Here is a 115,343-nt window from a genome sequence, read left to right as displayed (position 1 = left end):
ACCACGGCCACCATCATCGCTGCGACGGCCGCCTTGCTCGGCACGGCTGCCCCAGGCGCCTCGGCGGCGACCGGTGACCCGTACTTCTGCAACACCTATTTCCGCGACTTCAACAGCTCGAACGCCCAGCACATCTCCACGTACGCGGACATCCCGTACAGCTACGGGATCTACAGCACGGAGTGCAAGCTCCGGAAGGGCGACCACGGCAGCGGAGTGAAGGCGCTCCAGCGGAGCCTGAAGAAGTGCTACAAGCAGAGCATCGCGATCGATGGTTCCTTCGGCTCGGCGACGTTCACGGCCCTGAAGAACGCCCAGAAGAAGCTCGGCCTCACAGCCGACGGCGTGTACGGGTACAACACGAGCCGCGCCATGAAGTGGCCGTACTTCGCGCCCGGCGGAGTCCTTTTCGCCTGCCACTGATTCAGCTGCTCCGACAGTTCCGAACGGTCTCGAAGAAGGGAACACCTCATGAACACACGCACACGACGGCTGAAGTCCTCCGGCGCGGTGACCCTCGCGCTGGGAGCGCTGCTCGGCGGCGCCCTCGTCTGGGCACCGACGGCGGCGGCGGTGGCACCTTCATGCACCGGCGTCGAGAACAAGTACGAGGGCTCCTACGTGACCTCGACCCCCATGGGATTCGACACGGCTGCCGGCAGATTCACCCCCTCATGCACCCTGCACCAGGGGGCGGCCAACGCGGCCGTGAAGTCGCTCCAGCGCAATATGAACGCCTGCTACCGCACGGGCCTGGACGTGGACGGCAAGTTCGGCGCCGCCACCTACGCGGCGGTGAAGTCCGTGCAGCGCCGGGTGGGTGTGACCGTGGACGGCAAGTACGGCCCGCAGACAAGGAAGGCCATGGTGTGGGCCCACTGGTCCCGAACGACCGGAAAGATGGTCGCCTGCTTCTGATACGGCGCGGCCGATGACGAGAGCCCTGCCGGTCCGCCTCGGACCGGCAGGGCTCTGGCGCGTACAAGCGCTGCCTGTACTACTTCGCCGTGGCGAGTCCGACGAACCCGGCCCAGGCGTTCTGCGACACGCGGAGGACGGGTCCGGCCGCGTCCTTGGAGTCACGGACGTGCACGGCTCCGGCAGCGGTCGCGACCTCGATGCAATCGCCGCCCTCGGCGCCGCTGTAGCTGCTCTTGAACCAGGCGAGGGGCTCAGCGTTGTTCATAGCTCTCCCAGCAACTTCTCGATGAACGCCAGTGACTCTCGCGGGGTGAGAGCCTGCGAACGGATGATCCCATAGCGCGCTGCGGCGAACGCCGCCTGCTTCGGGTCCGTCTCCAGCGAACTCGTTCCCTGTGCCTCGACGTACAGGAATTTCTTGCCGTCCTCGCGAGTGACGACGGTGAACGGCCCGTCCACACCCGAGTTTTCCACCGAGTCGAGCGGCATGACCTGAAGCTCGACGTTCCGCCGCTGACCGATCAGAAGAAGGTGCTCCAACTGGCCTCGCAGTACCTCAGTGCCGCCAAACTTTCGGCGCAGTACCGACTCGCACATGACGAAGCTGAGGAGCGGCGCGGGGCGGCGGTCGAAGATTTCCTGGCGGGCCAGCCGGGCCGTCACCCGCTGCTCGATGATCTCTGAGTCGAGAACAGGACGCCGGAGAGCAAGAACTGCCCGCATGTACTCCTCTGTCTGGAGGAGCCCCTTCACAACCAGCGTGTCGTACGACAGCAGCTCGATCGCCTGCTTCTCCAACTGGGCCATGCCCTGGAAGAACACCGGGTACTGCGCGTTCTCCACCGGCTCTTTCCACACCGTCAGCAGGTTGTCCGCGCCCAGCTCCTTGTCGGCCTGGTCGATCGCCCTCGGCGGCGGGATCCTCCGGCCCTGTTCGAAGGAGGCGATGGTGGACGCCGAGTACCCCAGGCGTCGGCCCAGCTCGTCCCGCTGCATGCCTGCCCGTACGCGTAAGGTCTTCAGGCTCTGCCCGAAGGCAATGACCACGTTCTGGCCCGCCTTGTCCGCCGCTTGGACGCCGTCCATCTCCCCGGGGTCCACCTGCTCAGCCGTCATCGCACCCTGCCTCGCTCGATCGCGCCGCGTTCCGCCTACCGGTGCCGTCAGCGCGCGTACAAGGAGATCGCGTCGGTGCGTCACCACTGGTCACGCTACGCCACGGCGAGGACGCTCGTAGCCATGACGAGCAACATCGACAGCCCCCACCGCACCACGCAACCCACCCATCACTTCGCCCACTTGGGCACCCCGAGCTTCGACATGCGGTTCACCTCCACGCCCCGGGGCGCCAGGCTGGCCCGCCGCCTGTCGGCGGTCCGGCTGGACGCGTGGGGGCTGCCGTACGGGACGGAGACGCACGAGGCGGTCGTCCTGATCACGGCCGAGCTGACGGCGAACGCGGTGCGGCACGGGCACGTGCCGGGGCGGGACTTCCACCTGCTGCTGCGCGTCGTGGAGCGGCCCGGTCCGACCGCGCGCATCGAAGTGACCGACACCCGGGGCGAACGGGTCCCGCCCCGCCCCGGCAAGCTCCCGGACGCGGGGCTCGCGGACGACGGGCGCGGCCTGCTGCTGGTTGAGGGCCTGGCCACCCGCTGGGGCTGGTATCCCAGGACGCAGGCACCGGGGAAGACGGTGTGGGCGGAGTACGAGATTCCCCGGCCGGCCTGCGATTGACGCGGCTGTCAGTGCTCGGGGCTAGCGTGCGGCGCATGGGAGCGAAGACAGCACTACTGGCGTACGCGGACGGGGACGTGGCCCCGGCACTGAAGGCGGCCGGTGAGCCGCGGGCAGCGAGAACGGCGGAGTTGGTCGCCCGGGTGTTCCCGGGTCGGGGGCTGGTGTCGACGGAGGGGGATGTCCTGGCCGAATCGACGTATCCGCCGGAGGGCATCACGTACGCGGCGAGCTTCACCGGAGTGGACGTGGTCTGCGACCGGCGGCTGATGTTCGACCGGCCGTCGGGACTCCCGGCGCACCTCTTGGAGGCCGCCGAGGGCCGTCGCGTGATCCTGCACGCGATGCACAGCGTCTCGGACTGGCTGGCGTTCGCGGTCTGGGAGGAGGGCCGCCTCCGCCGCTCCCTGAGCCTGTCGCCGGACGGCGGCATCGTGGAGAACGTCGGCGACCCGTTCCCCTTCGAGGCGCCGTACTGGGCGGGCGACCGGGCGATGGAGGATTACGCGCTGCCGTTCCACCCCCTGGAACTGGGCAACGAAGCCCTCCGGTCCCACTTCGGCTTCCTGCTGGAGGGCAGCCCCTCGCCCGAGGACGTCGACGCGGACAAGGTCACCTTGCTCGGCTTCGCCCTCACGAACGATGGTGCGGTTCGCCGTCCGAGGTCAGGTCGCTGAGGTGCCCCTCCAGAGGCGCGCACCGGCGGCGAAGACGATCGGGTCCATGGCGGACAGTTCCGCCCGTACCCGGGCTTCGAACTCGGTACGCGCATGGGCGGGGAGGGCGTCGAAGTAGGCGCGGGAGCCGTGGGAGAGCCCCCAGTCCAAGAACGTGTCGGCGTCCGGGACGGGGAGGCGCTGCTCGACGGCGGCCTCACCGATGCCGCTGAACCCCGCGGTCGGGAGCAGCCGCTCTGCGTCCAGGGGGCGACTGAGCCGGCCCTGACCGTCGGGGATCAGACGCTGGAACTCCTGGAAGAGGGCCCCGTAGAACTCCCACTCCGGCGCGTCCTCGACGTCGCCCGGGACGGAGAAGGAGAACACCCCACCGGGAGCGAGAACGCGCCGGACCTCCTGGAACGCAGCAGCTGGATCATCGAGCAGATGGACGACGAACCCCGCGCGGACCAGGTCGAACGAGCTGTCGGGATACTCCGGCTGATGAACGCCCATCACTCGCGCCTCGCGGACCTGCGGGTACTGGACCGCCAGCCGCTCGACCATCCCGGGAGCGCAGTCCACGGCCGTCACCGGGCAACCTCGGCCAAGCGCGGCAGCGGTCAGCGCGCCGCGCCCGGCCCCCAGGTCGAGGACCCGGGTACCTGGCACCGGAGCGAGCCACGCCATGTGCTGCTGGGCGAACCCGGCGAAGAACGGCAGCACCTCGTCGTACACGGAGGCCAGTTGATCGAATAGGGCGGTGGCGCGTGCTGCGGTCATGGCCGGCCGTCTGGCAGGGGGGAACGGATGGCCCGCACACCCATTTCGGAACACCGGTGGACACCACCGCCACAGCGTCCGCCGCGTTCGTGAGAACCGTGCAGAAACTGGGTGGCCGGCCTGTCGACGCGGCCGAGACTGTCGCTGCCTACCGACGTGGAATCCCCGAGGTGGCCTGGAACGTCTCGTCGATCGCCAACTGCCTCCGGAGAGGCGGCCATCTACTACGAGGAGCTGGAGAACGCCGCACCGGGCGTCCACTTCCAGTTCAGGTCGCAGCCCAGGGACTGTACCTGCCAGTCAGTCCGCTTGGCCCGTCGGCGCCTCTTGGCCGCTCCGTGCGGCCCGAACGGCGGGCAGGCTCTCGGTGACTGCGTGCGCGTATCTGGCGAGAAGCGGCGTCACCTCGTCATGCAGGGTGGAGAGCCGGTCGTACTCGTTGATCTGCTCCGGTGTCCAGGGCTCGTCGCTGTCTTCCAGTTCCGACAGGCGCAAGGTGGCCGTGGACGCGCGGACGAGGTCCCGGGAGGCACTCAGGAGGCGCTCGCCAACTTTGCCGGGGGCGTGGTCGAGGAGCACATCAAGGTCAGCGGGGCCGGGCAGTGCTGGAATGCCGAGGTCGAGCCAGTGGCTTCCCCAGAGGCGGCGCCTTCGTGCTTCCGGGTCGGCGTTCTCCGTCACCTCGACCTCCCCCTGCGCGTTCTGCCGCAGGGACAGACCTGAACGGGCAGCCAGATCCGTGGCCGCGACTGTCCTTCGCGTATCTGCCGGCCAGCCTCAGGCGGAGGGAGAGCGCCACGGACTCAGCGCTGCAAGGCGCCTCCTGCCCCTCGGCGCGCAGCTGGAGTCCGCTCTCGCTGTGCGCGTTCAGCTCCTCCGCACGGTGCTCGGCGGCCTGCCACTCCTGGACAAGGGCGGTAGAGCAACGGGCGAGGCTGACGAGGTCCCATCGATCTCCGGAGCGGTAAGGGGTTCGGCTGCCGGAGCCAGGTCCGGCCTGGCACCGGAATGTGAGGGATCGCGACGCATGGCGGACTCCCAAACCATGGGAGCGGCGGTCGAGAGGGGCCTGCGGAAGCCCTCGCGGCCACGGACAACAGGCGACCGTAGTACTTGTAGTGATGGGCCGTACAGAAAACGGCGCAATGCGACTTACGAGCGGTCCAGTGGCGCCCGGGAGGGGGCGGGTTCGCCCATCATCTCCCGGAGTCGCCAGGGCGTTCTAAGCCAATCGTCAGCAGCGGGTTCCGGTCGCACGGTTGAGCCGGCCGGATGGGTAAGCCAGCAATGTGCGGATCGCGGCAGTCATTGTGGCTGAGATCGCGCCAAACCGTTGATCGCGAACGGCTTTACATGATGTCGACTTTGCGCTCTGGCGGTCCCTGTCGTTACTTGTGAAGATGCCCGCCGTACCAATGAACGGGGGAACAGTGTGGGTGGCGCTTGGGGTACCAAAGCCCGGCAGAAGAAGACCGACGGTTGGGCGACCGATGGGGGGCCAGGAGTGCCTGTCCAGCGCTCCCAGCCTGTGGTGGACACTCCGCGCCCGGCTGAGGTCGATCCGACGACCACGGAAGTGACGAAGTTTCTGTGCCAATCGGTTTACGCGCGGCCAGATCGAGTTGCGGCTCTCAAGGCGTGGTGGCGCAAGGCGCGTGGCAAGAAGTCCGCCCCCAGCAAGCCACGTCGCAGTACCCGGAGACCCATCTATCTGGACGGTAGCGACGACTGCCCACCGCTCGGCGAGGCTGCGGCGCAATGGATCAACGATCACGTCTTCAACGGGCCTCCGATGCCTGTGCCTTCCTATGGTGTCGACCTTGTGCCGGTGGTGGCGCACAGTCTGCGTGCCCTGCGCCGCCGCCGACTGCGCCGAGTGCTGTTCGTGGTGCTTCTCGGGGCGGCTGCTTATCTGTCGCCGTGGGCGACGGCATTGTGGATAGTCTGCGCCGTCACAGCCTTTGCCATGAGGTGGGCGGCCTTCCGCGCCCAGCGCAAGTCGAAGAACACCCGACTGTCGCGCCGTCCGCGCCTGTCCTACGTGCCGCTCCTCGTCCCGTGGGCATTGGCCATGATGCCGTTCGAATCGTCATGGAGCACCTTCCTGTCCGTGCGGCTGGGCCTGGTAGTCGTGCCCGTCGGCTATCTCGCGGGGATGGCGATGATCTACGTGGTCGACCGCCTGGTTGCGAGAGCGGCGCTCTCCGTGCTGAGTCGTACGCAGGTCTCCCGGGGCGCGCTGCCCTGGGTGAGGGGAAAGCGCAAGGGCAGGTTGGACAGAATGGGGGAGGGCCAGGAGGGCAGGCTGCTTCCTTACGACACCGCACAACACTTCGTCGGTGCTGGACGTGATCACTGGGGTGCCGCCCACATCAATATCCCGCTGAAGCCCAAGGACCGGGATGAGCCGGTCAAGTCGTTCGGTGAAGCCGAGCTTCTTCGGTGCGTGGGCAAGTCCCTCGACGAGCTGGGGCGCGGAGTCCGGGAGATAACGGACCCGCTCCCCGGATTCTCCATGGAACGCGTTCTGGGTCTGCCGTCCCACCTCTGGCTCCAGCGCACGCGCGAGGGCGACCCGGAAGCCCCTGACCTGAACGGCCGGGGTCGCAAGTCGCCTTCCAGCGAGCCGGCTCGGCTCTACCTGCGTGCTCAATGCATCACCTGGGGCGGACAGGTCGTGGTAAGCATCTTCGTCCATGCCGCACTTGAAGCAGGCGAGCTGCGCCTCACCGTGCGTCCACATGTGAACACCCCTCTCTACAACGAACTGCGAGGGACGACGAATCCCCTCTCCCGGAACGGCCTGCGCCTGATGGGCTGGCTCGCAGTGCAGTCGGTACTCGACGCCGTCGTGGGCCCGATGACCCTCTGGCGCCTGGTGGCACAGATCGCACGAGGGGAACCCACCCCAGGGCGCACCGAGGAAGAGGATCCGGTGAGTCTTCGCGACCGGTATTCGACGGAGGAAGTCTCCGACATGCACCAGAGCGACGACGCCAAACGCCATGTCGTTCTGATGGAGACACGCGTTTTCCGCGCCGTCGCCACCTACCTGCAGGAGCGTGGGATCGACACGACCGCCTACGAGCAGCAAGTGGACGCGGTCACCAACAACATTCAGATCTACGGCGACAACAACGCACCCATCCAGAACGTCGTCGGGAACGGCAACAGCGGCATCGGGCAGAACTCCACCAGCCAGAAGAGTCAGGGAGGCAAGTAATGGCCATCGGACGACGGCGTCAGGAACCCGAGCTTGTTCATGGAGCAGGCATCAGCATCGGCGGCAACAATACTGCTCCGCTTCAGAACGTCGTAGGTGACAACATCTCACATGTGCACCAAAACACGAGGGTGGAGGGCGTCACTGACGTTGACTCTGTACGCGAGTTGCTGGCCACATTCCGCCTGGACCTGGAACGGAACGAGCCACAGGTGGAACACGCAGATGCCCTGCGGGCAATGGCGGCCAGTGTCGACAACTCCCTTGCTGAGCCCGCCGAACGGGTAGGCGCACTGCGAGGAATCGCGCAGGCCCTCCCAGCCCTCGTCGTAGGGAGCGTGGTCCAGCAGAGTGGCGAGGCGCTCGCTCAGGCCATCGGCGGGTTGGTGAACTGAGCAGCTGCCAGGCGGAGGTGTTCCCGCCCGGCGCATCAGTCCTCGATGTCCACGCCGTATCCTCTGGCGAGGGCCGCGAGCCCGTGGTCGTACCCCTGTCCGATGGCGCGGAAGCGCCATACGGGCCCGCGGCGGTAGAACTCGGCCAGGATGAGGGTTCGTTCGGTGGTGGCGGCGTCCAGCGTGGCGCGTGCCATAGGGGCAGCACTTTCGCCGGGGGCTGACGCTGATCTGGACGGCGCCAACCTCACCGAAGGTACGGTCACCATCGATGGCGGCCGCCACGACAACCCTGTGTGAGGCGGGAGGAAGGGCGCCGAGGTTCACGTCGATTGACTGATCTGCGGGACCGTCGGTGCGCAGTCTGACGGTGCCGTCCGGATTCTCCGGAGCTCCGTAGAAGACGAAGTCCTCGTCGAAGGTGACCTGCTCGTCCTCATCGAGCACGAAAGCGACGACGTCGACGTCGCACCCTCCCCGCGGTGCCCAAGTAGTGGTGGCGTGCCAGGGGAACAGTTCTTCTCCGGGGGAGGGCATCGGCAGATTGACAACGCCGCCGCGAGGCAACACCAGAGACGGCGCTGGGTGGAGGGCGCCGGTCTGGTGTGCCGGCTCGCCTTCCGGCGGCGCTGCCGCGGCCGGATGGGCGAGCCATGCCTCGTCATGGACGGGTAGCCCAAGGTCGGCGATCTTGGCCAGGCGGCGGTCTGTGTGCCCGTCGGTCAGGCGGACGACGTCAGTGACGCTGCGGGAGAGGTTGACGGCGGCCGATCCGCCCAGGTCCACGATCCGGGCGCGGGCAGCGGCGGCGGCCTCGTGCGGCCCGCCGATGACGAGTACGCGCCGCCCCGCCAGAGGCTTGCCTGCGGCAGCACTGATGGGCGCTACCGCCGTTGGCCGTGGTGCTGGAACGACCGCGGTGACGGCCTCCGGCCTTTTGGTTTGCGGAGTGGCTTGGTGCGGGGTGCCGGCCTGCACCGACCCGAGCAGTTGAAGGAAGTCGTGCTCGTCGATAACCGGCACGCCCTCGGAGGCCGCCCTCCGCGCTTTGGCCGATCCCGACGTGGACTCGTTGGTGACGAGCGCACTGGTGTGCCGGCTGACTGACGACATCATGTTCAATCCCGCGGCGACCGAACGGGCGACCAGCTCGGCTCGCGATGTCGCCGTCTGCCCCGTGATAGCAATCTTCATTCCCTGAACGAGCCGGCCACTCGGCTCCAGGCGCCCTGGATTCCGATACACGCACGGGGCCTTCGGCGGTTGCGGGGCGAACTGTGGGTCCTGGCGCGGCGGGCATGTCACGAATGGCAGCGGGAGATCGAGCCGGACCGCCTCGTGCAGGGTGGCGCGGAAGATCCCGGCCAGCACGCGTGTGTCGTCCAGCGCGTCATGTGCCTGCGTCTGCGGTACGCCGTAGTAGGCGGCCAGGGAGCCCAGCTTCATGTCATGTGTCGGCGGGTCCACCTGCCGGTTGAGCGCCAAGGTGCACAGGCGGCGAGTGACCGGCAGGTAGAGCCTGGCGCGCGCGAACTCGTGGGCCAGGAAGTCGTAGTCGAACTGAGCGTTGTGAGCCACCAGGACGCGGTCCTGAAGCAGCGCCCCGAGCCGCCCGGCGATCTGGTCGAAGGTTGGCGACCCGTTCAGACGTTCCTTAGTCAGCCCGTGCACCTCCACCGGCCCCGGATCGCACCCGGGATTGAGCAGCGTGGAGAATTCGCCGGTCTGCTCTCCGTCGGGATCCATGGTCACGACCGCGATCGACAGGACGCGATCCCGCCGAGGAATGAGCCCGGAAGTCTCGACATCGACCAGCACCCAGTCATGGGCGTAGTCACTCATGACGGACATGTCGAAAGAGGGCATGACGAGACTCATGGCGCTAAGGATGCGGCGATGTGCGGCTCTCCTACAAGCTGTATACCCCTTTACCCCGATTGGAGAGGCTGATCGGCGTGTGGGGCGGCATAGAGCCGGCGCTCAAGCCTGCGGCCAAGTGCTTAGAAGGCACCTGCTCCGTAGTGCAATCCTGTGGGCGTGCGGCCCCTGGCGACGAGTGCGCCCACTGCCCGACGCAGCGCCTTGCCGTTGACGTAACGGCAGCTTCTACGGTCGTGGGACAGGGCCGGAAACACCGGCCCGGAACGGCGAAGCGCGGGGTGACGGTGGTGGAGTGGTCGATCGCTGAGGTGGCCCGGATGTCCGGGGTGACCGCGCGGACGCTGCGGCACTACGACGCGATCGGTCTCCTGCCGCCCGCCCGTACGGGGGCGGGCGGGCTGCGGTACTACGGCGAGCGCCAGCTCCTGCGGCTCCAGCAGATCCTGGTCCTGCGGGAGCTGGGGCTCGGGCTGGAGGACATCGGCCGCGTCCTGGCCGAGCAGGTCGACGCGGTGGAGGCCCTGCGCGGCCACCACCGGCGGCTGCTGGCCGAACGGGACCGGCTCGACACGCTGGCCACCACCGTCTCGCGCACGATCGCCGAACTGGAACAGTCCAGGAAGGACGACGCACCCATGACCATCAACCGACCGGAGAACCTGTTCGAGGGCGTACAGCCGACCCAGTACCAGGAGAGCCTGCGCGACTTCCCGGCCCACGCCGAGCGGGTCGCCCAGCACGTCGCCGCGATGAGCCCGGAGGACATCGAGGCCGGGCAGCGCGACCGCACGGCCCGCATGATCCGCCTCGCCGAGCTCCGGGCCGCCGGGCACGCGGCCGATTCCGCGCCGGTCCAGGCCGAGATCGACGCCCACTACCGGCTGCTCTCCGCGCTGCGACCGGTCACCGCCGACGAGCACCTGGCCATGGGGCGCTCCGTCGTGGACAACCCCGACTGGCGCGCTGCCTACGAGGCGATCGCCCCCGGCCTCGCCGCGTTCCAGCGCGATGCCATCGAGGCGTACACGGCCGAACGCCTCGCCTGAAAGCGGATGGGGGCCGCCCCGGCGGACGGGGCGGCCCCTCGGAGCCGTAAAGCCAGACGCGGGCCATGTGCGACGATCGCTCGAATGACGGGCGTGAGCGGGGATTTCGAGCTGTCCATGGGCGAGCTGCGTGTCGTGGCGCGGTACGCCGCCGAGGCGGCGCAAGGCGTCCTGGCGGTGTTGGAGGACGCCCACCCCGACGACGGCAGGCCGCGGGCCGCCCTCGCGGCGGCCCGGGAGTTCATCGACGGCGCGCCCCGGACCAGGCTCCAGCGCGTCACGTCGATGGACGCGCACCGGGCGGCGAAGGACGCGGTCACCGAAGCCGCACGGCTGGCCGCGCAGGCGGCGGGCGACGCCGCGTCCGCCGCCTACCTGCACCCCCTCGCGAAGGCCCACCAGGTCGGTCACATCCTGCGGGCCGCCGCGAACGCCGCCCGCATCGCGGAGATCGAGGCGGGGGAGGACCCCGAGGCCGGGAACCGGGTGCTCGAAGAGGCCCGCGAACGGGCCACCCCCGCCCTGATCGACGTCCTCCGCCGCTACCCGCCCGCGCCCGGCGGCAGGAGCCGCGCCGCGCACCTCATGGCCGCGCTGGACGCCTCCCTCCGCCGGGCGCCGTGACCGCGTGCCCGCGCCCCGCTCAGCAGCTGACGCTGCCCCGTCGCAGGGCGTGCCCGCCGTCGTTGGCGTCGTCCGACCAGTACACCGGCTTCGAGCCCGACACGCACTCGTCGGCGCCGGACAGCGCGAAGCCCTCGTTGTTGTAGTTCGGCATGCCGGAGGGGCGGTTGTACGTGCCGGTCACGGCGAACGTGCCCGCCGCGTTCACCGTCAGCGTCTGGTGGCGGCCGTCGCAGGTGTCGTCGCAGACCGCCCACAGGCGCGACGCCTGGGGCTCCCACTGGAGTTCCATCACGCCGGACAGGCCACTGCTGAAGGAGGCGATCCGGGTGTACGAACCGGAGTCGGCGAGGACGTAGCCGTAGACCATGCCCGTGCCCTCGACGCCGACGAAGAAGACGCCGTTGCCGTGGGCGCCGTAGTGGGCCGGGTCGTACGCCGCGCCCGTCGAGGCGTCCTTGAGACCGGCGCCCGTCAGCGACGCGTCCGGCACCCAGGCGATCGCTTCGAGGCCCAGGTTGGAATCGGTCGACGGGAGGTCCGAGGTGAGGTTCCACTCCTTGGCGGCCGTCAGCGACGAGCCCGAACCGCTCACGTCGTACCGCAGCACCGACAGGCGGCTCGTGCCCGAGGCGTCCCCGTTCCGCTCGCTCGCCACGAAGATCCCGCCCGGGGTCGCGGTCACCCCCTCACTGTCCGGGCTGCCGGAGCCGCCCGGGAAGCGCAGGGTCTTTCCCGAGGACCAGCCGTTCGCGGTGTCCGGCTTCCAGCCGCCGGACCCGTCCCGCACCAGGCGCCACAGCTTGCCGCTGTTCTGCGCCGCCCACAGCACGCTGCCGTCCTGGTAGAGCCCGCTCAGGTCCTCGCCGAAGACGTTCGAGCCGTCCGCGGTGGCGACCGCGCTGCCGCCCGGCCACGCCACGGGGGTCGTCGAGCCCCCACCCGTACCGCAGTCGTTCGCGGCGCCCGGAGTCACCGACGCCGCCTGCCTGAACGCGCCGGTGCCGTCGGGGCAGCGGGACCAGGACGGACCGGAGTGCTTCGTCCACGAGAAGCCGTCCACCTGCGTCGTGCCGTCCGCGAGATAGAGCCGCGCCTCGTCCGCGGACCCGAGCCCGAACGCGCCGCTGACGTCGAACGTCCGGAAGCCGCCCGGCGCCAGCGTCGTGCCGGAGGGGATCTCGTACGCGTGGTCCTCGTCGTCGTCCTTCAGGATCCAGCCCGAGACGTCGACCGACGCGGTGCCCTTGTTGTACAGCTCGACCGAGTCGTTCACGTCGCCGGTGGTCACCACCTCGTTGATCCGTACGTCATCGGCCGGAGCCGCCTGCGCCGCCGGAACGCCGGTCAGCGCACCGGCCGCCAGCAGCGGCGCGGCGACGAGGAAACGGGCGAGAGCGCGGGGCCGCCGGGGGCGGGAGGGCGATGCGTTCACGTGGGTCCATCCTGAGGTCGTCGTGGGGCGGGCGGCCCGACGCTCCCGGCCCAGCCCTAACAAGGAGCCACCCCCCAGGGAGACTTCCCGCGAACGCCGGACAAATTCTCCTGGTCCGAGCCTCCCGGAGGGCGGCTCCGGAGGGATGACTACTCTCATGCCCATGTCATCCCAAGGACGCAACGCCGGAGCCACCGTCTGCATCGTCATGGCGATGCTCAGCCTGATCGCGGCGGTGATCCTCGCCGCGGTCGCGATGTCCGATTCCGCAAAGGTGTCGGACAAGCCCCTGGGCGAGTACGCCAGCGAACTCAGCCTCTTCGAGGACGCCGACTGCGAGCCCAAGCAGGAGGGCACCCCGCCCGACCAGCTCTTCGAGAAGTGCTACTTCGAATACGAGGCCCAGACCCAGAAGGACGCGGCACTCTGGTCCCGCGAGATCGCGTCCCGCCAGTCGGCCGCGCAGACCAAGGGCTACCTGGCGATCGTCCTCGGCCTGTTCGGCGTGACCTTCGCGGTCTTCGCCGCCATCCCCGCGGGCAGGCGCGAGGACCCCGCCCCCGCCCCGGCCTCCGCCTGATCCGTCGCCGACGTCAGTGGCCGTCGTGAGCGAGGGATTCGCCCCCGTGTGCGCGGACCGCGGCGACGGGCTGTCCGGTCCAGCGCCGGACGGCACGACGCAGGCTGCCCGCGTCGGTGTAGCCGACGCGTTCGGCGATGGCGGAGAGGGGGAGCTCGGTCGAGGAGAGCAGACGGAGCGTGTGCTCGCGGCGCAGTGTCTGGAGCTCCTGCGACCAGGCGGTCTGATGTTCGTCGAGGCGGCGCTGGAGTGTGCGGGGGCTGAGCGACATCCGACGCGCCGTGGACGCGAGCGTGGGGATTCCCGCGTCCGGGGCGGCGCGGAGAGCGGCGCGGAACAGGTCGAGCCAGTCGCGCAGCGGGATCGACTGATCGAGCAACTGCTCCGCGTGTCTTCGGAGAAGGGCGGACAGGCCGGGCGCGTGGGGTTGCGGCGCGCTGAGGTCGGCGGTCCTGAAGGTGATGGAGTTGACCGGACCGGCGAAGTCGATCGCGCGGGTCCCGTACAACTGGACGAGACTCTGGTGGGTCCGCGGGGCGCGGGCCGCGAGGACGACCCTGACCGGCACGATGGCGCGGCGGGTGCTCCCGCTGATCCGGGGCCGGAACAGGCTCAGGGAGTAGGCCCGGATGGCGGACGCGATCTCGTCGCTGAGGTCGGCCGCATTGATGTGGCTGAGCGTGATGTGCTGCTCGTCCTCCTCGATACGGAGGGCCTCCGTTCCGGCGTCGGCCACGGTCGCGACGAAGTGGGCGGCATCGCGCAGTCCTTCGAGGGGCGTCGGTGCCTGAGTGAGCAGGTAGTCCCAGAGTCCCAGTGACCCCAGAGGGCTCTGGCGGGCCATGTGCGAGGAGACCTCGTGCCATGGCGCCTGAAGGGTCATGAGTTCCCAGATGCGGACGTTGGTGGACGCCGGAGTCCGGTAGCGGTCGTCCGCCAGGTGCCGGGGGGCCATACCGACGAGACCCGCGTACGCGGCCGGGCTGACTCCGAGCCGTGCGGCGGCCGCGGCGTTCACACGGGTGAAGGATGCCGCCGTCGTGCCGGCCAGCTGCGGAAGGTCCGTGGCCTCAGGACCTTCCTGCCAGCGGTGCCGGGGACGACGCTGGCGCGTGAAGCCCGGTGGGTGGCACGTCGAGTCCTTTGCGGGCGGGACCGTTGGATCTAGCGTCATGTCCTGCCCCTCGGCCGAAGAAACGTCCCCGGGAACCTCTGTCCCAGGGGCGAGTTCCGTCGTGCCGAAGGGTAACGCGGACGCCGTTTCGTATCGCGGAGGGGGCGATACGGAGCGGCCATGCGGGCCAGGTCACCACACCACTCAGGAGGCTTTATCCATGCGGAAGACCTTCGCGTCGGTCGCGGCCGTCATCGGGCTGATCGCCCTGTTCGCCAGTGCGCCCGGCGCCGCGGCCTCGACCGACGACCCGACCGTGCCGTCCGCCGTCGTCACGGCCGATCCCGCACCTGACTTCACCGTGCACAACCTGTCGGAGGGTGTGGTGGTGGAGGAGGGCGACTCCGGAGAGGACCGCCCCTTCACGTACGGCAACATGGTCAACTACCTGTACAGACTATGCCTGGATGACAGCAGCAACTACGGGCTCCGGGCGCACAAGTGCGACAACGAGAGCTACAACAACGGCTACCAGTCGTGGCGGGCCGCGGTGGACGGCGACTACATGCAGTTCAAGAACGCGAAGACTCACCTCTGCCTCGACGGCAGCAGCCTTCGGGGCGTACGTACGCACACCTGCAATGACGCGAGCTACAACAACGGCTACCAGAAGTGGCGGACGTACTGGGCTCCCGGTGGCCAATGGGTCAGTTGGCAGAACGTGGCCACGGGGACGTGCCTGGACTACAGCTCCGGTCATGGCCTGCGCCTGCACGACTGCAGTTGGGCGGCCTGGAACAACGGCTACCAGGCGTGGAACAAGTGAACCGTCGCCACCGCACCCCGTCCTCTCCCGCTGAGCGGCGGGCCGGGGTGCGGCGGCACCTTGCACCTCAGATGTCCCGGAAGAGGCCAGCCAGCGAGGTGACCTGCGACGATGAGAGGGAATTGGTCGCTGACCTGGGAAAATGGTCTTTCAGCTGCTTCATGCTCGTGCCAGTTGATGAAGCCGAAAGTCCCAGAAAAGTCCCAGAGCGCTCCCACGGCTGACGGAGGCTCTTTCGGCTTCACTCGACGTAGGGCAGCGTGGCGGGCCGGGGCTGAGCGCTGGAGGTCGACCTTTGTTCCTCCGCCGCGATGGGCAGCTCACCTCCGCTAGCGCGGAGAGCACGTCTGCTGGCCTACCCGGGCGCGTCGGTTCAGCTTCGCCGTTTCACATCCGAAGGCGCGCAGGTTCCAAGGTTCCTGGACGCCACCCGCATGCAACCCGCACCCGGACAGCCGAATTCTGCCGCCTGAGGGTCGGGTTCGTCCCGGGTCGGCAGGAACAGTTGCTCTGGGGGCCAGTGCCGACTCGCGCGGCTCCGACCTGCTGAAACGGTGCACGAACCGCTTATGCACCGCGTCCAGTTCACCCGCCCCAACCTGACATCAGCAAGGTCCCCACCCATAACCACACCAACGACCGACCTGGCCACCAGTCACCGCAAGTACCGTTGCAGTACTAGAAGCCTCGCTCGTGCTCCCGCACGTAGGTGAACCCGCGTGGCAGCTCGTGCGGCCCGGCCAGACCGGCCCGCTGGTGATCGTCTCGATACGCGGCACGGGCCTCCGCACTGGCCTCCTTGCCGAGGTGGCCGATCCGCATCAGATGCCCGGCAACCCGGTGGGCGGCCAAACTGTAGGCCACCTCCGGTTCCGCATGGCGCAGATCCTCGCGGTCTGCCTCTCGCAGGACTGGCGCGTAGCACAGCAGTGGAACTGTCCTCTCTCCGCGCCGCCCCGGGTAGTGCAGCATGCCGGCCCGGTTCACGCTGCCCCCCTGCCAGGCAAGCAAGCCGCGCGAGAGGAGCCGCTCTATAGCCCCGTCGATCTTCTTCCTCGGCGGTCGTTCCGGCTGCGCCCGTTCCACCGTGTTCCAGACCAGCGCCTGCCGTGGCAGCAGCGCCCGGCCCTTCTCGTCGAGGTAGCCGAGTTTGCGCAATGTGATCAGCACGAGGTCCTCGACCCTGTCCACCCGGGCGTCGAACGCCGCCAGCTCACGCGTCATGATCCTCGGGTCGTGGACGTAGCGAACCACCGTGCCACCGAACACGACGGGGGTGTCCAGCGGCGAGTACGACAGCCGCAGCTGCCTCCACGTGTCCCACCGCACCGACACCCGCGTCCCCGGAAGGACGAACGGCTGCCATCCGACCCCGGTCAGCAGCGGCTCGGCGCCGCCGGTGTCGAGCCTGATGCCCTTCTGCCGGTCCAGTTCCTTGATGCGGTGGCGCCCGCGCAGAAAGGTCAGGTCGAGCGGTTCCTGAGGGGCGGCTCGGTCGGCCATCGCGGTCGGCACCGGGCATGTGCCGTGCAGGAGGTGCTTGGCACGGACGTAGAACTTCCATTCGACCGTGAGGCCGGTGTTGACCACCGAGTAGGGCGGCCCGCTGTCGAGTTCCTCGACGACGACCTGGGCGAGTTCTTCCTCGTGGGGAGCCGGAGCCTGCTCATCCTGTCGTGACCGCTGCTCCTCCTGAGGGGCGGATGCCTCCAGCCGCCCGTAACAGCCATTGCACAGCAGACGCTTGTTGTGTATCGCGACGAGACGCGCCTTCTTCGTCCGCACACACCGCGAACAGGTGAAGGACGTGACCACCTCCAGCCGGACGAGTTGAGTGTTGCCACGGGGCGGGTAGGTCTTCGCGACCTTCACGCCAAGAACATGCTCACCGACGTTCATGACAGCAGATCCCCCTGGATTCCTGCCCTGTGGAAGAAGGGATCAGCGTAAACGCGCGCGATTCAGGTCTGCAGATGGTCCGGCACGATTCTCTGCACCAGCCGCCACATCCTGCTCGACGGGCTCACCTTGGCCTCCTCACCCTGGTTCGCCAGCCTCCGGGCCGGCCCGCTCGGTGGCGGCGAGCGCAAGACGTACCTGGCGTACCAGCGGCTGCGGAACCTCGCCTGCCTGTGTCCTCCGCAGCGCAGCAAGGTGCTGGTCTACCTGAAGGTCGATCCGAAGGACGTGGCACTCGTTCCGGGCTTCACCCGGGACGTGTCCGGGCTCGGTCACCACGGGACGGGCGAGCTAGAGGTGCAGATGCGTTCCCTACGGGACGTGGAGCGGGCCCAGGAGCTGTTCCGGGGGAGTTACGCGGCAGCGTAATCGCCTGCCGTCCTCCCGTGGACGGCTGTGGTGGCGGTCAGGACCTGGCTAACGTCGGCGGTGAGGTGCACGCGCTCGCCCTGAAGCCAGATCAGGCAGGGTTCGGGTGTCACCGGGCCGCGGGACTCCAGAGACCGGATGGTGCTGATGGAGACGGGCACGTGCCCGAGGAACGGCCCGGGCCGCCACCCAGTCACCGGTCGGCCGGGGCGAAGTGGAAGAGCGCGGTCGGCCGCACGCGTTTCTCTCCGCAGGGCATTCGGACGCCCGGCGGCCACTTATCGAGCTGAGGAAGGCCTGATAGCAGGCGCCGAGATGAGCCCTGGGACCGGAAGGTTGGTGAGAGACGGGATTCCGCAGACCATCCGGAACAAGGGAGCCGAACCGGTCACCTACATCGCAGGACCAGAGGAGTACCGGGCCCGACTGCGGGAGAAGCTGCGCAAGGAGGTCGCGGAGCTCCTGGACGCGGACGAAGGGTCGGCACCCGGCGAGCTGGCTGACGTGGCGGAGGTGCTACTTGCCCTCGCTGCTGATCTCGACGTCAGCCCGGAGCAGTTGGAAGCGATCCGCGTTGCGAAGACAGGCGAGCGAGGCGGCTTTGCCGGGCGGATCGTCTGGATGGGCACTGCTGATACAAGAGGCTGGCTGCCGACGCCCACAGCAGGGGCCATGGAGCTGGTCAGCAAAGGCCGTCCCCATCCCCAGGAAATCTTGTCTCCCGCGGAGCCAGGTACTCAGCCGTCGCTGAGTGGCACGGTTGTCGAGACGTACGTCGAGGGCGACTGGCAGGCTGTTTGCGGGGAAGGGGTGGGATCGTCTCCGTCCCGGCGGGCAACAAGGACGCCGAGGGTGAAGCGGCTGACGGCGTCGTGGCCGGCCAGGTGGAAGACGCCGGTCGCGGCGCTCAGCACAAGCTCCCATTGGGCAGCCGCCAGATCGGCGACATGGGCGGGGCAGCGGATGTCGTCCGTGACAGGACGCACTCCCGCGTGCCGGCGGCGAGCTCGTGGATGATGCGTTCGTGCGTGGACCGGCCGTCGCCGATGAGCAGCGATGTGGGTCCGATGACGGCAGTGGGGTGGAGGAGGCCGTACGGCAGTCTCGGCAGCAGTCTTCGCGGTAGGGGGTGATGGGGTTGGGGAGGGCCCTCTCGTCGTTGGGGAGGGCCCTCTCGTCGTAGTGCACGTCGGCCCCGGAGAAGATCGCGCTGCTGGACACGTGCACTACGCGGATCCCCCTGCTCACCAACGCGGCGCCGAGGCGGATGGGACCGTCGGCGGTGACCGCTCAGGCAGCGCTGCCGCTGGACGCGTTGACCACCGTGCTCGGTGCCGCGGCGTCGAGGACCGCGTCGACCTGATCGGCATCACGCAGGTCCGGCTGGTGCCAGGCACGGGCACCTTCGACGGGACGGGAGTTGAACGTCGCGGCCGTTGCACGGGCCGCCTCGTGTGCCTGACTCAGAAGACTAGTCCGCCGGGCGCGCTCTTCTGTCCACAGCTGTACACCGGCAAGGGTGCGCGCCCGATGCTCCTGACATGAACCTCGCCGAACATCTGGGAACGGGAGCCGTGGCGGTGGCTTCCGGGGTGACCATCGAGCTGGTCATGAGGTGCTTGCGCCGTTGGCGGACCCCTACCAAGCCCCCAGAAGCCTCACCGCCCGCGCTCGCCACGACAGAGGAGGTCCCCCCGATGGGGCGCCCCGGCCACATCACGAAGCCCGATCTGCCTCCCGGCGCACACAGAGAACTCGTCGACCTGCTCCACGACCTGCACGTCCGCAGCGGGCGGATGTCCATGCGCACCATCGGGGAACTCACGCGCCGCCCCCACACCACCGTGCACAAGGCACTGAGCAGCCCGGAGCTGCCGGACCTCCACGTCGTCATGGCCATCGGGCTTGTCCTGGCGAACGTCGTCCGCAGCAGCGACCAGGACGCTCTTCTCGACGACGTCCAGGAGCGCATCGAGACGCTGTGGAAGAAGGCTGCGCATGAGGGGCGCCCGCCTGCCGTAGGCACGATCCTGGAGGTCGTCACGGAGACGTGGGCCGAGTTCTCCCGGGGGGAAGGAATGGCCAGTTGGGGCATCAACCTCCCCGACTACTCCCAGCTCGCACGGTGCCCGGTCCTCTCCGTCACCCTGCGCAACGGTCTCGTGACTCTCGTGGTCTCCACCCCGGACTGGGCCGCCATCAACGCGGTCGAAGACCCGCAGCAGTGGCACCGGTTGTTCGAGTGCGCGGTGATCAAAAAGCTCGATTACTTCCTGCACGTCTGGGTCGAGCATGTGCCGGGCTTCGACACGATTGCGAATCCCTGCCCCCGCCGTCCTACTTCGCCAACCTGCGCGCGGAGCGCGGCGTGCCCTAGGCATGGATCCGGGGGAGGCCGTAGCGACTGACGGCCAGGTATGTTTCCGGGGTGGCCGCCTCGAGAAGACCTTCGTCACCCGTCAGGTCGAGCTCCGGTTCCTCGGGACGGCGCAGCAGGTCGCTCCAGTCGCTCGTCGCTCCACGCTCGTAGGCTTCCCGGAGCAGGGAGCGCAGCCGAGGGCGGGCTTCCTCCTGCTGTTCGTGGAAAATCCGCCGCTGGGTGAGCCGCTGCTCGTCCTGAGCGTCTTCGCTGCCCCGCTCGTCGGCGGCCAGCTGGTTCTCGGTGCGCAGCCGCGGGGTACGCCAAGCGATCGCGAGATCTTCCTCGTGGAGGCCCGCGCAGACGGCGAACAGCTTCCGGGACATACCGAGATGTACCTCGGTGCTGGGGATACGACAGGTGAGGAAGTCGTCGATCCCCCAGGAACGGATCTGGGCACGTGGGAGGTGCGCCTTGCCGTGAAGTGCCGCTCCGCGGAGGTCGGCCCGCATGGCGAGGGTGCGGTCGTCCTTCTCCAGCGGTGTGGTCAGTCCGTGGCGTCGGTGGCGCGAAGTGCGGTCGGCTGGCACCGGCACCGTGCGCAACTGCGAGGCCGACGCGGAGCGCAGCGCCAAGTAGACGAGCATCTGGGCGCGGGCCGCGCCGATGAGCGCGTCGTCGTTCTCGCCGAGGTGGTCTTCGAGGTTGCCCTCGCCCACCGCTGCCTCGCCGTCGGGGTCGGATCCGGCCGGGGGAAGGGGCGGCTGGCCGGGGTGCAGCGCGTGGTCGATAGTCAGGAAGAGGTCGTCCCCGGGCCGCACGGCGGCTCCAACCAGGACGCTGCGGTGCGCGTACGAGCCGAAGACCTTGCTCCCGGCCTCCAGCTGCGCCCACCCGTCGCGCAGAGTCTTGAAGTCGCAGATACCGCCCTTGGCCTCGATCAGCCAGTACGCCTTCTCCGTCTCGTGCCGTCCCCACAGGTCGGGCAGCTTCCTCTTGGGGTCCTTGAAGGTGGCGCTCAGGGCGGGGATGGGGCCGCCGAGTTCGAGGTGCTCGGTCTGCCCCAGACCCAGCAGTGAGCGGCAGACCCACTCGGTCATCGTCATGCCCAGCCGGTAGGCGGCAGCGCTCTTCGCGGTGCGCTCAGTGCCGTACGCGTAGACCGGGTTCAGCGTCAGGCGCTGGCCCGTGGCACCCGGCACGGGGGGCTGATGCTCGAAGGGGTGCGCACCTAGGTAGGCGTACAACGGGGCGACTCGGGCGACGAGCTCCCCGTGTGCGTACTGCGGCTGGTTCTGCAGGTGCGGGGTGATGTCGCGGCCGACCTCAGTAGCCGCCTTGATGATCTCCCGCCACGTGGTGGTCGGGGCATACCAGCCGTCCGCCTTCGGGAACCCGTTCGTTGGGCTCCACGCCTTGTGCTCGGCCGTCCGCCACTGCTTCCTGGGCTTGGCCGCGGGCCCGTTACGAAACAGCACCGGTATGTCGAAGCTGTCGGCGTAGGTGAGTGGCGGCTCGTCGGGGACGTGCGCGGGGATCATCGGCGTCATGGGACAACCCTGGCACGAGCCTCGACGCCCCTGGGACGGACGTTGCGAGGTTGCTTCGTTGACAACTCTGCGTGACGGCTGACGGCTGCTGAGGTTGGTCTGACGCATCGTCGACTATTCAAGATCATCTTGCGCATGTGTTGCACAAGGCACTGAAAAACAACAGTGATCAGTGACAAGCCGTGAAGGTGAGTATTCGCAGCTCAGATGGCATGCTGCGGTGTTGTGCCCCTTGGGTCCAAGGGGCACAACACCCCGCCCGTCAGATGTCCCGGAAGATCTCGATCTGCGCCCCCACCGAGTTCAGCCGCTCCGCCAGCTCCTCGTAGCCGCGGTTGATCACGTACACGTTGCGCAGCACCGACGTGCCCTCGGCCGCCATCATCGCGAGGAGGACGACCACCGCCGGGCGCAGGGCCGGGGGGCACATCATTTCGGCGGCGCGCCAGCGGGTGGGGCCCTCGACCAGGACGCGGTGGGGGTCCAGGAGCTGGAGGCGGCCGCCGAGGCGGTTGAGGTCGGTGAGGTAGATGGCGCGGTTGTCGTAGACCCAGTCGTGGATCAGGGTCTGGCCGTGGGCCGAGGCCGCGATGGCCGCGAAGAAGGGGACGTTGTCGATGTTGAGGCCGGGGAACGGCATCGGGTGGATCTTGTCGATCGGCGCCTCCAGCTTGGAGGGGCGGACCGTCAGGTCGACCAGGCGGGTGCGGCCGTTGTCCGCCGCGTACTCCGCGGTGCGGTCGCAGTCGACGCCCATCTCCTCCAGGACCGCGAGCTCGATCTCCAGGAACTCGATCGGCACCCGGCGGATCGTCAGCTCGGACTCCGTGACGACGGCGGCGGCCAGCAGGCTCATCGCCTCGACCGGGTCCTCGGAGGGCGAGTAGTCGACGTCCACGTCGATCTCGGGCACCCCGTGCACCGTGAGGGTCGTCGTGCCGACGCCGTCCACGCGTACGCCCAGCGCCTCCAGGAAGAAGCAGAGGTCCTGGACCATGTAGTTGGAGGACGCGTTCCGGATGACCGTGGTGCCGTCGTGGCGGGCGGCGGCCAGCAGGGCGTTCTCGGTCACGGTGTCGCCGCGCTCGGTCAGCACGATGGGGCGGCCGGGCGTGACGGAGTGGTCCACCCGGGCGTGGTAGATCCCCTCGGTGGCGGCGATGTCCAGGCCGAAGCGGCGCAGCGCGATCATGTGCGGCTCGATCGTCCGCGTACCGAGGTCGCAGCCGCCCGCGTACGGCAGCTTGAACGCGTCCATGCGGTGCAGCAGCGGGCCGAGGAACATGATGATGGAGCGGGTGCGGCGGGCGGCGTCCGCGTCGATCGCGTCCATGTCGAGCCGGGCCGGCGGCACGATCTCCAGGTCGGTGCCGTCGTTGATCCAGCGGGCGCGCACGCCGATGGAGTTGAGCACTTCGAGGAGGCGGTAGACCTCCTCGATGCGGGCCACGCGGCGCAGCACCGTACGCCCCTTGTTGAGCAGGGACGCGCAGAGCAGCGCCACGCAGGCGTTCTTGCTGGTCTTGACGTCGATGGCGCCGGAGAGCCGGCGTCCGCCGACCACGCGCAGATGCATGGGACCGGCGTAGCCGAGCGAGACGATTTCGCTGTCGAGTGCTTCGCCGATACGGGCGATCATCTCAAGGCTGATGTTTTGATTGCCGCGCTCGATGCGGTTCACCGCGCTCTGGCTGGTGCCGAGCGCCTCGGCGAGCTGGCTCTGCGTCCAGCCCCGGTGCTGACGGGCGTCACGGATGAGCTTGCCGATACGTACGAGGTAGTCATCTGACATGCCGAAAGGCTATCTCAGATATGAGATTGCACCCGCGTGGGGGTGTGCCGTTCGGGTGAGAGTGGCGTGCCGAAGGGGGCGGGGGAGTGAAGGGCGGTGCCCGAAACTCCCTCGCCCACCGGCCCCCGCCCCTCGTAGGGTCACGCCCCATGGATTCCCGCGGCACGCACGTGCTCTCCGTGAACATCGGCCGTCCCCGCCCCAACCCCTGGAAGGGAATCAGCGCGACCGGCATCGACAAGCGGCCCGTCGACGGGCCGGTCGCGGTGACCGCCCCCGGACCCAAGGGCACCGGAGCCGTGGGGCTGGCCGGTGACCGTGTCTACGACGTGAAGCACCACGGCGGCACCGACCAGGCCGTCTACGCCTACGCGCGCGAGGACCTCGACGGCTGGGAGGCCGAGCTCGGCCGGCCGCTCGCCGGCGGGGTGTTCGGCGAGAACCTGACCACCCTCGGCGTGGACGTCAACGGCGCCCATATCGGGGAGCGCTGGCGGATCGGGCCGGACGTCGTCCTTGAGGTGTCGTGCGCCCGGATTCCGTGCGGGACGTTCCAGGGCTGGCTGGAGCGGGACGGCTGGATCAAGCGGTTCACCCGGGCCGCCCTGCCCGGCGCGTACCTCCGGGTGATCGAGCCCGGCGAGATCCGCTCGGGCGACCGCCTGGAGATCGTCCACCGGCCCGCGCACGAGGTGACCGTCGCGCTGGAGTTCCGGGCCATGACCCTGGAGCCGGAGCTGCTGCCGCGCCTGCTCGTCGCCGACGCGCTGCCCGACGAGAGCAAGGACATGATCCGCCGCCGTACGGGCGCCACGCGTCCCGATCGGGGCGCCCGGACATGACCCGTCACCGGTCATGTACTAGAGTTATCTCGACATCGAGATATATGCCGAAGGCGCACAGCGGGCCCGCCCGGGGTAAGGGTTACCTAACTAAGCCTCACCTTAGCGGATGGTCCGGTGGTCCGAGGCGGCACCACGCGGCGCCCGCCGTGGTGAGGCGCGGCGCGGAGTTACGCGCACATTGATGAAGGAGACTGTCGTGTCGGCGAACAGCTTCGACGCCCGCAGCACGCTGCGCGTGGGCGACGAGTCGTACGAGATCTTCAAGCTGGACAAGGTCGAGGGCTCCGCGCGCCTCCCCTACAGCCTGAAGGTGCTGCTGGAGAACCTGCTCCGCACGGAGGACGGCGCGAACATCACCGCCGACCACATCCGCGCGCTCGGCGGCTGGGACTCCCAGGCGCAGCCCAGCCAGGAGATCCAGTTCACGCCGGCCCGCGTGATCATGCAGGACTTCACCGGTGTGCCCTGCGTCGTGGACCTCGCCACCATGCGTGAGGCCGTCAAGGAGCTCGGCGGCGACCCGGAGCGGATCAACCCGCTCGCCCCGGCCGAGCTGGTCATCGACCACTCCGTCATCGCCGACAAGTTCGGCACGAAGGACGCCTTCGGGCAGAACGTCGAGCTGGAGTACGGCCGCAACAAGGAGCGCTACCAGTTCCTGCGCTGGGGCCAGACCGCGTTCAGCGAGTTCAAGGTCGTCCCGCCGGGCACCGGCATCGTCCACCAGGTCAACATCGAGCACCTGGCGCGTACGGTCATGGTCCGCAACGGCCAGGCGTACCCCGACACCCTCGTCGGCACCGACTCGCACACCACCATGGTCAACGGCCTCGGTGTGCTGGGCTGGGGCGTCGGCGGCATCGAGGCCGAGGCCGCGATGCTCGGCCAGCCGGTCTCCATGCTCATCCCGCGCGTCGTCGGCTTCAAGCTGACCGGCGAGCTCCCGGCCGGCACCACCGCCACCGACCTCGTGCTGACCATCACCGAGATGCTCCGCAAGCACGGCGTCGTCGGCAAGTTCGTCGAGTTCTACGGTGAGGGCGTGGCCGCCACCTCGCTCGCCAACCGCGCCACCATCGGCAACATGTCGCCGGAGTTCGGCTCCACCGCCGCGATCTTCCCGATCGACGAGGAGACCCTCAACTACCTGCGCCTGACCGGCCGCGACGCCCAGCAGGTCGCGCTGGTCGAGGCGTACGCCAAGGAGCAGGGCCTCTGGCTGGACCCGTCCGCCGAGCCCGACTTCTCCGAGAAGCTGGAGCTCGACCTCTCCACGGTCGTCCCGTCCATCGCCGGCCCGAAGCGCCCGCAGGACCGCATCGTCCTCGCCAACGCCAAGGCCCAGTTCGCCCAGGATGTCCGCAACTACGTCGACTGCGTGGACGAGGCGGGCAAGGAGTCCTTCCCGGCCTCCGACTCCCCGGCCATCGGCGCCGCGGGCCCGACGAACCCGGTCACCGTCACCGCCCCCGACGGCACCACCTACGAGCTGGACCACGGCGCCGTCACCGTCGCCGCGATCACCTCCTGCACCAACACCTCGAACCCGTACGTCATGGTCGCCGCGGCGCTCGTGGCGAAGAAGGCGGTCGAGAAGGGCCTGACCCGCAAGCCGTGGGTCAAGACCACCCTCGCCCCGGGCTCCAAGGTCGTCACCGACTACTTCGACAAGGCGGGCCTGACCCCCTACCTCGACAAGGTCGGCTTCAACCTCGTCGGCTACGGCTGCACCACCTGCATCGGCAACTCCGGCCCGCTGCCGGAGGAGGTCTCCAAGGCGGTCAACGAGCACGACCTGGCCGTGACCTCGGTGCTCTCCGGCAACCGCAACTTCGAGGGCCGGATCAACCCCGACGTCAAGATGAACTACCTGGCGTCCCCGCCGCTGGTCGTCGCGTACGCCATCGCCGGTTCGATGAAGGTGGACATCACCAAGGACGCGCTCGGCGTCGACCAGGACGGCAAGCCCGTCCACCTGGCCGACATCTGGCCCTCCGAGGCCGAGGTCAACGACGTCGTGGCGAACGCCATCGGCGAGGACATGTTCAACAAGTCCTACCAGGACGTCTTCGCGGGCGACGCCCAGTGGCAGGCGCTGTCCATCCCGACCGGCAACACCTTCGAGTGGGACTCCGAGTCCACCTACGTGCGCAAGCCCCCGTACTTCGAGGGCATGACCATGGAGACCTCGCCGGTCGAGGACATCACCGGGGCCCGCGTCCTGGCCAAGCTGGGCGACTCGGTCACCACCGACCACATCTCCCCGGCCGGTGCGATCAAGGCCGACACCCCGGCCGGTCAGTACCTCACGGAGCACGGCATCGAGCGCCGTGACTTCAACTCCTACGGCTCGCGCCGCGGCAACCACGAGGTCATGATCCGCGGTACGTTCGCCAACATCCGCCTGCGCAACCAGATCGCGCCGGGCACCGAGGGCGGCTTCACCCGCGACTTCACGCAGGACGGCGGTCCGGTGTCGTTCATCTACGACGCCTCGCAGAACTACCAGGCCGCCGGCACCCCGCTGGTCATCCTGGCCGGCAAGGAGTACGGCTCCGGCTCGTCCCGCGACTGGGCGGCCAAGGGCACCGCGCTCCTCGGCGTCAAGGCCGTCATCGCCGAGTCCTACGAGCGCATCCACCGCTCGAACCTCATCGGCATGGGCGTCCTGCCGCTCCAGTTCCCGGAGGGCCAGACCGCCGAGTCGCTCGGCCTGACCGGCGAGGAGACCTTCTCCGTCACCGGCGTCACCGAGCTGAACGACGGCACGACCCCGCGTACGGTCAAGGTCACCACCGACACCGGCGTGGAGTTCGACGGCGTCGTCCGCATCGACACCCCCGGTGAGGCGGACTACTACCGCAACGGCGGCATCCTGCAGTACGTGCTCCGCAGCCTGATCCGCAAGTAGGGATCAGCGGCAGTACGGCGAGAGGGCCGCCCCCCCCCCCCCCGGGGGGGGGGGCGCGGGGGCCGGGGGGGGGGGGCCCCCCCCCGCGGGGGGGGGGGGGGCGCCCCTCTCTCATGCTCCTGGAAGAGCTGCCGTGCGGATCAGAACAGGAACTTGTAGCTGTCCCAGCCGCTCGTGCCGATCTGCCGCTTGGCCTTGTACGGGGCCGTGGCGTTGCCGGTGCCGCTGTACAGGTACAGCTCGCCGCCCTTGCGGGCGATCAGGTCGGTCTTGCCGTCCAGGTCGATGTCACCCGTGGAGACCAGACGGTTGTACTGGTTCCAGCCGCTGCCGATCTTGGTGCGCTTGGCGAACGGCGCGCTCTGGTTGCCGGTGCCCTTGTACAGCCACAGGACGCCGGACTTGTCGCGCGCGACGACGTCGTTCTTGCCGTCGCCGTTCAGGTCGCCGTTGCCGGCGATCTCGCTGTAGATGTTCCAGCCGTAACCGGCCTTGATGCGCTTGGTGACCTTGCCGTCGCCGTACCCGAGGTAGACGTACAGGTCGCCCTTGGTGTCGACGGCGAGGATGTCACCGGCGGCGGCTCCGCCGATCTGGCCGGGGGAGACGAGCTTGCTGTAGGTGTTCCACCCGTAGCCGATCTTGACGGCCGACGAGTCGAACGGCAGCCAGCCCATGTCCCCGTTGCTCTCACGGAACCAGAGGCCGTCGCTGTCGCCGTCGTTCTGGTGGTCGACCTGCATCATCGAGGTGACGCCGGTCCAGCCCTGGCCGTACTGCTCGCGGGCGGTGAGACCGCCCTTGCCGTTCGGGCCGTACGCGTACGCGATGCCCGCGGAGTTGACGGCGTAGAGCGAGAAGTGCGGGTTGCCGGCCGCGGCGGCCGCTGCCGGAGCCGCTGCCGGCTGGTCGGCCGAGGCCCCGAGCGAAGGCTGCGGGGCGTCGGCGGCCACGGCGGAGGTGCCGGTGGCGACGAGGGCGGCGGTGAGCGCCGCGGCTGCCGCGCGAGCGGCTATGCGCATGTGGTGCCGGCCAGTGGTTTTGGCCACAAGTACTCCATGGATCGTGAAGTGGGAGTGGCCCGCCGCACGTTGGCGACGGGCCACGGTTTCAGCGGAATCGTGTCACGATTTCGTACGTGAAACCTTCACGTTTCGTCATGAGTGTGTAACCGCTGTGACCGGCTCAGAAGAAGAGGCGGTACGTGTTCCAGCCCGAGGTGCCGATGAGGGCCTTCGGCTTGAAGGGGGCGGCCGCGTCGCCGGTGCCCTCGTACAGGTACAGCTCGCCCTTGGAGTTGCGCGCGACCAGGTCGGTCCGGCCGTCCATGGTCAGGTCACCGGCGGCGAAGAGGGTGTTGTACTGGTTCCAGCCGCTGCCGATCTTGGTGCGCTTGGCGTACGGGGCCTTCTGGTCGCCGGTGCCCTTGTACAGCCACAGGACACCCGACTTGTCGCGCGCGACGAGGTCGCCCTTGCCGTCGCCGTTCAGGTCGCCGTTGCCCGCGATCTGCGTGTAGATGTCCCAGCCGTAGCCGACCTTCAGGCGCTTGGTGACCGTGCCGTCGCCGTAGCCCAGGTACAGGTAGACGTCCCCCTTGTTGTCGCGGGCGAGGAGGTCGCCGCCCGCGGCTCCGCCGAACTGGCCGACCGAGACGACGGTGTTGTAGGTGTCCCAGCCGTAACCAACCTTCTTGGCCGGGGAGTTGCCCTCGTAATACCAGATGTTGCCCGAGGTGCCGAGCTGCCAGCGGCCGTCCGCGAGGTTGTCCGCGTCGTTGTCCACCAGGCCGACGAACTTGAGGCCCGTCATGCCGGTCTCGAACTGGACGCGCGACGAGAGGGTGCCGTCACCCTGCGGCACGTAGGTGTACGCGGTGCCGGCGCTGTCGAGGCCGTAGAGGCCGAACATGGGGGCGTCGCCGAAATCGGCGGCGGAGGCGGAAGAGGCGGCAGCGCCGGTGGCGACCAGAGCCGCGGTTATCGCGGCGGCGAGACGGGCGGCAGTCCGTCCGTGCCGACGGCCAGAGATCTTGGCCACGTATTTCTCCATGGATGGTGGGAGGTGGCGCGACGCGCCGCGGGATACGGGGACACGCCACGGAATTGGGGTGATCCTTTCACGACTCCCTCACGTCTCCAAGGGTTTGTCGAAATGAGGCCAACGCACGGACTTCGCCCCGGTATGCGGACGCCACGGGGGCGCGTCGGGGGCCCGATCGCCCTTCCTCCGGAGAGACATGCGTACACCGGTGCATGCCGGGAAGGCGGAAGTCAGCTTCCCGAAAACAGTCGGACAGCGGTAGAAGAGGAGTTGTCGTGTCATTTCTGTGGGCCATCATCGCGGGACTCGTCATCGGCCTGCTGGCCAAGCTGGTCGTCCCCGGCCGTCAGCCCATCCCCCTGTGGCTGACCGTCCTGCTCGGCATCGTCGGCGGCCTCGCCGGCAACGCCCTCGCCAGCGCCTTCGGTGTGCGTGACACCGGGGGCATCGACTGGATCCGGCACCTCTTCCAGATCGGTGTCGCCGCCGTGCTCATCGCCTTCGTCAGCCCGGTGTGGGCCCGACGACGCGCCTGACCTGAGCCGCCCGTACGCCGAAACGCCCTGTCCACCGCACGCAGCGGTGGACAGGGCGTTTCGTGGTGCCGCTCAGGCCCGGTGCGCCGCGATCAGCGCCTGATACCAGCGGTAGCTGTCCTTCGGGGTGCGCTCCAGGGTGTCGTAGTCGACCCGGACGATGCCGAACCGCTTCGCGTACCCGAGCGCCCACTCGAAGTTGTCCAGCAGCGACCACACGTAGTAGCCCCGCACATCGACGCCCGCGTCCATCGCGGACCGCAGCGCCGCCAGATGCGTACGCAGGTACTCCACCCGGTCCGCGTCCCGCACCGCACCGTCCGGCCCCACCGTGTCGAACTCCGCCGAACCGTTCTCCGTGATGTGAACCGGCGGCAGCGCGTCCCCGTAGGTGTCCTTCAGCGCGGTCAGCAGATCGGTGAAGGACTCCGGCACGACCGGCCAGCCCATCGCCGTCCGCCGCACGTCCGGGTACTGCCCCTCGGCGTACCGGTTGTCCGTGGCGACCCGCAGCGCCGGGTCCGCCTCGCGGTACGGGGCGTCGGCCACCACGATCGGGCGGTAGTAGTTGATGCCCAGGAAGTCCAGGGGCTGGGAGATCAGGTCGAGGTCGCCGTCGCGCCGGAAGTCCTGCCCGGTGATCAGCTCGCCCCAGGTGTCCTCCTCGGTGGCCGGGTAGCGGCCCGCGAGGATCGGCTCCGTCCACACCAGGTTGTGCTGGGTGTCCGCACGGACCACCGCGGCCCGGTCGGCGTCCGTCGGCGCGGCCGGGACGTTGCGGTCCAGGTTCAGCGTGATGCCCGCCTCGCGGACCCCCGCCGCCCGCAGCGCCTTCATCGCCAGGCCGTGGCCCACGAGCAGGTGGTGCGCGGCGGCCAGGGCACCGCGTCCCTCCTTCGCGCCGGGCGCGTGCCGCCCCACGGAGTAGCCGAGGAAGGCGCTGCACCACGGCTCGTTGAGGGTGATCCAGCGCGGTACCCGGTCGGCCAGGTGCTCCGCCACGATTGCGGTGTACTCGCCGAACCGCTCGGCCGTCTCCCGTACCCGCCAGCCGCCCCGGTCCTCCAGGGCCTGCGGCAGGTCCCAGTGGTAGAGGGTGGCGGCCGGCTCGATGCCCGCCTCCAGGAGCTCGTCCACCAGCCGCGAGTAGAAGTCGAGCCCCTTCGGGTTCACCGCGCCGGAGCCCTCCGGCAGGATGCGCGACCAGGCTATCGAGAAGCGGTACGAGCCGACCCCGAGCTCCCGCAGCAGCGCCACGTCCTCCCGGTAGCGGTGGTAGTGGTCGCAGGCCACGTCACCCGTGTCGCCGCCGTCCGTCTTCCCGGGCGTGTGGCTGTACGTGTCCCAGATGGACGGGCCGCGTCCGTCCTCCCGCACTGCCCCTTCGATCTGGTACGAAGCCGTCGCCGCACCGAAGACGAAGCCGGGCGGGAAGACCGGGAACTCACTCATGCATACCCCTACTTGACCGAGCCACCGGTGATCCCGGCGGCGATGTACTTCTGCGACAGGACGAGCAGCACCGCCGCCGGGACCGCGGACAGCACGGAAGCGGCCATCACCGAGCCCCAGTCACCGACATGGGCGCCGATGTACTGGTAGATGCCCAGCGTGATCGGCTTCACGTCGTCCGTGGTGTTCAGCGTCAGCGCGAACATGAAGTCGCTCCACGCGTACAGGAACGAGAACAGCCCGGCCGTGATCAGCGAGTTGCGGCTCATCGGCAGCACGACCTGGACGAACGTCCGGAAGCGCCCGGCCCCGTCGACCTCGGCGGCCTCGATGACCTCGCGCGGGATCGCCACCATGAACGACCGCATCAGCACGATCGCGAACGGAATCCCGAGCGAGGCGTCGGCCAGCATCAGGCCGGCGTACGAGTTGACCAGGCCGAGGTCCACGTACGCGCTGTACAGGGCGTTGGCGATGACGATGCCCGGCACCATCTGGGTGATCAGCGTGCCGAAGACGATCGTCCGGGTGCCGCGCAGCTTGAACTGCGCCAGCCCGTAGGCGGCCGGGGCCGAGATCGCCAGGCAGATGACGACCGCGCCGAGCGCCACCGCCAGCGAGGTCAGCAGATTGCCGCCCTGGTCGGTGAGCGCCGAGCGGAAGCCGGAGAGGTCCAGGCCGTGCGGGACGGGGTCGACCTCCAGCAGCCCCGACTCGGGCTGGAGCGCGGTGTTCACCATCCAGTACAGCGGGAACAGCATCACGCACAGCACCAGGACGCCGAAGACGGTGGCGCCCCAGCGCCGCTTCGGCCGGCCGGTGGACCGCGTGGGCGCGGCGGGGGTACGCACGGTGCTCGCCATGCCGGTCACTTCCCCTCGTTGCGGTTGGCCCGCAGGTAGAACACCGCGAAGACGGCGGAGATCAGGATCAGGATGTTGCCGACCACGGCACCCGCTCCGAAGTCCAGCTGGACGAAGGAGTTCTGGTAGGTGAGGGTGCCCAGGGTCTGTGTGGAGTCGGCGGGTCCGCCGTCGGTGAGTGCCAGGATCAGGTCGAGGATCTTCACCGTCGACATGAAGCCGAGCACCAGGACCACGGTGATCACCGGCCGCAGCATCGGCAGGGTGATCGAGCGGAACGTCCGCCAGGCGGAGGCGCCGTCCAGCGAGGCGGCCTCGTACAGCTCCTTGGGGACCTCCTGGAGCCCGCCGTAGAGGATCACCATGTTGAACGGGATGCCGATCCAGATGTTCACCAGGATCACCGAGATCAGCGCCATGCTCGTGCTGGTCAGCCACGGGGTGTCGCCGCCGATGCCGATCGTGCCGAGGAAGGAGTTGAGGACGCCGGTGTCCTGGTCGAGGATGCGCCGCCAGACGACACCGGAGACGACCATCGGCACCAGCCACGGCAGCAGGATGAGCGACCGCAGCACCCCGTTCAGCGGGAAGCGGCGGTTGAAGAAGACGGCGAGGCCGAGGCCGATGCAGAACTGCCCGATCAGCGATCCGATCGTGAACAGGATGGTGTGCCACAGGGCCTTGCCGAAGAGCTCGTCGTTGAAGACCTTGCTCCAGTTGTCCGTTCCGTTGAACGGGGAATCGCCGGTGAAGAAGGTGGACGGCGAGTAGTGCTGGAAGCTCATCACGATGTTCCGGACGAGCGGGTAGCCGAAGAACAGCGCCATGAAGATCACGGCGGGGGCGATGAAGCCCCACTGGGCGAGCCGCCTGCGGCGCCGGATCCGGGCGGGGTTCGGCGGCTTCGCGGTCTTCGTGGTCGCGAGCGCCGGGGCAGCGGTGGTGGTCGACATGGTTCGGATACCTCAGTTCCCGCTCGTCGCGCGCTTCTGGGCGCGGGCGAGGGCGGCCTCGCTCGACTCGCCGGTCAGGGCGGACTGGAACGCGCTCTGGAGCGCGAGGGAGACGGACGACCACCGCGCGCCGAGCTTGGCGGTGCGCGAACGGGCCGTGGCGACCTGGTCGGCCAGGGCGTCGAGCTCGGGGACCTTCTTGCGCCACTCGGCGGCGGCCTTCTCGTTGGCCGGGACCATCCAGCTGTTCAGCGCGTAGGTGATCTGCTCCTGCTCGCCGGACATGCAGCCGATGATCTTCGCGGACATCTTCTCCCGCGCCTCGTCACCGGTGTTGGGCACGGTCAGCACGCCGCCGCCCAGCGGGCCCACCGAGTCGTCGCCGGCCTTCGGGACGGGGATCTCGGCGATGCCCCAGTTCAGCCCCTTCTTGGAGTTCAGGGTCTCCACCTGCCAGGGGCCGTTGATCATCATGGCCGCGTTGCCCGCCATGAACTGGTCGTTCACGTCGGCCTGCGTCCAGTTGACCGTCGACTTGGACAGGGAGCCGTCCTTGAGGAGGCTCTTCCAGTAGTCCAGCGCCCCGGCCACCTCGGGGGTGTCGAGTTTGGTCTCGTCGCCGCCGTTGGACCACATGAAGGGCGTGAACTGGAAGACGCCGTCCTCCGCGCCGCCCGCGCTGAGCGCCAGGCCGTACCGCTTGCCCTGGGTGAGCTTCTTCGCGGTCTCGCGCATCTCGGCCCAGGTGGTGGGGACCTTCAGTCCGGCCTTGTCGAGGGTGTCCTTGTTGTAGAAGAGCGCCAGCGTGTTCACCGTGCGCGCGGCCCCGTAGTACGTCCCCTCGTACGAGCCGAAGTTCACGATGCCCTCGGGGATGTCCTTCGTGGTCAGCCCGAGGTCCTTCAGCGGGATCAGCCCGCCCGCCTCGGCGAACGTCGGCATCTCGGAGGCGTCCAGCTGGAGCACGTCGGGCAGCGACTTCGAGGACGCCATCCGCAGCGCCTTGGTCATCACCTGCGCGGCCGGGACGCTCTGCTGCTCGATGGTCACGCCCAGCTGCTTGCTGCACCGGGCCAGAGTCTCGGCGTCCCAGCGGTGGTACGACTCGTCGGTCGAGGAGTTCAGAACGGTGTACACGTCCGGGTCCCGCTGCTGGCCGCAGCCCGACAGGACCACACCGCCGATCAGCGCGGACACGACAGTGAGCGGGACGGCGACCCGTGGGGTGAAGCGGTTCGACATTCAGGTGCCTCTTGTCGGCAAGGGCCCGGGCGGCTGCGCTGCCGTCCGACCGATTTGTTTGCTGCCAGTACTAATACGGCATGTGGCCGTCCGTTTCTAGACCGTCCTGGTGACGTACAGGTCACACAGGGGAAACGTGGCCGCTCGGGCGGCGTGTTCGTGCCCTTGTCGCGGCGGATCCATGGGCTTCGACGGGTGAATCGAAGCGCTTCGAAAAATATTTGTTTTGTGTACGATCAAAATCAGGAACCACAGGAACGGACCCCCCCATGAAGTTCACCGACGGCTTCTGGCAGATGCGAGACGGTGTCCACGCCTCGTACGCCACCGAGCTCCGCGACCTCCGCCTCGGCACCGACCGCCTCACCGCCTACGCGGCGGTGCAGCGCGTGACGCGTCGCGGGGACACCCTGAACGCCCCGCTGATCACCGTGGAGGCGTACGCCCCCGCCGAAGGCGTCATCGGGGTCCGCGTCACCCATCTGGCGGGCAAGCGCCACCCGGGCCCCGACTTCGCCCTGCCCGGCGCCACCGGTGACCCCTCGGCCGTCACCCGCGAGGACGCCGGGGCCGCCGAGCTGACCAGCGGGCCGCTGACCCTCCGCATCCCCGCCGACGGCGGCTTCGGCCTGGAGTTCCGGGACGCGGACGGGCGCCTCCTGACCGCCGCCGGACGCAAGGGGACCGCCTTCGCCACCACGGGCGAGGGGGCCCACCACATGTTCGCCCAGCTCGCGCTGGGCGTCGGCGAGACCATCCACGGGCTCGGTGAGCGGTTCACCCCGTACGTGAAGAACGGCCAGGTGGTCGACATGTGGCAGGCGGACGGGGGGACCAGCAGCGAGCAGGCGTACAAGAACGTCCCGTTCTACCTCTCCTCGCGCGGCTACGGCGTCTTCGTCAACCACCCCGGCAAGGTGTCCTTCGAGGTCGGCTCCGAGGCTGTCGGCCAGGTGCAGTTCAGCGTCGAGGACCAGACGCTGGAGTACTTCGTCGTCGCCGGGCCCACCCCCAAGGAGGTGCTGTCCCGCTACACCGCGCTGACCGGCCGCCCGGCGCTGCCCCCGGCCTGGTCCTTCGGCCTCTGGCTGACCACCTCGTTCACCACCGCGTACGACGAGGCGACCGTGACCTCGTTCGTGGACGGCATGGCCGAGCGGGGCATCCCGCTCTCCGTGTTCCACTTCGACTGCTTCTGGATGCGCGAGTACCAGTGGTGCGACTTCGAGTGGGACCCGGCCGTCTTCCCCGACCCGGAGGGCATGCTCGCCCGGCTCAAGGACAAGGGCCTGCGGATCTGCGTCTGGATCAACCCGTACATCGCGCAGAAGAGCCCCCTGTACGCGGAGGGCGCGGCCCGGGGCTACTTCGTCCGCACCCGCGAGGGCGACGTCTGGCAGTGGGACAAGTGGCAGGCCGGGATGGCCCTGGTCGACTTCACCAACCCCGAGGCCACCGCCTGGTTCCAGGGCAAGCTGCGCACCCTCCTCGGCCAGGGCGTCGACGGCTTCAAGACGGACTTCGGCGAGCGCATCCCCACCGACGTCGTCTGGCACGACGGCTCCGACCCGGAGCGCATGCACAACTACTACACGCACCTGTACAACAAGGCCGTCTTCGAGCTCCTGGAGAAGGAGCGCGGCCAGGGCGAGGCCGTCCTCTTCGCCCGCTCCGCCACGGCCGGCGGCCAGCAGTTCCCCGTGCACTGGGGCGGCGACTGCTGGTCCTCCTTCGAGGCGATGGCGGAGTCCCTGCGCGGCGGCCTGTCGCTCAGCCTGTCCGGCTTCGGCTTCTGGAGCCATGACATCGGCGGCTTCGAGGGCACCCCGGACCCGGCGGTCTTCAAGCGCTGGCTCGCCTTCGGCCTGCTCTCCTCGCACAGCCGGCTGCACGGCTCCTCGTCGTACCGCGTCCCGTGGGAGTTCGGCGACGAGGCCGTCGAGGTCGCCCGGCGCTTCACGGAGCTCAAGCACCGGCTCATGCCCTACCTGTACGGGGCGGCCGTCGAGGCCCACCGCACCGGCGTCCCCCTGATGCGCCCGATGCTCCTGGAGTTCCCGGACGACCCGGCCGCCCGCACCGCCGACCGGCAGTACATGCTCGGCCCCGACCTCCTGGTCGCTCCGGTCTTCAGCGAGGACGGCGAGGCCGAGTACTACGTCCCCGAGGGCACCTGGACGCATCTGCTCAGCGGCGAGACCGTCTCCGGCCCGGCCTGGCACCGGGACAGCTACGGCTTCGACAGCCTGCCGCTGCTGGTCCGCCCCGGGGCGGTCCTCCCGGTCGGCGCGGACACCTCCCGGCCGGACGGCGACTGGACGGAGAACCTCCAGCTGCGCGTCTACGCCCCCGAGGGCACGGGCGACCTCCGCCGCGCGGTCACCGTCCCCGGCCTCACGGGCGAGCCCGCCGCCACGTACGAGGTGGTCCGCGAGGACGGCACCCTCCGGGTCACCGCCGACACGGACCGGCCCTACGAGGCGGTGGTCGTCACGGGCGGGCAGACCGCTCCCGCGATCTGACCCAGGCGGTGAACGCCTCGACCGCGTCCACCACCGCCTCGAAGCGGAGCGAGTGGTACAGGTCGAAGGCGTGGTTCCCGCCCCGCAGCTCGGCGTAGACGACCGGGCTCTCGGACGCGTCGCGCAGCCCTTCGGCGACCTCGCGGATGCCGGCGGCCGGCACCAGCGGGTCCAGGTCGCCGTGCACGATCAGCATGGGCGGCGCGTCCGGCCGGGCATGGCCCAGCGGGGACGACTCCGGCCCCTGGTGCCAGTACGCGCCCAGGAAGCCGTTCAGCACGACGAGCCCGGTGACCGAGGTGTCGGCGTCCTCGAACCCCGGCTGGAACGCGGGGTCGTTCGGGGTCAGCGCGGCGATCGAGCCCATGTGACCGCCCGCCGAACTGCCCGCCACGAACAGGGTCGACGGGTCGGCCCCGTACTCGTGGGCGTGCTCCCGCGCCCAGGCGATCACCCGCTTCAGGTCGATCATGTGCTCGGGGTGCCGGACCTGCGGCTTCAGCCGGTAGTTGGCGCTGATGGTGACCCAACCCCGGCTCGCGAGCCGGTACAGGAGCGGCAGCGACTGGCTGTTCTTGTGGCCGCCGCTGTAGTGGCCGCCGTGCATGTGGATCAGCACCGGCGCGCCCTGCGGGCGGTCCCGGTGGTGGTACACGTCGAGCAGATTGCGGCGGCCCGCCTCCCCGTACGACAGGTTGGCCACGCGCCGCACGTCCCGGCGGCGCTTGATGATCGGTACGAAGAGGACGCGGAACCACGAGGGCCGGTACCGCAGTCCTCCGGCGAGGTCCGCGTCGATGGAGGCGCGCCACCCCTCGCCGAGCCCCTTGGTCATCGCGCGCTCGATCCGGTCCCGCTCGCCCCACGCGCGGTGGGCGACCACGGCGAGCCCGGCCGAGGCGAGGGTCGCCAGCGCGACGATGAACCAGGCGCCCGGCGAGCCCATGACGTCGTCCTGGGCGAAGGCCATCGCCGTCGGAACGAGCAGCATCCAGAAGAAGGCGGCGAACGGCAACTCGTTGGCGGCCAGGCCGAAGATGTAGGCGGGGCGGCCCAACGGGTGCTCCCACGGCACCGGTCTCAGGGCGCACCACGTGCCGATCGTGACGACGAGCACGGGAAACAGATATCCGACAGGCACGGCACCTCCTGGAACGGCAGCCGGGCCTGCCTGCTTCGCGCACCCCCGGTCGAGGGCCGCGCCCACCAGTCTTCCCCGACGTCCGCGAGGCATCAATGACGGGACTGGTAACGTCTTTTGACTCTGGACTAACAAATCCGGGGGGCCGGGCGTGGAGATGCGGGAGATCGAGATATTCCTGACGCTCGCGGAGGAGCTGCACTTCAGCCGCACCGCCGAGCGGCTGGGCGTCAGCCCCGGCAGGGTCAGCCAGCTGGTCAGGAAACAGGAGCGCCTCATCGGCGGCCCCCTCTTCGACCGCACCACCCGCACCGTGCGCCTCTCACCCCTCGGCGAGCAGCTGTACGAGGCGCTGAAGCGCGGCCACGAGCAGATCACCCAGGGCATCGAGGCCGCCAGGGCCACCGCCCGGGGCACCAGGGGCACCGTGACCCTCGGCACCATGGGCCCGTACGCCCTCCAGATCAAGGACACCCTCGACCTCTTCCACGCCCGCCACCCCGACGCCCGCGTCCGGCACCGCGAGATCCAGCCCGCCTCACCGTTCGACCTCCTCGTATCGGGCGAGGTGGACATGGTCTACGTATGGCTGCCCGTCGAAGGGCCGGGGCTGACCGTCCTGCCGACCGCGCACACCTCCGCGCTGTTCCTGATGGTCTCGGCCGGTCACCCCTTCGCGGAGCGGGAGTCCGTCTGCCTGGAGGACTTCGGCGACTGCGCCGTGGTCGAGGGCGGTTCGATCCCCTCCGCGATGGAGGAGGCCCTCAACCCCCGGCGCACCCCCGCCGGCCGCCCGGTCCGCCGGGGCCCCCGGGTCACCACCTGGCAGGAAGCGCTCAGCGTCGTCGCCTCGGGGCAGGCAACCGCCGCCGTCCCGGCCGAGACGCAGGACTTCTACGCGTGGCCGAGCCTGGCCTACGTCCCGATCCGGGACGCGCCCCCCTGCCGCTGGGCCCTGGTCTGGCGCACCGCAGCGGAGACACCGCTCATCCGCGCGTTCGCCGAGGCGTCGTCCGACGCCGGACGGCTCAGGGACTGACGTCTCACGGGCGCGCCCGCTCTCCACGGCCCGGCCGGAATGCGATCGTGGAACGGCGGGTTAGCCCTGTACGGAACGTGAACACGAGCGGTAACAGCACTGAGAGCGGATGGCCTTCACATGGGCGAGCTGATCCTGATCCGGCACGGCGAGACCGAGTGGTCCCGCGACGGGCGCCACACCAGCCACACCGACCTGCCCCTGACCCCCCTCGGTGAACGCCAGGCCCGCGCCCTGGCCCCCCTGCTCGCCGACCGCTCCGTCGCGCTCACCCTGGTCAGCCCCCTGGTCCGGGCCCGGCGCACCGCCGAACTCGCCGGGCTCGCCGCGCCCCGCATCACCCCGGAGCTGCGCGAGTGGGACTACGGCGGCTACGAGGGCATCACCACGGACGAGATCCGCCGCACCCGGCCCGACTGGAACCTCTGGACCGACGGGGTCGGCGCCGGTCCGGAGGCCCACCCCGGCGAGACCCCGGCACAGGTCGGGGAACGGGCCGACCGGGTGCTGGCGGAGGTCGCGGAGGCGGCCGGACGCGCCGGCGACGAGGACGTCGTGCTCGTCGCCCACTCCCACTTCCTGCGCGTCCTGACCGCCCGCTACCTCCGCCTGACCCCGGCCGAGGGCACGCTGTTCCAGCTGGCCACGGGCGCCGTGTCCCGGCTGGGCCGGGAACACGGCAACCCGGTCATCACCGCGTGGAACGTCACTCTGCCGGAGAGCCTGTTCCCGGCCGCGGTCCCGGAGACACCGGAGCGGACCTGATCCCGGCGGCCCGGCCCGGCGGCCTCACCCCAGGCCGTCGGTCATCGCGTTGAGGAGGGTGCCCGACGCGTCGTCGTTCTCCAGCGAGAAGGCGAACATGCCGGCCAGCCCCCTGCTCTTCGCGTAGTCGGCCCGTGCCTTGATGGCGCGGGGGGTGTCACCGGTCCAGAAGTTGGTGCCGTCGTAGATCCAGGAGCTCTCGGTGACCGGGTCCCAGTGGGTCTGGGCGTCTGTCGCGTTCAGCTCCTTCCAGGCGGCGAGCCCGGCCTCCTGGCTGAGCTGCTTGGCGGGCGTGGGGCCGGTGGCCGACTGGTAGAGCCCGTAGTCGTCACCGGCGGGCACACCGGTCCAGCCGCGCCAGTAGAAGGGCACGCCGAGCACCAGCTTGGAGGCGGGGAAGCCGCCCGGGATGCCGTACGCGGGAAGCCCGTCGGTGTACGCGGTGACGGCGGTGTCGAGGTTGTACTTGGCGGTGCCGGGCGTGATCGGCGTCGTCGGATCGGCGGGGCTGTCGTGCAGCGGGTCCTGGTGGTTGGTGGGCCCGGTGGCGTCCCAGGCGCCGTGCATGTCGTACGTCATGACGTCCGCGTAGTCCAGGTAGTCACCGATCCTGTCGGTCTCCAGGTACGCGATCTTGTCCTGGCCGCTGGGCAGGGCGGCGGTGAGCAGGAACCGCTTGCCGATCGCCGCGCCGTACGCGTCGAGCTGCGTGCGGAACTCCTTGAGCAGCAGGGTGAAGTTGGCCTTGTCGGCGGCGGAGTAGTGGTTGCCGGTGTGACCGCCGGCCGAGCCCGGGTACTCCCAGTCGATGTCGATCCCGTCGAAGATCCCGGCCGCCGACGCGGGGCCGCCGGACGGGTCGCCCTGCACGTTCTTCGGCAGGTTGCCCTTCATGAACATGTCGATGCAGGAGGAGACGTACGCCTTCCGGGAGGCGTCGGTCGCCGCGGCGTCGGAGAAGTACTTGGAGTAGGTCCAGCCGCCCAGCGAGACGGTGAACCGCAGGTTCGGGTACTTCGCCTTCAGTGCCCGCAGCTGGTTGAAGTTCCCCTTCAGCGGCTGCTCGTAGACGTCGGCGGTGCCGTCCACGCTGTCGGCCGCCGAGACGTCCGCCTGGTAGTCGGCGTACGCGTCACCGGCGCCGTCGCCCGCGTTCGGGTTGTCCTCGTTGCCCGCGTCGGACGCCTTGATCGCCTCGAAGCACTTGTGCGTCGTGGGGTGGATGTTCTCGAACGCGTAGGTGACGACGTCCAGTCCGGCGGCGGCCCCGCTGGTGCCGATGTGCTTCGGGTAGTAGGCGTTCTCGTAGATGCCCCACTGGTCGAAGTAGGCGGAGGCGTAGGGCTTCGCGGCGGGCGCGGCCCCGGTGGTCACGGTGACCGCGGTGGACTGGGCGGAGGCGTGCGAGCCCTGGTAGCCCTGCACGGTGAAGGTGTACCTGTGGTTCGGCAGCAGCGAGCTGACGGCGACGGTGGTGCCCATGGAGGTGGCCACGAGCTGTCCGCCCGACCACACCTTGTACGAGGCCACGCTGCCGTCGTCGGACGAGGTCGTCGATCCCTTCCACGTGAGCACGGCGGCGTTCCCGGTGACCTTCGACGCGGTCAGCCCCTTGGGCGTGGTGACCTTGCCGTCACCGGTGGGCCCGTTGGGGTCGGCCGGCGGGTCGGTCGGGTCCGTGGGGGGATCGGTCGGGTCGGTGGGCGGGTCGGTCGGGTCCGTGGAGCCGCCACCGGGCCCGGTGAGGCTGAGATCGTCCGCGTGGTAGGCGCCCTGCCCGTACCAGCCGTGCGTGTAGACCGTCACCGAGGTGGTGTTCGCGCCCGTCCTGAAGGTCGTGGACAGCTTCTGCCACGAGGAGGCGGACGGCGCCCAGGCGCTCGCGTCCACCCCGGTTCCGGTGGCGCCCAGGTAGACGTAGGAGCCCTGCACCCAACCGGACAGGGTGTACGAGGTGTTGGGCTGCACGGCCACGGTCTGGCCGCACTGCCCGGTGTCGGCGGCGGTGGCGTTGCCGGCCAGCCCGCCCGATCCGCTGTGCGCGGTGGAGGTGACCGAGGCGCCGTTCGTACAGGTCCAGCCGCTCAGCGAGCCGGTCTCGAAGCCGGCGTTGGTGAGGAGTTCGGCGTCGGCCGCGGCGGCGTGGCCGGGGACGGCGGCCAGGGCGGCCCCGGAGGCGACGAGCACGGCGGCGACCGCCAGCGCTCCGTTGCGTCGTGCGCGGGCCGCCGGTCCGCGCACCTGCGCGGTCGGGGAGCCTGCTGGGCGTGCGGACATCGTGCCACCTCCGGGTACGGGTGCGGTTTATGTGTGCATGCCAGACGGCCGTCCTCTACGGAGATTGGACTGGACCAATGCGCCGGGTCAAGCGCGGAGCGGGACTTGGGGGAAACTTGGTGTAGACCAATTTCGGTGGAACGCGCCGTACGCAGCACGACCGGGCGGGACCAGAAGGCCCCGCCCGGTCGTGTCGCTCGGCGCGGTCGCGCGGTCAGGCGATCAGCTCCACCTCCGCGAGCGACGCCTCACCGTCGAACACCAGCCGGTAGTGCGCGTACGAGCCGGGGGACTTCACGGAGAAGGCCCGCGTCTGCTTGTCCCAGGCGAAGGACTGGCCGGACCGCTTGTCGAGATCCTTCCAGCTCTTGCCGTCCGACGAGCCCTGGAGCACCCAGCCGGCCGGGGCCGTGGCCTTCGCGGCCGAGGTCAGCGTGTACTGGACGCCCTCGGTGGCGGACGGGACGGGCAGCTCGACCGTGGCGGCGGTGCCGGTGGTGGCCGAGGTGTTGTCGAACAGCGGGCCCTCGCCCTTCAGCACGTCCTTCCGCGGGGACGGCACCTGGTCGTCCTTGGTGATGGAGACCGGCGCGGCGTCCTTGCCGGTGCCCCAGGCGGACGGCTTCGGGCCCATGTCGAAGTCCAGCGTCCCGCCCTTGGCCAGCAGGTCGTGCGGCAGCGAGGTGGAGGTCCACTTCTTGCCGTTCACCCGCAGGCCCTGGACGTAGATGTTCTTCGCGCTGTTCTTCGGCGCCTTCACGACCAGCGTGCGGCCGTTCTCCAGGTGCACCGTCGCCTTGGTGAAGAGCGGCGAGCCGATCGCGTACTCGCCACTGCCCATCACCAGCGGGTAGAAGCCGAGCGAGGAGAAGAGGTACCAGGCCGACTGCTCGCCGTTGTCCTCGTCGCCGTGGTAGCCCTGGCCGATCTCGCTGCCCGTGTACAGGCGGCCCAGGACCTCGCGGACCTTCTCCTGCGTCTTGTACGGCTGCGAGGCCGCGTCGTACATGTACGTGACGTGGTGGGCGACCTGGTTGCTGTGCCCGTACTGGCCCATCCGCACGTCACGGGCCTCCGTCATCTCGTGGATGACGCCGCCGTAGCTGCCCGCGAACTCCGGGGTGCCGGTCTCCGGGGTGGCGAAGTACGTGTCCAGCTTCTTGGCGAGCCCGTCCCGGCCGCCGTACAGGTTGGCCAGGCCCTTGCTGTCCTGCGGAGCGGTGAAGGCGTAGCCCCAGCCGTTGGTCTCCGTGTAGTCGTAGCCCCAGACGCGCGGGTCGTAGAGGCCGGACGGCAGCCGCCAGTCGCCCTTGGCGTCCTTGCCCTGGAAGAAGCCGGCCTTGTCGTCGAACAGCTCCACGTAGTCGCGGGCCCGGTTCATGAAGTACTCGGACTCGTCCTTGTAGCGCTGCTCGTGCGTCTTCCTGTAGAGCGCCTCGCCCATCTTGGCGATGCCGTAGTCGTTGACGTAACCCTCCATCGACCAGGACATGCCCTCATGGGTCCTGGTGTCGGCGTACCCGGTGAAGGGGGACGTCTCCATGCCCTTGCGGCCCACGCCCGAGGACGGCGGGACGACCGTCGCGTTCTTCACGGCCGCGTCGTACGCCGCCTTCGCGTCGAAGTCCACGCCCTTCACGTACGCGTCGGCGAACGCCACGTCCGAGGAGGTGCCGGTCATCAGGTCCGCGTAACCCGGCGAGGACCAGCGGGAGATCCAGCCGCCGTCCTTGTACTGCTGCACGAAGCCGTCGACCATCTCGCCGGCCCTCGAAGGTGTCAGCAGTGAGTAGGCCGGCCAGGTCGTCCGGTAGGTGTCCCAGAAGCCGTTGTTGACGTACACCTTGCCGTCCACGATCTTCGCGCCGGTGTGCGTCGGGGTGTCCGAGCCGGTCTGCGGGGAGAAGGGGGAGGCGTACTTGTCCTTGCCGTCGACCCGCTCGGAACCCGAGTTCGGGTAGAGGTAGAGCCGGTACAGGCTGGAGTACAGCGTGGTGAGCTGGTCGGCGGTGGCGCCCTCCACCTCCACCTTGCCGAGCAGGCCGTCCCAGGCGTCCTGCGCCCTGTCCTCGACCCGCGCGAAGGAGCGCGCGGCGGGGATCTCGGCGGCCAGGTTCTTCTTCGCCTGGTCGATGCTGATCAGCGAGGTCGCCAGGCGCAGGTTCACCGTGCGGTCCTTGCCCGCGTCGAAGCGCAGGTAGCCGGTGACGTCGTCACCGCCGCCGCCCGAGAGCTTGCCGCTCGCGGTGACCGGCGCGTCGAAGACGCCGTACACGAACAGCCGCGTCGCCCCGGTCGAACCGCCGCTCTTCACGTCGGAGAAGCCGGTGAACGAACTGGTCGCCGGATCCAGGGTGAGCCCGCCGTCGTTGGAGACGTTGTCGAAGACGATGCTCGCGTCCTTGCCCGGATACGTGAACCGCATCCGCGCCGCGTGGTCGGTCGGCGTCATCTCAGTCTTGAGGCCGTTCTCGAACGTCACGCCGTAGTAGTGCGGCCGCGCGGTCTCGTTCTCGTGCCTGAACGGCAGCGCGCGGCCCGTCCGCGAGGCGTCCGGGGTGCCGGAGGCCGCCGAGGGCATCAGCTGGAAGGTCTGCCGGTCGCCCATCCAGGGGCTCGGCTCGTGGCTCGCCGCGAACGCCTGGAGCGTGGGCAGGTTGTCGTCGTTGTTGCCCCGCGCGTAGTCGTAGAGCCAGCTGGTCGAGCCGGCGTTGGTGACCGGCGTCCAGAAGTTGAACCCATTGGGCACGGCCGTCGCGGGGAAGTTGTTGCCGCGCGAGAAGGAGCCGCTGGAGTTGGTGCCCCGGACGGTGGACGCGTAGTCCGAGAGGTGCGCCTTGCGCTTCGCCGGCTTCGCGGGCGCGATCTTCAGGTCGTCGATCCAGCCCTGGAACTTCGCCGGGCCCTTGGGGGAGTCGTAGGCGACCAGGACGCGGTCGACGGTCTTGCCCGCCGCGACGGTGCCGATGGCGGCGTCGACCTTGTTCCACTGGTTGACGTAGAGCCGCTTGGCGTCCGCCTGGCCCTGCGGCGTCAGCAGGCCGCCGTTGGTGTCGGTGGCGCGCAGGTCGCTCAGGTAGGTGCCGTCCGTGAAGGCCAGGTCCACCGCGACGTGCGTGGCCGGGTAGGACAGGTCCGTCTCACCCATCTGCGGGTAGACCAGGTAGGACAGCTCGGTGTCCCGCTCGACGCGCGTGTTGACGTCGAACACCTTGTTGTACGAGTACGCCCGGCCGTCCGCCTTGTGGGTGCCCGCGTACCGCAGCGCCCTCTTGCCCGTGAAGCCCGCGCCGGCCTTGGCGGTGGGGGAGCCGGAGGGGCCGTTGCTGATCTGCGTGCGCATGTCGGAGGGCGCGGGGGCGGAGGTGTCGCCGTCGGAGAACTGGACGTCGGCGAGCTGGGTGGCGTCGGTGGCGCCGTTGTTCTTGGTGATGTCCAGACGGAAGTGCTGGTACGCCTTGTCCGCCTCGAAGTCGTACGACTTGGTCTGGAAGCGCTCGCTGAAGGTCTGGCCCGTCCGGGTGTCCAGGTCCGTCCAGGTCTTGCCGTCGTCGGAGCCCTGGAGCGTCCAGTCCTTGGGGTCGCGCTCGTCGTGGTCGTCGGCGGAGGTGAGCGCGTAGGTCACGACCTTCACCGGTTCGGTGAGGTCGAACTCCAGCCACGCGGTGGGCTCGAACGACAGCCACTTCGTACGGGATTCGCCGTCCACGAGGTTTTCCTTCACCTCGCCGCCGCCGGTGTTCTCGTCGCTGGCGCGGACACCGGTGACCTGGTCGGTCACATTGCCCGGTATTCCGGAGGAGAATCCGCCATCGACACCCGATGACCGCTTCTTTCCGTCGGGGCCCTCTTCTACGGAATTACGCCAGTCCGGTTGCTTTTCGTCCTCCTCGAAAGAGGTGCTGAACGTCCGGTCACCCGCGGGTTTCTGACCTCTCGGGCCGGGCCCGGCCGATTGAGCGGCGGCCGCCGTGGGGGCTGTCACGACCAGGGCCAAAGAGGCCGCGATCAGCGCTGCCGTGCTGCTTCGTCTCGTGCGAGAACGGTGTCGGGGGTGCATGCCGAGCCGATTCCTCTCGGGGAAGTGTGCGCTTGGACAACGTTGTCAGAAGATGCGCAGGAACCAGTAGGGAGCGAAGTGGCTCATGCTGTCAAGGGAGTTGGGGCGCATGCCGCCGCCGAATCGACCGGAATGCGGAAATCGTTACATCCGAAGGAGGGTCCGGAGTGTCGAGGTATCCGAGAGGTCTCAACTCGGGAAAGACTGCCGTGCAACCTTGCTTTCGATCTTGCTCAGTTGGCGGCAAGTGGACTATACCTGTCGGCGTCCGCACAGCTGCTTCACCGGTTGTGCGGCTGGGGGACACGGGGGCAGGACAACGCGACGCCGCAGGTGCGTCTGCTGTTCGGTCCCCCGGCGCCCCCCACGGCAATCGTTAGCCTGAAATCTGTACCACCCAAGCGCAACTGACCGCGGTGGCGGGGCCCTTCGCTGAGGCGAATTACGACGGGGCGACCGGTACACACCGCCTGAGTCCTGGAGAAGGCGAGGACTTGAGCATGGGATCCACCTCCGCCCACAACAATGAGGGCCTTGGCCGTCGCGATGTGATCAAGCGTTCTGCCGCACTCGGTCTGATCACCGTTCCGACCATGAGCTTCCTGTCCGCCTGCGCGAGCGGCGACAGCGGTGGCGACGAGCCCGTCAAGAAGGGCAAGACCAGCGCGAAGAACCCGCTGGGTGTCAACGAGAGCGCCGCGCTCGACGTGGTGATCTTCAACGGCGGATTCGGCGACCAGTACGCCAAGGACGCCGAGAAGAAGTACGGCGAGGCATTCCCCAAGGCCAAGGTCAAGCACACCTCGACGCAGAAGATCCAGTCGCAGCTCCAGCCGCGCTTCAACGGCGGCACCCCGCCGGACCTGATCGACAACTCGGGTGCCGAGCAGATGGACATGGGTGTCCTCGTCGGCAAGAAGCAGCTGCTCGACCTGACCCCGCTGATGGACGCCCCGTCCTACGACGACCCGAACAAGAAGGTCCGCGACACGCTGCGTCCGGGCGTTCTGGAGATGGGCCAGTTCGACGGCGACCCGGTCTGGATCATGTACTACGCGTACACCGTGTACGGCGTCTGGTACTCGCAGACCAACCTGGAGAAGCTCGACGCGCAGTACCCGGAGAACTGGGACGACATGCTCGCCCTCTGCGCGAAGGCGAAGAAGAAGGGCATCGCGGGCTGGACGTACGCGGGCAAGTACCCGTACTACCTGCCGTTCTCCCTCTACCCGTTCATCGCCAAGATCGGCGGCCGAAAAGTCCTCGACAAGATCGACAACCTGGAGCCGAACGCCTGGAAGGACCCGGCCGTCAAGGCCGCGTTCGAGGCGTACTACGAGCTGAAGCAGAAGGGCTACATCCTCAACGGCACCACCGGCCTGACCCACATCCAGTCGCAGACCGAGTGGACCAAGGGCAAGGCGCTCTTCCTCCCGAACGGTTCGTGGGTGGAGAACGAGGCGGCGCCGACCACGCCCAAGGACTTCAAGATGATGGTCTCGGCCCCGTCCAGCCTGGACTCGTCCGACAAGATGCCCTTCGGCACCATCTGGGCGTCCGGCGGCGAGCCCTTCGTCGTCCCGGCCAAGGCGGCCAACCCGCAGGGCGGCATGGAGCAGCTGCGCATCATGCTCTCCGAGGAGTCCTCGAAGAACTTCACCAAGCAGGTCAAGTCGCTGAGCGCCTACAACGGCGGCACCGATGGTCTGACCCTCTCCACGGCCATGCAGGCCGGTGTCGACGCGCTGAAGAAGGCCGGCGACAACGTGGTGAACCCGCGCATGCAGGACTGGTACGTGAAGCTCCAGAAGGAGCAGATCGGCGCCGGTCTCGGCGAGATGATGGCCGGGCGTCTGACGCCCGCCGAGGCCATCAAGAAGATCCAGGCCTACGCGGACGCCGCGGCCAAGGACCAGTCCATCAAGCACTACAAGCACCAGTGAGCAACCGTCACCAGCGGCGGCACCCGCGGAAAGATCGGGGTCGGTAAACGATGCAGCACGGCAAGTACCGGTTCATTGTGGGGTTCCTGGTAGTCCCCTTGGCCTTGTACGCGGTCTTCGTCATCTGGCCGTTCATCCAGGCCATCTACTATTCCTTCACCGACTGGACCGGACTGAGCCCGGACTTCAAGATGGTCGGCTTCGGCAACTATTCGCGGATGCTGAAGGACGACATCTTCTGGAAGTCCCTCCAGCACAGCGTGATTCTCGTGCTGGTGCTGCCGCTGGTGACGCTGGGCCTCGCGCTCTTCTTCGCCTTCATGCTCAACGTCGGAGGCCGCCGGCGGAAGAACGCCGCGGTCTCCGGCGTGCGGGGCTCGGCCTTCTACAAGATCGCCTACTTCTTCCCCCAGGTCCTCTCCATCGTCATCGTCGCCCTGCTGTTCCAGTTCGCGTACAACCCGACGTCCGGCATGGTGAATTCGGCGCTGAAGGGGATCGGTCTGGACTCCGTCCAGCCGGAGTGGCTGGGCGATCCGAACCTGGCGCTGATCTGCGTCATGGTGGTGCTGGTCTGGTCGACGGTCGGCTTCTTCGTCGTCCTCTTCTCGGCCGGAATGGCTTCCATTCCCAAGGACTTCTACGAGGCGGCGCTCCTGGACGGGGCCAGCCGCATCACCACGTTCTTCAAGATCACGGTGCCGCTGCTCTGGGACACCATCCAGTCGGGCTGGGTCTACATGGGCATCCTGGCCCTCGGTGTCGAGGCGTTCACGGCCGTCCAGGTCATGACGGTCGGCCCCGGCGGTCCCGACTACTCGACCACGATCCTGCCGCTGTACGTCTACCAGACCGCCTTCCGCGACGGTCAGGCCGGCTACGCGACGACGATCGGTGTCGGACTCCTCATCGTCACCATGGCGTTCGCCGCCGTCGTGATGCGGCTGGGCCGGCGCGAGCGGCTGGAGTTCTGATGCCGCGCTTCCCGGGACGCGTTCCCCGGACCCCCAGCAGGCAAGACAGCCCGGCCGCGGCGGCCGGCTCGACAGTAGTACGAGGTGAGCACGCGTGAAGGCCACTGAAACCCCTCCCGCGGTCGCGGCGACGGATCCGGCCCCCGTGTCCAAGTCGCCCGCCCCGGCGGGCAAGGGGAAGAGCAGCGAGGGGAAGACCCTCAACGTCTTCTCGCACGGCGTGCTGATCATCTGGGCGATCCTGGTGGTGATGCCGCTGCTCTGGGCGGTCATGTCGTCGTTCAAGGACGACGACTCGATCCTGTCGACGCCGTGGGCGCTGCCGGACAAGCTCCACTTCGAGAACTGGTCGCGCGCCTGGAGCCAGGCGCACATGAGCGACTACTTCTTCAACACGATCGTCGTGGTGGGCGGTTCGCTGATCGGCACGCTGCTGCTCGGCTCGATGGCGGCCTACGTGCTGGCCCGGTTCGACTTCCCGGGCAACCGCTTCATCTACTACCTGTTCATCGGCGGGATGAGCTTCCCGATCATCCTGGCGCTGGTCCCGCTGTTCTTCGTGATGAACAACATGGGGATGCTGAACACGCGGCACGGGCTGATCCTCGTCTACATCGCGTACTCGCTGCCCTTCACCGTCTTCTTCCTCACCTCCTTCTTCCGGACGCTGCCGGGGTCGGTGGCGGAAGCGGCGATGATCGACGGGGCCTCGCACACCCGGACGTTCTTCCAGGTCATGCTGCCGATGGCCAAGCCCGGTCTGATCAGCGTCGGCATCTTCAACTTCCTCGGCCAGTGGAACCAGTACATGCTGCCCACGGTGCTGAACACGGACCCGAACTACCGGGTGCTCTCGCAGGGTCTGGTCGAACTGGCCACCAGCCAGGGGTACAAGGGCGACTGGTCCGGGCTCTTCGCCGGTCTGGTGATGGCGATGCTGCCGGTCCTCGCGGCCTACATCATCTTCCAGCGCCAAGTCGTGGCGGGGCTGACCGCGGGAGCGGTGAAGTAAAGCCCCGTACACCCCGAACGCACTTCACGAACGAAGCGAACCGCCCGCCGGCATCCCAGCCGGCGGGCGGTTCGTCTGTGTACGGGGGAGTTCGCCCGGGCCGCCGGGCCCGGGAGCGGCGCTCATCGGTGGCTCCGACTGCTCAAGGTCTTGACGGGGCCTGCCCCAAAACGGTCAGCTTAGAGTTCACATGTTGGAGAATATGGCAGGAGTGAGTGAGTCGATGGAGACTCCGGGGTCGCAGACGTCTCTGCATCGCGCCAACCTTGAGCGGGTCGTGCGCGCCGTACGCATGGCTGGTTCGCTCACCCAGGCGGAGATCGCCAGGAGCACGGGCCTCTCCGCGGCCACCGTCTCCAATATCGTTCGTGAACTGAAGGACAGCGGCACGGTCGAGGTGACCCCCACCTCGGCGGGCGGCCGCCGGGCCCGCAGCGTCTCGCTGAGCGGCGACGCGGGAATCGTGATCGGCGTCGACTTCGGCCACACCCACCTGCGCGTGGCCGTCGGCAACCTGGCCCACCAGGTGCTCGCCGAGGAGTCCGAGCCGCTGGACGTCGACGCCTCCTCCGCCGAGGGCTTCGGACGGGCGGAACAGCTGGTCAACCGGCTGATCGAGACGACCGGGATCAGCCCGGGCAAGGTCATCGGGGTCGGCCTCGGTGTACCCGGCCCGATCGACGTCGAGTCCGGCACCCTGGGCTCGACGTCGATCCTGCCGGGGTGGACGGGCATCAACCCCAGCGAGGAGCTGTCCTCGCGCCTCGGCGTGCCGGTGTACGTGGACAACGACGCCAACCTTGGAGCCCTGGGTGAGCTGGTCTGGGGGAGCGGCCGGGGGGTCAGGGACCTCGCGTACATCAAGGTCGCCAGCGGTGTCGGCGCCGGTCTGGTGATCGACGGGCACATCTACCGGGGCCCGGGCGGCACGGCCGGCGAGATCGGCCACATCACCCTCGACGAATCGGGCCCGGTCTGCCGCTGCGGCAACCGCGGCTGCCTGGAGACCTTCACGGCCGCGCGCTACGTCCTGCCCCTGCTCCAGCCCAGCCACGGCCCCGATCTCACCATGGAGCGGGTGGTCCAGCTGGCCCGCGAGGGCGATCCGGGGTGCCGCCGGGTGATCGGTGACGTCGGGCGCCACATCGGCAGCGGGGTGGCCAACCTCTGCAATCTGCTGAACCCGAGCCGCGTGGTGCTGGGCGGCTCGCTGGCCGAGGCCGGGGAGCTGGTCCTGGGGCCCATCAGGGACTCCGTGTCGCGTTACGCGATCCCCAGCGCGGCCCGGCAGCTCTCCGTGCTTCCTGGGGCCCTGGGGGGCCGTGCGGAGGTGCTGGGCGCGCTGGCGCTCGTCCTGAGCGAGATGGGGGATTCAACCCTTTTGGAGAGCACTCTCCCCGCGGCCACTCCTGCCTTCACTTAGATAACGAATGGCACCGTTGTCATCTCGTTAAGGATTTACTCCTTGACGCCGCCCTCGCGGCCGAGTTGACTTCCAGCCACCTCGGCCGCGACGTTGCGGCCTCGTCAGGGAGGCAAACCCCCAATGAACGCAATGACGCGACGCATCGTCATAGGCACGGCCGCCGTTTCGATGGCCGTCTCCCTCGCCGCGTGCGGCAAGGCCGGCGACGACAAGAAGGACTCGGCGGACTCGGGCAGCAAGACCAAGATCGGTCTGCTGCTCCCGGAGAACAAGACCGCCCGCTACGAGACGCTGGACAAGCCGCTGTTCATCGAGGCGGTCAAGAAGGACTGCGCCGACTGCGAGGTCGTCTACAACAACGCGGGCGGTGACGTCGGCCAGCAGAAGCAGCAGTTCGAGCAGCAGATCGCCGACGGCATCAAGGTCATCGCGATCTCCTCGGTCGACGCCGAGAAGTCCGCCGCCTGGGTCGAAGCCGCCCACAAGAAGGGCGTCAAGGTCGTCGCGTACGACCGCGCCATCGCCGGCGCCGACGCCTACGTCAGCCACGACAACGAGAAGATCGGCCGCCTCCAGGGCCAGGCCGTTCTCGACGCCCTCGGCGCCAAGGCCGCCAAGGCCAACCTCGTCATGATCAACGGTGACGAGAAGGACCCGAACGCCGGTCTGTTCAAGAAGGGCGCCCACGCGTCCCTCGACGGCAAGATCAAGATCGCTTACGAGGCGTCCGGCGAGTGGGACCCGAAGATCGCCGGCGAGAAGATGACCGCCGCCATCTCCTCGGTCGGCAAGGGCAAGATCGACGCCGTCTACTCCGCCAACGACGGCATGGCGGGTGGCATCATCACCTCCCTGACCAACGCCGGCATCAAGGACATCCCGGTGGGCGGCCAGGACGCCGAACTCCCCGGCATCCAGCGGATCATCGCCGGTACGCAGACCTTCACGATCTACAAGTCGCCGAAGCAGCTGGCCCCCGAGGCCGCCAAGTTCGCCGTCAACCTGCTCCAGGGCAAGGACATCGGCGCCCAGGGCGAGACGGACGGCGTTCCGTCCACGCTGCTTGAGCCGACCGTGGTGAACAAGGACAACATCCAGTCCACCGTGATCAAGGACGGCATCTACAAGGCCGCCGACGTCTGCGTCAAGGACATCGCCGCCAAGTGCACCGCGCTGGGCATCAAGTAGTACCTCCGCGCGCCGGGGCCGTCCGGCCCCGGCGCGTGCGGGCCCCCTTCCGTCCCGCACGGCGGAATCCGCCCGCCCCATGACTGTCCGGCCCCGGCCGGCTCACACCCCGCTTCCGGCCGGGTGCCGGACACTCTTCCCCCCCCCAGTGCTTCCCGTATGTCGACGCTGCCCTCGCGGCGCGGCGTCTCCGCCGGTCAGGCGGCACATCCCCGCCGGTCAGGCGGCGAAGGAGATGGTTCACGTGTCACAGACGCCCGTGCTGGCGTTGCGTGGAGTCTTCAAGCGATTCGGAGCGGTCCAGGTCCTCTCCGGTGTCGATCTCGAAGTCCACGCCGGAGAAGTGGTCGCCCTCGTCGGCGACAACGGTGCCGGAAAGTCCACGCTGGTCAAGACGATCGCCGGCGTGCACCCCATCGATGAGGGCGTCATCGAGTGGGAGGGCGCGAAGGTGGACATCAGCCGTCCGCACGACGCCCAGAACCTCGGCGTCGCCACCGTCTACCAGGACCTCGCGCTCTGCGACAACCTGGACGTCGTCGCCAACCTCTTCCTCGGGCGCGAGATCAAGAAGGGCGGCGTCCTCGACGAGGTCGCCATGGAGAAGCGGGCCCAGGACCTCCTGTCCACCCTCTCCATCCGCATCCCCAGCGTCCGCATCCCGGTCGCCGCGCTCTCCGGCGGTCAGCGCCAGGTCGTGGCCATCGCCCGCGCCCTGGTCGGCAACCCCAAGATCGTGATCCTGGACGAGCCCACCGCGGCCCTCGGCGTCGAGCAGACCGCACAGGTCCTCGACCTGGTGGAGCGGCTGCGCGAGCAGAACCTCGGCGTCATCCTCATCAGCCACAACATGGCCGATGTGAAGGCCGTGGCCGACAAGGTCGCCGTGCTGCGACTCGGCCACAACAACGGCGTCTTCCCCGTGGCCACGACCAGCCACGAAGAAATCATCGCCGCGATCACGGGCGCCACGGACAACGCCGTGACCCGCCGCAAGTCGCGCAGCGCGGAGGCATCCAAGTGAGCAACACCAACGAGACTTCGGCCAAGGTCCCGGCCCAGGCGGAGCCCACCGAGGCCCCCGCGGCGGCGCCCGACGCCGTCAGGGTCGTGGACCCCCGGCTGCTCGTCCGCGAGCAGGGCTTCAAGGGCTACTGGACCGAGTTCAAGCGCAAGGTGCGCTCGGGCGAGATCGGCTCGCTGCCCGTCGTGGTGGGCCTGATCATCATCGGCATCGTCTTCCAGGCCGAGACCGGCAACTTCCTCACCTCGTACAACCTTGACCAGATCACGCTGTACGCGGCGGGCCCCGGCATCATGGCCGTCGGCATCGTCTTCGTGCTGCTGCTCGGCGAGATCGACCTCGCGGTCGGCTCCGTCGCGGGTCTCGCGGGCGCGGTGTGGGCCGTCCTCGGCACGGACATGCCCGACGGCCTCGCCATCCTGCTCGGCATCCTCTCCGGCACGGTCATCGGCGCCTTCCACGGCATCGTCTTCGCCAAGATCGGCGTGCCGGCGTTCGTCGTGACCCTGGCGGGCTTCCTGGGCTGGGCCGGCATGCAGACCTGGGTGATGGGCGAGAAGTCCACCATCACCACCCCGCTCGGCAGCTTCGTCCGGGACCTGACCAGCTACTACTTCGAGGACGTCGCCGCCGCCTACGGCCTCGCCGTGGCCGTGATCGTCCTCTTCTACCTCACGCAGCTGCGCGACGCCCGGCGCCGCAAGGCCGCCGAGCTGCCGTCCCGCCCGCAGAGCGAGATCATCCTGCGCACCGCGCTGCTCGCCGTGCTGGCCCTCCTCGCCGCGTACGCGTTCAACCAGGAGCAGGGCCTCCCGCTCTCCCTGGTGATCTTCCTCGCGATCCTGGTCATCACCGACTTCGTGCTGCGCCGCACCACGTACGGCCGTCAGGTCTTCGCGGTCGGCGGCGGCGTCGAGGCCGCGCGCCGTGCCGGTATCAACGTGTCCTGGATCCGCATCTCGGTGTTCATGATCTCCGGCACGCTCGGTGCGGTCGGCGGTCTCTTCCTGGCCTCCGCGACCGGCGGCGCCGACCGCTCGCTCGGTGGCGGCAACCAGCTCATGATGTGCATCGCCGCGGCCGTCATCGGCGGTACGTCCCTGTTCGGCGGACGCGGCAAGGTCTGGTCGGCGCTCCTCGGCATCCTGGTCATCCAGTCGATCGTCCAGGGCCTCAACCAGATGAACCTGTCGTCCAACGCGATCCAGTACATGATCACCGGTGCGGTCCTCCTCATCGCCGTGATCATCGACTCGGTCTCCCGCAAGACGCAGAAGACGGCGGGCCGCGCCTAGCGACACCGCAGGCCGCGCGCCGTACGCACCACCCGCCGGAGCCCGGCGCCCCCACGGAGGGCGCCGGGCTCCGGCGCGTACCGGCACGGACGGGGCAGCACGCCCCGACTCCCGCTTCGGGGGGAGGCCGTTAGACTCATCGGATCGGCATGCTCGACCAGCACAATCGCAAGGAGGCACGGTGACACAGCCGCGCGAAGCGCGTCACGCACGGGCGGTGGTGGGCGACGGATGGGATCTGCTGACCCGCATCGGCGGACCGCGTGACCTCGACCGGCTCACTTCCGAGCAGCTGGAGCAGCTCGCCGAGGAGATCCGGACCTTCCTGGTCGACGCGGTCTCCAAGACCGGCGGACACCTCGGACCCAACCTCGGCGTGGTCGAGCTCACCATCGCCCTGCACCGGGTCTTCGACTCGCCGAAGGACAAGGTCCTCTTCGACACCGGCCACCAGAGCTACGTGCACAAGCTGCTCACCGGCCGCCAGGACTTCAGCAGGCTCAAGAGCAAGGGCGGCCTCTCCGGCTACCCCTCGCGCGCCGAGTCCGAGCACGACGTCATCGAGAACTCGCACGCCTCCACCGTCCTCGGCTGGGCCGACGGCCTCGCCAAGGCCAACGAGGTCCGCGGCAAGGACGACCACGTCGTCGCCGTCATCGGCGACGGAGCCCTCACCGGCGGCATGGCCTGGGAGGCGCTGAACAACATCGCCGCCGCCAAGGACCGCCCGCTCGTCATCGTCGTCAACGACAACGAGCGCTCCTACGCGCCCACGATCGGCGGCCTCGCCAACCACCTGGCCACCCTGCGCACCACCGACGGCTACGAGCGCTTCCTGGCCCGCGGCAAGGACCTCCTGGAGCGCACCCCCGTCGTCGGCAAGCCGCTGTACGAGACCCTGCACGGTGCCAAGAAGGGCCTGAAGGACTTCATCGCCCCCCAGGGCATGTTCGAGGACCTCGGCCTCAAGTACGTCGGCCCCATCGACGGCCACGACATCGAGGCCCTGGAGTCCGCCCTCCAGCGCGCCAAGCGCTTCGGCGGCCCGGTCATCGTGCACTGCCTCACCGAGAAGGGCCGCGGCTACACCCCCGCCCTCCAGGACGAGGCCGACCGCTTCCACGCCGTCGGCAAGATCCACCCCGACACGGGGCTGCCCGTCGCCACCTCCGGCCTCGACTGGACCTCGGTGTTCGGCGAGGAGATGGTCAAGCTCGGCCGCGAGCGCGAGGACATCGTCGCGATCACTGCGGCCATGCTCCAGCCGGTCGGCCTGACCGGGTTCGAGAAGGAGTTCCCGGACCGGATCTACGACGTCGGCATCGCCGAGCAGCACGGCGCGGTCTCCGCGGCGGGCCTCGCCACCGGCGGCCTCCACCCGGTCTTCGCGGTGTACGCCACCTTCCTCAACCGCGCCTTCGACCAGGTCCTGATGGACGTGGCCCTGCACAAGTGCGGGGTCACCTTCGTCCTGGACCGGGCCGGCATCACCGGTACGGACGGCGCCTCGCACAACGGCATGTGGGACATGTCGATCCTCCAGGTCGTGCCGGGCCTGCGGATCGCCGCCCCGCGCGACGCCGACCAGGTCCGCGCCCAGCTGCGCGAGGCCGTCGAGGTGGACGACGCGCCCACGGTCGTCCGCTTCTCCAAGGGCGCGGTCGGCCCCTCGGTCAAGGCCGTCTCCACGGTGGGCGGCATGGACGTGCTCCGCGAGCCGGGCGCCGCCCGGCCCGACGTGCTGCTCGTCTCCATCGGCGCGCTCGCCCCGATGTGCCTGGAGATCGCCGACCTGCTCGACGCCCAGGGCATCTCCACGACCGTCGTGGACCCGCGCTGGGTGAAGCCGGTGGACGAGGCCCTGGCCCCGCTCGCCGCGCAGCACCGCGTCGTCGTGACCGTCGAGGACAACAGCAGGGCCGGAGGCGTCGGCTCCGCGGTCTCCCAGGCGCTGCGCGACGCGGACGTCGACGTACCGCTGCGCGACTTCGGCATCCCGCCGGTCTTCCTCGACCACGCCTCCCGCAAGGAGGTCATGGCCGAGATCGGGCTGACCGCCCCGGACATCGCCCGCCAGGTCACCGGCCTGGTCGCCAAGCTGGACGGGCGCTACGAGACGGCGGAGGACCGCACCGTCGCGGAGCGCGTCCGGGACTGACGCGTACCGCCCCTTCGGCCGGACGGGCCGGTCGGACCACCCGTAACGAGTGGTCCGACCGGCCCGTTCGCGTGAAATCCGGCCGCCGCAGGCGTGCCGCGAACGGGTGACGGGTCCGGGTCCGGAACATGGCGTGCACGACGAGTGCGTGGAGGTACGCCGGTGAGCACGCAGCAGGACCTGCCCCCGAGCGGGAACGGGCTGTTCAGGACCAAGACGGTCGAGCAGTCCATCCGCGACACCGAGGAGCCGGAGCACGCCCTCAAGAAGTCGCTCTCGGCCCTCGACCTCACGGTCTTCGGGGTCGGCGTCGTCATCGGCACCGGCATCTTCGTCCTCACCGGCAAGGTAGCCAAGGAGACGGCCGGCCCGGCCACCGCCCTCGCCTTCGTCGTCGCCGGTGTCGTCTGCGCGCTGGCCGCCCTGTGCTACGCGGAGTTCGCGTCCACCGTGCCGGTCGCGGGATCGGCGTACACCTTCTCGTACGCCTCGCTCGGCGAACTGGTCGCCTGGACCATCGGCTGGGACCTGGTGCTGGAGTTCGCGCTGGGCACGGCGGTGGTCGCGGTCGGCTGGTCCGGCTACGTCCGCTCGCTCCTGGACAACGCGGGCTGGCACCTGCCGGACGTGCTGTCCGGGCCGGACGTGGCGGACGGCTTCGGCTTCGACATCCTGGCCTTCGCCCTGGTGCTGGTCCTGACCGTGATCCTGGTGCTGGGCATGAAGCTCTCCGCCCGGGTCACCACCGTGGTGGTCGCCGTCAAGATCGCCGTCGTCCTGATCGTCATCATCGCGGGCCTGTTCTTCATCGACACCGCGAACTACTCGCCGTTCGTCCCCCCGGCCGAACCCCAGCCCTCCGGGTCCGGGTTCGACGCCCCGCTGGTCCAGCTGATCTTCGGCTACGCCCCGACGAACTTCGGCGTCATGGGCATCTTCACCGCCGCCTCCATCGTCTTCTTCGCCTTCATCGGCTTCGACGTCGTCGCCACGGCCGCGGAGGAGACGAAGCTGCCGCAGCGCGACATGCCGCGCGGCATCCTGGCCTCGCTGTTCATCTGCACCGTGCTCTACGTGGCCGTCTCGATCGTCGTCACCGGCATGCAGCACTACACCGAGCTGTCCGTCAGCGCCCCGCTGGCCGACGCCTTCAAGGCCGTCGGACATCCCTTCTACGCGGGCGTCATCAGCTTCGGTGCCGCCGTCGGCCTCACCACGGTCTGCATGATCCTGCTGCTCGGCCAGACCCGGGTGTTCTTCGCGATGAGCCGCGACGGCCTGCTCCCGAGGTTCTTCTCCAAGACGCACCCGCGCTTCCGCACCCCGTACCGCCCGACCATCCTGCTCGGCGTGATCATCGCCGTCGTCGCCGGGGTGACCAGCATCAACGAGCTCGCCACGCTGGTGAACATCGGCACCCTCTTCGCCTTCGTGGTCGTCGCGCTCGGCGTCATCGTGCTCCGCCGCACCCGCCCGGACCTGCACCGCGCCTTCCGCACGCCGTGGGTGCCGCTGGTCCCGATCCTGTCGGTGGCCGCCTCGGTCTGGCTGATGCTCAACCTGCCGGCCGAGACGTGGCTGCGGTTCGCGGTCTGGATGGTGATCGGGGTGGTCATCTACTTCGCGTACGGCCGCTCGCACAGCCGGGTGAACCGCGAAAGGCCGTAGGGCCTGTCTTCAAACTGCCGTCTGCCGGACGACGCCAGTTTGAAGACAGGCCCTAACCCCCCGGCCGCACCGTACGCGGCCCCGTGCACCGCGCCCCGTGCGCCTCGACCCGGCGGCGCAGCTCACGGTCGGCGGTGACGACGACACAGGGGCGGGGCGCGGTCTCCGCCGCCAGCTCCGCGATCAGGTCGTCACCGCTGCCCGGGGCCGCCTCCACCCGCACCCCGGGCACCGGCGCGACGTCCCGGGCCCGCCCCTCGACCACCAGCACCAGCTCGACGGGTCCTGGCACACCGGGCAGGCCGTCACACGCGTAGGGGACCAGCGAGTCGCGCAGCCGCTCGGCCGCGCCCCGCCGGTCGCGCCACCAGCCGTCCGGGACGGACCCGACGACATTGGCGGCGTCGACGATCACCAGGGGCAGCGGATTCGGCATGCGGCAAGAGTGCCATGCCGGGGTATGGCGAAGCCCCGCGCAAGTGGTGCGGACGCGGTGATTCCAAGGGTTCGAACGGTGATTCTATGATGGGTGCTCCCCGCCTTCCGGATGCCGGTCGTGACACAAAGCCGCAGATCGGGGGCGGACCATCACGGAAGGAAGACGCCACGACATGCGAGTCAGGTCGAGACGTGCCCAGGGGAGCGCCTCGGGCAAGGGCGGCGACGCCCTGCGAGACGTCGAAAGCGCCCGTGGCACCGGCGAGACCCCGGTCGACGGACGCTGGCTCGTGCGTGGCAAGGACGGCAGGCTCACCGCCTACGCCCGCAACGAGGACGGACTCCTGCGCTGGACCGAGGAACGCCCCGGCGGCCCCGGCTGGCAGGGCCCCGAGTTCTTCCCGGCTCCGCACCTGACTCACCTCGGCGTCGCCCAGGGCCCGGACGGCTACGTCCACTTCATCGGCCGCCGCACGGTGCCCGGCGACGAGGAGCAGCCGCAGGTCGACCTCGTGCACGCCATCCAGTACCAGACGGGCCGCCCGGTCACCGCGTGGCGGACCGTGGGCAATCCGTACAAGGACGGCGATGAGCGCGCCGCGCGCATCGGCCCGCCGGCTGCCGCCGTCGCCCCGACCGGCATGGTCCACGTCTTCGTGCGCAACGCCAACGGCGGCATGATGATGCGCCGCGAGGCGAAGAACGGCAAGTGGGAGGGGTGGAAGGACCTCAGGGGCACCCTGGGCAAGGAGACGATGGCCGTCTCGGTCGGCGAGTCCGGCCGCATGGAGCTCCTGGTCCCCGGCACCAACAAGGCCATGCGGTGGGCGCAGGCCGAGCCGGGCGGCGCCTTCCAGAAGGGCGACAACCTGACCGTCAAGATCGCCGGCGGCGCGGTGAGCGCGCTGGAGACCGGGCCCGACCGCACCACCTTCTACTGGACCGACGCCACCACCGGCACCCTGGTCGCCACCCGCCTGGACGCCCCGCCCATCACGATCGGCGACACCCCGGCCGAGGGCCCGGTCGCCGTGCTCCGCGCCGAGCTGGACGACTACGACTGCACCGTGCTCGCCCACCGCACCCGCGACGGCCGCGTGCTGCTCGCGGCCTGCGGTACGGAGAACGAGGCGGGCGGCCTGTGGTGGGCGGCGACGGGCGAACGCACCTCGGCGCCCCCGGCGTTGGCGCTCGACGGCGAGGGGCGCGTGGTGCTCGCGATGATCGGCGAGCGCGGCGGGCTCTACGTGGCCCGGCAGAACGACGAACCGGGGCTGGCGCTGGGCCCGGCCCGGCGGGTGTGACGCGGACAACCCTGTCCGTGCGACGCGTACGGCCCCGGGAGCGTTCCCGGGGCCGCAGGTCTTGCGTTCGGATCAGCCCTGTCCGAGCGCCGGGGACTTCTTGGCGGACGCCGGGATGGGGGCGTCCTCGCGGATCGCCTTCCACAGCGCGTTCGCCCGCGACTCCACGGCCACGACGCGGTTGTGGTCGATCTTGTCGTACTCGACGGGGAGCATGATCGTCTCCATCGTGTCCGGGTCGACGCCGTTCATGGACCGGGCGAACTTCGCGAGCGAGGTGAGCGAGGCCAGCTCGTCGTCGGTGGTCAGGGCCGCCGTGGCGGAGTTGGCGATCTTGTAGGCGCTCGTCGGACTGCCCAGCAGGTCCTGGCTCTTGACCTCCTTGAGCAGCGCCATGAGGAACTGCTGCTGGAGGCCGATGCGGCTCAGGTCGGTGCCGTCGCTGAGGCTGTACCGGGTGCGGACGAACTTCAGGGACTCGGTGCCGTCGAACTTGTGCGGTCCGGCGTCGACGTTCAGCCCGGTCTTCTTGTCGTGGATGGGCTCCTTGACGTCGATGTTCACCCCGCCGATGGCGTCCACGAGCCCCTTGAACCCGGCGAAGTTGATCTCCAGGTAGTGGTCGATCCGCACCCCGGACATCTTCTCGACGGTCTTGACCACACACGCCGGACCGACCTGCGAGTAGACCGAGTTGAACATCACACGGTCCTTGCCCGCCACCGTGGACCCGTCGCCCTTGGTGCACTCGGGCCGGGTCACCAGGGTGTCGCGCGGGATGGAGACGGCGATGGCCTTCTCGCGGCCCTCCGGAATGTGCACGACGAGCGCCGTGTCGGACCGGGCCCCGCTGACCCCGGCCCCGCCGCCCAGCTCCTTGTTCTCCGAGCCGGCCCGCGAGTCGGACCCCAGGACCAGCAGGTTCTGCCCGCTGGTGGGCAGCTTCTCGGGACGGTCCTCACCGAGCGCCTTGTTGATGTCGACGCCCTTGATGTTGCCGTTGAGGTGACTCCAGAACCACCACGCGGTACCGCCGGCGGCGACGACGAGCACCAGGGACGAGATCAGGATCACTCGCCGTATGCGCTGGCCCCGCGTCCGGACACGCTTGCGCCCCCGGCGGCGGGGGGTCTCCGGGGAACTCCCCTGGCCGGGGGTGGTGTCGTCTTGGCTCATCCTGAGTGAGTCCTCACAGCTTGTGGCCTGGTCAGGGCGCAGATGGTGGGGTGGGACTCGGGTGGGGGGTGGAGCCGGTCCTCGTTTTCCCGGGATGAGCACTATAAACAGTCGATCAGGTGTACGTACGAAGGCTGTGGCGTAACTGTGACAGACCGGGCGGTCGGCTCAGCGGGTGACCGGTTCGGGGCGACATCGATCATGTTTGCCAGGAACCATGAGGCATCGGAATGCTATGAGTGGATTTCCTGACCGAAGCGGGAGTGCTTATCTTCTTGGGAGCCGGGGCAACCGCAAGCCCGGTTCCCTAAGTGAGGAAGGCGGGCGCATGGCACGCAGAGGGGGGCGTCGGCCGGAGCGCGGCAGGCGGACACAGGATCGCGTGGGCGCCGCTCGGGCGGGTGACGCCGGCGGCGTGGCCATCGTGGTCGCCGGCCCCGGTGATGCCGTGGAACCTCTGGCGTTGCAGCGGAGCGGCCAGTTGGTCGACGTCGTCTGCGCCCAGCCCGGCACGCCGGAGGAGCGGGCGGCGCTCCACCGCGCCATGGCGGACGCCGCGGACCGCGGTGTCCGGGTCTCGGACGAGCCCTGGGTCATCGACGCCGAGCCGGGAAAGATCACCGCCCGGGTGCTTGAGGCGCTGCGTGAGCTGCGGCCGCTGCTGGTCACCACCCTGGACCCCGACCCCGAGCACTCCTCCCTCGACCCGGAGGCCAAGGGCCCGGTCGTCACGGAGCCGCCTCTGCGCGGCAGCGTGGCGCGCGCCACGATCGCCGCCGCCCGCCGGCACCAGCGGGAGTGCGGTTCACCGGTGTTCATACGGTGCCACCGGGCGGGCGTGCCGGCCGCGTCGGGGCCCCGGGCGTGTGATCGTCATCCGCTCCCGCTCCGCTGGCTCGTCAGGGGTGTGGACGGCCGGCTCTCCGCCTATCTTCCGTCGGCCGCGGGGGTGCTGCGCTGGACCGAGAGGCGCGTGGGCGGGCACGAGTGGATCGGCCCGGAACTCCTCGAAGGACCCGATCTTCTCCCCGGCCTCGAAGTCGTCCAGGATGCCCAGGGGTACGTACACCTCTTCGGCCTGCGTCGCCGGAAGGGGGCGGACGGAACGGAGTGGGTCGAGGTGGCCCACACCACCCAGTACCAGAGCGGGCGTGCTCTGGGGGCCTGGCACTCCGTCGGCAACCCGAACGGCAAGGACCCCGGCAAGAGCCGCGAGGTCGGCTTCCCCGCCGCGGCCTTCGACGCCAGTGGTGACCTCGCCGTCTTCGTGCGCAACTTCGGCCACAGCATCAGTGTCCGCCGTCAGGGACCGAACGGGCGGTGGAGCGGCTGGCAGCACCTTCGCGGGGTCCGCGTCGCCGACGAACTCATCGCGCAGCCCGGTGGTTCGGGCGTACCCGAGGTCTGGGCCAGGGCGAGGGACGCGGCGGCCGCCATCCGCTGGCACCGCGAGACGCCGTCGGGTGAGTGGACGCTGGACGCCGCGGGATCGGTCAGCCCGGCCCCCGGCACCCTGTCGGCGGCCCCCGAAGCGGGGTCGGTGCGCTACCGGTACGCGGGGAGCAACGAGGTCTGTGTGCAGGTGCCGGGGGCCGGTGCTGTGAGCCTGGGCGGGCCGGACGGCGCGGGGGCGGTGGCAGGGGTCGCGGGCGTGGACATCCAGGGCTGGGGCTGCACGGTGCTGGTGCGGTCGGGGGAGTCCGGCGCGTGCCTGGTGGGGGCGCATGCGGACGGACGGCCGGAGAGCGGCGTGTGGTGGTTCGACGTGGGGGAGACCTCGGTGGTGCCGCCCGCGGTGGCGGTGGACGGCCTCGGCCGTGCGGTCGTCGCCGTGCTGGGGGACGACGGGCGGCTGCGGATCACGCGCCAGGAGCAGGGCGATGCCGGCCTCGTCTTCGCCCCGTGGACCGTGGTCTCCGGGATCTGAGCACTGGCCCGGAGGCGATCACATGATCATGTGGGACCATCTTTGATGGTTTCAAGTTTGACCATGGCCTTGGTAGGCTCTCATCCTGTCTTTATGTGGATCACAAGTGAAGATTCTGTGTCCACGGTGTGAACGCCCCTTGATTGCGACTGTTGCAGGCCGATGGGGCCGCGTTGACCGCGTGAGTCGTGTGTGTCTGAGGGGTTATGGGGAAACTGTCGCTGCGTGCCGTTCAGAAGCTGACATGCAAGAAGCGCGATGCCTGGTGGACCGTCCTGCTGGTCGATCCGGTCGCGACGCGCATGCTGATCGTGATGGCCAAGTTCAAGTTCATCACCCCGAACCGGGTCACCTGGTCCGCGCTGTTCGTCGGCCTCGGCTCCGCGTACTTCTTCCTCAAGGGCGACACCGCCTCCCTCGTCATCGGGGCCGCGCTCTACCATCTGAGCTTCATCCTCGACTGCATCGACGGCAAGCTCGCCCGCCTCAAGGGCAACGGCACCGTCTTCGGCGGCTGGCTCGACTACGTCTTCGACCGGATCAGGGTCCTCTTCTGCGCACTCGCCCTGATGGGCGGCCAGTACCTGCGTACCCACAACGAGTACTACCTCCTCGCCGCCCTGGCCGTCGTCTTCCTCGACATGCTCCGGTATGTCGACGCCCTGCAGATCTACAAGATGCGCATGTCCATGCGCATGAAGATCGAGAAGGTCACGCTGGAGCGCAAGGCGCTGGAGGAGGAGCAGGGCCGGCGCGACGCGGCCGAGGCGGCGGACGGACAGCCCAAGGTGGTCTTCATCGAGGACCTGCTCCGGGAGAACCCCGGCGTCGAGGCCGAGGTCCTCAAGCAACAGAGCGACGACGTGGTCGACCTGCACGCCCAGTTCCGCGACCGGTTCCCGTGGTACACGCGATTCCGTCAGGCTCTGCTGCGCAGCCGCATCAGGCCGCACTTGATCAGCGGCATCGAGTTCCAGATGTTCATCTTCATCGTGGCGCCGCTGATCGGCCGGATCCTGTGGACGACCGCGATATCCGCGGTGGCGCTGGGCCTCTTCGAGCTCGTGATCATGTACAAGTTCTGGCTCTCCACCCGTGACTTCACCCGGCTCATGGAGAAGCTCGCCACCGAGCCCTCCAAGGCCGGCGTGATCGCCGAGAACCTCCACCGGGGACGCCACCGCCGGGCCGGCGGCCTCGACGAGGAGCGCCGCGCCGCCCTGGCGCAGCAGTTCCCGGTCCCCGAGCAGGACGACGACCTGGGCTTCCAGCCCTACCCCCAGCCCTATCCCCACCATGCCCAGGACATCGAGACGCAGCAGCTCAGGGCGCTGCCCTACTGGGTGGAAACCGAAGGTTCGGTGCGATGAGTGCGGCAGTCGACCCGGCGGCTTACACGGTCTCCGTCGTGGTTCCCGCGTACAACGCCGCTGCCACCTTGGGGCGGGCCCTGAAGTCCGCGCTCGCCCAGACGCACCGGAACGTCGAAGTGATCGTCGTCGACGACGCCTCGGCCGACGGGACCCTCGGCGTGGCGCAGCAGTTCGCGGCGGCCGACAGGCGTGTACGGATCGTCGAGCGTCCGCAGAACAGCGGCGGCGTCGGGGCCCCGCGCAACAACGGCATCATGACCGCCACGGGCCAGTACGTGATGTTCCTGGACGCGGACGACGAACTGCCCCTCAAGGCGTGCGAGGAACTGCTCGCCTCGGCCGTCGTCACGGGTTCGGACATCACCGCCGGACGCGCCCTGCGCGTCAACCTCAACACCGATGAGACCACGGTTTGGCAGCCGCAGCTCTACTCCTCTCCGCGTACGGTGGCCGGGCTGCGCGCACTGCCCCAGCTCTTCGACGACCCGATCGCGGCGGGCAAGCTGTACCGGCTCGACTTCCTGCACAACCACGGCGTCCGGTTTCCCGAGGGCGTCTACTACGAGGACACGTACTTCTCCACGCTGGCCAACTACTGGGCCGGTTCGATCACCTTCCTCACCGTCCCCGTGTACCGCTGGATGTGGGAGCGCGACTCCTCCGCGCCCTCCATCACGAACCGCCGCGGCGAACTGCGCAGCATTCGGGACCGGGTCGCCGTGCACCAGTACACGGACTCCTTCCTGCGCCAGGTCGGGGAGGGCGAACTCCTCGCGCACAAGGCGGTGAAGTTCCTCTCTCACGACCTGCATCTGTACGCGCGCGAGCTGCGCTCGGGCGACGAGCGGTACCGGCGGGGTTTCGCCGCCGTCGTGGGCCCGTACCTGCGCTCCCTGGAGCCCTCCGTCTACGAGCTGTGCGGCGTGCTGGAGCGGGTCCGCGCCTTCTGCCTCATGCACGGGCGGGTGGACCTGGCGCTGTCCGTCTCGGACTACGCGCAACGCCGGAGCGTGCTCAGCTCGGACCTCGTCGAGCGTGACGAGCGCGTCTACTGGTCCGAAGCGCTGCTGCACCTTCCCCACGCGGAACGCTTCCTCGACGTCACGGACCTCGACCTCGTCGGCAAGCCGCTGACCGACGCGCGGCTGTTCAATCAGGCGACCGAGGTGGAGATACGGGACGGCGAACTCCATCTGTCCGGCTACCTGCTCAATCAGTTCGGCAGGTTCTCCACCGGTGGCAAGATCGAACTCAAGGCCGTGCTGCGGCTGCGCAGCACCAAGAGGGACCACGTCTTCCCGGTCAACGCGGTCGAGACGGACGATCACCGTGTGCATTACCAGTCGGTCCTCGACCTGAAGAGCAGCGTGGGGGCGGCGACCGGCGAAGGCGTCTGGAACCTCTTCGTCCAGGTCCGCCACGCGGGCGAGCGCGCCACCACGACCGTGGCGATCCATGGCATCGACATCACCCGGGAGCGTTACGAGGGCCCGACCGGAACGTACGAGATGTACGAGACGGTCAGCGGGAACGTCGCACTGCGGCCGGAGACCGCGGAGCGTGCCGCCCTGGATACCCGCAGGGGGACTCCCTGGAACTGGTGGCACGGCGCCGAGGAGCCGCCGCCGGTGTCCCAGCCCGGCCCGTACCAGGCCGCGGTCGTCGTCCACTGCCACAACGACGAGCACCATCTGAACGAGTCACTGAGGTCGCTGGCGGCCCAGAGCGTGTTCACCCAGACGCAGGTCGTGTTCGTCGACGACGGTTCCACCGACCGTACGGGCGAGTATCTGCACAACTTCGTCGCCTACTACCGCAACGCCTCCGTGCTCCGGATCCCCCCGCAGGGCGCGGCGGCGGCCTTCGAGCACGGCCTCGCCGAGGTCGTCGCCCCCTACGTGCTGTTCGCCAGTGGCCGCGACATTCTCGGCGCCGACAGTCTGCGACAGCTCACCGAGTCGGCCGTCAAGCACGACGTCGATGTGGCCATCGGGAACTACGACACGTTCCCCGGGCCGCGTCGCAACGCCGACGAACCGTGGAAGCGGTACTTCGGCGCGGGCGCCAAGGGCCGGACCGACCTGGTGGCCAAGGCTCCGCACATGCTCTTCTCGGTCGACCTCGGGAACAAGCTCTTCCGTGTCTCGATGCTGCGTGACCACCGGATACGGCCGTCGGACGGCGGCATGTTCGTCGAGACGTGGGTCAGCATGCTGGCGCTGACGACCGCCCGGACCTTCAGCCTGGTCGACCGGTACGTCTATTTCCAACGCGATCCCGCTCAGAACGACTCGCTTTTCGACGTCGATTGGAACGACCCGGTCAAGGTCCGCCAGCGGCTCCACCTCAACCGGTATCTGCTGGACCACGCCGAACGGATGGAGGAGCCCATGGCCCTCCTGATCCAGCGTTTCGTCGTCCGCTCCTACCAGCCGTTCCTGCGCAACTACCACCGCATCATGAACCGCACGGAGATCGCGGACGTCTTCGAGGACCTGTGCGCCGTCTACGCCCGGATTCCGGAGAAGGTGCTGCTCCAGTACGTGACGCACCCCGTGTCCCGGATACAGCACCACGCCGTCCGCACCGGCAACTTCCCGCTGTTCTGCGACCCGTTCTCCAAGCCCGAGTACGAACCGTCGCTGCAACTGGACGAGAGGGGCATGTACCGGCGGCTCGCGGCCGACGGCGTCGAATCCAGCCTGCTCCGGGTGGAGCGCCAGAAGGCCGTACTCGAAAGCGTGCGCTACCGGGACGGCGAGCTTCAGTTCGAGGGTCTGATGACCCTGACGGGCGTCGACATCTCCCAGCTCTTCACGAACCGCATCGAGCTGATATGCACGGACGGGACGAGGAGCGTGGCGATCCCCGCCGAGCAGGTGTACCGGCGCGACCGGTGGAGGGTCAGGAACGAACGGGACTGGTTCGGGGGATGGCGCGCGGCGGCGACGCCGAAGGCGCTCGCCGGACTCGCCGGCCGCGACCTCACGGTGGTCCTGCGCTTCCACGACGGCGACCGCCACGTCGACGCTCCGGTCGGAGCCCGGCTGATGCTGCACCGGTTCAAGGGCATGCGCAGGATCGGCCGCGACTGGTTGTGGCTCGGTGTCCGCGAGGACGACTCCATGGTCTTCCGCTACTTCACCGGGGCCGGCCGGAAGCTGCGGGGCCGGCTGTGGAATCTGCGGCGCCAGCTGCTGTCCGCGCTGCCCGGCCGACCGGGCTGGCGTACGCGCCTCGCCTACCTGCTGAGCTATCCCCGGCTCCACCGCAAGGACATCTGGATCATCGGGGAGAGGGCCGATACCGCGCAGGACAACGCCTACCACCTGTTCCGGTGGATCAGGGAGAACCAGCCGCGCCGGAAGGTCTACTACGCCATCAACGGGGACGCCAAGGACCGGGCCAAGGTGGCACCGTACGGGCACGTCCTGGACCGCACCTCGCGCAAGTACCGGATGTATCTGCTGCATGCCAAGCGGCTCATCAACCCGTACGACCTGGAGGCGTACCTCGGGTTCCCCGAGCTCAGCAAGAGTTCCTTCCTGCGGGGCTACGGAGACCTGCTGAACTACCGGAGGGTCTTCCTCCAGCACGGGGTCACCTACAACGACGTGGCGCCCTCGGTGCACCAGCAGGTCACCGACGTCGACCTGCTGCTGACCGTGGGCGAGGCGGAGCGTTCGTACTTCGCCGAGCACTGCGGCTACGGCTACGCCCGGGTCGCGGCCGCGGGCTTCCCGCGGTTCGACGCCCTGCAGCCCGTGCGTTCGGGACGGCCGAGGGTGCTTCTGATGCCCACCTGGCGGAGGGACATCGTCGCCCCTTCGTACGACAGGGCGGCCAAGGCGAAGATCCCGTTCGCCGCGTCCGACTACTTCCGGTTCTTCTCGACCCTGCTGCGCGACGAGCGCCTGCTGGCTGTGCTCGAACAGTGCGGGGTGGAACTGGAGTTCATGCCGCACTACGAGATCCGCCCCTATCTGCATCACTTCCGCATCGACCATCCGTCGGTGACCGTGACCGGCGACGGACGGGACGTGCAGCTGGCCATGCGCGAGTGTTCACTCCTGGTCACCGACTACTCGTCGGTCTTCTTCGACGTGGCCTACATGGGCACCCCCATCGTCTACACGCCGTTCGACGAGGAAGACTTCTACGGCAACCACTACAAGCGCGGCTACTACGAGTTCGAGCGCGACGGATTCGGCCCGGTCTGCCGCGACGTCGACGCGACGGTGCGGGAGATCATCGCCACGATCGAGCGGGGCTTCGCCGTGGAGCCGCAGTACCGCGCCCGGGTCGACGCCTTCTTCGGCCGCCGGGACACGAACAACTCGGAGCGGGTCTTCCGGGCCATCGACGAACTGGAGGGAGCGGTCGAGAGCAGCAGGGCGCCGGACGCGCCGTCGCGTACGCACAGCGCGCTCGACGGCGGCGCGGGTCTCACCGGCACGGACCGCCACCACCGGGACACCAGCAGGGAGTGGGCGTAGTGCGGCGGACGCGCACAGTCTTCCTGGCCGGTGACTCCAGTGTGACCCGCCGGCAGCGCAGCTTCGCGCCCATGGCGGGGTGGGGCCAGACACTGCCCCTCTTCATTCCCTCCGTCGGGATCGTCAACTGTGCACGGGCCGGAGCGAGTTCACGCAGCTTCATGGAACGCGGCAGGATGGCCTGGCTGCTGAGGGAGGCCCGGCCGGACGACCTGGTCCTGTTGTCGTTCGGGCTGATCGACATGAAGCCCGACAAGGGCCGGCACACCGAGCCGTTCCGTGACTACCAGGTCCGCCTGAGCCAGTGTGTGGACGCGGTGCGCGACCGCGGCGCCCACCCGGTCCTCGTGACCAGCCACGAGCGCAGGGTTTTCGACGCGCAGGGCAACCTGCGGCCGCTGCTCGGGATGTACCCACCGGCCATGAGGGAGGTCGCGGCGGACAAATCCGTACCGCTGATCGACCTGAACGAGTGGAGCGTGCGCCGGTGGCGTGAGGCCGGTCCGGACGGCACGCGGAAGATTTTTCTCTACCTCGCCCCGGGGGAGCACCCCAACTACCCCGAGGGCGTGGCCGACAACACGCACCTGCGCGTCGGCGGAGCGATCGAGTGCGCGCGCTTCATCGCCCGTGAACTCCGGGACCGCTCGATGCTTGAAGCGCATCACTTCGAGAACCTGGAACGTCCCCGCTTCTCGCCCGACAGCGTGGAGTGGCCGGATGACGACGTCTTCGGCGAACTGGTGCGGGCCCGGACCTTGGAGGTCGTCGAATGAGTGACTGGTATCTGCTCGCCCGTATCCAGGTCGCGCACCCGGAGCGCACGGGAGTCTCGGCGCTCATGGAACTCCACGCCGACGCGGACCCCGAGGTCCCCGTGGTGCCGGGCCAGGACATTGCCCTGCATCTGCAGATCCTGCCCGCGGGCGGCCCCTACCGCGCGTACGGCTACATCTTCGACGACATCGTGGCCGAGCACGCCACCATGGCTCGGCTGCAAGGGCTCGGGCACCTCCCCAACGGCCGGTTCGCGACGTACGCGAGTGGAGACGAGCCCCGGGCGGTGACCGCCGTCCTCACGGTGAACGACGACGCCCCCGAGGGTGCGGTCCTGCTCCCCAAGGTGTGCGTCGGCGTGATGTCGTACGCGGGCGAGAAATTGGTCTCGTCCGCGCAGATCACCGAAGCGGGCTTCCGGGTACGCCGTGCCTGGGTGCCCGGCCGCAGCCTGTCCATCCCGGCCGGAGGCTACGCCGTCATCGGTCCCGACCGCGACGCTGCCGAGGCGGGCTTCCGCGTGGTCGGTGTGGGCATCCCACAGGCGGGCACGGTGACCGCGGCGCCGGACGGCAGCATCACCTACACCGGAGTGCCCGGAGCGGCCGGCTACGACCGCTTCTCCGTCTGCTACGAGAACGCGCGGGGCCACCGCAACTGGTCCGAGGTGACCGTGTACGCGGGGGACATCGGCAGGAACCCCGGGCTGCTCCCCGGCGCCCTCCCGGGATGAGGCGTCGTCTGTTCCTGACCGCGGCCGGCGGCTTGGCCCTGGGCGGTTGCAGCACGGCGGACACGCGGAGGCTCCGACCCCCCGCCCGCCGGCTCCCCCTCCCTCCCGGCGTCCGGTACGAGGAGCACACGGTCCGGCTCCCGGCCGGCCCCGTGCGCCACCAGGTGCTGTCCGTCGCGCCGGACGCGCCGGTCAAGCTGGGCGCGGTGCACGGTGCCCGCCTGGACTCGGCGGAGACAGTGCGGTCCATGGCGAAGCGGGCCGGGGCGGTCGCCGCCGTGAACGGTTCCTTCTTCGACATCCGCACCAGTGCGGTCTTCAGCGGCTACGACGGGGACCCGCTCGGGCTGTACGTCGAGAACAACGCACTGCTCAGCGAGGCGGCGAACGGACGTACCGCCCTGGTTCTGGGGGAGGACGGCGTCCCCGGACGCATCACCGAAGCCCGCTCGGTGAGCCGCGTGGTGGCCGAGGACGGTGCGGCGCGGCTGATCGACGGCGTCAACCGGATGCCCGGCCGGATCGTCGGATGCGGCGGAGTGGGAGGCGACGTCCGCCAGGGGCAGCGGTCCACCGCCCCCGCTCACAACAAGCTCTGCACCGACCCCGATGAACTGGTGCTGTTCACACCGCAGTGGGGCCCCGAGGCGGCCCGTGCGCCGGCCGGAACCGTCGAAGCCGTCCTCGCCGGCGGGGGCCGCGTGCTCCGTCTCCGCACACCGGCCGGAGGACCCGTGCCGGCCGGCGGCCGCGTCCTGCAGGGGACCGGCGCCGCCGGGGCCTGGCTGCGCCGCCACGCCCTGCCGGATACCGTCCTGCGCATCACGTCGCAGGTCTACGACAGCGCGGGTCGGCGGCTGTCGGGGAAGGACCTGACCGTGCTCCAGGCCGGGCCCCGGCTGTTGCGCGAGGGCCGCGTCGACATCAACATCAAGGCGAACGGGCTCTCCCCGACCGCGCTCTCCCAGCGCCACCCCCGGACCCTGGCGGGGTTCACCCGCGACGGGACCCTCCTGCTCATGACGGTCGACGGCCGTGACCCCGGCGTCAGCATCGGTGTGACCATGGCCGAGGCGGCTGAGCTGATGCGTACGTGGCGCGCCCACGACGCCCTGAACCTCGACGGCGGCGGTTCCACGACGATGGTCGTGCTGGGGCAGCTGCGCAACCGCCCCAGGGGGGCGGACGGTGCGAGCGTGAGCGAGCGGGCGGTGGCCGACGCACTGGTCGTCGTGGCGGCCTAGGCGGACGCGCGGGAGCCGCCCGTTACGCGGACGGGCCGTACGGAAACGACATCCGTACGGCCCGTCCGCGTAACAGAGCGAACGCGTTACGCCGGAACGCTCGCCACGCCCGCCGCCAGGAACTTCTTCCCGTTCACGCGCTCCGAGACGCCCTCGCGGTCCAGGTACGGCGTGATGCCGCCCAGGTGGAAGGGCCAGCCGGCGCCCGTGATCAGGCAGAGGTCGATGTCCTGGGCCTCGGCCACGACGCCCTCGTCCAGCATCAGGCCGATCTCCTGGGCCACCGCGTCCAGGACGCGGTCGCGGACCTGCTGCTCGGTCAGGACGGTGTCGCCCTGCTTGAGGAGGGCGGCGACCTCGGGGTCGAGGACCGGGGCGCCCGTGTCGTACACGTAGAAGCCGCGCTTGCCGGCCTTGACGACCGCCGCCAGGTTCTCGGAGACGGTGAAGCGCTCCGGGAAGGCGCGGTTCAGGGTCTCGGAGACGTGCAGGCCGATCGCCGGACCGACGAGCTCCAGGAGCACCAGCGGGGACATCGGCAGGCCGAGCGGCTCGATGGCCTTCTCCGCGGTCTCGACGGGGGTGCCCTCGTCGATGACGTTCTGGATCTCGCCCATGAAGCGGGTGAGGATGCGGTTGACGACGAACGCCGGGGCGTCCTTCACCAGCACCGCGGTCTTCTTCAGCTTGCGGGCCACACCGAAGGCGGTGGCCAGCGAGGCGTCGTCGGTCTTCTCGCCGCGCACGATCTCCAGGAGCGGGAGGATCGCGACCGGGTTGAAGAAGTGGAAGCCGACGACCCGCTCGGGGTTCTTCAGCTTCGACGCCATCTCGGTGACCGAGAGGGACGAGGTGTTGGTGGCGAGGATCGCGTGCGCCGGGGCGACCGCCTCGACCTCCGCGAACACCTGCTGCTTGACGCCGATCTCCTCGAAGACGGCCTCGATGATGAAGTCGGCGTCGGAGAAGCCCTCCGCCTTGTCCAGCACACCGGAGACCAGGGCCTTGAGGCGGTTGGCCTTGTCCTGGTTGATGCGGCCCTTGCCGAGCAGCTTCTCGATCTCGGCGTGGACGTAGCCCACACCCTTGTCGACGCGCTCCTGGTCGATGTCGGTCAGCACGACCGGCACCTCAAGGCGGCGCAGGAAGAGCAGGGCGAGCTGGCTGGCCATCAGGCCCGCGCCCACCACGCCGACCTTGGTGACCGGGCGCGCCAGGTTCTTGTCCGGGGCCCCGGCCGGGCGCTTGGCGCGCTTCTGGACCAGGTTGAAGGAGTAGATCCCGGACCGCAGCTCGCCGCCCATGATCAGGTCCGCCAGGGCCTGGTCCTCGCGGTCGAAGCCGGCGGACAGGTCGCCGTCCTTGGCCGCGGCGACGATCTCCAGGGCGCGGTACGCGGCCGGGGCCGCGCCGTGCACCTTGGAGTCGGCGATGGCCCGGCCGCGCGCCACGGCCTGGTCCCAGGCGTCCCCGCGGTCGATCTCGGGGCGCTCGACGGTGACCGTGCCGTTGAGCACGCCCGCGGTCCAGACGAGGGACCGCTCCAGGAAGTCCGCGCCCTCGAAGAGCGCGTCCGCGATGCCGAGCTCGAAGACCTGCTTGCCCTTGAGCTGGCGGTTCTGGTTCAGCGAGTTCTCGATGATCACCGAGACCGCGCGGTCGGCGCCGATCAGGTTCGGCAGCAGCACGCAGCCGCCCCAGCCGGGGACCAGACCGAGGAAGACCTCGGGCAGCGAGAACGCCGGCAGCGCCTTGGAGACGGTGCGGTACGAGCAGTGCAGCCCGACCTCGACACCGCCGCCCATCGCCGCGCCGTTGTAGTACGCGAAGGTGGGCACCGCGAGGCCGGACAGCCGGCGGAAGACGTCGTGGCCGCCCTTGCCGATGGCCAGCGCGTCCTGGTGCTCCTTGAGCAGCTCGACGCCCTTGAGGTCGGCGCCGACCGCGAAGATGAACGGCTTGCCGGTGATGCCGACGCCGGTGATCGCGCCGTCGGCGGCCTCCTTCTCGACCTGGTCGATCGCGGCGTCGAGGTTCGCCAGCGACTGCGGTCCGAAGGTGGTCGGCTTGGTGTGGTCCAGGCCGTTGTCCAGCGTGATGAGGGCGAAGCGCCCCGCACCGGCCGGCAGGTCCAGGTGGCGTACGTGCGCCTGGGTGACGACCTCGCCCGGGAACAGCTCGGCCGCACCCTTCAGAAGCTCGGTGGTGGTGCTCACTTGTCGCCTCCGGCGTTCTCGAAGTGCGGGTTCTCCCAGACGACCGTCGCGCCCATGCCGAAGCCCACGCACATGGTCGTGAGGCCGTAGCGGACCTCGGGGTGCTCCTCGAACTGGCGGGCCAGCTGCGTCATCAGCCGGACACCGGAGGAGGCCAGCGGGTGGCCGTAGGCGATCGCGCCGCCGTACTGGTTGACCCGGGCGTCGTCGTCGGCGATGCCGTAGTGCTCCAGGAACGCCAGCACCTGTACGGCGAACGCCTCGTTGATCTCGAAGAGACCGATGTCCGAGATGGACAGACCGGCCTGGGCGAGGGCCTTCTCGGTGGCCGGGATCGGCCCGTAGCCCATGACCTCCGGCTCGACGCCGGCGAAGGCGTAGGAGACGAGGCGCATCTTGACGGGGAGGCCCAGCTCGCGGGCGACGTCCTCGGCGGCGAGCAGCGAGGCGGTGGCGCCGTCGTTGAGGCCCGCGGCGTTACCGGCCGTGACGCGGCCGTGGGCGCGGAACGGGGTCTTCAGGTTGGCCAGGGACTCCATCGTGGTGCCCGGGCGCATCGGCTCGTCGGCGGTGACCAGGCCCCAGCCGGTCTCACCGGCCTCCGCGTTGGTGCGGCGCACCGAGACGGGCACCAGGTCCTGCTGGATCTTGCCGTTGGCGTACGCCTTGGCGGCCTTCTCCTGGGACCGCACCGCGTAGGCGTCGGCGCGCTCCTTGGTGATCGTGGGGTACCGGTCGTGCAGGTTCTCCGCGGTCATGCCCATGAACAGGGCGGACTCGTCGACCAGCTTCTCCGACACGAACCGCGGGTTCGGGTCGACGCCCTCGCCCATCGGGTGGCGGCCCATGTGCTCGACACCGCCGGCGACGACGACGTCGTACGCGCCGAAGGCGATGGAGCCGGCCGTCGAGGTGACGGCGGTCAGGGCGCCCGCGCACATGCGGTCGATGGAGTAGCCCGGGACGGACTGCGGCAGACCGGCCAGGATGCCGGCGGTACGGCCGAGGGTCAGGCCCTGGTCGCCGATCTGCGTGGTCGCGGCGATGGCGACCTCGTCGATCTTCTTGGGGTCCAGGTCCGGGTTGCGGCGCAGCAGCTCCCGGATGGCCTTCACGACGAGATCGTCGGCGCGGGTCTCGTGGTAGATGCCCTTCGGGCCCGCCTTGCCGAACGGGGTGCGGACGCCGTCTACGAAGACGACGTCCCGGATGGTACGAGGCACGATGGCTCTCCTCCAGGGTGCGGGATGGCACTGCTGCGGGGCGCGCCCGGAGGCACGCCGCTCCGGTCATGCTACTTGCGGGTAACCAGACTGCCCACCCCCTGTGGCCGGAGCGGCGAAGGTCACACGCGGAAACTGCCCGGAGAGCACCCCTCCGCACACGGCGAATGGCCCGGACGGACTCGTTTTCGAGTCCGTCCGGGCCATTCGTGCCGCGTGCCGGAGCGCACGGAAGTCGGCGTGATCACGCCCCGTCCCGTGCCGTTGCGAGGGCCGCGTGCCGTTACGAGGGCTGCGTCAGCGCCCGGTACAGCAGCGGCGCCACCTGCTCGATCTGCCAGTGCCGCGCGCCGTACCCGGCGAGCGCGGACTCCACCGTCTCCGGCGTCGGGTTCTTCGGCGGCTCCCAGCACACCCGGCGCACCGTGTCCGGCGTGATCAGGTTCTCCTGCGGCAGGTGCAGCCGCTCCGCCAGCGCGGAGACCGCGGCGCGGGCCGCCGAGAGCCGGGCGGCGGCGGCCGGGTCCTTGTCGGCCCAGGCGCGCGGCGGCGGCGGGCCGGCGAGGGCCTGGCCGGGCTGCGGCAGCTCCGTGTCGGGCAGCGCCTTGGCCCGGTCCACGGCGGCCTGCCACTGCTCCAGCTGGCGCCGGCCCATGCGCGGACCGAAGCCGGTGAGGGCGGTCAGCGCCTGCGTGTTCACCGGAAGGGCGAGCGCGGCCTCGATGATCGCCGCGTCCCCGAGCACCTTGCCGGGCGAGACGTCGCGTCGCCGGGCGATCTGGTCCCGGGCGTTCCACAGCTCCCGGACGACCGCCATCTGGCGGCGGCGGCGGACCTTGTGCATCCCGGAGGTGCGGCGCCACGGGTCCTGGCGCGGGGGAGCGGGCGGAGCCGAGGCGATGGCGGAGAACTCCTCCTGGGCCCACTCCAGCTTGCCCTGCCGGTCGAGCTCGTCCTCCAGCGCGTTGCGCAGGTCGATGAGGAGCTCGACGTCGAGCGCGGCGTAGCGCAGCCAGGGCTCGGGCAGCGGGCGGGTGGACCAGTCGACGGCGGAGTGGCCCTTCTCCAGTGAGTAGCCGAGGACGTTCTCGACCATGGCACCGAGGCCGACGCGCGGGAAGCCGGCCAGCCGTCCGGCCAGCTCGGTGTCGAAGAGCCCGGTCGGCGTCATCCCTATCTCGCGCAGGCAGGGCAGGTCCTGGGTCGCCGCGTGCAGGATCCACTCGGTGCCGTGCAGGGCCTCGCCGAGCGCGGACAGGTCGGGGCAGCCCACGGGGTCCACGAGCGCGCTGCCCGCCCCGTCGCGGCGCAACTGGACGAGGTAGGCGCGCTGGCCGTAGCGGTAGCCGGACGCCCGCTCGGCGTCGACGGCCACCGGGCCCGAGCCCGCGGCGAATGCGGCGATCACCCCGGCCAGGGCGTCGTCGGACGCCACCACCGGCGGAATGCCCTCGCGCGGTTCGAGCAAGGGGATCGGCGCCGGGGCGACGTCGTCCGGGGGAGCGCCCCCGGTGGTTCGCAGTGATGTGTCTGCTGCGGTCTCTTGGGCGTCGGTCACGTGTCAAGGGTATCTGTGTGTGCGCGGCGCCTGCCGACGGAACGTTCCGTCGGTAGGCGCCGATGCACGTAATCCAGCCGGTTCCGTACGCCGTGCACCGGCCGGGGCGGGGAATCAGTGGATGATGCCCGTCCGCAGGGCCACCGCGACCATGCCGGCGCGGTCGCCGGTGCCCAGCTTGCGGGCGATGCGGGCGAGGTGGCTCTTCACGGTCAGGGCGGACAGCCCCATGGAGACACCGATGGCCTTGTTCGACTGGCCCTCGGCGACGAGCCGCAGGACCTCCACCTCGCGGCCGGACAGTTCGCGGTAGCCGCCCGGGTGGCTCGGGGTGCCGGGGGGCCGACGGTGCATCCGGGCGGCGGTGGCGCCGATGGGGGCGACGCCGGGACGGGCCGGGTGGCCGATGTTGGTACGGGTGCCGGTGACGACGTAGCCCTTGACGCCGCCCGCGAGGGCGTTGCGCACGGCGCCGATGTCGTCGGCGGCGGACAGGGCGAGACCGTTGGGCCAGCCGGCGGCTCGGGTTTCGGACAGCAGGGTCAGCCCGGAACCGTCGGGCAGGTGGACGTCGGCTACGCAGATGTCGCGCGGGTTGCCGACGCGGGGACGGGCCTCCGCGATGGACGACGCCTCGATGACGTCACGAACTCCGAGGGCCCACAGATGGCGGGTCACGGTGGAACGGACGCGCGGGTCGGCCACGACGACCATGGCCGTCGGCTTGTTCGGGCGGTAGGCGACCAGGCTTGCGGGCTGCTCGAGGAGAACGGACACCAGGCCTCCTGGGGAGTGGCGGGACGGGCCGGCTCGGGGATGAAGCCGGGGCGAACCGTGCTTGAAGGGTCATTGACTCCTTCGGCAGCAGACCCCTGCTCCTTTAGGGGAAGATCACGATTTGTTGAGTAACAATTCGGGCAAATGGGGTTCTCGATCGATTCCTGAGAGCGTTTTCCTCTGGCTGAAAGTGATCGTATGACGCGCCGTCACGGAGATCGTCCGACGCAGCGGCACGGAAAACGGGGCGGCCCGAAGGCCGCCCCGCCCGTTCAGAACCCGGCCGCCGCTACGGCGTCTGCGGCCCCCGGCGCTGTGGGAGCGTGACCACCGCCGCGTCCAGAGGGCCGGACGGCGGCAGGCCCGCGATCTGGCAGAGCAGGTCGCCCCAGGCGACCAGATGGGCCGCCGCGTCCGGTGCCCCGCCCAGGCCCTCGCGCGGGGTCCAGGAGGCCCGGATCTCGATCTGCGTCGCGGGGCGCCGGGTCTCCAGCGCGCCGAAGTAGTGCGAGCCCGCCATGGTGACCGTGCCGCCCGCCTCCCCGTAGAACAGGCCGCGGGCCTCCAGCGCGCCGGTCAGCCAGGACCAGCAGACCTCGGGGAGCAGTGGATCGGCGGCCATCTCCGGCTCCAGCTCGGCGCGGACCAGCGTCACCAGCCGGAAGGCGCCCTGCCACGCCTCGTGGCCTGCCGGGTCGTGCAGCAGGACGAGGCGGCCGTCGGCGAGGTCGTCGTCGCCGTCGACCACCGCCGCCTCCAGCGCGTACGCGTGCGGGGCGAGCCGCTTCGGTGGCCGGGTCGGTTCCACCTCCAGCTCGGGACGCAGCCGCGCCGCGCGCAGCGCGTCCACCGCCGAACGGAACGCGGACGGTACGGCACCACCCTCCGCGCCGTCCGTGCCGTCAGCGCCATCGGATTGACCGGAGATGTGTCCCTGAGCCGCAGCCATGCGGGGAAGAGTAGGCGGAACGGGAGCTCCGTGCGCGGAAGGACACCCGTGCGGGGCCGGGCTCGTTTCCGGCGCGTGCGAAGATTCTGTGCGTGAGTGCCAACGACCGCCCCTCCGGGCAGCAGACGAAGACTTCCGCCACGTACGACTCGGCGTTCCTCAAGGCGTGCCGGCGCGAGCCGGTCCCGCACACGCCGGTCTGGTTCATGCGCCAGGCGGGACGCTCGCTGCCCGAGTACCTGAAGGTGCGCGAAGGCATCCCGATGCTCGAGTCCTGCACGATGCCGGAGCTCGTCGCCGAGATCACGATGCAGCCCGTCCGCCGCCACAAGGTCGACGCCGCCGTCTACTACAGCGACATCGTCGTCCCGCTCAAGGCGATCGGCATCGACCTCGACATCAAGCCCGGTGTCGGCCCGGTCATCGCCGAGCCGGTCCGCACCCGCGCCGACCTCGCCCGGCTGCGTGACCTGACCCCCGAGGACGTCCCGTACGTCACCGAGGCCGTCCGGCTGCTCACCGCCGAGCTGGGGGAGACCCCGCTGATCGGCTTCGCGGGCGCGCCGTTCACGCTCGCGAGCTACCTCGTGGAGGGCGGGCCGTCCCGCAACCACGAGCACACCAAGGCCATGATGTACGGCGACCCGGAGCTCTGGGCCGACCTGCTCGACCGGCTCGCCGAGATCACCGGCGCCTTCCTCAAGGTCCAGATCGAGGCCGGCGCCTCGGCCGTCCAGCTCTTCGACTCCTGGGTCGGCGCCCTCGCCCCCGCCGACTACCGGCGCTCCGTGCTGCCCGCCTCCGCGAAGGTCTTCGACGCCGTCGCCGCGTACGACGTCCCCCGCATCCACTTCGGCGTCGGCACCGGCGAACTGCTCGGCCTGATGGGCGAGGCCGGGGCGGACGTCGTCGGCGTCGACTGGCGGGTGCCGCTGGACGAGGCCGCGCGCCGCGTCGGCCCCGGCAAGGCGCTCCAGGGCAACCTCGACCCGGCGGTGCTGTTCGCGCCGACCTCCGCGGTGGAGGCCAAGACCCGGGAGGTGCTGGACGCGGCCGCCGGCCTGGAGGGCCACATCTTCAACCTGGGCCACGGCGTCATGCCGAACATGGACCCGGACGCGCTCTCCCGCCTCGTCGAGTACGTCCACACCAGCACCGCCCGCTGAACCGGCGCGGAGGCGGGCGCCGCTCAGTCGGTGCCCGCCTTCCGCAGTACCGACACGGTCTTGCGGGCCGCCACCAGGACCGGGTCCCAGACGGGTGAGAACGGCGGGGCGTAGCCCAGGTCCAGGGCGGTCATCTGTTCCACGGTCATCCGGGCGGTCAGCGCCACCGCCGCCACGTCGACCCGCTTCCCGGCGCCCTCGCGGCCCACGATCTGCACGCCGAGCAGCCGGCCCGTGCGGTACTCCGCGAGCATCTTCACCGTCATCGGCCGCGCGTCCGGGTAGTAGCCCGCCCGGCTGGTCGACTCGATCGTGGCCGTGACGTACCGCAGGCCCACCGCCCGGGCGTCCTTCTCGCGCAGCCCGGTCCGGGCGATCTCCAGGTCGCACACCTTGCTCACTGCCGTACCCACCACGCCGGGGAACGTGCCGTAGCCGCCGCCGGCGTTCGAGCCGATGACCTGGCCGTGCTTGTTGGCGTGCGTGCCGAGCGCGATGTGCCGGGTGTGGCCCGCGACCAGGTCCAGGACCTCCACGCAGTCGCCGCCCGCCCAGATGTTCTCGTGGCCCTGGACCCGCATCGCCAGATCGGTGAGCAGCCCGCCGTGCGGCCCGAGCGGCAGTCCGGCCTCCCGGGCCAGGGCCGTCTCCGGCCGGACGCCGATGCCGAGCACCACCACGTCCGCCGGGTAGGACGCGTCGTCCGTGACGACCTCGGCGACCCGGCCGTCCGGACCGGTCCTGATCCCGGTGACCTCCGCCCCGTTCACCGTGGTGATCCCGAGCCCGTCCATCGCGTCGTGGACCAGGCGCCCCATGTCCGGGTCGAGCGTGGCCATCGGCTGCTCGCCGCGGTTGAGGACGGTCACCTCGTAGCCCCGCTTGAGCATCGCCTCGGCCATCTCCACGCCGATGTACCCCGCTCCGACGACGACCGCGCGCCGGCCCTCCGTCCGCTCCAGGGTGTCCAGCAGCGCCTGCCCGTCGTCCAGGGTCTGCACCCCGTGCACCCCGGCCGCGTCCATGCCGGGCAGGTCCGGGCGCACCGGGCGGGCCCCGGTGGCGATCACCAGCTTGTCGAACCCGGTCCAGTACGCCTCGCCGGACTCCCGGTCCAGGGCGCGCACCCGGCGCCCCGCCACGTCGATCGCGGTGATCTCGGTGCGCGTGCGCAGGTCGATGTCACGGGCCCGGTGCTCCTCGGGCGTACGGGCGATGAGGTCGTCCCGGTCCGTGACGTCGCCGCTGACCCAGTACGGGATGCCGCACGCGGAGTACGAGGTGAAGTGGCCCCGTTCGAAGGCGGTGATGCTCAGCTCGTCCGGGCCCTTGAGCCGCCGGGCCTGGGACGCGGCGGACATCCCCGCCGCGTCCCCTCCGATGATCACCAGTCGTTCCGCAGTCATGCAGGTCCCTCCGAAGCGTCTTCGAAAGCACCCACGCTACGGCGCGGGCCGCACCGGTGGCCCACTCACCCGCCCTGCGTACCCCGGCGGCGGCGCAGCAGCCGCCACAGCACGGCCAGGACGGCCGCCGCTGCGAGGAACGGGGCCGCGGCGCCGACCGCCATCGCCAGCCACCGCAGCATCGTCAGGAAGGCGTGCCAGCCCCCGGCGACGGCGTCCGGGAAGCCCGGGTCGTCATCGGCCGCCCCGGCCGTCGTCTCCGGTTCGACCAGGTGGAGCGTGACGGTCGCCAGCGTCGTACGGTCCTTCAGCGACGCCTGCTGGGCGAGCAGCGACTCCAGCGCGGCCTGACGGCTGCTCAGTTCGCCCTCCAGGGTGACCACATCGGCCAGCTTGTCGGCCCGGTCCATCAGCTTGCGGACCCGGGCCACGCTCGCCCGCTGGGTGGCGATCCGGCTGTCGACGTCGACCACCTCATCGGTGACGTCCTTGGCCGCCGACGTACGCGAGACGAGCTTCCCCGCCCCCGACAGGTCCCGCAGCACCTCGTCGTACGAATCCTGCGGTACGCGCAGCACGAGGTGCGAGGAGTCCCGGGTGCCGTCGATCCGCTCGGTGGTCTCCTTCTCGACCAGCCCGCCCGCGTCCTGGACCGCCGTCCGGGCGTTCGCCGCCGCCTTCGACGCGTCCTTCACCTCGACGGAGAGCGATGCGGTGCGGATGACGTGGATGGCGGTCGGTTTCGGGTTCTTGCGCTGCTCCGGCCGCGCCGCGTCGGCCGCCGGTGCCCCGGCCTTGCCGGCCTCGGAACCGGACTTCTGCTGCTGCGGCCCGATGACGCCCCGGTCGGCGGCGCTGCTCGCATCGTCGCCGGACGCGCCGCAGCCGCTCAGCGCGAGCACGGCTGCCAGCAGTACCGCAGCCGGTCCGGACACGCGCCGGCCGGTGCGTGCGAAAGGTGTTCCTTGCATAACTGTCCCCCCAGGACGGGTGATTGATGTCGGCGGTGAGACGTGGCGGGGAGTGTGGACGGACCCGGAAATCCGGTTGCGAACCGGTCACGGTCGGCGCCCCGGACCGGTTTGAGAGAGTGGAGCCATGCAGCCATCCACACACCGCGCGGACCGGGCCCCCCGCCATGTCGTCGTCATCGGCGGCGGCATCGCCGGACTCGCGGCCGCCCACCGGCTCGTCGGCGCCGGGCTGAAGGTCACCGTCCTGGAGGCGACCGTCCGGCTCGGCGGCAAGCTCATGACCGGCGAGGTCGCCGGCGTCCAGGTCGACCTCGGCGCCGAATCCATGCTCGCCCGCCGCCCGGAGGCCGTCGGCCTGGCCCGCGCCGTGGGCCTCGACGACCGCCTCCAGCCGCCCGCCACGGCCACCGCCGCGCTGTGGACGCGCGACGCGCTGCGCCCGATGCCCAAGGGCCATGTGATGGGCGTCCCGGGCGATCCGTCCGTCCTGGGCGAGGTGCTGTCGGCCGAGGGACTCGCCCGGATCGCCGAGGACCGCGAGCTGCCCCCGGTGGCCGTAGGCGAGGACGTCGCCGTCGGCGCGTACGTGGCGGACCGGCTGGGCCGGGAGGTCGTGGACCGGCTGGTGGAGCCGCTGCTCGGCGGGGTGTACGCGGGCGACGCCTACCGGATCTCGATGCGCGCCGCCGTACCGCAGCTCTTCGAGGCCGCCCGGGAAGGCGGTTCCCTGCTCGACGGGGTCACCCGGATCCAGGAGCGGGCCGCCGCCCGGCAGCAGACCGGGCCCGTCTTCCAGGGCATCGAGGGCGGCATCGGGACCCTTCCGGGGGCCGTCGCCGACGCCGTGCGCGCCGGGGGCGGCGAGATCCGCACCGAGACCCCCGTGCTGGGGCTGACCCGCACCGCCGACGGCTGGGACGTCCGCACGGACACCGGGGTCGTCTCCGCCGACGGCATCGTCCTCGCCGTCCCCGCCTGGTCCGCCGCCACGCTGCTCGCCGCCGAGTCACCGGGGGCGTCGGCCGAACTGGCGGGCGTCGAGTACGCGTCGATGGCGCTGGTCACGATGGCGTTCCGGCGTTCCGACGTGACCGGGGCGGCCTTCGACGGGCGCTCCGGCTTCCTCGTTCCGCCGGTCGACGGGCAGACCATCAAGGCCGCCACCTTCTCGACGCACAAGTGGCAGTGGGTCGCCGACGCGGCCCCGGACCTGTTCGTGCTGCGGACCTCCGTCGGCCGGTACGGCGAGGAGGAGCACCTGCACCGCGAGGACGGCGAGCTCGTCGGCATCTCTCTGCGCGACCTCGCCGCCGCCACCGGGCTCACCGCCCGGCCGGTGGGGACCCAGGTCACCCGGTGGATCGGCGGCCTGCCCCAGTACCCGGTGGGCCACCTGACGCGGGTCGCCCGCATCCGCGACGAGGTCGCCAAGCTGCCCGCGCTGCGGGTGTGCGGCGCGGTCTACGACGGCGTCGGCATCCCAGCCTGCGTGGCGAGCGCCCACCGCGCGGCGGACGAGATCGCCGGGGATCTCGGCGGGGATGCCGGCGGAGAGATCATCGCCACGCCGACCCTGGTTCAGGGCACTCGGAGCGAGGCGGGACAATAGCCGTATGAGTGCTCCTGAGACTGCGACATCAAGCAAGGTTCCGAACGCCGGCAAGAAGGCCAAGGACCTCAACGACGTCATCCGCTACACGCTGTGGTCCGTCTTCAAGCTGCGCGACGTCCTGCCCGCCGACACGGACCGCGCGGCCGTCTCCGGTGAGGTCCAGGAGCTGTTCGACCAGCTCGCCGCGAAGGACATCACCATCCGCGGCACGTACGACGTCTCGGGCCTGCGCGCGGACGCCGACCTCATGATCTGGTGGCACGCGGAGACCGCGGACGAGCTCCAGGAGGCGTACAACCTCTTCCGCCGCACCCGGCTCGGCCGCCACCTGGAGCCGGTCTGGTCGAACATGGCGCTGCACCGCCCCGCCGAGTTCAACAAGTCGCACATCCCGGCGTTCCTCGCGGACGAGACGCCGCGCAACTACGTCAGCGTCTACCCCTTCGTGCGCTCGTACGACTGGTACCTGCTGCCCGACGAGGACCGCCGCCGCATGCTCGCCGACCACGGCAAGATGGCCCGGGGCTACCCCGACGTGCGCGCCAACACCGTCGCCTCGTTCTCGCTCGGCGACTACGAGTGGATGCTGGCCTTCGAGGCGGACGAGCTGTACCGCATCGTGGACCTGATGCGGCACCTCAGGGCCTCCGAGGCGCGGATGCACGTCCGCGAGGAGGTCCCCTTCTTCACCGGCCGGCGCAAGTCGGTCGCGGACCTGGTGGCCGGGCTCGCCTAGCGAACGGGCTTGTGACCACCCCAACCCGGAAGATCAGACGGCGGGCACACGGCACCTGGTGCCGCCCGCTGGTCCAGCGACACCGGGTTCGGCTCAGCGGTGCGGCGCGCTTCCCGCGCGCCGCACCGTTTGTCATTCGCGGCTGCCCAGCAGCTTCCGTACGCCCGACCGGCCCGTCAGCGCCGCCCGCAGCGCCGGGTCGTCCACCGCGTCCACCCCGCGCACCGCGACCGTCACCAGCGTGTCGCCCGTCGCGCCGTCCCCCGGCACCGCGCACGCCGCCAGCAGCCGCTGCCCGTCCGGGGAGGCCCAGGAACGGTAGGGGTGCGCCTCGACCCGGGCTATGGCCAGGCACCCCAGGGTCAGCGCGAGCGGCACCGCGAACCACACCTGCGTCGGGGCCGTGCCCCCGCCGCCGGGCGCGAGCAGGGCGGCGGCGCCCAGCGCGGCCACCAGCAGCGCCGCACCGCGTACCGCCCGCACCGCCGAGGCGACGTCCGCCCCGCGCGGGACCGCCAGACCGGCCGCCACGAGCCGGTCGGCCACCGCGCGCACGGCATCGGCGGCCGCGGCCGACGCGCGCACCGGCGCTATCGGCGACTGGCCCTCCGGCCCTATGGCCCGGATCACCGTGCGCTCCACGTCGTCGCGGCCCTCGGGGTCCACGACCGTCGCCCATCCGGTGTGGGCCAGCAGCAGCCGGCGCCGCAGATGCATGGAGACCAGCGCCAGATCGGCGACCCGGCCCGGCCCGCCCGCCAGGAACGCCGCCTCGTACAGCGTGAGTTGCCGTCCCCGCCGATCGGCCGCGCCGACGGGCCGCCGTGCGGCGCGGGCTCCCGCGAGGCAGAGCCGGGCGCAGGAAAGACCCGCCGCACCCCACGCGACCAGCAGCAACAGAAACGGCACCATGCCGGTGTTCTATGCCAGCGCAGCCCGTGGCGCCATAGCTCGTCCATTAAATGGACAGCCGTCTCAGGAACTGCTGCCGCAGCTCGACCCGCCACCGCAGCTGGAACCGCCACCGCAGCTGGAACCGCCGCCGCAGCTCGATCCGCCGCCCCCGCAGCTGCTGCCGCCGCCACAGCCCGACCCGCCGCCCCCGCAGCCGGAGCCGCCGCTTCCGCCGCAGCTGCTGCCCGACGAACTGCCGCAGCCGCCGCCCGGACTCGCCCCCGCACACCACACGGCCGGCGCGACCAGCAGGGCCGAGGAGCCGTGCGCGGTGTACGAGGACGCGGTGGGCCGGGTCCGGGCCGCCGCGATCAGCTGCGTCCGCAGCTCCGGGTCCGGGACGCCGCGCAGCCCCCGGGTCGCCACCAGGAACCCCGGATCGGTCCGGTGGGCGTGCGCGGCCCCGAACTCCGCCGCCGCCCTGCGCCCCGCCCGGGTGATCCGGGACCGGGCCACCGCCGCGCAGACCACCCCGGACACGAAGCCGACGACGACGGCAGGGATCATCGCCACCGCGAACGGGTACGCCCAGCCGGAGCCCTCGTCGTCCGCCATGAACTCGGCGATGGCCAGGCCGATGGTGACCGGCCCGGACGCGAGACACAACAGCATCTGCAACAGGCCCCAGACGCGCCACTTGGCGTTCGCGCGGGGCGCGGCCAGCAGCCCGCGGTCGGCGAGACCGTCGCCGGTCTCCTGCACCGCCGGGTGCCGCATCACGGCCGCCCGCAGCGTCGGCAGCGCCCCGCTCGGCGCGGCCGCCAGCTCGTGCAGCACCGCCCGTTCCACCGGGTCGTACGCCACCGGCCGGAGCACGGCCACGATGCCGGGTCCGCCGACGGCCAGCCTGCCATCCGCGTGCATCGCGGCCAGCGCGGTGTCGACCACCCGCCCGGGCCCGCCGTTCAGGAACGCCACCTCGGACAGGTCGTGCGCCGGACCGCCCACCCCCCGGCGGGAGCGGGCCAGGCCGCAGATCAGCACGGTGGACGAGGTCACCACCGCGAGCGTGAGCAACACGAGCATCCCCTCCATGCCCGTCACCGCCCCACCAGCACGGAGCGGGCCGCACGGGCCAGCCGCGTCGCGCGCCCGGGCGGCCGGGGCGCGGCCCGGTCCCGCCACCACCGCGTCAGCCGGCGCCGGGCCGCCTCATCCTCCGGGCGGCCCGCGATGAGCAGGTGCTCGGCGAAGTCCAGAGCGTCGCGGCGGTACCCCGACGTCATGGGCCGCGCCCCGGCGTACGCGAGGAACGCCGACCGGTAGCCGCTCCCCAGGATCTCCGGCAGCTCGGGCGCCACCTTGGCCACGACGTCCGCGCGCTTGGCGGCCAGGGCGCGGCTCTGCACCCGGAGCCGGCCCGCGTCGAACCCCTCCGGCGCGGGCGTCCCGGCGACCAGGGCGGACAGCAGCGCGGTCTGCGCGACAGCGACACCGTTCCGTACGGACTCCGCGACGGACCCGGCGGCAGCGGCCGGGGCCGCGGGGACGGCAGGGGCCGCCGGGGTGTCCCCGCCCTTCTCCAGCACCCCCCGGATCGCGTCCAGCTCGCCCGCCAGCTCACCGGGCGGCGGGAACGCGTCGTCGCGCTCCAGCAGCACCCCGGGCGGGTCCACCCGCGACCGCAGCTCCGCCAGCACGTCGAGGACCGGGGCGGTCACCGGGTGGGCGTGGGTGTCGTGCCACACGCCGTCCTTCTCGACCCCGCCCGCCACATGCACGTACGCGATGGCCTCCACCGGCAGCTCGTCCAGCGCGGTCGCCGGGTCCTCGCCCCGGTTCACGTGGTTGGTGTGCAGGTTGGCCACGTCGATCAGCAGCCGCACCCCGGTCCGCGCGACCAGCTCCGCGAGGAACTGCCCCTCGGTCAGCTCCTCGTCCGGCCAGGAGACCAGCGCCGCGATGTTCTCCAGCGCCAGCGGCACCGGCAGCGCGTCCTGCGCGATGCGCACGTTCTCGCACAGCACGTCCAGCGCCGCCCGGGTGCGCGGTACCGGCAGCAGGTGCCCCGCCTCCAGCACTGGCGAACCGGTGCGTGCCCCGCCCGCCCGTACGAAGGCGATGTGCTCGGTCACCAGCGGCGCGCCGAGCAGCGTGGCCCGGGCGGCGAGGTCCGCGAGCTTGCCGGGGTCGGGACGGTCCGCGCCGCCGAGGCCCAGCGAGACGCCGTGCGGCACCACCGTGACCCCGCGCTCGCGCAGCCGTACCAGGGAGTCCGGCAGATGGCCGGCGCAGAGGTTCTCCGCGACCGCCTCCACCCAGTCGATCCCCGGCAGCGCCTCCACCTCGTCGGCGATCTCCGGCCGCCAGCCGATCCCGATGCCCAGCCGCATTCCGTCCCCCATGGTGCTTCCCCCTCGCTTCGTGCAGGGGTGATGGCCCCCGAGCGCGGCCCTGAATCCGGAAGGGGGGACGTTCAGAGCTTCATTTGAGGTTCCGCCGGTCTCAACGCCGCAGCGCCGGGTGGTCGGCGACCACCGTGCACGAGCCCGGGGCGATCTCCGTGAAGCCCGCGTCCCGTACGACCGGCAGGCCGCTCACCGTCAGCTCCGCCCAGCGGTCCGGCTCCGCCGTCGCCACCGAGAGCGGGAAGCCCGCCTCGCGCCACGCCTTGCGCTCGGTCTCCGACAGCTCCCACCAGGCGAGCTGCGCCCCGTGTCCGACCTGCGCCATCTCCTTGCCGGCCGACATGCCGAGGTCCGGGTTGAGCCAGAGCACCGGGTGCGCCGGGCCGGGCGCGGCAGGCGGCTCCGGGTCGTCCAGGTCGGTGCCGGAGACCTGGAGCTTGGCCAGCTCCTTCGGCCAGCCGTCCAGGGGCACCGGCGGGAAGACCCGCACCTCCGCCTCCTCGCCCGTCACCGTGATCCCGGGCAGGGCCGACGCCTTGCGCCACTCCGCGCCCCGGGCCCGCCGGACCACCTTGCGGATACGGGCGTCCTGCCAGTCCCGCATCACCCCGGCCCACTCGCCCTCGCCCACCGACCGCTCGTCGGACAGCATCACGAGCACCGCGCGGGCGGCCGTGCGCAGGGCGTCGGTGCGGGCCGGCGGCGCGGCCTTCTCGATGTGCACCACCAGAGGCAGTACGTACTGAGGTGCTTCGTCCCGGTTTGTCCGCTCCGACCGGAAAGGGCTGTCCACGGGCACGGCGGCCGGCTCGGCGGACGGGGACGCGGGGATGTCGTTGCTGCTCACCCGCCCAGTCTGCCAGCCGCCCCGGACACCGTTCTTGGCGGAATGGAGGGCTCCGGGCGAGGATGCCGTCCATGAAGAGCGATCTCTTTTCCAGCGAGCACATGGCGGAGCAGGCGACCGTCCCCGGGATGACGCTGCAGAACGCCAAATCCATCAAATACGCGGTGAACGGGGAGATGCACGCCCGCCAGGGATCGATGGTCGCCTTCCGCGGGAACCTCCAGTTCGAGCACAAGAGCCAGGGCATCGGCGGCCTGCTCAAGCGCGCGGTCACCGGCGAGGGGCTGCCGCTGATGGCCGTGCGCGGCCAGGGCGAGGCATGGTTCGCGCACGAGGCCGCGAACTGCTTCATCGTGGAGATGGAGCAGGGCGACGCCCTCACCATCAACGGCCGCAACGTCCTGTGCTTCGACGCGTCGCTCTCGTACGAGATAAAGACCGTCAAGGGCGCCGGGATGGCCGGCGGCGGGCTCTTCAACAGCGTCTTCACCGGCTACGGCAAGCTGGGCCTGATGTGCGACGGGTACCCCATCGTCATCCCCGTCACCCCACAGCAGCCGGTGTTCGTGGACACGGACGCCGTCGTCGGCTGGAGCGCCCAGCTGAACACCTCGCTGCACCGCTCGCAGAGCGTCGGCTCGATGATCCGGGGCGGCTCGGGCGAGGCCGTCCAACTGCGCCTGGAAGGGCAGGGGTTCGTGATCGTACGGCCCAGCGAGCTGAAGCCCGAGAAGGCGTCCTCCCACTGAGCGCCGGTACGGAGGTCCTGCGGCTGCGGGGAGCCGGCCGGCGCTACGGCCTCACCGGGCCCTGGGTGCTGCGCGGGGTCGACCTCGTCCTGCCCCCGCGCGCCCTCGTCCGCGTCGAGGGCGCCAACGGCACCGGCAAGTCGACCCTGTTGCGGCTGCTGGCCCGGATCGACGCGCCCTCCGAGGGCCGGATCACGGGCCGGCCGCGCACGGCGTACGTTCCCGAGCGGTTCCCGGCGGCCCTGCCGTTCACGGCCGCCGGATATCTCGTCCACCTCGGCCGCGTCCACGGGCTGGGCGCCGCCGAGGCGGCCCGGCGGGCGGACCGCTGGCTCACCCGGTTCGGCGCCGCCGCGCACGCCCGGACGCCCCTCGCCGAACTCTCCAAGGGCACCAGCCAGAAGGTCGCCGTCGCCCAGGCGCTCCTCGCCGAACCGGAGCTCCTGGTGCTGGACGAGGCGTGGACCGGCCTCGACACCGAGGCGCGCGACGTGCTGGACCGGGCCGTGGCGGAACGCGTCGCGGCCGGGGCGACGGTGGTCTACGTCGACCACGACCCGCGACGGCTGGCGGGCGCGGCCGACGCGGCGTACCGGGTGGAGGGCCTGGGCCTCACCGCCGTCCCGCTCGCGCCCGCCGAGCCCCGGGTACGGATCGAGGCGACGGCCCCGCCGGGGACCCCGCTCCCGTCCGGGCTGCCCGGTGCTCCCGCGTCCACCCTGGCCGACGACGGAACGGCCCGCCTCACGGTCCCGGCGACGCACTCCGACGCGCTGCTCGCGGCGCTGCTGTCGGCCCGGCCGGCGTGGCACATCGGGCGGGTGGAGCCGGTGCGGGGGACCGGCGCGGGCGAGGGCGGCGATGAGACCCGCACGCGCCCCGGCCCCGTACCGGAACCGGCGCCGCACCGCTCACCCACCCCGGACGGGAACCCCGCGCCATGACCGCGCTCATCCGCTACCAGGCCGCCCTGCTCGTACGGTCCCAGCGCTGGCTGGCCCCCGTTCTGCTCTACCTGGCCTTCCTCGCCGTCGGCGTCCGCTCAGGGCAGCCCGTCCTCGACTCCCTCGGCTACACCGCCGCCGGGATGCTCCCGGTCACCGCCTGGCTGGTGCGCGTCTGCGTCACCCAGGAGCCGCCCGCAGCCCGGGCGGTCGTCGCGGCTGCGGCGGGCGGGCAGCCCCGGGCCCATCTGGCGGCCCTGCTCACCGGGCTGGGCGGCGCCGCGCTGCTGGGCACGGCCGCCACCGCCGTGGTCCTGGCGATCAGCGACCCGGCCAGTACGGACCACGCGGTGCGGGTGCCCCTGCCGCCCGCCGGGGCCGCCGGGATCCTCGCCACCGCGTGCTGCGTGCTGCTGGGCGCGGCGGCCGGGGCGCTGTGCTGCCGGCCGCTGCTGCACGGGCGCGGCTGGTCCGTCGCGGCGACGGCGCTTGTGGCGCTGCTGGCGCTCGTCACGGCCGGGTCGCCCGCGAAGTACGCGGTGACGGGCCTGGTCACCGGCTCGCTGACCGGTACGGTCCACGTACCGGTGCTTCCCCTCCTCGGAGCCGCCGCCGTGACGGCCGCCGTGTTCGCGCTCGTGTGCCGGCTCACCTCGGTGCGGGGCTGAGTAGGCTCGTAAGCATGACTGAGGAATCGAGGCCCTGCTGCGAGACGCCGCCCGCCGGGACGCCGGAGCGGGCCGAGGGACCGCCGTACGCCGAGTGCGTGCTGTGCCGGAAGCCGACCGAGTACGCCGAGTCGGTCAAGGGGATCACGCTGTGCCCGGTGTGCGAGTGGCAGGAGGCCCAGCGCACGGCCTGCTCGGGCTGAGACGGTTCAGCCGGCCATCAGCTCGGACACCCGGACGAAGCGGTAGCCGCGCTTCCGTAGCTCCGGCACGACCTGGCGGACCGCCTCGGCGGTGACCGGGGCCGCGCTACGGGTGCAGTGCATGACGACGAGCGAACCGGACCGCACGCCGTCGAGCACCTGCTCGGCGACGGCGTCCGCGTCCGTCGCGAAGGCGTCGCCGCTGACGACGTCCCACTGCACCGCGGTCACCTTCTCCGGCCCGAGGGCGCGCAGCGTGTCGTCGTCGTAACAGCCGCCGGGGAAGCGGAAGTACGGGACCACGTTCCGGGCGCCGGTCGCCCGGATCGCCCCGAAGGCCCGCTGGACCTCCTTGCGCACCGCGCCCTCCTCGACCGTCGGCAGCCCGTAGCAGGGCGTGGTGAACGCGTAGTGGCTGTAGGAGTGGTTGCCGATTTCGAAGAGCGGATCGGTGCCGATGGAGCGCGCCTGGTCCGGGTACTCCTCGGCCCACCGCCCGGTCATGAACACCGTCGCGGGCACCTTCAGGCGGCGCAGCACGGCGATCAGTTCCGGGTTGTCGAAGTGTTCGCCGGCCGCTGCGCGCGGCCCCTCGTCGGCCGTCATGTCGGCGTCGAAGCTCAGCGCGACGACCTTCGCGGCGCGCTGCGGCCCGCGCTGGAAGACGGGGGTCCGGCCGCCGGGGCCGGGGGCCATGACGGGGGGCTTGTCGGCGGGCTTTTCCGTGACGTGAGGGGCGGGCGGCCGTTCGACGGCGGTACGCGTCGGTTGTGCCTGGCCGCAGCCGACGAGCACCGCGCCCAGCACCCCCAGAGTGGCCGCCTTATGTGTAAATCCGATCATTTTCGGAAGCTAGCCGACCGGCCGGAGGGTGCACGGGGGTGGCACGCTAGACCGGCGGCGCCCCACGCAGATGGCGCATCAGCTGTTCCAGGGCCGCCCAGCCCTCGGCGCTCTCGCCGTCGCCGAGCGGGTAGTAGTAGCCCGGCCGGCCGCCGGGACCCAGCCGCACCGGCGCCTCCTTGAGCGGGGTCCGGGAGGCGGTGTCGAGGCCCACCTCGGTCACCTCGGCGGAGCCGAGCGCGAAGGCGTACGGGAGCGGGGGCCGTTCGAAGCGGGGCGGGGCGTTCAGGTCGCGGCGCCCGTGGCCCAGCTGGCAGAGCATGGTCCGCAGCCCGTGCCGGGTCACCAGCTCGTCGGCGAGCCCCGGCAGCGCGTCCAGGGCCGGCTGCTCGTCGGGGCCGTGGCCGAGGACGAGGGTGATGTCCTCCTCCACCCCGTCCGGGGTGCGGCTCACCTGGAGGGTGGCGACGGCGGGCCGGTCCGGGCTGCCCACGGCCACCAGCCAGGTGGGCCGGGGCGCGCGCTCGTACGCCAGGTCGGTCAGCCGCCGTCGCGACCAGGTGAGCCCTGCGGGCTCCGACGTCCCCCAGCCGGCCGGGGGCGCGCCGGTCAGCGCCTCCCAGGCGGCTTCCAGTGCGCCGCCGAGCACGAGGTCGGCGGTGGGGCGGTGCACGGTCCGGAGCGACACGACGAGCTGCCGCTCGCCGGTGGGCCGGGCCTCCGTGAACGCCTCCGCCACCGGGGTCTGCCCGTCCTCGCGCCGGTCCGGTGCGAACGCGTCGTCCTGCCAGCGCAGTACGGCACCGGTCAGCCCGTCGTAGTAGCCGCAGCGCTCGTCCCGGACGACCCAGCGCGAGGAGGTGGACTGGAGCAGCAGCCGCGTCGGCAGGGAGAGCGTGCAGTGCGGCGGGGTGACGATCTGGAGCGACCGCTCGCTCTCCACGGTGGCCCGCAGTGCCTCCGTCAGCCAGCTCGTCATGGGGACGACCGGGCGGTCCTGCATGACGACGGCGGCCTTGTCGGTGAGCATGTCGACGGCGGGCTGCGCGGCTGCGGGGGAGGGCACGGCTGTGATGCCCGAGACGTCGAGCGGGCTGGCCGCGCCGGTGGTGCCGGGGGTGTCGGCGGGCCACACCGTGCCGCCCAGCAGCATGGTCAGCCGCGCGGCGAAGGCCCCGGCCAGCTCCTCGGCCCGGTCCACCCCGGCGGCGGCCCGCGCCTCGACCCACCACCAGGGCCCGTCCCCCTCCGGAGCGGCCTCCGCCCCGAGCAGCCGGACGGCTTCCCCGGGCACCTGGATCAGCAGGGGCACCTCGACGGACACGAGCGGCCGCCCCTCGTCGTCGCACAACTGCACGACGGCCCCCTCCCCGGCGCTCCCGACGCGCAGATCTGGCCCACCGGCGAGCAACCCGGCCAGCACACTGAGCGAGTCGGGCATGCGCTTGGTGAGTGCGACGACGTCCTGGGTCATGCGGGGTCCTTCGGTGAGGTGGATCGTGGGATCTGGCTAGCCCGGAGGCAGCGGCTGTTCCGGCGCGTTGTTGAACAGGTAGGCGTACATGTCCCGGAGATAGGCGTCCAGTGTCTCCTTGTCGGGGAACTCGATGTCGGTCAGGTCCTCGTACTGGGCGGGCCCGAAATCCTCGTCCGACATGATTTGCTCGAATCCCGTCCGGATCAGGTCCACGTAGGAATCCTTGAAGCTCAGCAGGGTGCGCCGCAGGTGGCCGGTGTTCTCGTACCCCCGCTCAAGGTCCAGGTACACCCGGAAGAAGTTCCTGACGTGCGGGTCCAACAGTTTTCCCCTTCATCCGCACCTACTGCACCCGTCGCTGCGGAGTGATCACTTGAACCTCGCCGCCACGCGCACTGATCCACGCCTCCAGGTCCGCGCCGCCCACTTCCCGGGAACCCTCGCCGCTGACCACCGTGACCGGACCGAAGGCCGTGCCGGTGAGGCCGCGTACCAGCGTGGTGTCGTCCACGGTGACCTTGAACGTGTTCTGGAACAGGACGGCGTCCGTCAGGTCCGCGCCCCGCAGGTCCACGTCGTACAGCGAGGCGCCCATGATGCGCGTCCCGCGCAGGCTCGCCCCCGAGGCGTCGACGTCGTGGAGTGACGCCTTGACGAGGTCGGCCCCGTCGAGCCGGGCGGACCGGAGCACGGCCCGGTCGAGCTTCGCCCGGACGAGGTCGGCGCCGACCAGGTTGGCCCCGGTCAGCTCCGCCCCAGTGAGGTCCGCACGGTAGAAACACGCTGATGCGAGCTTCACACCCGTCAGCACCGCGTCGATGAGCCACGCGCCGGGAAATTCGCCGTTCGTGAGATCGGCGCCCCGGAAGTCGTGCCCCACCCCGTACAAGGCGTAACTCGTGTCGTCGAGCCATTCCCTCAACTGCCGCGCCGCCGCCGGGTCGGAGGGAAACGCGGCAGGCTGCCAGGGGACAGACTCGCTGGACGGTGTCCCCGTCACCGCGAGCCTTCGAACGCCTCGCGGACTTCCGTCCGTACGCGCTCGTTGCCGACTGACGTGAGGTATTCGCCGAACTCCCGGATCTCCGGCCCCTCGGCCCGGTAGACGATCGTGACGGCGTGCTCCAGCGTGCGGGGCGAAGCGCTGGCCCGTAGGACGTTCATGGCCAGCTCGACCGACACGGGCCCGTCGACCGGGGCGACGGCGCACGCCAGGTCCACGAGCTGAGTGGCCAGATCGAAACGCTGCTTCTCGCCGGCCGTCAGGGCACGCACACCTCGGCCGATGGCTTCCTTGATCTCACCGAGCGCTGCCCTGACCGTTGCGCTGTCGATCAGCTCGCCGAGGCGGTCCTCGAAGTACTGGGTGTCGGCGAGCGGCACGAGCGCCCGGAACGCCTCTTCACGCAGCGCCGTCGTGCCCTTCTCCTCGACCTCGTAGTGGCTCATGTCCACGGCAACCGCCAGTTGCGAGAACGTGCTGTCCACGGAGAACTTCCGGTCGAATGAGAAGTTGTACCACGGGGTGCCCTCCGGGTCACCGGTCGCCCGGATCACCGCTTCAAACCCGGCCGCCTCGCCCTCTTCGGTCAGATCCCGGCACGCCAGAAACCGTTCCGTGGGCGGGGCGCCGGGGTCGTTCATCACACGGGTGAGTCCGGCGACGCGGTCGCGTTCCTGATCCACTCGGTCCTCTTCCTCGGACTATCCCGGGGGCATCGGCTGTTCCGGCGCATCGCCGAACAGGTAGTCGTACATGTCCCGGAGGTAGGCGTGCAGTGTCTCCTTGTCCGGAAATTCGATATCGGTCAGCCCCTCATATTCTGCGGGGCCGAAGTTTTCATCTGCCATGATCTGCTCGAACCCGGAGCGGATCAAGTCGACATAGGAATCGCTGAAGCTCCACAACGTGGGCCTCAAGTCGCCCAGGACCTCATATCCACGCTCAAGGTCGAGTTGAGTTCTGAAAAAGCCTCTGAAGTCTGGGTCGGCTGGGATTTCGCCTTTCAAGTGCACCCGCTTCGATTGCCGGTGATCAGCCCACCGCCGTGTCGGTGAGGTCCGGTCCTCGGCCGTCGACAAGGTCGGGCGCCGCCAGTTCGTAGCCCTTGGCGTGTCCGTAATACGTCGGCTCCCCGGGTTCCGGTTCGACGCCGAGCAGCGCCACGATCTCCTCCAGTGCCGACCTGAGCCGAGGGGCGTTGGCCGCGTGGATGGCCGGGTGGGGCTCGCCCCGGAAATCGCACGGGCCCCAGATGTCGTGGTGCACGGAGATCTCGGCCGAAGGGCCGATCTCGTCCGGAGACACCATCAACTCGACAAGCCGGTGCTCCCTCTGCGGTGTTCCCTCCGCGTCGAACCACGTTCCGGAGCCCAGGACGAGGAGTCCGCCCATCTCGGCCTGCGGATGTCCGGCGGGCAGGCAGGAACGGAGGGCCTCCGGCAACTGTGGATCGTCGAGGGAACGCTCGACCAGATCCAGTCGGCTGTGAATGCCGAGACCGCCCTTACCGAGCTGGAACCAGTTCCATTCGAGGGCGTCCGGCTCCAGAAGGCCGTGCTGCCGGAGAACGGCACTCATGCGTCCCGCCGTCAGCAGCGCGGATTCCAGGCCCGGCTCCACCACGTCGTCCAGGTCCCAGAACCACGAGCCGCTCTCTCTTGGCGCGCGCGTCAGCATAACGATCGAACTTCCTTAAGGTTTGGCGGCGTTGGTCGGATAAATAGTGACGGAGCCGTCCTTGAACTTTAGCTCGAACGAGGCGTTGGTCCGGTCGGCGGCCCGCTGGACCGCCTGGATCTCGCGCTCCGTGAGTTCGTTCCTGAAGCCCTTGATATCGAGGATTCCGACCTTGACGTCCACCCCGGCACCGGCGAGCTGCTTCTCCGCGATCTTCTTGACCGCCGACTTGATGCCCGCGACGCTGTCCACGTCCTTGAGCTGAGCGCCGTACTCGATGCGGCCGTCCTTGCGGACCAGTACATCGAGGTCGAGCTTCTTGTCGGGGAGTTTCAGCTCGAACTCGATGTTCTTGATTCCCTTGGCCTGCAATTCCGCCGCGTGCTCCATCGCTTGGTGCACCGCCGGAATCATGTCCTTCTGCTTGACCTGGAAGAGGAGGCCCTCGGGGTCCTTGAACATCGGTACGTCCGCGAAACGGCCACTCGCGATGTAGTCGGCGACAGCCGCCCCGTATTCCGACTTCCTCAGCTGCGTCAGCATGCGGGCCTGGTCCGTCGGAGGGACCTTCAGATCCTTGAGGGCGTCCGTGACGGCGGCTTCCCTCTCGGCGGGCATCCCGCCACTGGGCGTCTGCGCCTTGTGATCTCCCTCCAGCACGACGCCCGGCTCGCGCTCCGGCGTCCCGGAACCCCCCTCCGGACCGTTGCCCGTGCCACCGCCTTCGCCCGAGCCCGGCCCGTCGGTGGCGCCGCCACCGGGTGTCTCGTGGTGGCCGCCCGGGCCTGACGGCTCGTGGCTTCCATGACCACCCGGCCCATGTCCGCCGCCCCCGGTACCAGCGTGCGACCCGGACTCGCCCCCGCCCGACCCCGTCGGACGCTCCGTCACATGCCCGCCCGTCGACGGGGTCGTGTGGTGCGTCGTGCCGCCCGTCGTCGGGTGGGAGCCGTTCGGCGGGTGGTTCGCGGAGTTCTCGACGTGTCCCGGCCCGCCCGCGCCCTCCAGGACCTTCTCCCGGTCCGGTACGCGCTCGTGCGTGTCCGGGAGCTCGTTCTTGTGGGGCTCCGGGACCGGCTCGGTGTCCGGTACGGGGTTGCCGTGCTCGTCGCGGATGACGCCGTCCTCGCCGACGACGCGCGGGTTGCCCTGGTGGTCGGTGTAGTGGAGGCCCGGGGTCTCCGTCGTCGGGTGCGGGGCCGTGCCGGACGGGGCCGTACGGGCCATGTCGTCCACGCCCGTGGAACTCGTCCGCAGGCTCTCCATCAGGTCGCCGACCTTGATCTTGGTGACGCCCGCCGCCTTGCCGAGATAGCTCATCGGGTCGACCAGCGCGCCCGCCTTGCCCGCCACCGAGGCCGCGTCCGCGACCACGCCCAGCTTGCCGGCCTTGCCCAGCTTCAGCAGGGAACCGGAACCGATGGTCACCACGTTGAACAGGACCGTGCCGAAGGCGCGCGACGGGTCGTGGCCCCACTCGTCCCAGGCGACCAGCGACTTGCCGAAGTTGCGCAGGGCCGCCTTCTGGCGGTCGCTGTCGCTGTGGTCCGCCGGGCCGAACATCTTGTCCATCGCCCAGTCGTACGGCGTCATGATGTACGCGCTGATGCCGCCGAAGACGTCACCGATGCCCGACCAGGTCTTCTTGAAGTTGTCCCAGTCGAAGACGTTGACCATGCTGCCGAGGCCCTTGATCGTGCCCCAGACCCCGTCGACGAAGAAGCCCTTCAGCGCGCCGCCGACGTTGTCCTTCGTCCACTCCCACGCGGCCCGCAGCCCCGTGTACTCGCGCTCGTCCACCGTGCCCCACGGCGTCTCACCGGCGTCCTTGACGTCGTCCGCCTTGAAGCCGTACATCCCGGCCTTGTGCGAACCGTCGTCCACGACGAAGTGCGTCCCGCCCACCAGCGCCGTGATCTTGTTGGCCGCGTCGCGCTCGGCGCCCTGGAAGGCCACCCACGTCGTGCCCACCTCGTGGACCAGGCGGGCGTTCTCGTCGATCTTGTCCTGGTCCTGCTGCCAGTCGTCGTCGTCCCTGTTCTCCGCGACGAACCGCGCCGCGTCCTCGCGGAGCCGGTTCATCCTGGCCACCAGCGGCCGGGCCGTCGTCGCGAACCCCGAGAGCGCCCCGCTCACCGACTCCAGCTTGTCGGCGAACGCGTCCGCCTTGTCCCGTACCGGAATGGTGGAGTCGAGCAACTCCTCCTGCTCCGGGGCGTCATAGACCGGGTCCAGCGCCTGGAAGGCCGTGTGGACGTCCTTGCCCGTGGTCCGGATGTCGGAGGCGGTCGTCTTCAGGGTGGCCGCGTGCTTCTCCAGGGCCTCCAGATTGCCGGTGAAGAAGGGGATCTTCGCCAGGTCGATCACTTCTTCGGCCCCTTCCCCTTCAGCTCCTCCGGGGTCGGCGCCTTGGAGTACTGCTCCTGCTTGTTCTTCGCCATGTCCAGGTCGCCCGCGAGGTACGCCTCAGTGGCGAGGCGCGCCCCCGTCATGGACTTCGCCGCCCGCACCGGAAGGAACTTGAGGTCGTTGAGCGTGTGCTGCTGGAACTCCTGCAACGCCTGGGCCACCGGCCCGAACGCGCCCCCGGCCGGAATCTCGGTCCCGCCCAGCACCATCGTGCCCGCCGAGGTCGCCGACCCCACCAGACCGTTGTTGTACGACGTGAACTCCGTCTGGAATTCGCCGCCCACCTCGGCGGTGTTCTTCAGGACCCGACGAACGCCGTCGGGGTCGATGTCCCACTTGGTCACGGTCCCCCCCCGTAAAGAATCTCTTCCGCTGAGCGTCGAGGCGACCGGCACGCCGAAGCACGGGCGCACCGGAGCGCACCCCGTCATCCTGCCCCGGCACACCCGGATGGATCAAACCCCATGTTGCCGTATGCAAAGACGCGGCGGGGTGCGCCGCGGTTCCGCTCAGCCCGTCAGCGCCACGGACCCGTGACCGCGAACGTGGTGCCCGGTGTGTAGACGTTCACGTACATCGTCCCGTAATCCGGTGCGAACGTGACGCCCGCGAACTCGCCCCACTCCGGCTCCTCGGGCGTCCCGATGTTCTGCCGCCCGCGAGCCATCGGGTATACCTCGCCGCGCCGGGTCAGGCCGAACACGTGCTGGGCACCGCCGCCGTCCTCACAGACCATCAGGCCGCCGCCGGGGGCCAGGCTGATGTTGTCGGGGGACTCGCCGGGCAGCTGGAGGTCGGTGTCCGGGCCGAAGACGACGACCAGGGTCAGCCGGTGCGCCCGAGGGTCGTAGCGCCAGACCTGCCCGTAGTGGTCCGCCGCCGAGCCCTGCGCGCGGTACGCGAAGCTGGAGACGAAGTAGACGCACGAACCGCCCCAGTAGCAGCCCTCCAGCTTCTGGCCGTGCGTGATGCCCTTGCGGCCGAAGTCCTGGAACCGGATGGGTGTTTCGACGGCCTGCGGGTCCGGTACGGGCACCCACTCGACGCCCTCGAACGCCGTCCCGGTCTCCCGCACCGCCGAGAGGTCGGGCACGCCCGGCACCCGCATGGCCTCCAGCCGGCCGCCCGCCCGCAGCGAACCCGTACCGCCGAGCGGCTTCTCCGGCAGGAAGCGGTAGAACAGCCCGAACGGCTTCTCGAACGCGTCCTCCGTCTCGTACACCGTCCCGTCGCGCGGGTCGATCGCCACGGCCTCGTGCTGGAAACGGCCCATCGCGGTCAGCGGCACGGCGCCGGTGCGGCGCGGGTCGGCTCCGTCCACCTCGAAGACGTAGCCGTGGTCCTTGGTGTAGCCGTTGGTCCCGGCCCTGTCCTCGGTCTCCTCACAGGTCAGCCAGGTGTTCCAGGGGGTGCGCCCGCCCGCGCAGTTCACCGCCGTACCGGCGATGGCGACGCGCTCGGACAGCACGCGGTTGTTGCCGTCGAGCTCCAGGGCCGTACAGCCGCCCTTGCCCATCGGGTCGTACGTCAGGCCCTCGACCGCCGGTACGGGAATCGCGGCGTTCCCCCGGTTCTCGTGGTTGCGGACCAGCCGTACGTGCCCGCCCCGGCCGCCGAACGCGGCCATGCCGTCGAAGTGGCTGGGTACCTGCCCCTCGCCGGAGCGGAGCGGGTCGCCCTCCCGGGACAGCACCCGGTAGTGGAAGCCCCTGGGCAGGTCGAGCAGGCCCTTCGGGTCCGGCACCAGCGGGCCGTAGCCCTCGTGACCGCGTGCGGCGGAGCTGCCCGCGAAGAGTTCGGTGAACGCGCCGGTGAAGGCGATCGAGACGGCGGCGGCGCTCGCCGCCAGAACGTTTCGCCGGGAGGCGAGCGGGCGGGGTGCGACTGACATGAGCGAACTCCCTGCTGGGGGACAGGTGGCATGGCTTCGTCAAGAGAGGGTCTGCCCGTACGAGGCCGTCGTTGAACGTTGGCACGCCCGGCTCAGCCACCCGCCCCGACGCTCCGGGGCAGCAGCAGCCGGAACGTCGAACCCTCGCCCGGCCGGGTGTCGAGTTCGAGCCGCCCGCCGTGCGCCCCGGCGATGGTGGCCGCGATCGACAGACCGAGCCCGGACCCGGGTTCGGCGCCCTCCCGGTCCGCCGACGGCCCCCGGTAGAACCGTTCGAAGACCTGCTGGGCCGCTTCGGCCGCCAGCCCCGGCCCGTCGTCCGCGACCTCCACCACGCACGCCGGGGCACCGGCGGGCAGCGCGGCCGTCGCGCCGTAGCGCCCGGGCCGGTCGGTGCCGCCGGCGGCGGGGCCGGTGCGCACCGCACCGACCCGGACCTCGACACGCGCGCCGGGCGGGGTGTGCACGCAGGCGTTGGCCAGCAGATTGCCGATCACCTGGGACAGCTGGTGGGCGTCGCCCAGCGCCTCCACCACGTCCAGCGCGGCTCCGTCGCCCCCGCCCCCGCCCAGCGGTGCCAGCCGTACGTCGCGGCCCGGATGCGCCACGACGGCCGCGCCGACGCCGTCCGCCGCGAGCGACAGCAGATCCACGGTCTCGTGGTGCGCCACGGGGGCGTACCCCAGCTTGGCCAGCAGGAAGAGGTCGTCCACGAGCCGGCTCATCCGCTCCGCGTTCCGGGCGATCAGCGCATGGGCCTCGCGTCGCCGGGCGGCGGGCAGGCGCGGCTGCTCCACGAGCAGTTCGGCGAACCCCTGGATCGAGGTGAGCGGTGTGCGCAGTTCGTGGCCCGCGTCCGCCATGAACCGGCGCAGCCGCTGCTCGGACGCGTCCTTGCGGTGCAGAGCCGCCCGGACCTGGCCGAGCATCGTGTTGAACGCGAGCCCGAGCCGCCCGGTCTCCGTGCGCGGGTCGGTGTCCGTGACCGTCAGGGCCGACTCGCCGCCGGTGATCCGCAGGGCGGTCCGCTCCATCCGGGCCAGCGGGCGCAGCCCCAGGCGCACGGCGGCGCTGCCGAGCAGCCCGACCCCGGCCGCCGTGGCGACGCCGATCGCGAGGCTGAACCACAGCAGCTTCGACGTGGCCCCCTCCACCGTGCCTAGGGGCAGCGCGACGACCACGCGCCGCCCGTCCGGACCCGTGTCGGCGACCACCCGCCAGGCCGAACCGCCGTCCTCGTCCGGCACGGTGGCCGGGTGGCCGCGCTCCAGGGTGAGGCCGGAGGCGGTGGCGGGCAGCCGGGGGCGGCCGGCGCCGGTGCCGAGCGAGCCGGGCCGGAGCCGCCCGTCGGAGGCGTAGAAGTAGACCCGGAAGTCGGAGGGCAGGGCGTCCTCGGGCGCGGGGCCGGGGAGCGGCCTCCCGTACGGGGCAGGGGGCGGCGGGCGGAAACCGGTGAGCCGGTGGTCGATCTGGGCCGTCAGCCAGGACCGCGTCACCGCGAGCCCCGCCGCCTGCGAGACCAGCACGGCCGCGGTGGCCAGGACGGCCGAGATCAGCACCAGCCGGGTCCGCACGGAGCGGGGCCGGCGCGGCGGAAACCTCACGGCGTGTCCTCGCGGGGCAGCCGCAGGCAGTAGCCCACGCCGCGCACGGTGTGGATCAGCGGACGGTCCGCGCGGTCGATCTTGCGGCGCAGGTTCTTGATGTACGTGTCCACGATGCGGGTGTCCCCGGAGAAGCCGTAGCTCCACACGTCCAGCAGGATCTCCTGCTTCTCCAGCACCTTCCCGGCCTGCGACATGAGGCACACCAGCAGCCGGAACTCGGTGGGGGACAGCCGCACCGGCTCCCCGGCCCGGTGCACGGTGTGCCGTTCGCGGTCGACGCTCAGGTCCGCGTACCGCAGCGGCGGCTGCTCGGCCGGCGGCCGGGGAGCGCCGCCGGTACGGCGCAGGATCGCCCGGACGCGCAGCAGGATCTCCTGGATGTGGAACGGCTTGGTGACGTAGTCGTCGCCGCCCGAGCTGAGCCCGATGATGCGGTCCTCGATGTCCGTGCGCGCGGTCAGGAGCAGCACCGGGGTGTAGTCGCCCCGGGACCGCAGCTCCCGCGTCACGGCGAAGCCGTCCGTGTCCGGCAGCATCACGTCCAGGACGACCAGGTCCGGCCGGCAGCGGTCCACCTCGGCCACCCCGTCCCGCCCGTTCGCCGCGGACGCGACGCGGAAACCGGCCGCGGTCAGCGCGGAGGTGAGCAGCGTACGGATGCCCGGGTCGTCCTCGACGACCAGCACGGTGTGCCGGGCTGAGCGGTCGCCCATCGGAAGGATCACCTCACGGCTCTGCGGACACGGTCCGGGCGGCGCCGTGCGGCGCGATGCTACGGACCGAACTTGTGCGCGTTCACAGGAACGGCGGCGCGCCCCGGCGGGGGGTCCGGGGCGCGCCGGGGGTCAGCCGGTCACCTCCTTCGCCAGGGCCGCCGTGCGCCGGGTGACCGTCGTGCGCAGGGCGCCGACCGCGCTCTCGACGTCCTTCGCGGCGACCCCGGCGCGGGCGGCCTGCTCCGCGAGGCCGTCCAGGGTCTTCGCGGCCTTGCCGGAGGCGTAGAACTTCTCGTACAGGTCCTGGTACGCCTTCTTGTAGACCGCGTCGAAGGCGTCGAGCTCCAGGAAGCGCTCCTTCAGCGCGTGCCCGGACCGCATGCCGCCGCCTCCGCCGTCCTTGCCCGCGTCACCGTCCGGCGCGCCGGGCATGTCGCCGAAGTCGGGCACCTCCGCGCCCTCGGGCAGCTCCGGCATCCCTTCCGTCGGGCCCTCGGGCATGCCGGCGCCGGGGCCGCCGTTCGTGGCGCCGGTGCCTCCGGGGCGGCCGCCCATGCCGCCGCCCATGCTCATCTCGTCGTCCGGCCCCGCCGTCGCGTCCCCGCTGAAGGTGAGGTTGTAGTCCCAGCCGAGCACCGAGAACTTCTTGCTGTTCAGGTCGTACCCGAGGAGATAGTTCTTTCCCGGGCCCGCCATGTCGTCGAAGTTCATCAGCAGGTTCTGCGTGGCGACGTAATGGGCGAACGAGTCGACGTCGACGTGCTGGTCGAGGTCGGCCGCGAACTCCTTGTCGGAGGACTTCGCGACCCACTCGGCCAGCTTCATCACCGGTTCGAGGTCCTGGCTGCCGACCTTGTTGAGCTGCCGGAACGACGTCTCGTACTTCGAGGGGTCGTCCCCCTGGTAGTCGAACGTGCCGCCCGCCCTGGCCTTGTAGACCACGGACTCGCCCTCGACCGCCTCCGCGTACTCGGTGTCGGGGTTCTCGACCATGAGCCGCACGGCCGTCGGCCGGTCGTTGACCTTGAGGGTGGTGAAGCCGTACCGCTCGGCCGGCTCCCCGGTGCCGTCGATCAGCGAGAGCGCCAGCGCCTCGTTGAAGGGGACCTGGGCGTTGCTCCCCGGACGCAGCGAGATCTCCCGCTCGCCCTGGTAGGCGCGCCCCTCCACGTACTCGTCGGTCTTGATGAGCCAGGGCAGTTCCTCGGGCTTGTCGGCGGACAGGTCGTACTGCGTCATCCCGCCACCGCGCCCACCGGCACCGCCGCCGGGAGCCTGACCGCCACCGGCGGTATCCCCGCCCTGCCCGGCGGGCCGGCCCGCGCCCCCGGCGGGCATCCCGCCGCCGCCCGGCATCCCGCCCCGGTTGCCGCGCAGGGACATCAGGGTCGAGTTGCCCTTCAGCCGGATACCGACGTCCTGGAGGTAGACCCCGTCGATCGTCAGGTCGGCCGGGATGGAGTCCTTCGTGCCGTCCTTCTTGAACTCCTTCATCATCTTGTCGAAGTCGGTCTGCTCGTACTCCAGTCGCACGGAGTGCTTCACCGACGTGTCGTACAGGCCGACCGCGCCCCGCACGTCGTCCGTGATCGTGTCCGCCTCCACCCGCGAGGCGGAGGTGACGTACGGGGAGACCCGGGCGTCGCCGAACGCGTACAGCATCACCGCGAGCCCCGCGCACAGCGCCCCGGCGGGCTTCCAGTGGTGCCGCAGGCGCACGGGTACGCGGTCGCGCAGCCGTCGCCCGCGGGGCGTGCCGTCGACGGTGCTCACAGGTCGGTGGTGTCGTAACCGGTCAGGACCGTCACGCGCTGGCCGGAGGTGCGCTCCTGGAGCGCGGTGACCAGGTCGGCGGGCTCGGTGCCCTTCTTCATCCGGACCGTGTAGAACACCTCGTTCAGGGCCCCGCCCCGGATCGTCTCCGTGGAGACCAGCTCGAACTCGGTCGTGTACCTGATCAGCACGTCACGGATGCCCGGGGTGTAGTCCTCGCCCGCCGGGACCTGGACCTTGACCACCTGGCGCTGCACGTTCAGCGCGAACCAGTCGAACTTGTGCATGATCACGACGACCGCGCAGATCACCACCGCGCCGACCGCGGCCAGCGTGTAGAACCGGGCACCGCAGGCCATGCCGATCGCCATGGCCAGGAAGATGAACCCGACGTCCCGGGTCTCCTTGACCGCGTTCCGGAACCGGACCACGGACAACGCGCCGACCAGGGAGAACGCCCGGGCCAGGTTGGACCCGACGACGAGCATGATCAGGGCGACGATCATGCCGACGATCACCAGGGTCTGGACGTAGGACTGGCTGTACGACACGTTCCGGTGGGTGTACCGGTAGACGTAACCGATGACCGTGCTCAGGACGAAGGACAGCGCCATCGCCGCGACGACGTCGGCGACGCTGAACGTCCCGCTGAGTTCCTGCAGATCGAAATTCACTGTGCTCCTGCTTCGAGTGCCGCGAGATGGAAGACGGACCGGGGCGCCAGCCCGAACGCCTCGATGGACTGGACGTACTTGGAGACCCGGATCAGGCTCAGGTCGCGGCGGGCCGCGAGGTCGGTGATCCAGTGCGGGGTGCGCTCGTTGACCTTGATCTCCATCACCGACATGTGCGGCGGCACGGTGAACCGGTTCTCCGGGTTCTCCTGCCCGAAGTGGAAGTCGCGGTCGCGGCCCCGGATGCGCCGGTCGAAGGTGACCCGGAGCCCGGTGTCGGCGGCGCGCCCGACCAGCGCCTCGCGCTGGTAGCCGGTCATCGCGGTGGGCCTGAGGTTCAGCCGTACGACCAGGTCGAGCACCTCGTGGACGAACGCGCGCTCCTCGGGGGAGTGCGCCACCAGCTCGCGCCCGTCACAGAGTTGGCGAGCCGTCACGTACGGCAGGGTGATGCGCCGCTTCTGCGTGACGCGGTTGACGCGCTGTTTGATCTCGACGCAGACCGGGGAGTCGTCCGTGACCCCGGCCGGGTCGCCGTAGTGCCTGATGCGCAGCTTGCGGCGGAACTTCAGGCCCTCGATCTTCTCCCAGTAGAAGCGCAGCTCGGGGGAGTCGTAGTACAGGCTCCACACCCCGTACCCGCCGACCGGGCTGTTCAGGTCGCGGTCCATCCGCTCGCCGAGTTCGTCGCGCAGTTCGGCGGCCCGTTCGACGGGGAGCAGGTACTTCAGCTCGTACCGGTTGAAGGCGTGCAGCCTGCTCGCCACATGCAGCGGTGGGGGGTCGTCCGTGGCCGTGTCGGGTTGCGACACCGTGCGCCTCCTTCGTTGTCCGTGCCGGACCGGCCGGCCCGCGCCACGGAACCAACGAGGGATGAGGAAGCGATGAGAAACCCGGGTGGATTGAAGGAGGATTCAGGATGGCCGGAAGGTGGACACGGCCGCTGCGAAAACGCCTGTGTCCCCGGGCGGACGGCCCGGGGACACAGTGCGGAGGGGATCAGGCGAGCGAAGCGCTCAGCGTGATCGTGGTGCCCGAAAGCGCCTGGCTGACCGGGCAGTTGGCCTTGGCGTCCTCGGCCGCCTTGACGAAGCCGGCCTCGTCGAGGCCGGGCACGGTGCCCACCACGGTGAGGTGGATGCCGGTGATGCCGGTGCCCGGCTGGAAGGTGACGTCGGCCTTGGTCTCCAGCCGGGCCGGCGGGGTGCCGGCGCCGCTCAGGCCGTGCGAGAGGGCCATCGAGAAGCAGCTGGAGTGGGCCGCGGCGATCAGCTCCTCCGGGCTGGTCTTCCCGTTCGCCTGCTCGGCGCGGGACGGCCAGGAGACCGGGAACTCGCCGACGCCCGAGGAATCGAGGGTGACAAGGCCCTTCCCCTCGGCCAGGTTGCCTTCCCATTCCGTGTGGGCGGTACGCGTGGTAGCCATGCTGGGTCCCTTCAAGCGGTGTACGCGGTGGTGCGGGACGGCGGCGCACATCCTCGTACGCCGTCGGCATTACGTCCTTACGCCCCCGAACCTACTGCGCCACCAGTCCCTTCGCGTCACGCGCCAGGGCCGTGAGCCGGGAGATCGCCCGGAAATACTTCTTCCGGTACCCGCCGTTCAGCATCTCGTCGCTGAACAGCTGGTCGAAGGGCAGCCCGGCCGCGAGGACCGGCACCTCCCGGTCGTACAGCCGGTCGGCGAGGACCACGAGCCGCAGCGCGGTCGACTGGTCGGGCACCGCCCGCACCTCGGTCAGGCACACCGCCCCGACCCCGTCCGTCAGCGCGCCGTACCGGCTCGGGTGGACGCGGGCCAAGTGGTCGAGCAGCGCCGGGAAGTCGTCCAGGCTGGCGCCCGGCGTGGCGTACGCGGCCTTGGTGACCTGCTCGTCCGAGAACGGCGGCGGGGCCTCGGGCAGACCGCGGTGGCGGTAGTCCTCGCCGTCGATGCGCAGCGGGCGGAAGTGCGCGGACAGGCCCTGGATCTCGCGCAGGAAGTCGGCGGCGGCGAACCGGCCCTCGCCGAGCTTGCCGGGCAGCGTGTTGGAGGTCGCGGCCAGCGCGACGCCCTCCTCGACCAGCCGGCTCAGCAGCGAGGACACCAGCACGGTGTCGCCCGGGTCGTCCAGCTCGAATTCGTCGATGCACAGCAGCCGGTGCCCGCTCAGCGTCCGCACGGTCTGCTGGAAGCCCAGCGCGCCCACCAGGTTCGTCAGCTCCACGAAGGTGCCGAAAGCCTTCAGCGAGGGCGCGGCCGGGGTGGCGTGCCAGAGCGAGGCGAGCAGATGGGTCTTGCCGACGCCGTACCCGCCGTCGAGATACACCCCGCGCGGGCCCGAGGGCGCGGCCGCCGCTTTCCGGCCGAACCACTTGCGCTTGCCCGCGCCCGTGGCGTGCGCCCCGCCGAGCCCCGCGGCGAAGTCGCTGAGCACCCGGACGGCCTCGGTCTGGCTCGGCTGGTTCGGGTCGGGTACGTACGTATCGAAGCGCACCGAGTCGAAGCGCGGCGGCGGCACCATCTCGGCGACCAGGCGGTCGGCGGGGACGTGCGGCTCGCGGGCGCACAGGGACAGCGGGGCCGCTTCGGCTATGGGGCTGGACCCCGGCACGGCGTGGGAGGACGACACAACCGTCAAGCTTACGACCCGTGCCAGACTGCCTGACATGCGACGCCTGTTCCCTGTGACCGACCTGACAGCGGCCGACACCTCCGGTGAATGGAGCCTGGACCGCCTCGCCGACGTCTACGCCTACCCGGCCGTGGGCGGCCCCTGGCTGCGCGCCAACATGGTGTCGACGCTGGACGGGGCCGCCCAGCACGACGGCCGCTCGCAGCCGATCTCGTGCGAGAGCGACATGCGGATCTTCGGCACCCTGCGGGGCTTGGCCGATGTGGTGATCGCGGGTGCCGAGACCGTACGCCAGGAGGGTTACCGGCCGGCCAGGGCGCGGGACGCCTTCGCGGCGCGCCGGGCGGCGGCCGGGCAGACGCCCGCCCCGGCCGTCGCCGTGGTCAGCGGCAGCCTGGACCTGGACTTCTCGCTCCCGCTCTTCGTGTCGCCGCTGGTCCCGACGCTGGTGCTGACCGGGGCGGGCGCGCCCCCGGACCGGATCGCGACGGCCCGGAAGGCGGGTGCCGAGGTGGTGATCGCGGGGGAGGGCTCGCGCGTGGACCCCGCGCGCGCCGTGCGGGAGCTGGCCGACCGGGGGCACCGGCGGCTGCTGACGGAGGGCGGGCCCCGGCTGCTCGGCCAGTTCGTGGCGGAGGGGGTGCTGGACGAGCTGTGCCTGACCCTCGCGCCGATGCTCACGGCCGGGGACGCCCAGCGGATCGCGGGCGGGCCTGCCGTCGCCGTGCCGAAACGATTCGCCCTGGCCTCGCTGCTGGAGGAGGACGGCTTCCTCTTCAGCCGCTACCGCCGGCCCTGAGGCCCCGCCGTCCTCGTACGCCCCAGGGCTCTCCTCGTACCTCCCCGTGCGGTGGCAATGAGCGGAATATCATGTTCCGGTTAGCGTTCCGTGGGCAGAATGGATCTCGCAGACCCCGTGCGAGCGCGGGGAAGGATGGTTTCGGCAGCGGCCCGCGACGGCCGCTGAAGAGAAGGGCTCTGTGGTGTTCACCAGCGTTTTGATGATCGAGAAGGCCCTCACCTCCGGGGACATCGAATTCGTCACCACCCTGCACGGGGAGGAGCGCATCTCCTTCGTCGTCCTCATGCAGCCGCGCGGCGACCAGGCGGACGTCCTGCTGCGGGCCATCGACGACCTGGCGATGGGCGAACTGAAGGAAGCGGCCCGCGAGAGCGAGGAACCCGAGGGCCGGAGCGCCAGGGAGTCGGCCGAGCTCGCCCTCCAGGTCTCCCTGGAAGCCCTGCGCCAGGCGGGCTCCGAAGCCGTCGGACAGGTGATCGAGAGCCACCCCCTGGACAAGCTCACCTCGGTGGTCGAGGAGTCCGAGGCCGACGAGGTCATCGTGCTGACCGCGCCCCACTACGTCGAGGAGTTCTTCCACCGCGACTGGGCGTCCCGCGCCCGGCACAAGGTCGGCGTCCCGGTGCTCAAGCTCTTCGCGCACAGCGAATAGGCTGGGATCCCTTACCCGTACGCACCTGGGAGAGACACGTATGGCACCCGGCATCCCCGCCGCCATGGAACGACCGCACTTCATCGGCATCGGCGGCGCCGGAATGTCGGGCATCGCCAAGATCCTCGCCCAGCGCGGCGCGAAGGTCGCGGGCAGCGACGCCAAGGAGTCCCCGACGGCCGAGGCGCTGCGTGCCCTGGGGGCGACCGTCCACATCGGGCACGCCGCCGGGCACCTGGCCGACGACGCCAGCTGCGTCGTCGTCTCCAGCGCCATCCGCGCCGACAATCCGGAGCTGGTGCGCGCCGGGGAGCTGTCCGTCCCCGTCGTGCACCGCTCCGACGCCCTGGCCTCGCTGATGGGCGGGCTGCGCTCCATCGCGGTCGCCGGCACCCACGGCAAGACCACCACCACCTCGATGCTGGCCGTCGCCCTGAGCGAGCTGGACCTCGACCCCTCGTACGCCATCGGCGGCGACCTGGCCGGCCCCGGCACCAACGCCGCGCACGGCGAGGGCGACATCTTCGTCGCCGAGGCGGACGAGAGCGACCGCAGCTTCCAGAAGTACGACCCCGACGTCGCGATCGTCCTCAACGTCGAGCTGGACCACCACGCGAACTACGCGTCGATGGACGAGATCTACGAGTCCTTCGAGACCTTCGCCGGGAAGATCGTCCCCGAGGGCACGCTCGTCGTCTCCGCCGACCAGTCCGGCGCCGTCGAGCTGACCCGCCGGGTCCGCGCGGCCCTGCCCGCGCTCACCGTCGTCACCTACGGCGAGTCCGGGTCCGCCGACGTGCGCGTCCACAAGATCACCCCGCGCGGCCTGACCAGCGAGGTCACGGTGGTCCTGGGCGGGAAGTTCCTCACCTTCACCGTGTCCGTGCCCGGTCGCCACTACGCGCTCAACGCGGTCGCCGCCCTCGCCGCCGGCATCGCCCTTGGCATCCCCGCCCACAACCTCGCCTCGGCCCTCGGCAAGTACACCGGGGTCAAGCGCCGCCTCCAGCTCAAGGGCGAGGCGGCCGGCGTCCAGGTCATCGACAGCTACGCCCACCACCCCACCGAGATGACCGCCGACCTGGAGGCCATGCGCGGCGCGGCGTCCGACGCCCGGCTCCTCGTCGTCTTCCAGCCGCACCTGTTCTCCCGCACCCAGGAGCTCGGTACGGAGATGGGCCAGGCCCTCGCCCTCGCCGACGCCTCCGTGGTGCTGGACATCTACCCGGCCCGCGAGGACCCGGTCCCCGGCGTCACCAGCGCCCTGATCATCGACGCGGCCACCGCCGCCGGCGCCGACGTCACCGCGGTCCACGACAAGGACCGGGTCCCCGAGGTCGTCGCGGGAATGGCGAAGCCCGGGGACCTCGTTCTCACCATGGGAGCGGGCGACGTCACCGACCTCGGCCCGCGGATCCTGGACCACCTGTCGAGCTGAAGGAGCCACCGTGACGTACGACGTCGAGAAGCCGGACGAACAGTGGCGGGAGGAACTCACCGCCGCCGAGTACGCGGTGCTGCGCAAGGCCGGCACCGAGCCCGCGTTCGTCGGTGAGTACACGGACACCAAGACCGAGGGCGTCTACTCCTGCCGGGCCTGCGGCGCGGAGCTGTTCCGCTCCGACACCAAGTTCGAGTCGCACTGCGGCTGGCCGTCCTTCTACGACCCGAAGGACACCGACGCGGTCGAGCTGGTCCAGGACCGGAGCCACGGCATGGTCCGCACCGAGGTCCGCTGCGCCCGCTGCGGCTCCCACCTGGGCCATGTCTTCGAGGGCGAGGGCTACCCGACCCCCACGGACCAGCGCTACTGCATCAACTCGATCTCGCTGCGGCTGACGCCCGACGCCTGATCCTCGGGCGTTGCGGGGCCCGGGCCGCCGGGCCCCGGCCCCGCAACGCTCCTCAGGCCCGCCGCACCCGCCCCGCGATGCGGCGGCCCAGGCGGCCCAGCGTGCCGCGCTCGCGGCGGTTCCAGTCGCGGAAGGCGTCCGCCCGGCCGCTGCTGCCCGAGCGGCCGACCGCGTCCTCGACGGCCGCGACCCGGTCGGCGGGCAGCCCCCGCACCACGGGCCGCAGCACCTCGTCGAGGAGCCCGGCAGCGGCCTCGGTCCACGTGGCGCCGGCGTGCGGGTGGGCCGTCCACACGGTGAAGCAGTCGGCCGCGTAGGCGGGGTCGGCGGCCAGCCGGGCCCGGACGCCGTCACCGCGCGCGGCCCGGGCGTAGGCGGCGATCAGGTCCGTGTCCCCGCTCTGCACGAGGGCGTACAACTCCTCGTCGGGCCGCTCCGGCGCCAGCAGGCGCCCGGCCACCGCGTCGCACGCCTGCCCGAGCACGCCCGGCTCCACCGGCTCCGCCTCCGCACGCAGCGCCCGCACCCGTTCGGCCCAGTCCGGCTCCGCCGCCCCCGAGCGCACCTCGCGGGCGAAAGCGAGCAGCTGGAGCGCCGCGCGCACCCGGCCCCCGGTCTCCTGCGGGAAGCCGCGCAGCAGGTCGTGGGCCAGCTCCGGGGCCGCCCCGTCGTCGGCACCGGCCGCGAGCGCGGCGGCCACCAGGACTGACCAGGTGCCGGCCGCCCGGTGCGCGTCCGAGGTCGCCGCCTCCAGCAGCTGACGGGCCTCGGCCGCCGTCGGTGCCCCCTCGTCCCACACCAGTCCCACCGCCGTCCGCAGCACCAGCGGCTCCGCGAACGGGGAGACCCCGCCGGCCCGCAGGACCCGCTGGAGCGTCGCGACCCGGTCGTCGCCGCAGCCGGCCCTGGCCTCCGGCGCCCCGGCGCACATCCGCAGATGCGGCAGCGCCTGCGTGCCGGTGAACGGCAGCGGCACCCGGCTCAGCAGCCGCGCGACCCCGGCCGGATGGTCCGGCGCGATCCGGTCGAGGGCGCCGAGGAGGGCCGTACGTACGTCGAACTGCTCGTCCATCAGCTCAAGGAGCGCGGGCGCCCAGCCCGGCGCTCCCTCCTCGCCGCCCGTCAGCAGCGCGGGTGCGAGGCGGCCGACCACGGAGGGCAGCAGCTCGGCGCAGTCCACCCCGAGCAGCCGGGCCACCCGCAGCAGCTGCACCGTGCGCGCCACGTCCAGGCCGACGCCCGCGCCGCTCAGCTCGGTCACGATCTCCGGCCCGAGCACCCCGGCCACGGCCGCGCCCTCCGGGCCGCTGAAGGCGGTGCGGCCGGGCAGCTCCAGCGAGCCGTTGCCGCCGCGTACCGCCTCCGTCACCAGCATCGCGGCGAGCGGGGCGGTGGTCGTCGCGGGCGAGCGGCCGTCGAGCGCCGCGAACAGCCGCCCGGCGGCGTCGAATTCGGGTCCGGAGCGGTCGTCGGTGCCGGGCGCGGTCAGCGCCTCGACCAGCCGCTGGGTCCGGGCCCCGTCCAGGGCGTACGGCCGCTCGGCGGCCCAGTCGGCGGCCGCCGCGCGCTCCTCGGTGCCGAGCGGTATCCCGGCGCACAGGGCCGTCACCGCCAGCGGCCCCGCCGCGAACGGCTCCCCGGGCAGCGCGGCCGCCTCCCGGAACAGCTCCGGCGCCCGGCCGCGCCAGATCCGGGCCGCCGTCTCGGCCCAGGTGTCGCCTACGGGTCCCTCCGGCCGCGGACCGGCGCACAGATGCACGCGCAGCCCGGGGTCCGTCAGTTCCTCGGCGTCCTCGGGCAGCACCCCCACCACCCGCCCGGCCGCCTCGCGGGGGCGGCGGGTGTACGTGGTGAAGGTCAGGTGCTCGGCGAGCCCGTCCGGCAGGGCGAGCCCGGCCAGCGCGATCCAGCGGGCGACGTCCGCGCTCTGCCGTTCGGCCAGGACGACCCGCTCCGGACCGTCGGGTCCGTGCAGGCGGCGCAGGTCGGACAGCACCCCGGCGAGCCAGAGGCCGCGTGAGACCGCGAAGTCGTTCAGCGCCTCGCGCTCGCGGGCCTCGTGGCCGGCCGGGGCGGGCAGCGCGGCGAGCGGATCGGGCAGCGGGCGGTCCGGGGTGGCGGCGGCCCAGCGGGCGGACCGGCAGGCGGTGAGCGGCAGGGTCCCCGCGGGGAGCCGGGTGCCGGGGGGCAGGTGGACCGCGTGGGCGTGGAAGCGTACGCCGGAGGTCCGGGGGGAGCGCACCGGCACGGTCCGGGCGAGCAGCCCGCTGCCGTCGGAGAGCAGGCTGAAGCTGTACGCCTCGGGCAGGGCGCGCAGAGCGGTGTCCGTGAGCCGGTCCGGTGTACCGCGCGGCGCCTCGTACGCCAGCAGCGGTCCCGCCTCGGTCAGCACGGACGCGGGTATCGAGGCGTCGACGGACGTGAACCGGGCGGCGGCCGGCCCGTCCTCGCCGGTACCGTCCCCGTCCGCGGAGGTGTAGTGCAACTGCGCGAGGCTCATGCGTCGGCTCTCTTCGTCCCTGCCTGAAGATCCCCTGCCACCCGCACCCGCCCTCGCGGTGGCAGCGCCGTCCCGGCAGAGAGCGGCGACCCCGGCGGGGAGTGCTCCGCAGTCGCTGGGGCGACGCTATCAAGGAGCGAAGGCGGCCGGGCGGCCGAACCGTGGCCGATTCGGCACGGTGGGGGTGCGGTGCGTTGGTTACCGTGGCGCTCCTGGGGGGGAGCATGCTGCATACACTCTTCGACCGCGACGACTTGACGCCCCGTGAGCGGCTGGCCGCGCTGAACGACATGTTCCTCACCAGTGAGCACGCCATGGGCGTCCTCAGCGGTGAGGGGGACGGTTTCACCGCGTCGGTGCGGGGCATCGGCCTCGGTGCGGTGGACGTCGTCCAGCTGACGATGTCACCGGGGCGGGTGGTGCGTTCCGCGAAGATGGTGCGGCAGAGCGATCCGGAGCTGGTCTGCGTCGTGCTGGCCGCCTCCGGGCGGACCGTGCTCCGCCAGGCCGGACGGGAAGCTGTCCTGGAGACGAACGGCCTGGCCCTCTACGACAGTTCCCGCCCCTTCGAGATCGGCGTCGGCGCCCCGGGCGGCGAACCCGCGAGGCTGATCCGGGCCCACATCCCGCGTGCCCTGCTCGGGCCCTCCCCGGACCTCGTGGAGCCGCTGCTCGCCCGGCCGCTGCCGGAGGGCGGCTTCGCCGGCATGTTCGTCCACCTGATGAGCGGTCTGGCCGACGACTCGCGCGCGTACCGCCCGAGCGACCGGGGCCGCCTCGCGGAGATCGCCGGCGACCTGCTCACCGCACTCGTGGACCATCACGCGGAGGCGGAGCCGGTGCCCGGGGACGACTCCCGCAAGGGGGCCCTGCTGCTGAGCATCGAGGCGTTCGTCCAGCGGCACCTGAACGACCCGGACCTGTCCCCGCGTACGATCGCCGGCGCCCACCACCTCTCGGTGGGACACCTCCACCGGCTGTTCAGCGCGCGCGGCACGACGCTCGGCGCGTGGATCCGGGGGATGCGGCTGAAGCGGGCCGGCCGGGACCTGCGCGACCCGGCGCTGCGCGAGGTGACCGTGCATCAGATCGCCGTGCGCTGGGGCTTCCGCGACCACTCCACCTTCACCCGCAGCTTCCGTACGGCCTACGGCATGTCGCCCCGCGACTACCGGCACGCATCGTCAAATCAGTGGTGACCGTAGGTCAAGGACGGGGCGGGCCGCGGGAGCGAAGCTGTGGTTGCCGGGCCACCGGTGCCACGGGGGCACCGGTGGCCCGGGAGCGAGCAACCGGATGGTTCCCGGTCGGGGGGGGGGGCCCCCCCCGCCCCGGGGGGCGCCGCCCCCCCCCCCCCCCCCCCGGGGGGGGGGGGGGCCCCCCCGGGGGGGGGGGGGGGGCCCCCCCCGGGGGCCCCCCCCCCCCCCGGGGCCCCCCCCAAAACCCCCCCCCCGGCGGGGGGGGCCC

94 protein-coding genes and 2 pseudogenes (1 of these 96 running past the window's edge) are annotated in these 115,343 nt (G+C 70.6%); 46 read left to right on the top strand and 50 right to left on the bottom strand.

The features are described 5' to 3' along the window. Both ACZ6C6_RS15270 and ACZ6C6_RS15265 read left to right on the top strand, forming a co-directional pair. On the top strand, window positions 1-423 hold the 3' portion of the coding sequence (locus tag ACZ6C6_RS15270; protein ID WP_469202891.1) for a peptidoglycan-binding domain-containing protein. It extends 30 nt beyond the left edge of the window; only the last 423 of its 453 coding nucleotides appear in the window; its start codon lies off the left edge, out of view; it ends in the stop codon at window positions 421-423. Between the two features lie 48 nt (window positions 424-471). Continuing rightward, on the top strand, window positions 472-918 hold the full coding sequence (locus ACZ6C6_RS15265; protein ID WP_469202889.1) for a peptidoglycan-binding domain-containing protein: 447 nt from the start codon (window positions 472-474) through the stop codon (window positions 916-918). Window positions 919-997: 79 nt separating this feature from the next. Here the strand turns inward: ACZ6C6_RS15265 and ACZ6C6_RS15260 are convergent, their stop codons facing one another. Further along, window positions 998-1,186, bottom strand: coding sequence for a DUF397 domain-containing protein (locus tag ACZ6C6_RS15260; RefSeq protein WP_469202887.1), 189 nt, complete (start codon window positions 1,184-1,186; stop codon window positions 998-1,000). Beyond that, entirely contained in the window at window positions 1,183-2,037 is an 855-nt protein-coding gene (locus tag ACZ6C6_RS15255; RefSeq protein WP_469202885.1) for a helix-turn-helix domain-containing protein, read from the bottom strand. Before ACZ6C6_RS15255 ends, ACZ6C6_RS15260 begins: the two co-directional genes overlap by 4 nt. Before the next feature lie 123 nt (window positions 2,038-2,160). Here ACZ6C6_RS15255 and ACZ6C6_RS15250 point away from each other — a divergent pair, with 123 nt between their 5' ends. Together ACZ6C6_RS15250 and ACZ6C6_RS15245 are read left to right on the top strand one after the other, a co-directional pair. Beyond that, window positions 2,161-2,658 carry an ATP-binding protein gene (locus tag ACZ6C6_RS15250; RefSeq protein ID WP_469202883.1) on the top strand — a complete coding sequence of 166 codons (498 nt, stop codon included), beginning with the start codon at window positions 2,161-2,163 and terminating at the stop codon, window positions 2,656-2,658. 35 nt (window positions 2,659-2,693) lie between these two features. Then, window positions 2,694-3,335, top strand: a complete 642-nt coding sequence (locus ACZ6C6_RS15245) for a DUF6928 family protein (protein ID WP_469202880.1) — start codon at window positions 2,694-2,696, stop codon at window positions 3,333-3,335. Here ACZ6C6_RS15245 and ACZ6C6_RS15240 read toward each other — a convergent pair. Further along, on the bottom strand, window positions 3,324-4,097 hold the full coding sequence (locus ACZ6C6_RS15240; protein ID WP_469202878.1) for a class I SAM-dependent methyltransferase: 774 nt from the start codon (window positions 4,095-4,097) through the stop codon (window positions 3,324-3,326). The two genes, ACZ6C6_RS15245 and ACZ6C6_RS15240, sit on opposite strands and share 12 nt — an antisense overlap. A gap of 300 nt (window positions 4,098-4,397) precedes the next feature. Then, window positions 4,398-4,778 (bottom strand): hypothetical protein, encoded by a 381-nt coding sequence (locus tag ACZ6C6_RS15235; protein ID WP_469202876.1) that lies wholly within the window; start codon window positions 4,776-4,778, stop codon window positions 4,398-4,400. Window positions 4,779-5,673: 895 nt separating this feature from the next. Between ACZ6C6_RS15235 and ACZ6C6_RS15230 the strand changes: the two genes are divergently transcribed. Both ACZ6C6_RS15230 and ACZ6C6_RS15225 read left to right on the top strand, forming a co-directional pair. Continuing rightward, complete coding sequence (locus ACZ6C6_RS15230; RefSeq protein WP_469202874.1) at window positions 5,674-7,320, top strand: hypothetical protein; 1,647 nt, start codon at window positions 5,674-5,676, stop codon at window positions 7,318-7,320. Continuing rightward, on the top strand, window positions 7,320-7,715 hold the full coding sequence (locus ACZ6C6_RS15225) for a hypothetical protein (protein WP_469202872.1): 396 nt from the start codon (window positions 7,320-7,322) through the stop codon (window positions 7,713-7,715). The genes ACZ6C6_RS15230 and ACZ6C6_RS15225 overlap by 1 nt, the downstream gene beginning before the upstream one ends. A gap of 35 nt (window positions 7,716-7,750) precedes the next feature. Here the strand turns inward: ACZ6C6_RS15225 and ACZ6C6_RS15220 are convergent. Beyond that, window positions 7,751-9,593: pseudogene (locus tag ACZ6C6_RS15220) on the bottom strand (TerD family protein). 290 nt (window positions 9,594-9,883) lie between these two features. Between ACZ6C6_RS15220 and ACZ6C6_RS15215 the strand changes: the two are divergent. Both ACZ6C6_RS15215 and ACZ6C6_RS15210 read left to right on the top strand, forming a co-directional pair. Further along, entirely contained in the window at window positions 9,884-10,642 is a 759-nt protein-coding gene (locus ACZ6C6_RS15215; protein WP_469203335.1) for a MerR family transcriptional regulator, read from the top strand. An 84-nt stretch (window positions 10,643-10,726) separates the two neighbouring features. Further along, a complete protein-coding gene (locus ACZ6C6_RS15210) occupies window positions 10,727-11,266 on the top strand; it encodes a putative immunity protein (RefSeq protein WP_469202870.1) in 540 nt (179 codons plus the stop codon). 19 nt (window positions 11,267-11,285) lie between these two features. Here ACZ6C6_RS15210 and ACZ6C6_RS15205 read toward each other — a convergent pair whose 3' ends face one another. Further along, on the bottom strand, window positions 11,286-12,701 hold the full coding sequence (locus tag ACZ6C6_RS15205) for a lamin tail domain-containing protein (RefSeq protein ID WP_469202868.1): 1,416 nt from the start codon (window positions 12,699-12,701) through the stop codon (window positions 11,286-11,288). A gap of 163 nt (window positions 12,702-12,864) precedes the next feature. Here ACZ6C6_RS15205 and ACZ6C6_RS15200 point away from each other — a divergent pair, with 163 nt between their 5' ends. After that, complete coding sequence (locus ACZ6C6_RS15200) at window positions 12,865-13,281, top strand: hypothetical protein (protein WP_469202866.1); 417 nt, start codon at window positions 12,865-12,867, stop codon at window positions 13,279-13,281. 13 nt (window positions 13,282-13,294) lie between these two features. Here ACZ6C6_RS15200 and ACZ6C6_RS15195 read toward each other — a convergent pair whose 3' ends face one another. Further along, window positions 13,295-14,299, bottom strand: coding sequence for a helix-turn-helix domain-containing protein (locus tag ACZ6C6_RS15195; RefSeq protein ID WP_469202864.1), 1,005 nt, complete (start codon window positions 14,297-14,299; stop codon window positions 13,295-13,297). Between the two features lie 316 nt (window positions 14,300-14,615). Between ACZ6C6_RS15195 and ACZ6C6_RS15190 the strand changes: the two genes are divergently transcribed. Beyond that, window positions 14,616-15,221, top strand: coding sequence for an RICIN domain-containing protein (locus ACZ6C6_RS15190; protein WP_469202862.1), 606 nt, complete (start codon window positions 14,616-14,618; stop codon window positions 15,219-15,221). A gap of 678 nt (window positions 15,222-15,899) precedes the next feature. Here ACZ6C6_RS15190 and ACZ6C6_RS15185 read toward each other — a convergent pair. Next, window positions 15,900-17,120 (bottom strand): hypothetical protein, encoded by a 1,221-nt coding sequence (locus tag ACZ6C6_RS15185; protein WP_469202860.1) that lies wholly within the window; start codon window positions 17,118-17,120, stop codon window positions 15,900-15,902. Window positions 17,121-17,303: 183 nt separating this feature from the next. Here ACZ6C6_RS15185 and ACZ6C6_RS15180 point away from each other — a divergent pair. Next, a pseudogene (locus ACZ6C6_RS15180) lies at window positions 17,304-17,549 on the top strand (DUF5655 domain-containing protein); the annotation flags it as partial. Window positions 17,550-19,090: 1,541 nt separating this feature from the next. After that, on the top strand, window positions 19,091-19,957 hold the full coding sequence (locus ACZ6C6_RS15175; protein WP_469202858.1) for a hypothetical protein: 867 nt from the start codon (window positions 19,091-19,093) through the stop codon (window positions 19,955-19,957). Here ACZ6C6_RS15175 and ACZ6C6_RS15170 read toward each other — a convergent pair. Beyond that, window positions 19,923-21,458, bottom strand: a complete 1,536-nt coding sequence (locus tag ACZ6C6_RS15170) for a gamma-glutamyltransferase (protein WP_469202856.1) — start codon at window positions 21,456-21,458, stop codon at window positions 19,923-19,925. The genes ACZ6C6_RS15175 and ACZ6C6_RS15170 overlap by 35 nt on opposite strands. A 262-nt stretch (window positions 21,459-21,720) precedes the next feature. Next, window positions 21,721-23,250 carry a helix-turn-helix domain-containing protein gene (locus ACZ6C6_RS15165; protein ID WP_018100749.1) on the bottom strand — a complete coding sequence of 510 codons (1,530 nt, stop codon included), beginning with the start codon at window positions 23,248-23,250 and terminating at the stop codon, window positions 21,721-21,723. A 149-nt stretch (window positions 23,251-23,399) separates the two neighbouring features. Here ACZ6C6_RS15165 and ACZ6C6_RS15160 point away from each other — a divergent pair, with 149 nt between their 5' ends. Continuing rightward, window positions 23,400-24,092, top strand: a complete 693-nt coding sequence (locus tag ACZ6C6_RS15160; RefSeq protein WP_469202854.1) for an MOSC domain-containing protein — start codon at window positions 23,400-23,402, stop codon at window positions 24,090-24,092. Window positions 24,093-24,291: 199 nt separating this feature from the next. Continuing rightward, window positions 24,292-27,006 carry an aconitate hydratase AcnA gene (gene acnA, locus ACZ6C6_RS15155; RefSeq protein WP_469202852.1) on the top strand — a complete coding sequence of 905 codons (2,715 nt, stop codon included), beginning with the start codon at window positions 24,292-24,294 and terminating at the stop codon, window positions 27,004-27,006. A 140-nt stretch (window positions 27,007-27,146) separates the two neighbouring features. Here the strand turns inward: acnA and ACZ6C6_RS15150 are convergent, their stop codons facing one another. Together ACZ6C6_RS15150 and ACZ6C6_RS15145 are read right to left on the bottom strand one after the other, a co-directional pair. Further along, entirely contained in the window at window positions 27,147-28,028 is an 882-nt protein-coding gene (locus ACZ6C6_RS15150) for an FG-GAP repeat domain-containing protein (RefSeq protein ID WP_469203333.1), read from the bottom strand. A gap of 163 nt (window positions 28,029-28,191) precedes the next feature. Then, window positions 28,192-29,046 (bottom strand): FG-GAP repeat domain-containing protein, encoded by an 855-nt coding sequence (locus ACZ6C6_RS15145; RefSeq protein WP_469202850.1) that lies wholly within the window; start codon window positions 29,044-29,046, stop codon window positions 28,192-28,194. A gap of 278 nt (window positions 29,047-29,324) precedes the next feature. Here ACZ6C6_RS15145 and ACZ6C6_RS15140 point away from each other — a divergent pair, with 278 nt between their 5' ends. After that, window positions 29,325-29,585 (top strand): GlsB/YeaQ/YmgE family stress response membrane protein, encoded by a 261-nt coding sequence (locus ACZ6C6_RS15140; protein WP_469202848.1) that lies wholly within the window; start codon window positions 29,325-29,327, stop codon window positions 29,583-29,585. A 72-nt stretch (window positions 29,586-29,657) separates the two neighbouring features. Here the strand turns inward: ACZ6C6_RS15140 and ACZ6C6_RS15135 are convergent, their stop codons facing one another. The 4 genes from ACZ6C6_RS15135 to ACZ6C6_RS15120 are packed head-to-tail and all read right to left on the bottom strand — an operon-like array spanning window position 29,658 to window position 34,095. Then, window positions 29,658-31,037, bottom strand: a complete 1,380-nt coding sequence (locus ACZ6C6_RS15135; RefSeq protein WP_469202846.1) for a GH1 family beta-glucosidase — start codon at window positions 31,035-31,037, stop codon at window positions 29,658-29,660. A gap of 8 nt (window positions 31,038-31,045) precedes the next feature. Beyond that, window positions 31,046-31,900, bottom strand: a complete 855-nt coding sequence (locus ACZ6C6_RS15130; protein ID WP_469202844.1) for a carbohydrate ABC transporter permease — start codon at window positions 31,898-31,900, stop codon at window positions 31,046-31,048. 5 nt (window positions 31,901-31,905) lie between these two features. Next, window positions 31,906-32,853, bottom strand: coding sequence for a carbohydrate ABC transporter permease (locus ACZ6C6_RS15125; protein WP_469202842.1), 948 nt, complete (start codon window positions 32,851-32,853; stop codon window positions 31,906-31,908). 12 nt (window positions 32,854-32,865) lie between these two features. Then, on the bottom strand, window positions 32,866-34,095 hold the full coding sequence (locus ACZ6C6_RS15120; protein ID WP_469202840.1) for an ABC transporter substrate-binding protein: 1,230 nt from the start codon (window positions 34,093-34,095) through the stop codon (window positions 32,866-32,868). 269 nt (window positions 34,096-34,364) lie between these two features. Here ACZ6C6_RS15120 and yicI point away from each other — a divergent pair, with 269 nt between their 5' ends. Next, window positions 34,365-36,617 carry an alpha-xylosidase gene (gene yicI / locus ACZ6C6_RS15115; protein WP_469202838.1) on the top strand — a complete coding sequence of 751 codons (2,253 nt, stop codon included), beginning with the start codon at window positions 34,365-34,367 and terminating at the stop codon, window positions 36,615-36,617. On the opposite strand, the gene ACZ6C6_RS15110 is transcribed toward yicI, so the two are convergent. Then, window positions 36,586-37,758, bottom strand: coding sequence for an alpha/beta hydrolase (locus ACZ6C6_RS15110; protein ID WP_469202836.1), 1,173 nt, complete (start codon window positions 37,756-37,758; stop codon window positions 36,586-36,588). The two genes, yicI and ACZ6C6_RS15110, sit on opposite strands and share 32 nt — an antisense overlap. Window positions 37,759-37,915: 157 nt before the next feature. On the opposite strand from ACZ6C6_RS15110, the gene ACZ6C6_RS15105 reads away from it, so the two are divergent. Together ACZ6C6_RS15105 and ACZ6C6_RS15100 are read left to right on the top strand one after the other, a co-directional pair. Next, a complete protein-coding gene (locus tag ACZ6C6_RS15105; RefSeq protein WP_469203330.1) occupies window positions 37,916-38,797 on the top strand; it encodes a LysR family transcriptional regulator in 882 nt (293 codons plus the stop codon). Between the two features lie 120 nt (window positions 38,798-38,917). Then, window positions 38,918-39,562 carry a histidine phosphatase family protein gene (locus ACZ6C6_RS15100; RefSeq protein ID WP_469202834.1) on the top strand — a complete coding sequence of 215 codons (645 nt, stop codon included), beginning with the start codon at window positions 38,918-38,920 and terminating at the stop codon, window positions 39,560-39,562. A 24-nt stretch (window positions 39,563-39,586) separates the two neighbouring features. Here the strand turns inward: ACZ6C6_RS15100 and ACZ6C6_RS15095 are convergent, their stop codons facing one another. Continuing rightward, window positions 39,587-41,839, bottom strand: a complete 2,253-nt coding sequence (locus tag ACZ6C6_RS15095) for a glycosyl hydrolase family 18 protein (RefSeq protein ID WP_469202832.1) — start codon at window positions 41,837-41,839, stop codon at window positions 39,587-39,589. A 214-nt stretch (window positions 41,840-42,053) separates the two neighbouring features. Then, window positions 42,054-45,620: a GH92 family glycosyl hydrolase gene (locus tag ACZ6C6_RS15090; protein ID WP_469202830.1), complete on the bottom strand. Its 3,567-nt coding sequence runs from the start codon at window positions 45,618-45,620 to the stop codon at window positions 42,054-42,056. 779 nt (window positions 45,621-46,399) lie between these two features. Between ACZ6C6_RS15090 and ngcE the strand changes: the two genes are divergently transcribed. The 9 genes from ngcE to ACZ6C6_RS15045 all read left to right on the top strand — a co-directional run bounded on the left by ngcE (window position 46,400) and on the right by ACZ6C6_RS15045 (window position 58,587). Beyond that, the gene (gene ngcE / locus ACZ6C6_RS15085) at window positions 46,400-47,842 is read left to right on the top strand and encodes an N-acetylglucosamine/diacetylchitobiose ABC transporter substrate-binding protein (protein WP_469202828.1); all 1,443 of its coding nucleotides are present in this window, start codon (window positions 46,400-46,402) and stop codon (window positions 47,840-47,842) included. A 50-nt stretch (window positions 47,843-47,892) separates the two neighbouring features. After that, window positions 47,893-48,816: a carbohydrate ABC transporter permease gene (locus tag ACZ6C6_RS15080; protein ID WP_469202826.1), complete on the top strand. Its 924-nt coding sequence runs from the start codon at window positions 47,893-47,895 to the stop codon at window positions 48,814-48,816. Between the two features lie 94 nt (window positions 48,817-48,910). Then, complete coding sequence (locus ACZ6C6_RS15075) at window positions 48,911-49,828, top strand: carbohydrate ABC transporter permease (RefSeq protein WP_469202824.1); 918 nt, start codon at window positions 48,911-48,913, stop codon at window positions 49,826-49,828. 223 nt (window positions 49,829-50,051) lie between these two features. Next, window positions 50,052-51,251: an ROK family transcriptional regulator gene (locus tag ACZ6C6_RS15070; protein ID WP_164399655.1), complete on the top strand. Its 1,200-nt coding sequence runs from the start codon at window positions 50,052-50,054 to the stop codon at window positions 51,249-51,251. Between the two features lie 123 nt (window positions 51,252-51,374). Next, window positions 51,375-52,442, top strand: coding sequence for a sugar ABC transporter substrate-binding protein (locus ACZ6C6_RS15065; RefSeq protein WP_469202822.1), 1,068 nt, complete (start codon window positions 51,375-51,377; stop codon window positions 52,440-52,442). A gap of 235 nt (window positions 52,443-52,677) precedes the next feature. After that, the gene (locus ACZ6C6_RS15060) at window positions 52,678-53,466 is read left to right on the top strand and encodes an ATP-binding cassette domain-containing protein (RefSeq protein ID WP_063822575.1); all 789 of its coding nucleotides are present in this window, start codon (window positions 52,678-52,680) and stop codon (window positions 53,464-53,466) included. Further along, complete coding sequence (locus ACZ6C6_RS15055; RefSeq protein WP_469202819.1) at window positions 53,463-54,761, top strand: sugar ABC transporter permease; 1,299 nt, start codon at window positions 53,463-53,465, stop codon at window positions 54,759-54,761. Before ACZ6C6_RS15060 ends, ACZ6C6_RS15055 begins: the two co-directional genes overlap by 4 nt. Before the next feature lie 238 nt (window positions 54,762-54,999). Next, on the top strand, window positions 55,000-56,919 hold the full coding sequence (gene dxs, locus ACZ6C6_RS15050) for a 1-deoxy-D-xylulose-5-phosphate synthase (RefSeq protein WP_469203328.1): 1,920 nt from the start codon (window positions 55,000-55,002) through the stop codon (window positions 56,917-56,919). Window positions 56,920-57,081: 162 nt separating this feature from the next. Continuing rightward, the gene (locus ACZ6C6_RS15045; protein WP_469202817.1) at window positions 57,082-58,587 is read left to right on the top strand and encodes an amino acid permease; all 1,506 of its coding nucleotides are present in this window, start codon (window positions 57,082-57,084) and stop codon (window positions 58,585-58,587) included. 52 nt (window positions 58,588-58,639) lie between these two features. On the opposite strand, the gene ACZ6C6_RS15040 is transcribed toward ACZ6C6_RS15045, so the two are convergent. Beyond that, window positions 58,640-59,023 (bottom strand): PIN domain-containing protein, encoded by a 384-nt coding sequence (locus ACZ6C6_RS15040; protein WP_469202815.1) that lies wholly within the window; start codon window positions 59,021-59,023, stop codon window positions 58,640-58,642. Between the two features lie 175 nt (window positions 59,024-59,198). Between ACZ6C6_RS15040 and ACZ6C6_RS15035 the strand changes: the two genes are divergently transcribed. Further along, window positions 59,199-60,329: a PLL family lectin gene (locus ACZ6C6_RS15035; RefSeq protein ID WP_469202813.1), complete on the top strand. Its 1,131-nt coding sequence runs from the start codon at window positions 59,199-59,201 to the stop codon at window positions 60,327-60,329. A gap of 72 nt (window positions 60,330-60,401) precedes the next feature. Here ACZ6C6_RS15035 and ACZ6C6_RS15030 read toward each other — a convergent pair whose 3' ends face one another. Continuing rightward, window positions 60,402-61,505, bottom strand: coding sequence for an LCP family protein (locus tag ACZ6C6_RS15030; RefSeq protein WP_469202811.1), 1,104 nt, complete (start codon window positions 61,503-61,505; stop codon window positions 60,402-60,404). Between the two features lie 382 nt (window positions 61,506-61,887). Here ACZ6C6_RS15030 and ACZ6C6_RS15025 point away from each other — a divergent pair, with 382 nt between their 5' ends. The 6 genes from ACZ6C6_RS15025 (at window position 61,888) to ACZ6C6_RS15000 (ending at window position 72,055) form a co-directional block, all read left to right on the top strand. Next, entirely contained in the window at window positions 61,888-63,432 is a 1,545-nt protein-coding gene (locus tag ACZ6C6_RS15025; protein WP_469202809.1) for a PLL family lectin, read from the top strand. A 206-nt stretch (window positions 63,433-63,638) separates the two neighbouring features. Further along, window positions 63,639-64,802, top strand: a complete 1,164-nt coding sequence (locus ACZ6C6_RS15020; protein ID WP_469202807.1) for a CDP-alcohol phosphatidyltransferase family protein — start codon at window positions 63,639-63,641, stop codon at window positions 64,800-64,802. Then, a complete protein-coding gene (locus ACZ6C6_RS15015; RefSeq protein WP_469202805.1) occupies window positions 64,799-69,301 on the top strand; it encodes a bifunctional glycosyltransferase/CDP-glycerol:glycerophosphate glycerophosphotransferase in 4,503 nt (1,500 codons plus the stop codon). Before ACZ6C6_RS15020 ends, ACZ6C6_RS15015 begins: the two co-directional genes overlap by 4 nt. 161 nt (window positions 69,302-69,462) lie before the next feature. Next, window positions 69,463-70,077, top strand: a complete 615-nt coding sequence (locus ACZ6C6_RS15010) for a GDSL-type esterase/lipase family protein (RefSeq protein WP_469202803.1) — start codon at window positions 69,463-69,465, stop codon at window positions 70,075-70,077. Next, window positions 70,074-70,811, top strand: coding sequence for an Ig-like domain-containing protein (locus ACZ6C6_RS15005; RefSeq protein ID WP_469202801.1), 738 nt, complete (start codon window positions 70,074-70,076; stop codon window positions 70,809-70,811). Before ACZ6C6_RS15010 ends, ACZ6C6_RS15005 begins: the two co-directional genes overlap by 4 nt. Next, window positions 70,808-72,055, top strand: a complete 1,248-nt coding sequence (locus tag ACZ6C6_RS15000) for a phosphodiester glycosidase family protein (RefSeq protein WP_469202799.1) — start codon at window positions 70,808-70,810, stop codon at window positions 72,053-72,055. The genes ACZ6C6_RS15005 and ACZ6C6_RS15000 overlap by 4 nt, the downstream gene beginning before the upstream one ends. Window positions 72,056-72,141: 86 nt before the next feature. On the opposite strand, the gene ACZ6C6_RS14995 is transcribed toward ACZ6C6_RS15000, so the two are convergent. The 5 genes from ACZ6C6_RS14995 to ACZ6C6_RS14975 form a co-directional block, all read right to left on the bottom strand. After that, window positions 72,142-74,271, bottom strand: coding sequence for a 3-hydroxyacyl-CoA dehydrogenase NAD-binding domain-containing protein (locus tag ACZ6C6_RS14995; RefSeq protein WP_469202797.1), 2,130 nt, complete (start codon window positions 74,269-74,271; stop codon window positions 72,142-72,144). Further along, window positions 74,268-75,494: a thiolase family protein gene (locus tag ACZ6C6_RS14990; RefSeq protein ID WP_073966137.1), complete on the bottom strand. Its 1,227-nt coding sequence runs from the start codon at window positions 75,492-75,494 to the stop codon at window positions 74,268-74,270. Before ACZ6C6_RS14990 ends, ACZ6C6_RS14995 begins: the two co-directional genes overlap by 4 nt. Before the next feature lie 283 nt (window positions 75,495-75,777). Beyond that, a complete protein-coding gene (locus tag ACZ6C6_RS14985; protein WP_469202795.1) occupies window positions 75,778-77,052 on the bottom strand; it encodes an HRDC domain-containing protein in 1,275 nt (424 codons plus the stop codon). Window positions 77,053-77,166: 114 nt separating this feature from the next. Then, window positions 77,167-77,829 (bottom strand): helix-turn-helix transcriptional regulator, encoded by a 663-nt coding sequence (locus ACZ6C6_RS14980; RefSeq protein ID WP_018100712.1) that lies wholly within the window; start codon window positions 77,827-77,829, stop codon window positions 77,167-77,169. Between the two features lie 289 nt (window positions 77,830-78,118). After that, a complete protein-coding gene (locus tag ACZ6C6_RS14975) occupies window positions 78,119-78,778 on the bottom strand; it encodes a DUF3000 domain-containing protein (RefSeq protein WP_365683290.1) in 660 nt (219 codons plus the stop codon). A 92-nt stretch (window positions 78,779-78,870) separates the two neighbouring features. Between ACZ6C6_RS14975 and hemE the strand changes: the two genes are divergently transcribed. Next, window positions 78,871-79,944: a uroporphyrinogen decarboxylase gene (hemE, locus tag ACZ6C6_RS14970; RefSeq protein ID WP_469202792.1), complete on the top strand. Its 1,074-nt coding sequence runs from the start codon at window positions 78,871-78,873 to the stop codon at window positions 79,942-79,944. 23 nt (window positions 79,945-79,967) lie between these two features. Here hemE and ACZ6C6_RS14965 read toward each other — a convergent pair whose 3' ends face one another. Together ACZ6C6_RS14965 and ACZ6C6_RS14960 are read right to left on the bottom strand one after the other, a co-directional pair. After that, window positions 79,968-81,350 (bottom strand): FAD-dependent oxidoreductase, encoded by a 1,383-nt coding sequence (locus tag ACZ6C6_RS14965; protein ID WP_469202790.1) that lies wholly within the window; start codon window positions 81,348-81,350, stop codon window positions 79,968-79,970. A 65-nt stretch (window positions 81,351-81,415) separates the two neighbouring features. Beyond that, window positions 81,416-82,321 (bottom strand): DUF4349 domain-containing protein, encoded by a 906-nt coding sequence (locus ACZ6C6_RS14960; protein WP_469202788.1) that lies wholly within the window; start codon window positions 82,319-82,321, stop codon window positions 81,416-81,418. A gap of 127 nt (window positions 82,322-82,448) precedes the next feature. Between ACZ6C6_RS14960 and hemG the strand changes: the two genes are divergently transcribed. Together hemG and hemQ are read left to right on the top strand one after the other, a co-directional pair. Further along, window positions 82,449-83,933, top strand: coding sequence for a protoporphyrinogen oxidase (gene hemG, locus ACZ6C6_RS14955; protein ID WP_469202786.1), 1,485 nt, complete (start codon window positions 82,449-82,451; stop codon window positions 83,931-83,933). Window positions 83,934-83,937: 4 nt separating this feature from the next. Continuing rightward, complete coding sequence (hemQ, locus tag ACZ6C6_RS14950; protein WP_469202785.1) at window positions 83,938-84,672, top strand: hydrogen peroxide-dependent heme synthase; 735 nt, start codon at window positions 83,938-83,940, stop codon at window positions 84,670-84,672. 132 nt (window positions 84,673-84,804) lie between these two features. Here hemQ and ACZ6C6_RS14945 read toward each other — a convergent pair whose 3' ends face one another. From ACZ6C6_RS14945 to ACZ6C6_RS14930, 4 genes are all read right to left on the bottom strand, one after another. After that, a complete protein-coding gene (locus ACZ6C6_RS14945; protein WP_469202783.1) occupies window positions 84,805-85,584 on the bottom strand; it encodes a TIGR04222 domain-containing membrane protein in 780 nt (259 codons plus the stop codon). A 63-nt stretch (window positions 85,585-85,647) separates the two neighbouring features. Then, window positions 85,648-86,661: a TIGR04222 domain-containing membrane protein gene (locus tag ACZ6C6_RS14940; protein WP_469202781.1), complete on the bottom strand. Its 1,014-nt coding sequence runs from the start codon at window positions 86,659-86,661 to the stop codon at window positions 85,648-85,650. Window positions 86,662-86,666: 5 nt separating this feature from the next. After that, window positions 86,667-87,959, bottom strand: coding sequence for an MbnB/TglH/ChrH family RiPP precursor modification enzyme (locus ACZ6C6_RS14935; RefSeq protein WP_469203326.1), 1,293 nt, complete (start codon window positions 87,957-87,959; stop codon window positions 86,667-86,669). A gap of 112 nt (window positions 87,960-88,071) precedes the next feature. Continuing rightward, a complete protein-coding gene (locus tag ACZ6C6_RS14930; RefSeq protein ID WP_469202779.1) occupies window positions 88,072-88,821 on the bottom strand; it encodes a peptidyl-tRNA hydrolase in 750 nt (249 codons plus the stop codon). 71 nt (window positions 88,822-88,892) lie between these two features. Between ACZ6C6_RS14930 and ACZ6C6_RS14925 the strand changes: the two genes are divergently transcribed. The 4 genes from ACZ6C6_RS14925 to ACZ6C6_RS14910 all read left to right on the top strand — a co-directional run bounded on the left by ACZ6C6_RS14925 (window position 88,893) and on the right by ACZ6C6_RS14910 (window position 91,385). Continuing rightward, the gene (locus ACZ6C6_RS14925; protein WP_469202777.1) at window positions 88,893-89,570 is read left to right on the top strand and encodes an AIM24 family protein; all 678 of its coding nucleotides are present in this window, start codon (window positions 88,893-88,895) and stop codon (window positions 89,568-89,570) included. A gap of 65 nt (window positions 89,571-89,635) precedes the next feature. Then, window positions 89,636-90,514 carry an ABC transporter ATP-binding protein gene (locus ACZ6C6_RS14920; protein WP_469202776.1) on the top strand — a complete coding sequence of 293 codons (879 nt, stop codon included), beginning with the start codon at window positions 89,636-89,638 and terminating at the stop codon, window positions 90,512-90,514. Next, window positions 90,511-91,182 carry an ABC transporter gene (locus tag ACZ6C6_RS14915; RefSeq protein ID WP_469202774.1) on the top strand — a complete coding sequence of 224 codons (672 nt, stop codon included), beginning with the start codon at window positions 90,511-90,513 and terminating at the stop codon, window positions 91,180-91,182. The genes ACZ6C6_RS14920 and ACZ6C6_RS14915 overlap by 4 nt, the downstream gene beginning before the upstream one ends. A 14-nt stretch (window positions 91,183-91,196) precedes the next feature. Next, window positions 91,197-91,385, top strand: a complete 189-nt coding sequence (locus ACZ6C6_RS14910) for a hypothetical protein (protein WP_469202772.1) — start codon at window positions 91,197-91,199, stop codon at window positions 91,383-91,385. Between the two features lie 6 nt (window positions 91,386-91,391). On the opposite strand, the gene ACZ6C6_RS14905 is transcribed toward ACZ6C6_RS14910, so the two are convergent. The 17 genes from ACZ6C6_RS14905 to zapE all read right to left on the bottom strand — a co-directional run bounded on the left by ACZ6C6_RS14905 (window position 91,392) and on the right by zapE (window position 108,066). After that, window positions 91,392-92,228, bottom strand: coding sequence for a polysaccharide deacetylase family protein (locus tag ACZ6C6_RS14905; protein ID WP_469202770.1), 837 nt, complete (start codon window positions 92,226-92,228; stop codon window positions 91,392-91,394). 46 nt (window positions 92,229-92,274) lie between these two features. Beyond that, a complete protein-coding gene (locus tag ACZ6C6_RS14900; protein WP_469202768.1) occupies window positions 92,275-93,702 on the bottom strand; it encodes a DUF6177 family protein in 1,428 nt (475 codons plus the stop codon). Window positions 93,703-93,738: 36 nt separating this feature from the next. Then, window positions 93,739-94,026, bottom strand: coding sequence for a hypothetical protein (locus ACZ6C6_RS14895; RefSeq protein ID WP_469202766.1), 288 nt, complete (start codon window positions 94,024-94,026; stop codon window positions 93,739-93,741). A 22-nt stretch (window positions 94,027-94,048) separates the two neighbouring features. After that, a complete protein-coding gene (locus tag ACZ6C6_RS14890) occupies window positions 94,049-94,705 on the bottom strand; it encodes a pentapeptide repeat-containing protein (protein ID WP_469202764.1) in 657 nt (218 codons plus the stop codon). Further along, a complete protein-coding gene (locus ACZ6C6_RS14885; protein ID WP_469202762.1) occupies window positions 94,702-95,391 on the bottom strand; it encodes a hypothetical protein in 690 nt (229 codons plus the stop codon). Before ACZ6C6_RS14885 ends, ACZ6C6_RS14890 begins: the two co-directional genes overlap by 4 nt. An 18-nt stretch (window positions 95,392-95,409) precedes the next feature. Beyond that, a complete protein-coding gene (locus ACZ6C6_RS14880) occupies window positions 95,410-95,715 on the bottom strand; it encodes a hypothetical protein (RefSeq protein ID WP_469202760.1) in 306 nt (101 codons plus the stop codon). 25 nt (window positions 95,716-95,740) lie between these two features. Then, complete coding sequence (locus ACZ6C6_RS14875) at window positions 95,741-96,385, bottom strand: hypothetical protein (RefSeq protein ID WP_469202759.1); 645 nt, start codon at window positions 96,383-96,385, stop codon at window positions 95,741-95,743. Between the two features lie 15 nt (window positions 96,386-96,400). Continuing rightward, window positions 96,401-98,752: a hypothetical protein gene (locus ACZ6C6_RS14870; protein WP_469202757.1), complete on the bottom strand. Its 2,352-nt coding sequence runs from the start codon at window positions 98,750-98,752 to the stop codon at window positions 96,401-96,403. Continuing rightward, window positions 98,749-99,138, bottom strand: a complete 390-nt coding sequence (locus ACZ6C6_RS14865) for a DUF6507 family protein (protein ID WP_469202755.1) — start codon at window positions 99,136-99,138, stop codon at window positions 98,749-98,751. The genes ACZ6C6_RS14870 and ACZ6C6_RS14865 overlap by 4 nt, the downstream gene beginning before the upstream one ends. Window positions 99,139-99,311: 173 nt before the next feature. Further along, window positions 99,312-100,685 carry an alkaline phosphatase PhoX gene (locus ACZ6C6_RS14860; protein WP_469202753.1) on the bottom strand — a complete coding sequence of 458 codons (1,374 nt, stop codon included), beginning with the start codon at window positions 100,683-100,685 and terminating at the stop codon, window positions 99,312-99,314. Window positions 100,686-100,777: 92 nt separating this feature from the next. Beyond that, entirely contained in the window at window positions 100,778-102,289 is a 1,512-nt protein-coding gene (locus ACZ6C6_RS14855; protein WP_469202751.1) for a sensor histidine kinase, read from the bottom strand. Beyond that, window positions 102,286-103,005, bottom strand: coding sequence for a response regulator transcription factor (locus tag ACZ6C6_RS14850; protein WP_469202749.1), 720 nt, complete (start codon window positions 103,003-103,005; stop codon window positions 102,286-102,288). The genes ACZ6C6_RS14855 and ACZ6C6_RS14850 overlap by 4 nt, the downstream gene beginning before the upstream one ends. 132 nt (window positions 103,006-103,137) lie before the next feature. After that, entirely contained in the window at window positions 103,138-104,781 is a 1,644-nt protein-coding gene (locus tag ACZ6C6_RS14845) for a CotH kinase family protein (RefSeq protein ID WP_469202747.1), read from the bottom strand. Further along, window positions 104,778-105,455, bottom strand: coding sequence for a DUF4956 domain-containing protein (locus tag ACZ6C6_RS14840; protein ID WP_469202745.1), 678 nt, complete (start codon window positions 105,453-105,455; stop codon window positions 104,778-104,780). Before ACZ6C6_RS14840 ends, ACZ6C6_RS14845 begins: the two co-directional genes overlap by 4 nt. Next, window positions 105,452-106,267 (bottom strand): VTC domain-containing protein, encoded by an 816-nt coding sequence (locus ACZ6C6_RS14835; RefSeq protein WP_469202740.1) that lies wholly within the window; start codon window positions 106,265-106,267, stop codon window positions 105,452-105,454. The genes ACZ6C6_RS14840 and ACZ6C6_RS14835 overlap by 4 nt, the downstream gene beginning before the upstream one ends. 187 nt (window positions 106,268-106,454) lie before the next feature. Continuing rightward, a complete protein-coding gene (locus ACZ6C6_RS14830; protein WP_365683240.1) occupies window positions 106,455-106,880 on the bottom strand; it encodes an OsmC family protein in 426 nt (141 codons plus the stop codon). A gap of 91 nt (window positions 106,881-106,971) precedes the next feature. After that, window positions 106,972-108,066 carry a cell division protein ZapE gene (gene zapE / locus ACZ6C6_RS14825; protein WP_469202738.1) on the bottom strand — a complete coding sequence of 365 codons (1,095 nt, stop codon included), beginning with the start codon at window positions 108,064-108,066 and terminating at the stop codon, window positions 106,972-106,974. A 37-nt stretch (window positions 108,067-108,103) separates the two neighbouring features. Between zapE and ACZ6C6_RS14820 the strand changes: the two genes are divergently transcribed. From ACZ6C6_RS14820 to msrB, 4 genes are all read left to right on the top strand, one after another. Beyond that, window positions 108,104-108,868 (top strand): pyrimidine reductase family protein, encoded by a 765-nt coding sequence (locus ACZ6C6_RS14820; RefSeq protein ID WP_469202736.1) that lies wholly within the window; start codon window positions 108,104-108,106, stop codon window positions 108,866-108,868. Between the two features lie 202 nt (window positions 108,869-109,070). Then, entirely contained in the window at window positions 109,071-109,523 is a 453-nt protein-coding gene (locus tag ACZ6C6_RS14815) for an indole-3-glycerol phosphate synthase (protein WP_365683527.1), read from the top strand. Between the two features lie 40 nt (window positions 109,524-109,563). Continuing rightward, window positions 109,564-110,961: a UDP-N-acetylmuramate--L-alanine ligase gene (gene murC, locus ACZ6C6_RS14810; protein ID WP_469202734.1), complete on the top strand. Its 1,398-nt coding sequence runs from the start codon at window positions 109,564-109,566 to the stop codon at window positions 110,959-110,961. Window positions 110,962-110,971: 10 nt separating this feature from the next. Then, window positions 110,972-111,376: a peptide-methionine (R)-S-oxide reductase MsrB gene (msrB, locus tag ACZ6C6_RS14805; RefSeq protein WP_469202732.1), complete on the top strand. Its 405-nt coding sequence runs from the start codon at window positions 110,972-110,974 to the stop codon at window positions 111,374-111,376. A gap of 52 nt (window positions 111,377-111,428) precedes the next feature. Here msrB and ACZ6C6_RS14800 read toward each other — a convergent pair whose 3' ends face one another. Then, window positions 111,429-113,876: a GTPase-associated protein 1-related protein gene (locus ACZ6C6_RS14800; RefSeq protein WP_469202730.1), complete on the bottom strand. Its 2,448-nt coding sequence runs from the start codon at window positions 113,874-113,876 to the stop codon at window positions 111,429-111,431. A gap of 224 nt (window positions 113,877-114,100) precedes the next feature. Between ACZ6C6_RS14800 and ACZ6C6_RS14795 the strand changes: the two genes are divergently transcribed. After that, window positions 114,101-115,075: a helix-turn-helix domain-containing protein gene (locus tag ACZ6C6_RS14795; protein ID WP_469202728.1), complete on the top strand. Its 975-nt coding sequence runs from the start codon at window positions 114,101-114,103 to the stop codon at window positions 115,073-115,075. The last annotated feature ends 268 nt before the right edge of the window (window positions 115,076-115,343 follow it).

The sequence above is a fragment of the Streptomyces sp. NPDC041814 genome, from assembly GCF_055590565.1.
This window is presented reverse-complemented; position numbering and strand designations above follow the sequence as displayed.

Excerpts from the sequence above, each read along its gene's own strand:
- ACZ6C6_RS15265 (WP_469202889.1), top strand. The coding sequence starts at position 472 with ATGAACACACGCACACGACGGCTGAAGTCCTCCGGCGCGGTGACCCTC.
- ACZ6C6_RS15260 (WP_469202887.1), bottom strand. The coding sequence starts at position 1,186 with ATGAACAACGCTGAGCCCCTCGCCTGGTTCAAGAGCAGCTACAGCGGC.
- ACZ6C6_RS15255 (WP_469202885.1), bottom strand. The coding sequence starts at position 2,037 with ATGACGGCTGAGCAGGTGGACCCCGGGGAGATGGACGGCGTCCAAGCG.
- ACZ6C6_RS15250 (WP_469202883.1), top strand. The coding sequence starts at position 2,161 with ATGACGAGCAACATCGACAGCCCCCACCGCACCACGCAACCCACCCAT.
- ACZ6C6_RS15245 (WP_469202880.1), top strand. The coding sequence starts at position 2,694 with ATGGGAGCGAAGACAGCACTACTGGCGTACGCGGACGGGGACGTGGCC.
- ACZ6C6_RS15240 (WP_469202878.1), bottom strand. The coding sequence starts at position 4,097 with ATGACCGCAGCACGCGCCACCGCCCTATTCGATCAACTGGCCTCCGTG.
- ACZ6C6_RS15225 (WP_469202872.1), top strand. The coding sequence starts at position 7,320 with ATGGCCATCGGACGACGGCGTCAGGAACCCGAGCTTGTTCATGGAGCA.
- ACZ6C6_RS15210 (WP_469202870.1), top strand. The coding sequence starts at position 10,727 with ATGACGGGCGTGAGCGGGGATTTCGAGCTGTCCATGGGCGAGCTGCGT.
- ACZ6C6_RS15200 (WP_469202866.1), top strand. The coding sequence starts at position 12,865 with ATGTCATCCCAAGGACGCAACGCCGGAGCCACCGTCTGCATCGTCATG.
- ACZ6C6_RS15190 (WP_469202862.1), top strand. The coding sequence starts at position 14,616 with ATGCGGAAGACCTTCGCGTCGGTCGCGGCCGTCATCGGGCTGATCGCC.
- ACZ6C6_RS15185 (WP_469202860.1), bottom strand. The coding sequence starts at position 17,120 with ATGAACGTCGGTGAGCATGTTCTTGGCGTGAAGGTCGCGAAGACCTAC.
- ACZ6C6_RS15175 (WP_469202858.1), top strand. The coding sequence starts at position 19,091 with ATGAACCTCGCCGAACATCTGGGAACGGGAGCCGTGGCGGTGGCTTCC.
- ACZ6C6_RS15170 (WP_469202856.1), bottom strand. The coding sequence starts at position 21,458 with ATGACGCCGATGATCCCCGCGCACGTCCCCGACGAGCCGCCACTCACC.
- ACZ6C6_RS15165 (WP_018100749.1), bottom strand. The coding sequence starts at position 23,250 with ATGTCAGATGACTACCTCGTACGTATCGGCAAGCTCATCCGTGACGCC.
- ACZ6C6_RS15160 (WP_469202854.1), top strand. The coding sequence starts at position 23,400 with ATGGATTCCCGCGGCACGCACGTGCTCTCCGTGAACATCGGCCGTCCC.
- ACZ6C6_RS15150 (WP_469203333.1), bottom strand. The coding sequence starts at position 28,028 with ATGCGCATAGCCGCTCGCGCGGCAGCCGCGGCGCTCACCGCCGCCCTC.
- ACZ6C6_RS15135 (WP_469202846.1), bottom strand. The coding sequence starts at position 31,037 with ATGAGTGAGTTCCCGGTCTTCCCGCCCGGCTTCGTCTTCGGTGCGGCG.
- ACZ6C6_RS15130 (WP_469202844.1), bottom strand. The coding sequence starts at position 31,900 with ATGGCGAGCACCGTGCGTACCCCCGCCGCGCCCACGCGGTCCACCGGC.
- ACZ6C6_RS15125 (WP_469202842.1), bottom strand. The coding sequence starts at position 32,853 with ATGTCGACCACCACCGCTGCCCCGGCGCTCGCGACCACGAAGACCGCG.
- ACZ6C6_RS15120 (WP_469202840.1), bottom strand. The coding sequence starts at position 34,095 with ATGTCGAACCGCTTCACCCCACGGGTCGCCGTCCCGCTCACTGTCGTG.
- yicI (WP_469202838.1), top strand. The coding sequence starts at position 34,365 with ATGAAGTTCACCGACGGCTTCTGGCAGATGCGAGACGGTGTCCACGCC.
- ACZ6C6_RS15105 (WP_469203330.1), top strand. The coding sequence starts at position 37,916 with ATGCGGGAGATCGAGATATTCCTGACGCTCGCGGAGGAGCTGCACTTC.
- ACZ6C6_RS15100 (WP_469202834.1), top strand. The coding sequence starts at position 38,918 with ATGGGCGAGCTGATCCTGATCCGGCACGGCGAGACCGAGTGGTCCCGC.
- ACZ6C6_RS15095 (WP_469202832.1), bottom strand. The coding sequence starts at position 41,839 with ATGTCCGCACGCCCAGCAGGCTCCCCGACCGCGCAGGTGCGCGGACCG.
- ngcE (WP_469202828.1), top strand. The coding sequence starts at position 46,400 with ATGGGATCCACCTCCGCCCACAACAATGAGGGCCTTGGCCGTCGCGAT.
- ACZ6C6_RS15080 (WP_469202826.1), top strand. The coding sequence starts at position 47,893 with ATGCAGCACGGCAAGTACCGGTTCATTGTGGGGTTCCTGGTAGTCCCC.
- ACZ6C6_RS15070 (WP_164399655.1), top strand. The coding sequence starts at position 50,052 with ATGGAGACTCCGGGGTCGCAGACGTCTCTGCATCGCGCCAACCTTGAG.
- ACZ6C6_RS15065 (WP_469202822.1), top strand. The coding sequence starts at position 51,375 with ATGAACGCAATGACGCGACGCATCGTCATAGGCACGGCCGCCGTTTCG.
- ACZ6C6_RS15060 (WP_063822575.1), top strand. The coding sequence starts at position 52,678 with ATGGTTCACGTGTCACAGACGCCCGTGCTGGCGTTGCGTGGAGTCTTC.
- ACZ6C6_RS15040 (WP_469202815.1), bottom strand. The coding sequence starts at position 59,023 with ATGCCGAATCCGCTGCCCCTGGTGATCGTCGACGCCGCCAATGTCGTC.
- ACZ6C6_RS15035 (WP_469202813.1), top strand. The coding sequence starts at position 59,199 with ATGCGAGTCAGGTCGAGACGTGCCCAGGGGAGCGCCTCGGGCAAGGGC.
- ACZ6C6_RS15030 (WP_469202811.1), bottom strand. The coding sequence starts at position 61,505 with ATGAGCCAAGACGACACCACCCCCGGCCAGGGGAGTTCCCCGGAGACC.
- ACZ6C6_RS15020 (WP_469202807.1), top strand. The coding sequence starts at position 63,639 with ATGGGGAAACTGTCGCTGCGTGCCGTTCAGAAGCTGACATGCAAGAAG.
- ACZ6C6_RS15015 (WP_469202805.1), top strand. The coding sequence starts at position 64,799 with ATGAGTGCGGCAGTCGACCCGGCGGCTTACACGGTCTCCGTCGTGGTT.
- ACZ6C6_RS15010 (WP_469202803.1), top strand. The coding sequence starts at position 69,463 with ATGGAACGCGGCAGGATGGCCTGGCTGCTGAGGGAGGCCCGGCCGGAC.
- ACZ6C6_RS15005 (WP_469202801.1), top strand. The coding sequence starts at position 70,074 with ATGAGTGACTGGTATCTGCTCGCCCGTATCCAGGTCGCGCACCCGGAG.
- ACZ6C6_RS15000 (WP_469202799.1), top strand. The coding sequence starts at position 70,808 with ATGAGGCGTCGTCTGTTCCTGACCGCGGCCGGCGGCTTGGCCCTGGGC.
- ACZ6C6_RS14975 (WP_365683290.1), bottom strand. The coding sequence starts at position 78,778 with ATGGCTGCGGCTCAGGGACACATCTCCGGTCAATCCGATGGCGCTGAC.
- ACZ6C6_RS14965 (WP_469202790.1), bottom strand. The coding sequence starts at position 81,350 with ATGACTGCGGAACGACTGGTGATCATCGGAGGGGACGCGGCGGGGATG.
- ACZ6C6_RS14960 (WP_469202788.1), bottom strand. The coding sequence starts at position 82,321 with ATGCAAGGAACACCTTTCGCACGCACCGGCCGGCGCGTGTCCGGACCG.
- hemG (WP_469202786.1), top strand. The coding sequence starts at position 82,449 with ATGCAGCCATCCACACACCGCGCGGACCGGGCCCCCCGCCATGTCGTC.
- hemQ (WP_469202785.1), top strand. The coding sequence starts at position 83,938 with ATGAGTGCTCCTGAGACTGCGACATCAAGCAAGGTTCCGAACGCCGGC.
- ACZ6C6_RS14945 (WP_469202783.1), bottom strand. The coding sequence starts at position 85,584 with ATGGTGCCGTTTCTGTTGCTGCTGGTCGCGTGGGGTGCGGCGGGTCTT.
- ACZ6C6_RS14940 (WP_469202781.1), bottom strand. The coding sequence starts at position 86,661 with ATGGAGGGGATGCTCGTGTTGCTCACGCTCGCGGTGGTGACCTCGTCC.
- ACZ6C6_RS14935 (WP_469203326.1), bottom strand. The coding sequence starts at position 87,959 with ATGCGGCTGGGCATCGGGATCGGCTGGCGGCCGGAGATCGCCGACGAG.
- ACZ6C6_RS14925 (WP_469202777.1), top strand. The coding sequence starts at position 88,893 with ATGAAGAGCGATCTCTTTTCCAGCGAGCACATGGCGGAGCAGGCGACC.
- ACZ6C6_RS14915 (WP_469202774.1), top strand. The coding sequence starts at position 90,511 with ATGACCGCGCTCATCCGCTACCAGGCCGCCCTGCTCGTACGGTCCCAG.
- ACZ6C6_RS14910 (WP_469202772.1), top strand. The coding sequence starts at position 91,197 with ATGACTGAGGAATCGAGGCCCTGCTGCGAGACGCCGCCCGCCGGGACG.
- ACZ6C6_RS14905 (WP_469202770.1), bottom strand. The coding sequence starts at position 92,228 with ATGATCGGATTTACACATAAGGCGGCCACTCTGGGGGTGCTGGGCGCG.
- ACZ6C6_RS14900 (WP_469202768.1), bottom strand. The coding sequence starts at position 93,702 with ATGACCCAGGACGTCGTCGCACTCACCAAGCGCATGCCCGACTCGCTC.
- ACZ6C6_RS14875 (WP_469202759.1), bottom strand. The coding sequence starts at position 96,385 with ATGCTGACGCGCGCGCCAAGAGAGAGCGGCTCGTGGTTCTGGGACCTG.
- ACZ6C6_RS14860 (WP_469202753.1), bottom strand. The coding sequence starts at position 100,685 with ATGTCAGTCGCACCCCGCCCGCTCGCCTCCCGGCGAAACGTTCTGGCG.
- ACZ6C6_RS14850 (WP_469202749.1), bottom strand. The coding sequence starts at position 103,005 with ATGGGCGACCGCTCAGCCCGGCACACCGTGCTGGTCGTCGAGGACGAC.
- ACZ6C6_RS14830 (WP_365683240.1), bottom strand. The coding sequence starts at position 106,880 with ATGGCTACCACGCGTACCGCCCACACGGAATGGGAAGGCAACCTGGCC.
- ACZ6C6_RS14820 (WP_469202736.1), top strand. The coding sequence starts at position 108,104 with ATGCGACGCCTGTTCCCTGTGACCGACCTGACAGCGGCCGACACCTCC.
- ACZ6C6_RS14815 (WP_365683527.1), top strand. The coding sequence starts at position 109,071 with ATGATCGAGAAGGCCCTCACCTCCGGGGACATCGAATTCGTCACCACC.
- murC (WP_469202734.1), top strand. The coding sequence starts at position 109,564 with ATGGCACCCGGCATCCCCGCCGCCATGGAACGACCGCACTTCATCGGC.
- ACZ6C6_RS14800 (WP_469202730.1), bottom strand. The coding sequence starts at position 113,876 with ATGAGCCTCGCGCAGTTGCACTACACCTCCGCGGACGGGGACGGTACC.
- ACZ6C6_RS14795 (WP_469202728.1), top strand. The coding sequence starts at position 114,101 with ATGCTGCATACACTCTTCGACCGCGACGACTTGACGCCCCGTGAGCGG.